This is a genomic window from Ectobacillus panaciterrae DSM 19096 (assembly GCF_000430785.1).
Taxonomy (GTDB): domain Bacteria; phylum Bacillota; class Bacilli; order Bacillales; family Bacillaceae_G; genus Ectobacillus; species Ectobacillus panaciterrae.
This window is the reverse complement of the sequence record NZ_AUMR01000015.1, coordinates 1-107,514: the sequence shown is the minus strand read 5'-3', so window position 1 is coordinate 107,514 and position 107,514 is coordinate 1. Positions and strand designations below refer to the sequence as shown.

Sequence of the window (107,514 nt, the reverse complement as noted above, 5' to 3'; positions counted from 1 at the left end):
CAGGACTTTATCATGCCATTGCCTCATATGAGTATGGTACAAGGGGAACAAAATGTAACGTTTTTAAAGAAACGTTTTGAAGCGCTGTCAAACAATCCCCTATTCCAAGGGATGGAATTTTCCGATGATCCGGAAAAACTGATGGAATGGATTCCGCTTATTATGCAAGGCCGCGCATCGAATGAACCTATAGCGGCAACAAAAATCGACTCTGGAACTGATGTCAACTTTGGCGCTTTAACGCGCATGTTGTTTGACCACTTAGAGAGTAAAAATGTCGATATAAACTACAAACATAGTGTTAATGATATTAAACGTACTAGTGACGGCTTGTGGGAATTGAAAGTGCGGAATCTCGATAGCGGTACTGTCGAACGCCATACTGCAAAATTCGTCTTTATCGGAGGCGGGGGAGGAAGCCTGCATTTACTGCAAAAATCCGGTATTCCTGAAGGAAAACATATTGGAGGATTCCCGGTAAGCGGAATATTTATGGTGTGTAATAATCCGGATGTTGTAGCGCAGCATCATGCAAAAGTATACGGCAAAGCTAAGGTTGGTGCTCCTCCAATGTCTGTTCCGCATCTTGACACACGATTTATCGACAATAAAAAATCGTTGCTATTTGGACCGTTTGCCGGCTTCTCACCAAAGTTTTTAAAAACCGGTTCAATGTTTGATTTGGTAACTTCCGTAAAACCGGATAATCTCTTAACTATGTTGTCTGCAGGTGCAAAAAGCATGTCATTGACAAAATACCTGATCGAGCAAGTTATGTTATCGAAAGAACAGCGTATGGAAGAGTTACGTGAGTTTATCCCGAACGCCAAAAGCGAGGATTGGGATTTAGTAGTAGCGGGCCAACGTGTGCAAGTTATCAAAGATACTGAGGCTGGCAAAGGAACGCTTCAATTTGGTACGGAAGTTGTTAGTGCCGCTGATGGTTCGATAGCAGCATTGCTCGGCGCTTCTCCGGGTGCTTCTACCGCCGTTCACGTCATGCTTGAAGTAATAACAAAATGCTTCCCTGAACATATGAAAGAGTGGGAACCGAAAATTAAAGAAATGATTCCTTCTTATGGCGTGTCACTAATGGAAAATCCAGAGCTTCTGCACGAAATTCATACTTCAACAGCAGAGACGCTTGGTCTAAGCGAAAAAGAGCTAGTCTATAGTTAATTCTTTCGATGTAGAAACAAAGGTATTGAATGAAAAAGTTTAAGCAACATTTTTCATCAATGGACAATCGTTTCTATGATGAAGAGCTTGAAAAGGCAATGATTAAAAAAACAGAGATAAAAATTTACCTAAGGAATTGAGTAAATAATAGAATATCATTGGAAATAAAACACCGAATCTTTGATCTATCTTTGGATTGAAGGTTCTTTTTTTATTCGCAGTTAGAGAGGCTACGGTGAAGCGTATCATAAGTAAAATGTAATTTTTATGCGTATAAAGAAAGAACCAGCAATCGGATCCTCTAATTAAAATTTAAAACATAAGCAATTAATGAGTTCCTTACATATATGGGGGAATTTTGTGAAAGTCGAAATAGCAGTCAAAAGTAGGATTATGAGGCAACGGTAATTGAATATTTACGTCGCTATGGGTATGAAAGGATAAAACTATAAAGTTTATTCGAGAGTAAAATAACTCTTCTTTTTTATAAAATATAATAATAAAATTGTAGAAATACAACAATGCAAGGTGTGAAATTTGATACTGAAATCAGTAAGACAATCAAACATTGACATCATTTGAAATGCAGGAGGAAATAAAAACTTAATAGGAGGTACAGTTGTTACTATCTTTCCTCTAGATGACAGAACCAATAAAACTTAATGAATGAGTGCTTTCAGCAACAGATCCGTCTGATTATTTTGGAAATTAAAAATAATAGAAAAGGTTGATGAAAGTTGATAATGGATGCTAAAGAATTAACTATTAAAGAACAGACTATTTTTAATCACATTGGAAATAAAATTAAAACAGAAGATAGAGAAATTAACATAATTGCTAGATTAGAAGAACCACTAATAGTAATTTTAGGAAATGTTTTAAGTGGTGAAGAATGTGATGAGCTAATTAGGTTGTCAAAAGATAGACTTCAGCGTTCAAAAATTGGAGATGCACGTGAAGCAAATGAACTCAGAACAAGTAGTAGTATGTTTTTTCAAGAAGGCGAAAATGACATTGTTACTAGAATTGAAAAAAGAACATCATATATCATGAATATACCTGTTGAACATGGAGAAGGTCTTCAAGTTCTTAATTATAAAATTGGTCAAGAGTATAAAGCTCATTTTGATTTTTTTTCATCAGCAAATAAATTAGTTAGTAATCCTAGAATTAGCACACTCGTCATGTACTTAAATGATGTAGAGCATGGTGGAGAAACTTTTTTTCCTAAACTTAATTTTTCAGTCTCTCCACAAAAGGGTATGGCGGTGTACTTCGAATATTTCTATAATGATAATACTTTAAACGAGTTAACTTTACATGGTGGAGCACCAGTTATAAATGGAAATAAGTGGGCCGCAACACAATGGATGAGAAGACAAAAATTAAAATAAAAAGGTTTGGTAAGTAAGCCACGTGTTAATTATTTATATAAATTCTGTTAAAGATATCGACATGTATGAAGTCTCATCGTTTCTGCCTACACTGCTAGTAGAATCTAGCGAAGAAGCGATGGAACATGAAACGATTGATGGTGAAGGACACACGGCTGGACAGCAGAGACATTAGAAACAGAAGTAAAATCTGCTTCAATAGTCTTGAAATACATATAGTTTGATTGCAATGGCAGAAAGAAGGCATAGCGAAATCTATGCCTTCTTTCTTATCTTTGAGGACTGCTTAAACGGAATGGTTATGAGCAGGCTGTTCAGGCAATACGCGGTTAGAACCTGTTTTTGTGACTGCGTAGAGACCTAACCAAACATAGCTGCCGCCCCAACAAATAACGGCTATATCACTTAAATACGGAATTGGAAGAATGTTTAAAATCGGGAATAACATAATCATAATAGCCGCCCCCCTTGGAAGAACATTTGCTCTGAAGGTTGCAATGCCATACAATAGTGTACTAAGCATAAAGCCCATGACTCCGACCATAGCCATTGTACCCAGTGGAGCAGGCGGTGCGTCCGCTTCTAAAAGTTTCGGGTCAAGAACTTGAAAGGCATACGTCATAAAGACGAGAAATCCAATATATGTCGTTCCAATGAGCGTGAGCAAGAAGGTGATAAACCCGAACTTCCCGGCTTCTTTTGCTTGTAGAAGGTAAGCTCCTACTGCTCCCGGCACGAGTAACAATGACCCGATGATGCCGCCTAAAATAAGAGATAGATAGAAATCTCTCCCAAAAATCAATTCAATAGGAGACATAGACGCACGAAGGAGCCCTCCAATAATCGCAAACACACCAAATACTCGAATAATACCATTTAGTGTCATATTTCTTCACTCCTTATTTCAATAATATTGTTTAGTTGACATCTTCATCATCCTAAACGGCATTCACCTCGATTTCCCTTCACTTCAACAGCTCCAGTGAGCAAGTATCTGAAAGCTAACTGGAAATCTCTATGTCTATATTTCTGGCGAATTATTTTTGCACCAAAACCGAAACAAGGGTCTCTTTTTCATATTCCAGTCCAAGATAACTATTATTCCATCGAAAACTGAAGCCATTTGGCAGCGGTATATCAGGAAGAATATTTGGTTTAACCGGAGTAAATCCACTTAAAGATAAACGTTCTATCCATTTTTCACCGATTTCGTGCCGTTCTGTACGGACATTTTCGGTTTTCCCTAGAATATCTTCTATTTCTCTTCCAAAAAAAAGCTTTAGTGTGTTTTTTCCTTTATCGCTTAATTCCGATTGATTTATAATTTTAAAAACGGTTCTGAAATGTCGCCAGCAATTCTGAAAGCGTTCTCCTAACGATGAGGTGTTGTGATCGACGTGAGGTTCGCATAAGATTACAGCTAATGGGTTTAGATCATGGATATGTTGTATAACTCTATTTCTTGTATCAAAACCATCCTCTAACTCACGAATATGATGTAAAGCAAAAGCTGCATTAACTAGCAAAGGGTATTCGGATTCGGAAATGAAATTCCAATCTTCTGGAGTAAGCTCCTCAGCAGTCGTACAAAAAGAATGAAAAACAAGTTCAATCCCTTTTTCAGCAGCGGCAGCTTGTATATTCGATTTTGCTTGGAATAAACTTTCGGCGGACGGTTCGACGGCAAATAAAGTCAGTTTTTTAGGCAATGTTCCGTTCAGCTCGAGTTGGTTTAGCAAATCCACTTCTTGTCGCCCTGTCCCAATACCAATATTCAGTATGGAAATCTCATCATGCAATTCTATGAATTGCTCCAGAATTTTATTTGCTAGCTGACCTGCTATGGAGACAAGGGGGAAATGCTCCGCAAGCATATTAAAAAGAACTATTTGCGGAACTTCAAAACGCTGCAGGTATAGATTGATGTTATTGTTATGCTCGAAATTAAATTGCTTTGATAAAGCGGAAGCAAATATATAACAATCAAGATCCTCAGATTCTTTTTGAAGATCAAGCTGATCAATAAAGTTTTGCATAACAGTTTGTGTATTTGTAATTTGTTCTGAATATGATTGACGTATGATCTGTATCAATTCATCAAAATATGCTTGTTTCAATGTTAGACCTCCTACCTTAATATTGAAAAGTATTAAATTATTATATAAGATAAGTTCTTCCTTATACTATGTTTCTAGTTTTCTTCCTATTTGTTATTTAAATAACTTATTCCGGATGCTTCGCAACTGAGTTTTAATGGTATTTACCGACTTGTAAAGCATCTCTGCCATTTGCGTTTTATTGTATCCTTTTTCCCGCAATTCGTAGATTTCCCTTTCGCTCGGTGTAAGGAGCATCAATTGGATTTCATGCCGCATCACAGGGGCAGCATCCGAATGAATAGAAGGCTTATCAGCATAAGCCTCCCGGATGGCCTTTACGATATCCCGGAAATTGGACTTTGTAATATAATTGATGGCACCGCTTTGAAAGGATTTTAAAATAATTTCTTTATCTGTAAGGGAAGTGAGCATAATGACTTTGGTTTTCAGCTCTTTATTCATTGAGATATCCCTGGTGGCTTCCAAGCCATCCAGCTGATTTTCCGTTAAATTAATATCCATTAAAATTACATCGATCTCCATCGTCTGGAAAGCTTCCAGGGCCTCCTGTTTAGTAGCAGCCGCTTTGACAACTTGAATATCTTCTTCTTTGTTCAAATCCAAAGAAAGTTGCTGCCGCCAAAATTCATCGTCTTCAACCAGCATTACTTTAATGATACTTCCCATCGGTTTTCCTCCTTTCATGTAACATGTATTTCTTGTTGGAATCAACTTAACTCAGTATATGTTAATAGCTCAAGTTGCGGGAGGGTGAAATTCTGTCATCCCCCGGGAAGAGGAGTTTACTTCGTTTTCTATCACCCAATGCAAAACTCGCTTTCTAGGAAAGCGGAGCTCCATAAGAGTACCTTCTCCCGGTTCGCTCTTCAAGATTTGTAGGCCTCCTCCGTGCTTTTGCATCACACCGTAACAATAGCTAAGGCCCAATCCATAATGGAGCCGTCCTTTTTTAGTGGTGAAAAAGGGTTCGAACACTTTAGCCACGTTTTCCTTGGGGATGCCTGTGCCATTGTCTTTAATCCAGATCACAACGTCCCTCTTCAATTCAACCAGGATAATTTCCAAACGCCCCTTGCCGGCTTCCATCGATTCAATAGCATTCATGCAGATATTGCTGAAAGTTTCTTGAATATGGGCTGGATCACAGATAATCTCTGGATCGATCCGATAATCCTTGTGAAGTAAGATATTCTTTTCTTGCAAAATTGTGGATAGAGAAGCCAGCTGTATTTCTAGCAGTTTAGTAAGTTGTTGAGGCTGTTCATTTAAAATGATTTCATCGGCCTTTTCTTTTATCCTAGTGACCATATTCAGCATATGATCCGTAACATTCAATATGCTGGCAATGTCTTGTAATGCTTCGTCCTTGCAATCCCTGGAGATGGAATCTGCGATTTTCTCACTTAGGTAATTGATCTTTTGTACTTCATTTTTCAGTGTATGGTTAAGAATGGCGGTCCCTTGCGTGAGCGACCGCATGGAATAATCCAATTTTTGCTGTTCAATACGTAGTTTGATACCCATAAAACCATACCTTAGGCCGAAGTAAATAAAAAACAAGACGAGCCATATAACAATGAGAAAATTAAGCTGCCATAAATTATTGCTGGAAATTTCCAGGCCGCTTTTACTGATTAAGAAATAATTTAAGCCGTAATAATCCGAGGCATAGACGAAGGAAATGGCGATCACTACCAGATTCGTCCTGAATCGATTTCCCTTATAGACAGAGTTGTTTTCTCTGAGATAACTGATGATATAAAAGAGGATACCACTCAAAAAATAAATGCCCGATAAAGCTTTAAATAAGATTCCTCCAAATTTTGCCTCCGGATAGATGGGCACAAAATAGATGATATACAGAATGATTGGTATTAAAAGGATAAACGATAACCAATTTTGCATTTTGCGTGACAAGTAATCCGTGAAAACTATTCCGCTCATTAAGAAGAGGTAGGGGAGAAAATGGTATTCGATTCCCCAAAGCACAATGGTTAAAATACGGATCGATTCGCTGAATAAAAGATTTTCGTATCCATGAGTCTTCAGAAAAGGGAGGAAGGTTTGGTTAATCACAAGAGAGAAGCTGGCAAAGCCCGCTATAATCAGCAAGGTGCTCATCCAGCAGGTATATTTGTTTTTATAGTTGTTTACCAGTAATACAATACCGATTGTCCATAAACTGATAAACATACCAATATAGAATAAAGTCACGAAGATCCCTCCTAAAATATTTCTTCTAATCTCCCTTAAAAACCATTTATCGGAGTTTAAATACCGTTTTTAAAATCTGATTTTTCAGAATATTTAAGCTGCGTTATGAGTTCTTTTATGTTTTATTTGATCAGGTGTACAAACATTTACTGTAATCGATATTCGCATAAAGGCGAGGGGGGGGGATAATAAATCATCCTCCCTTTAATTAATGGTTCCTTTTATAATCAATTTGCTGAGTCAGGAAAAATTTCTGACTGATTGAGTAGCTGGTCGGCTTTCAAATAAAGATATAGCAGGAACTAAAAATGGCACAATTAAAAAAGGAAAAACTTCAAGAGTTAATCCTTCTAATGAGTAACACAGAACAAAGCGGAAAGCAGGACTTGCGGTTAGATTTGCTCTTATGCATTGGGCTGTGGGCACATTTCGGCTGCATATGTTAACAAGAATGAAGACAGGGGAGCTCCCTGCCTTAGATAAGTGCAAACTGAGTAAAGAAAGTTAGGAATTGGAATTGGCAATAAAACAGGAGTGTGAAGATGCCTCCTGAAAATAGTCCCATTCGCTTACGAAGCATTGGAGTAAACAGGACATCGCAATGCTATCAAAATACGATTCAATTAATCCCTGTAATGAAATAATTATAAGTCATAAATTCGTAAATTTCTATATTGTACTTGGTAAGATTTTCATAAAGTTCTTAGTGGCCAACGCTTGTTCAGATTAAGGGGAGGAGAGGGGGATGATAATAAATCATCCTCCCTTCATTTGGCTACATTCTTTATAATCGGTTTACAGATGCAGGAAAAATAATCCCTGCATAATGAAAGCAAATTGGCTTTCAAGCAGACGATCTGGTCCTACGCACGCAGCGATATTCGCTTGAGACATGAAAAGGACATAGATTGTGTTGTCAAGGGAGGAATAGAATTTGAGCGGGTATCAAAAAGACATAGCGATTGTGGGATTGGGTTGTATTCTGCCCGATGCTTTTTCGCCGCAGCAATTTTGGGAGAATAATATAAATGGACATATAGCTTTACGGCCTCTGCATGTCCATAACCGTTGGAATTGGGAGATTTTTTATGATGCTGATTCCAGCAAGCCGGATAAAACCTATACGAAAACGGCAGGAGCGATCTGTAACTATGAGTTCGACTGGAGGAAGTTCCGCATTCCGCCTTCTGAGGTGAAAGCAAGCAGCCCTATGCAATTTATGATTTTGGATGCAGGTGCCCAAGCGTTGGATAACATTAAGATCCTGCCGAAAAAACGTACAGGAATTTACATCGGATCGATCGGTTCAGGCTGGCAAAAAGATACTGGTTTACAGATACACAGGGACGCGATGATGCAAGCCTTAAAAGCCAGCCCAGGCTTTTCGTCCTTATCTGATGATATACAGGGACAGATCATCGAATCCGCGGCGGCTGAAATGGATCAAAGTTTGAACTCGGCAGCGGTTGAAAACATGATTGTTCATTCGCTCGCGAGTATTGCGTGCGGCCGGATTGCTCAATATTTTGATATAAAAGGACCTCATGTTTCCGTCGATTCCGGGTATGCTTCCTCTCTTGCCGCTCTGGAAATGGGAATCCGCTCTTTGCAAGGAGGGAGTGTAGATCTTTCGCTTGTCGGGGGAGCGAGCGAGATTCTCACTCCGCTGAATATGATTGCTTTTTCTAAGTTGGGCGGCTTGGCGAAGTCTGCAATTCGGCCGTTTGATGCGGATGCGGCCGGAACGCTTCTTGGAGAAGGGACGGCTATGTTTGCCTTAAAGCGTTTGGAAGATGCGGTGCGGGACGAGGAGCATATTTACGCTGTTATCAAAGGAATCGGATGTTCTTCCGATGGCAGCGGAAAATCGTTGCTTGCGCCTGATTACCGCGGTCAATCCCTTGCGATGAAACGCGCTTACGAGGACGCAGGAGTTGATCCTAAAACAATCAGTTATATTGAATGCCATGCTACAGGCACACAGGTAGGAGATGTGAGTGAAATCAAGGCGCTCTCTAGTCTTCATGACAGCGCCGCGTCCTATAAAATTGCTCTTGGATCAGTGAAAGCCAATATCGGGCATTTGGGTCCCGCTGCTGGGGCAGCAGGGTTATTGCGAACCGTATTGACGCTGTATCATCGGAGGATTCCGCCGCAGATCCATTTTCATACGCCAAATCCTTACATGGAATTACCATTAACTCCATTTGTACTGCCAAGTCGACCTGCACCATTAAAACCTCAAGAAGAATCAATATTGCCTCGAGCAGCTGTTAGCTCATTTGGATTTGGGGGAACAAACTATCATGCCGTATTGGAAGCCTATTCGCCGGAATATACGGCGCTTAAGGCCAGCGCATGTTCAGAGTTTGAAGATGAGCCGATCGCCATTATCGGGATGTCCGGGATATTTCCTGATGCAGATAATAAGGAGACATTTTGGTCAAATCTGTTGGAGGGAAAAAATGCAATCATAGAAATTCCAAATGAAAGATTTGACTGCGGCCTATTTTATGATGGTTCCAAAGCAGTTCCTGAGAAATCTTATACAAAGCTTGGTGGATTTCTTTCATTTAAACAGCATGACTCTTCAAAGTGGAAAATCCCGCCGGCATCGATTCCTTACGTTGATGAATCGCACCAACTTGCTTTAATTTGCGCTGAGCAAGCCCTTCAAGATGCTGGATATAATCCAGAAACATGGGATCGGGAACAAATATCCGTCATATTAGGATTTTTACCTTATCAAAATAAAAAGTTTCTCGCTGATGTCCGCGTGAATTATCAAGAAATTCATCAAATCTTTGCAAAGGTTTTAGAAGAGCGTGAATACTCGATTCCTCCCGCCCTGCAACGTCATATCTTGGATGAAGCAGAGCAGCTTTTTACAGCGAATCTTCCGAAAGTCACAGAAGATACGCTAGCGGGTTATTTGGGAAGCCTTGCAACCGGACGCATCGCCAAGCATTTCAATTTTAAGGGAGCGCAGTTAACCGTTGATGCCGCCTGTTGTTCTGCTCATCTTGCCTTTTGGGCTGGGGTTCAATCTCTCCGTCACAAGAAAAGCGATGCTGTATTGGTCGGCGGCATTAACGCCGACATGTCTCCAGAATTTTATGTAGGCGGGTGCGGAATCCAAGCGTTGTCAGCCGATGGGATTCGACCGTTCGATGCGCGGGCGGACGGCTTTGTTCCTGGAGAAGGTGCTGGTTTCTTTGTGCTTCGCCGTTTATCGGATGCGAAAAGGGACGGTCAAAAGATATTCGCGCTCATTCGATCCGTTGTCTGCACGTCTGACGGGAAAAGCGGTTCAATTCTTGCTCCTTCTCTTGAAGGGGAATCGAGTTCCATGATTCAAGCTCTCCAACAAGCGGGCGTATCTCCGGAGCAAGTGGATTATGTCGAGTGTCATGGTACGGGAACTGCAATGGGAGATGCGATTGAGGTAGAGGCGCTAATGAAAGCATACGGTACGGATAGAACGAAACCATTGCACATCGGCTCTGTGAAATCGAATATAGGTCACTTGCTGGCCGCTGCTGCTGTTCCGGCAGTGATGAAGACCATTTATGCAATGCGGGAAGGTGTGATACCGCCCTCCATCAATGTGGGAATCCTTAATCCGAAGCTCGAAAGCGCCGGCGGGGCCATACAGGTTGTGACTTCATGTGAACAGTGGGAGACGGAACAGGATCAGCCGCGCCGGGCCGGTGTAAGCGGATTTGGCTTAGGAGGAGCTAACAGTCATATGATACTTGAAGAATATAAGCCGACCAAGCAGCAAATCCGTTCCGTTCCGTTTTCACATCAATCTTCAAAGATGGATCATATCTTGCCAATCGCAGCGACACAGGGGGCGAATCTAGCAGATTGTGTCAGAAAAATGCTTCAAGCGGCTCAAGAAATTTCGAAGCAGCCTGAAGAACAATACCTGCTGTCGATCAGTCAGATGCAGCAAGCCATTAATCCAGAGCATCCTGGTTTATATCGCGTCGGAATCGTCGCCAAAGATTCCCGGGAATTATTGCGTAAGGCAAAGCTCCTCACAACAGCCGTTTCTAAAGGAATTAACACAGATTTTCTGCGGCAGCAAGGGGTATTTATAGGGAAAGCGGAGCCGCACTTGCGTGTCGGTGTCGTATTCCCCGGTCAAGGCGTCCAGTATCCGAACATGTTAAGAGCTGTGATGGAACATTTCCCAGCAGCGGCGGAAATTATGAAGCGTATTGATAGAGAATACCAATCTCTGTGCGGCAAATCGCTGAGCGGTACCTTCTTCACGGATTCTCCTGAGAACTTCCAGCAAAATGATGAAGATATTCATTGTGCGGTTTTCGCTGTGAATTACGCCGTGTTTATGTTGTTGCGCACATATGGATTGGAATTTGACGCCGCGATCGGGCAAAGTGCGGGGGAGTTGGCTGCTTTGGTCGCAGTGGAAGCTCTATCGTTACAAGATGCTCTTAAGGCGGTAAGAGAAAGAACCTTATCCGTTCTCTCGCTTCAAGGAAAGGATCCCGGGAAAATGATGACCGTCCATTGCTCTGCTGGAGAAGCGAAAAAGCATTTCAGAGAAGTGAAGGGTTACTGCGAAATTTCAGCCGATAATAGCCCGCGCATGTGTATCGTTTCGGGAGAAACACCAACGATTCAGGAATTGCAGGGCATTTATGAAAGAAACCGCATCCAGGCAGAATTGCTGCCTGTATCCCATGGCTATCATTCCTTAATGATTTCCGAAGCACGTGAACCTTATCGGCGCGTTTTGGATACTTGTATATTTTATCAGCCAAAGTGCGATCTGATTTCGACCATCACCGGAGATAACCTCCGGCAGATACCTGTTCAAGATTATCCGGAGTTACTGGAAAGCCAATTTATTGAACCGGTGCGCTTAAGGCAAGCGATTGAAACCGCACATGAAAATGGTGTTCGTTTGTTTATAGAGTGCGGCCCCAAATGGGCGATCAGCTCTTTTATTTCAGAGATATTGGGGGAGAAGGATTTTTGTGCGCAGGCTTCTTTACATCCAAAAATCGGTGAAGTCGAACAAATTCACCGTGCGTTGGCTTGTATGTTTGTACACGGGAAAGGGCAGTTGATCCCAAAAAATACCCACGAGGAGAGAGTAGGTACAGAAATGAAATTCGGAGATGAAACGACAAAAGAGACAGTATCAGCAGGCGATCTGTTGCAAGGGATATCCATGATGGTTCCGGAAAAGGGAGGAGACACTGCAACGCTCCTGTTTCTGAAATCATTGAGAGACATGATTGATGCATTCTTGCAGTCCAAAATGGAGGCAAAGGCAGAAGGGTCCGCCGCACATGTATCAGAAAGTCCAAAACAAAAAGAAAAGCTAGCGGAGTCCAGTCAGGACGTCATGAACGAAAAGCAGCCTCTGCATAGAGATGAAAGCAGTATCCGTGAAGAGGTAACAGAATATTTGCTCTCCCTTATGGTACAGCGTACTGGCTACCCTAAAGATATGCTTGAGTTTGATTTGGATATGGAGGCTGACCTTGGGATTGACACGGTAAAGCAGGTTGCCGTTTGGGGTGAAGCACGCCTGCATTTCGGGGTGGAACAAGAAGCGGGATTCAAAATCCGCGATCATGCTACATTACAAAAAATGGTGGATTATTTCGTTTTCAAGTTGGGTGACATGAAGCAACTGCAAACATCTAAAAATACCGTCGCCACAACGATGGAAGCAAAATCTCCCGCATTTACCATGGAAGACGTACAGCAAGTCATTATGGATCTAACTGTAAACCGTACAGGGTACCCGGCAGACATGCTTGAACTGGACTTGGATCTAGAAGCTGACCTTGGAATCGATACTGTAAAACAGGTCGCTATTTTGGCTGAGGCTCGCAAACACTTTAGACTAGAACAAGAACAGGGCTTTCGAGTTCGGGACTATCATACCCTCCGAAAAATTATTACCTATTTCCATGCTAGATTGAAAGGAACTGCTATAGAAGCAAAACAATCTTCTTTTTTCGAATAATGCCCCCTGATTCCTTGTCCGAGACGGATGAATGGATTGTAACTTATCGGCCGCAAGATGACAGAGTGCGATCAGACATTAAGGAAACAATCCGTTACATGGACGAACATGCAAGGCGAAGCCAGCTTGCCGCGGAGGAAGAGGACAGCGGGGTATTTCAAGGTCAAACTGTTTCCATTGAATGGATAAAGCACGACGGTGCTTGGAATATGATAGCCAAATTGAAGTACTCGGACATAAATTACGAAACTCTTATGAAACGATTCCAATCGATTCATGAGGCTGCGTGCTTTGCTGCTGTTCAGACTTGGCATTATCAGTACGGACGGAAAGTCAGGGTGGGCGGCGCAAAGAATCTGGAATGTTATTGCGATTTGAAAAACCAAGAGGAGAGTTTTCTGTTCGTCGAACTGCTATCCGCTTCACATCTGGAATACCGTGCCGATCTCACTCTTGTGGATCGGCATGGCCGTGTGCTGGCCCGTTGGGAAGAAATCTCTGGAAAACGATTAGAGTGAAACGCTCATGTTCGGACGAATGAAACGACGGGTATTTTGTTAAACAGATAGAGAGGATGAAAAACATGAGCTTTCAAAAACGGATTGCAATCGTTGGCATGTCATGCAGGGTGCCCGGTGCAAATACATTGCAGGAATTTTGGGAAATGATATCAAACGAGAATCGAGCGATCGGGAAAATCCCTTTGGAGCGGTTTGACGCAGAGATATACCGAGCATGTTGGGGAATGGAAGGAAAAGGTGAAATGCTGGGAGGGTTGGTTGATGCATCTGAGATTGACTATCGGAAATTCCCCATCCCCCCGGAGCAGATTCGTCATATGCATCCTATGGAAAAGATAGGGCTTTCCGTTATGCATGAAGCTTTACAGGATGCGGGAATCGAAAGAGGAACGAAGCTGTCTTCGAAGGGGAAGATCTACATTGCCTCGAACACCTTTGGCCCTTCGCCGGAGACAGATCATGGCCCGTGTATTAGACAAGGGGAATTTACCCGCATCCTGGAGGAAGTATTGAACCGCACCCATCCTGATATAGCAAAATGTGTATGTGATGATGTATTGGCTTTGCATAAGCAGACGGCTCCTCCCATCCGGCCTGATACGATGACAACATCCGCCAGTTTGGTCGCCGGGAGAATCGCCAACTTGTACGACATGCAAGGCGGTCATGCTGCTGTGGATGCAGGAATTTGCAGTTCCTTGGCAGCGACAGCAGAAGCCGTTCTTGCCCTTCAACAGGATGCCTGCGATTTTGCTTTGGTCGCAGGAATTTCCCCTCTGGTTACTGCATCCAGCATTGTAGAGTACCTGGTGGATCCCACGTTTTCTGAACACATTCCGATTTTGGGTGAAGGAGGAGCAGCATTTATCCTCATGCGTGAAGAAGATGTCGGACAGAGACGAGTATATGCATATATAGAAGGCATTGCTTCTTCTCTGATACAAGATCGCATCAATCAACATGATATTGCGACAGCCGCAGCAAAGGCCGCTGTGGAAGCGTTAAAACAATTAGGAGCCACTCCTGACAGTGTGACAAGGATAGAAAGCAGAAATATCGGTCTCAGTTTTTGGGAAAAAGCGGAATTAGAGGGGCTCTCATCGGTGTACGGTGTCCAACAAATAGGAGGGGATATACCGATAACATCCTGTGTTCCTCATATAGGATTTTTGCAAGCCGCCTCTGGCATGACAGCCTTGGTCAGGGCAGCCTTGGCGTTATTTTACGAGAAAGAATGCAAGAAAAATAAAGCCGGTCTTGCCGCGGTGAGTGATGTAGGAATCGCTCCCGTAGCTTATCATGCGCTCCTAAGCGCTCCAGCAGATTCAGCAAGACATCAATCAGTGTCTGTTTCTTATGGGCCAGATACAGAACCGATCGCAATCGTTGGCATGGGTGCTATTGTCCCGGGCGCGAAGGATATTGAGACATTCTGGAAACATACAAAACTCAGCTATCGAAGTATCGGTGATTTGCCGGAGCGGAAGTGGAGCTTTGACAAGATAATCGGAAATAATGAAGAGCTGCGTTTGGACGTTCCGTCAAAATTGGCGGGAGTTGTACAGATTCCAGGCTTGGATTTAGGGAAATTAGGCATTTACGAAAAAGAATTAAGCCGTTTGGACGAAGGTGTCATCTTCTCGCTTCTTTGCGGTATAGAGGCCGCAGAACAAGCAGGACTTATAGACACCGAAGTAGATAAGGATCGGGTAAGTGTTCTGTTCGGACAGTTGCCGATCCGGGAAGCGGAGAACGCGAAAAACAAGCTGATATTTTTCACTGATTATATGAAACTTGTTCGTACTGTTCTCCAGAAACAGGATATGTCCCATTCTATGATTTCCAGCGTATTGAACAATGTGATTTCCTGTTATAGGCAGGAGAACAGTCAAGAGTATGATTTTCTTTTGGCAAGCACAGGCTTGACGAACGCTCATTATGTGGCGAAGGCCCTTAAAATCGGGGGAGGAATCTTGTCTGTCGATGCTACTTGCGCTTCGTCTTTTGCTGCTGTTGAAGCTGCTGTCAATCGTTTGCGTGCTAATCTTGCCGATGCCGTAATTGTGGGGGGAGTCTCCCATCATATTGTTCCCGAGTACAATCTGACCTTGCATGCTCTAGGAGCGTTGTCGTCAAAAGGAATACCACCTTTTCATGAGGATTCCGATGGGTTCGTGCCTGCAGAAGGAGCAGGTGCAGTTGTGCTGAAGAGACTTTCAGATGCTGTTCGAGATAATAATCAGATTTATGCCGTTATCGGCGGAATCGGCTGCTCGAGCGATGGCAAGGGCACTTCAGTGCTCGCGCCCAGCAGCCAAGGGCAAAAACGAGCCATTGAGAGAGCATTGCAGGAGGCGGGTGTCAGACCGGAAGATCTTGAGCATATAGAAGCCCACGGCACAGGAACTCGTTTGGGCGATGAAACGGAAATGAATACGTATCGGATGGTATTCGGAGAGTACCATAAGTATAAACCGTATTCTATCGGCGCCGTTAAGTCACAAATCGGGCATCTTAGTTCCGCGGCTGGTATTATCGGTTTAATTAAAACAACACTTGCCCTGCATGAAAAAATCATCCCGCCCAGCTATACAGATGGTCGCTCTCCTTTGTTGCTTGCCAATTTAGCAACGGAACCGAGGGTGTGGGGAAGTAGGGAAGACAATAAAAGGCGGGCAGGTGTAAGCGCATTTGGGCTCGGGGGAATCAACTATTTTCTTGTTGTGGAAGAATGGCAAAAAAATAGAGAAGATATGCCCGATTTATTCTCGCAGCCGCTTCCCCGACCGCTTCATCCGCAACGGGCCGACCGCTTTACCGTAGAGCTAGTGCCGGTATCGTTACCTGCAAGGCCAGCGTTATTTCCCTTGCGCGGAAAACGACTCGTTCTCGTTCAGGATGTAGCGAGTAAATGGCGGGCATACAAAACAGCATTGGAACAACGAGGTGCCGCTGTTTTTTCCGTCTCGCCGTTCGAGATGACAACAGAAGATATTCTACATGAAAATTTGGCTTTATGGGAACGGGAACATGGTGAATTAACGGGTATTCTAGACCTGCGCACATTGGAAGAACGGCCGGATATAATCGGGCTGGCAGCTGATAGTTTGACTAAAGAAATAAGCAGCGTGAGTGATTTTACGTTCATGCTTTTGCGGTATTTTTATGATCGTTTTGAACAGGCACCCCCGTTGACAGTATGCTATGTCGCCGTTACTTGTCTAGGGGGGAATCTTGGTTTAACGGATTGCGATTACGGAAACGTTTTGGGTGCTTTTTTACAAGGCTTGCTGAAATCCCTGAAACCAGAGCTGCCAAACGTGCTTGCGAAAACAATTGATTTTCCTGCACATGAATCGATAGAGAGCATGATTCCTATTATCATCCAAGAAATAGAAGACGGAAATGAACGAACAGAAGTGGCGTATACAGACAGACGCTATGTGGTTCATCATAAACAATCCAATTTTTTCGACCAAACACCGTTGGCCAGGAAAATCCGCAAGGGGGACATATATTTGTTCTCAGGTGGGGGACGTGGTGTTGTATTTGAGTGTGCCGCGGCTCTATCTCTTTTAGGAGCGAAAGTTATCGTATGTGGCCGGACAAAAATACGAGATGAGTCTGCCCCGTGGTTAGAGATGGATGACCTGGAGTTCGCCGCTTATAAACGGGAACAATTGATAAAACAGCGTCAGATGGATCCATCACTTACTCCTGCCCATTTTAAAAAGGAGTTCAGCTACCTGGTGAAAGAACGGGAGCTTTATCAAAATATGAAGAAAGCAAAACGCTTGGGTATCATATATGAAGTCTGTGACATCAATGATGCTAATCAAGTCCATAACATGGTTTCGCGCATTCTCCAAAGGTACGGGCGCATCGATGGGGTCGTCCACGGGGCGATGGTAGAGTGGTCAACAATCATTCCGAAAAAAACGAAGGAAATGATAGATCGTACCATCGAAACAAAAGTTATGGGAATGTGTCATCTGCTGGATGCGACAAAAGATATTCCGCTGCAATCCTTTATTTGTTTCGGTTCGGGTGCAGGTCGATTCGGCAATAAAGGTCAATCCGATTACAGCGCGGCCAATTCTTTGATGTCAGCCCTATTCGTTGCGAAATGCCGGGAGAGAAAACACCTTTTGCATCATACAACGCTTAATTGGACCGCATGGGAATCTGTCGGAGCGGCCGTGGCCGATCCAGCTATGACTGAAGCATTGAAAAATAATGGAGTCCCGTTCATCTCTACGGAAGAAGGAGTTTACTGGTTCTTAAGCGAGTTGGCGTTAGGGCGAGATCGAGAGACTGTGATTGTTAGAGAAAGGTTTTTAAGAGAGTGGGTGTTCGTAGGTCCAGAAGCGGATGGCAGAAAGGAGCGTTCACTGTCATTCCAAGACAGAAGCATCCCTGTTAACCCTGGAGATTGGCCTTTTATCGATACTCTTATGGAAAAAAACTCTCAAAAGGCAATCATTGAAAGAGAGATTGACAGAGAAAAGGATTGTTATTTAGAGCAGCATTGCCTGGATGGAATCCCGATTTTTCCCATGGTGTGTTATTTGGAGCTCCTTGCTGAAGCGGCCGCTGTCACCTCACCCGGATGGATTATTCGTTCCGTTCAACAATTTGAGGTGCTCCATGCGATAAAATTGTTTTCCGATAAGCCTGTGCGTGTACGGGCGGAAGCCTCTGTAACGAAAGAGAAAAGTAATGAACGAGAGATATTCGTAAAGGCCTTTACAGATCTATCTGTGAAAGGACGCATACTTTACAAGGATCGAGTGAATGCTTCAGCGGCATTCACCTTTATCAAGCAAAGAGGAAACCTAGAGCAGAGAACGTTCCCTGCCGTCAAAGGTGCCGCTTACTCGAGCGTACACTACAACGTTCATCGCGATACATTGCAAATCGGCCCTCTGTTTTGCAGAGCCGGCGAATATACGATGAATGAGACGGAAGGTATTGCTACAGCAGAACCTCCTGAAGAACGGAAATTATTCTCTTTTACAAATGCGCCAACTTTACAAGCCGATCCATTCTTAATCGATATCGCCATGCAAATCGCTGTAAGCGTAGATTCTTTTCATTCCTCAGAGGTCAGCTTGCCTATCTCGATCGGAACGGTTTTATTTGGCAGAAGAAGGGGAGTGAATGAGCGAGTGAAGGTATACAGCCGAATTGTTCGACAAGATGGTACGGATATTATCTTTGATATATGGGTTATCGGTGAAAACGGGGATGCAATCATGGAAATCCAGAAATTCCTTGCAAGGAGAATCAAACGATGACAAGGGATTTCTCACTTGCTTTTTGTCCTGTAACATCGATGTTTGATGACGCTCATTTTATAACAAAAAACGAAAGAAAGCTGTTAGGCGAAAAAACGACACCAAAGCGCATCGGAGACTTTATCGCTGGAAGAATCGCGGCCAAACACGCGGTTCGTTCTTATCTGTCGCTCCCGGAACACATTCGGCTGTCAATTCTTCGGACCGAGCAGGGAGAAGAGGCGGGAAGGCCTTATGTTGTTTCTGATGAGGCATATATACTGCCTTTGGTACATCTATCTATAACCCATGCTGATAAAAAGGCGTACGCTGTTGCTTCCCGCTCCCGCATAGGGATTGATAATGTAACGATAGAACCTTACAGCAGCGCTTTTGTTGAGGAGGTATTTCAGATTGGAGAATTAAAAGCATGGGCAGATTGGCTGGGAGTCGAGCTGTCCCATCCTCTAGCTGTTTGCTCTGGATTCGCTGCGAAAGAGGCTTTTCTGAAATGGATGGGCGTCGGTTTACGATACTCATTACCAATGGTTCAGCTTACACCTTTCTATAAAGAGCAATCGATGCAACAACCATCCTTCTTTCAAAAACAATTTTTTGCCGCATGCTGCATTCATAACAGAACTGGGGATGATCCAGAGTGGATTATGCTTGATGGATTTTTTTCGCTAAGAAACTCGCAGATTATCATTCTTCTGACTGGTGATAGCCCATTTAGTCGATCCAGATCAGATCATGTAATTGATAAGTAAACAATTAATTTTGCATGGCTGGACATTCAAGAATGATTATTTATTAAAAATTCATTTGGCATATTAAACTAGGTACAAAAGGTTGTCAGATTATCTAACGATAAATCAGTCAGAAAATTAAGATTCGCTTATAATAATGAGGAAGACTTAATTCTTCGAAATCCCTATCGCAACGGTATTTTGCCGCTTAGCATTCCTGCTGAGTGGTCTTTTTTGTCCTATGTTTTATTAAACTTTAGTGTTGATTTTATACAAAAAGAAATAGCCCGATTTTTTGTCGATCTTTTCGTATGTCTTCAATGATCGGCATTTAGCCAACCATGCCGTGCTTCACTGCACCACAGATTATGGAAGATTTACCAGAAGGTTCTACAAAGAATGGATGTAGTTCAGACGTTGAAAGACTAATAGGATTTATATAATTAAATCAAAAGATGATATAGTCTTTGAGGTATCTCTAGAAGTCTATAGAGGATTTGATAATAAATCTTCCAACCCTTCATATTTCCTCTAAAAAACTAGCCTTTTTCATACAGGTACACATCCTTTTTAAGTATCTAAGCTTTCAAGATTTTTGTGCTGAAAATAGGAGGATTTGTAGTAAAGAGTTGGATATATGGGAGAAATATGGTATTATTTCAGTGTTCATCACGTCATCGTGATAATTTGATAGAGAAGGAGTGTGAAGAGATGGCTATTTCATTACAAAAAGGACAGAAAATCGATTTAACCAAAGGTCGAGCTGGTCTTTCTTCTATTTTAATTGGATTAGGTTGGGACCCTGTTAAAAAGAGTGGGGGATTCTTTGGTTTTGGCAGTAGTGGAAGTAACATAGATTGTGATGCCTCAGTTTTAATGCTAAATGAGCAAGGAAAAATTGTGGATCAAAAGAACGTTATTTACTTCGGAAATAAAACAAGTAAATGTGGAAGTGTTAGACATTCTGGGGATAACTTAACTGGTGACGGAGACGGGGATGACGAACAAATCCTTGTTGATTTAAACAAGGTACCTGCCTATATACATAAACTTGTCTTTGTTGTAAATATCTATCAATGCGTACAAAGAAAACAAGATTTTGGCATGATTCAAAATGCATTTATCCGTGTAGCAGATGCTTCTAGTAACAATGAACTAGTGCATTACAATATTACTGATAACTTCTCTGGATTAACGGCTTTATTCGCAGGTGAGATTTACCGTCACGCTGGCGAATGGAAATTTTCTGCAGTAGGTCAAGGTACTAAAGACGTTTCCATTGGAGATATTGCAAATCGCTACGTTTGATTAATTTTTAAATCTTAATATAAAGCTTACAGAAGAGGGGAATTCAAAGATGGCTATTACTCTATCTAAAGGTCAAAAAGTAGATTTAACAAAAACGAATCCGGGTTTAACTAACATTGTTGTTGGGCTAGGATGGGATGTTAATAAGTATGACGGCGGTCAAGATTTTGATCTTGATTCTTCTGTATTTCTACTAGGTGCGAATGGGAAGTGTGCATCTGAAAATGATTTCATTTTCTACAACAATACAAAAGGTGCGAATGGAGCAGTAGAGCACACTGGTGACAACCGTACTGGTGCGGGTGATGGTGATGATGAGCAAGTTAAAATCAACTTATTTGGTGTGCCTGACAGCATCCAGAAGATTGCCTTCACAATCACTATCCATGACGCAGAAACACGCAACCAAAACTTTGGACAAGTAAGCAACTCCTATGTTCGTATTTTAAGTGAATCTAATGGACAAGAACTTATCCGTTACGACTTAGGAGAAGATTTCTCTATTGAAACTGCTATGGTTGTTTGTGAACTATATAAACACGGAAACGATTGGAAGTTTAATGCTATTGGAAGTGGATTCTCTGGTGGATTAGCATCTTTATGTCGTAATTATGGTCTGCAGGTGTAATTTCTACTTACTAAAAAAGGGAGATATGTTTAAACATGATAGATTCATTTCTGACACTTGGTGTTGCCGTTTCATCGGGGGCGTTACTTGCCTTATTAAAAATTGTACTAATTGATATCATACTGTCTGGGGATAATGCGGTTGTTATTGCCATGGCAACAAGAAATCTGCCGAAGGAACAACAGAACAAAGCGATTTTCTGGGGAACAGCAGGGGCTGTAATGCTCCGAATTGGATTTGCGGCAGTTATTGTTTATTTACTTCAGGTACCTTACGTTAACATCATCGGGGGGATTGTACTTCTTTGGATTGCTTATAAGGTATTGGTTGAAAGTGAAGAGGACGCGAATATTAAGTCTCACAATGGCTTGGCTAAAGCCGTTCAAACAATCATTATTGCAGATGCAGTTATGAGCTTAGATAACGTGGTAGCAGTAGCAGGAGCCGCTCATGGTCATTTAGGTATGATCGCTCTTGGCGTAGCTATTAGTATTCCTATTATGATCTTCGGTTCAAAAGCAATCGTAAAGGCCATGGATAAATTCTCTTGGATTGCTTATGCTGGTGCAGGCATTCTAGCATGGACTGCTGGAGAAATGATTTTAAAAGATAAGAGTTTGAATGAACTAATTGATATTCCGCATGGCGTTGTATCATATGTAATCCTAGCTGTCGTAACAGTCCTTGTACTTGCAACTGGATATTTCAAGAACCAGAAAAGTGATAAAGCTGATAAATTAAAACAACCAGCTTAATCGTAGGAATTGGGAATTCTAATTTTGGAGTCCTTGAAAACCTTGATATATGGAAGGTAGAGTTGTTGATAATGCTAATTTCTTTAGTGTAGAGGATCCATCTTCGATTTCGGATGATCATTTATATGATTTATTAATAGAAGAGTATCCTAAGTGGGTTGAAGCAGCATTTAAGAAGGGCCTTATCTTAGGTCAAAATTTAATTGCTCGTTAAAAGGGAAGGCAACTAACCCATTTGGGAGTTGCCTTTTATGTTTCTTAAAAAGGATTTATAAAGTTGTAATGAATCGTTTATGTTGATTTAGGTTTGTTAGGCCATTTTTTGTTTAATGCATGTATAAATGTCTTAACGTTCTTTTTATCTTGCATTATAGGGGAATAAACATAGGAAAGCGTTCTGTTAAAGGGCTGATTTTTCAACTGAATAATAGAAAGATTCCTATGCTGTACGTCTCTTTCAATGACACTGCGGGATAGGAGAGATAGCCCCATGCCATTCATAAGTGTTTCTTTAATTCCTTGATTACTGCTTATGGTAAGAAGCGATTTAACTTTCAAACCATTTGAACGAATGACGTGGTTAAGATATTCACGTGTACCTGATCCAATTTCTCTGGTTACCCATGCTTGATTCTGAAGGTCAGCAATGGTAACTTCATCTTTACAAGCGAGGTTGTGATTGTTCGAAGAAACAATAAATAACTCATCTTGCATAAAAGGGTGTACGGAAAGCTCCTTTTCATTTGTTTGGCCTTCAATTAAACCTATATCGACTTGATACAACCGGACAGATTGAACGATTTCTTCTGTATTTCCAATTACAACTTGAAGTTCAAGTTCTGGATAGTCATTTTGAAGGTCAAGAAGTAAAGAAGGCAATATATACTCGCCGATTGTAAAACTTGCGCCTATCTTTAATTCTCCTTTTATGGAGTTATGGTGTTCCAGAATGTCTTGTCTAGTCTGTTCGTACATAGTGATCATTTGCTTTGCGCGATCGTATAAAATCTCGCCAGTTGGGGTGATTTTTAAGAATTTCGGCGAACGCAGAAATAATTTAGTTTGGAGTTCTTTTTCTAAATTTTTTATATGTAAACTTACACTTGGCTGTGACATGAGAAGTATTTCGGCTGTTTTTGTAAAATTTTTAACCTCTACAAGGGTTACAAATGTTTTTAACGCGTCATAGTACAAAAGAATCCCACCTTATTATTAGTAATCTTAATAGCTATAATAAATTATATATATTTTACTAATATTGTGTCTTCCGGTAAAATTTAATCTATAAGAATTTTCTAATGGTTTATGCAATTAGAACCGACTTGATTTATAGGAATAGTAGAGATAAGATAAAATTAATCATTTTTTCACTAAAAAGTGGAGGGTAAGAATTGTTGAAACCAGTCATTATAAATTAAAATGATATATGGTAAGTTTATATTTCTTTGTGAGGTGGATATCGTTGCAACTTCAGGTAGTGAACAGTCCGTTTAATCAGGAGCAGGCAGAGCTCCTTAATCGTCTTCTGCCGACCTTGACAGAATCACAAAAATTCTGGCTGAGCGGTTATCTGGCCGCGTCCCAGCCGGTTTCCGTTCCGGGAACACCATCCGCGCCGGCGTCAGAATTTTCTGCCGGAAGCACAGGGCAGAAAATCTCAAAAGAAGTGACCATTCTTTACGGGTCACAGTCGGGCAACGCGCAGGGGCTTGCAGCGAAAGCGGGCAAGACGCTTGAGGGGCGAGGCTTTCAAGTAACTGTCTCGTCCATGAGCGATTTTAAGCCGAACAATTTGAAAAAAGTCCAAAACCTGCTTATTGTCGTGAGCACACATGGAGAAGGTGAACCGCCGGATAACGCGCTGTCGTTCCATGAGTTTCTTCATGGTAAACGGGCGCCAAAGCTTGACGATCTTCGTTTTTCTGTTTTATCGCTTGGAGACAGCTCGTATGAGTTTTTCTGCCAGACAGGAAAAGAATTCGATCAGCGGCTGGCAGAGCTCGGCGGCACACGGTTATATCCGCGCGTTGACTGCGACCTTGACTATGATGAGCCGGCGGCCCAATGGCTTGAAGGAGTCTTTGGCGGCTTAAGTGAAGCACAGGGCGGAAGTGCTGCTCCTGCTTTGGCAGCGGCACCTCAAGCAGGCGAATCGGCGTATTCAAGAACAAATCCGTTTAAAGCAGAAGTGCTTGAAAATTTAAATTTGAACGGCCGCGGTTCGAATAAAGAAACGCGCCACCTCGAGTTATCGCTTGAAGGGTCTGGCCTCACATTTGAACCGGGTGACAGCCTCGGTATCTATCCGGAAAACGATCCGGTTCTTGTAGATATGCTTCTTAAAGAAATAAAATGGAATCCAGAAGAAATGGTGACCGTCAATAAACAAGGAGACGTTTATCCGCTTAAAGAAGCGCTTACCTCTCAATTCGAAATTACAGGCTTAACAAAAGCGCTTCTTAAACAGGTGGCGCAGCTTTCAGCGAATGAGGATTTACAGGGGCTTGTATCGCCAGGCAATGAAGAACAATTAAAAGCGTATATTGAAGGACGCGATTTGCTTGATTTGGTCCGTGATTTTGGTTCTTGGGGCGAATCGGCGCAAGAATTTGTTTCCGTACTTCGGAAAATGCCGCCACGTCTTTATTCGATTGCGAGCAGCTTATCCGCGAATCCGGATGAAGTGCATTTGACAATCGGTGCCGTCCGGTACGATGCACACGGCCGCGAAAGAAAAGGCGTCTGCTCGATTTTATGCGCGGAGCGTCTGCAGTCAGGGGACACATTGCCGATTTTCATTCAGCCTAACAAGAACTTTAAGCTGCCAGAAAAACCGGAAACGCCAATCATCATGGTTGGACCGGGGACAGGTGTTGCGCCGTTCCGTTCCTTTATGCAGGAGCGTGAAGAAACTGGAGCGGAAGGAAAGTCATGGATGTTCTTCGGCGACCAGCATTTCGTAACTGATTTCCTTTACCAGACCGAATGGCAAAAATGGGTAAAAGACGGTGTGCTGACGAAAATGGATGTCGCGTTTTCGCGTGACACAGATGAAAAAGTATATGTGCAGCACCGCATGCTTGAACACGGCAAAGAACTGTTCGAGTGGCTTCAAGAAGGAGCAGCCGTTTATATTTGCGGAGATAAGAAAAACATGGCAAGTGACGTCCATAACGCTCTGCTTGAGATTATCGAAAAAGAAGGCGGCATGAGCCGTGAACAAGCGGAAGCCTACATTGCCGACATGAAACAGCAAAAACGTTACCAGCGTGATGTATACTGATTTTGGATTGAAAGGAGTTTTTCAACATGGTGAACCCAAATTTAAAAGCGCCGGACGGCCCGCCAAGTGATGTTGAGCGCATTAAAGAAGAGAGCAACTATTTGCGCGGTACGCTGGCGGAATCAATGTTAGAACCGATCAGCTCCGGAATTTCCGACGATGACAATCGCCTGATGAAATTCCACGGCAGCTACTTGCAGGATGACCGAGATCTCCGCAATGAGCGCCAAAAGCAAAAGCTTGAGCCTGCGTATCAGTTCATGTTGCGTGTCCGTACGCCGGGCGGTGTAGCTACACCGGAGCAATGGCTTGTCATGGATGAGCTTGCCCAAAAATACGGCAACGAAACGTTAAAACTGACAACGCGCCAGGCGTTTCAAATGCATGGCATATTAAAATGGAATATGAAAAAAACAATTCAAGAAATCCATGCGTCCCTTTTGGATACGATTGCGGCGTGCGGCGATGTAAACCGTAATGTTATGTGTAATCCGAATCCGTACCAGTCTGAGATCCATGCCGAGGTATATGAATATGCGAAACTATTGAGTGATTATTTATTGCCACGCACTAGAGCGTATCATGAACTTTGGCTGGATGAAGAAAAAGTGGCCGGTACGCCGGAAGTGGATGAAGTTGAGCCAATGTACGGAGCGCTTTATTTGCCGCGGAAGTTTAAGATCGGGATCGCCGTTCCGCCATCGAATGATATTGATGTCTTTTCACAGGATCTTGGACTCATTGCGATTGTGGAAGATGACAAACTTGTCGGTTTTAACGTGGCGATCGGCGGCGGCATGGGCATGACGCACGGCGACAAAGCGACGTATCCGCAGCTCGCTAAAGTAATCGGCTTCTGTACACCGGACCAAATCCATGATGTGGCGGAAAAAGTTATTACGATTCAGCGCGACTACGGAAACCGTTCCGTCCGCAAAAATGCCCGGTTCAAGTACACAGTTGATCGGCTCGGGCTGGAAACGGTCAAGGCTGAACTAGAAAACCGCCTCGGCTGGAGCCTGGATGCAGCGAAACCGTATCATTTTGACCATAATGGCGACCGCTACGGCTGGGTGGAAGGCGTTAAAGAAAAATGGCATTTTACGCTATTTGTCGAAGGCGGCCGCATCGCGGATTTTGATGATTACAAGCTGATGACCGGCTTGCGCGAAATCGCCAAAATCCATACAGGTGATTTCCGTCTGACGGCCAATCAAAACCTGGTCATTGCCAATGTAACAAGCGAGAAAAAGAAAATGATTAGCGAACTGATCGAACAATACGGTTTGACGGATGGCAAGCATTATACAGCAATCCGCCGTAGCTCGCTAGCGTGCGTCGCTCTTCCGACGTGCGGATTGGCGATGGCGGAAGCGGAACGCTATTTACCGGTTCTACTTGATAAGCTTGAGGCCATTATTGATGAAAACGGCCTGCGGAACGAAGAAATTACCATCCGTATGACCGGCTGCCCGAACGGCTGTGCACGCCATGCGCTCGGCGAAATTGGCTTTATCGGTAAAGCGCCAGGCAAATACAATATGTATCTCGGTGCAGCCTTTGACGGCAGCCGCCTAAGCAAGATGTACCGCGAAAACATTGGGGAAGAAGAAATTTTGAGTGAATTGCGAATGCTTCTTTCCCGCTACGCGAAAGAACGGCAGGAAGGCGAGCACTTCGGTGACTTTGTCATCCGCGCCGGCGTCGTCAAAGCAGTGACAGACGGCATGAATTTTCATGATTGATAAAGATCCATCAGAGACAGGAATGTATTCCTGTCTCTTTTTTGAAGTGCATACTGTTATGAATTAACATTATTCTGGTTCTGGATAATACATAAGTAGAAAAAAACTTGCCAATTCTTCTGAAGAGTTTATGTAGCTATGTGGTGTAGTTCCTGTAAATTGTATGGCGTCTCCTGATGCCAATACATGTTTCTCTCCTTGAAGGTCAAGCGTTAATTCCCCCTCTTTTATTAATATATACTCTTCCCCTAAATGCGTTTGTGCTTGATGAGTAAATCCTGGTTTAAGGTTCACTATGTAAATTTCAAACTTTTTTTCTGGATGATAAGAAAAAAAAGAATAGCCAAGATAATTTCCATCATCATCAATAATGGGAGTTAATTGTTCTATATTTATTTTCGTTACCTGCGGCTTGTCTTCTTTCATAAATACAGAAAAAGATACTTGAAGACCATTTGCAATTTTCCAAAGGGTGGAGACAGTTGGACTGGATTTTCCTTTTTCAATTTGGGCCAGCATAGCTTTACTAACTCCAGTTAATTCAGAAACTTTATCTAAACTTAGCCCCCTGCTTTTTCTAAGGTTGATGAGGTTGTTCGCAATAATATCTTGTATAGGATCCATCATTTTTCTCCTTAAAGTATTGTTATTATAATATACTCTTGTTTATTATAATGAACGAGATTATAATATAACAAACAAACGTATAATATAACGAACGAGGAGGGAGAATAGTGATTGAGGAAAGAAAAATAGACGATACAATGGAAATTACTCCAACATTCGTACAAGGGGTAAAAGATTGTGTGCCGACATTGCTAGGATACTTTAGTGTGGGGTTTGCAGTTGGAATAGTAGGTGTGTCTTCTAAACTGAGTGTAATAGAAATTGCTTTATTATCAGCATTTGTTTATGCTGGAGCATCTCAATTTATCATATGTGCTTTGTTAGCAGCTAACAGCCCGATCTCAGCCATTATATTAACAACCTTTATTGTGAACTTACGAAACTTTCTGCTAAGTGCAACTCTTGCTCCTCATTTTACGAAGTATTCTTTAGTGAAAAATGTAGGGATTGGGGTATTTGTTACAGATGAGTCATTTGGTGTTGCAATGAACAAAATCATAAAAGGTGAAAAGGTTAATGCTCGTTGGATGAATGGTTTAAATGTGACTGCATATATTTTTTGGATTTTATCTTGTGTGATCGGAGCCGTCTTTGGTAATTGGATTTCTAATCCGCAAGTATTCGGTCTAGATTTTGCTGTAACAGCAATGTTCGTGGCTTTGCTTGTTTTGCAGTTACAAAGCGTTAAATCAGCAAAGCTAAAGCATTACTTATCCTTAATCGCATATATGACAATTGCTATGATTATTTTATCTTTTTTTATTCCAGCTCATCTAGCTGTTATTATAGCGACTATTATTGTAGCAACTATTGGGGTGGTGACAGATAAATGAGTATCAATCTAACAATCTTGCTTGTAATACTTGGATGTACATTAGTAACAGTTATTCCACGAGTTATCCCGTTTTTAGTAGTTCGAAATGTTAATCTACCTGAACCTGTATTAAAATGGCTTTCTTTTGTACCAATTTGTATTCTTACAGCACTTGTTGTAGAGAGTTTTATTATTGAAACGAATCATTCGCTAAAAATTGACTGGACAGTCATTATAGTTATGATACCTACTCTTTTAGTTGCTGTACGGACGAAAAGTTTATCAGCTACAGTCATTACTGGTGTCGTCTTAATGGCTTTATTGCGATTATTTATTTAATAACGAATCGTAATTATAAAGATAATTATAGAAGTAATCATCAAAAAAAGGAGGGCTGTTACAAGCTAACGGGTTCTCTTTTGAGGTGCAAAATTTAATTCCACAATACATTTTTAGCGTGAATTCACACATGAATTCACGTTTTTTATTTCCTTGGTATTACTGCACTCTTTGATATTTTTCTTTAAATTCAATCAGGAATTCGCATACTATTTCTCGAATATGGAAATAATTATTGTACAGTGTGAATTTAACTGTGAATTATCATGTGATTTTCTTTGTGAATTTGGAAGGAGGAACAGATATGGAGTTTATTAAACCTAAGAAAACCCAAGGACGAAAAGTTAACTGGATAGTGTCTGAACACACCAGAGCAATCGTTAAATACTATGCTCAATACACTGAATATAGCGAGGATGAAGTTGTGGATACATTTTTAAAAAATTTACTCAAAGATGAAGATTTTATGGAGTGGATTCAGAAGAAGCGTTTTAACAAACGAATTACAGACCAGCTCTTAATCAATGTTGAGGAGGAAGAAGAACAACTTGTCTAAATTGAAAAGACTTGCTACCAAAGAAGATAATATTGTTGTTATTGAAAGTCCCATCACTAGCACCGAGTTGTCGGAGCGTGAAAAAGATTATCCTCTCCTTTTCCCCTCAGACTTTGCAAAAAAATATCGTGACCTACTGTTTCAACCCGTGAAATTTCACTTCAAAGGTCAACCCTTCCTCATTCAATTTAATCGTTGTACGAATCCCTTCTGCAAATGGTTTGGTGAAACCCAAAAGAGATTCGAGGATTTAAAATACAAGCCTAGCCGAAGAGAATCCACAACTTATCATCAAAAACGAAATGATATCTTGCCTGATTTAGCTGCTCAACTTTTAAACAGAACTCCTGTTAAACGCTCGTGTGAAATGTTAGGGATTGGTTCCAAGACCTATTACTCTAAATTAGAATGGCTCTACCGAAGATGTCTGAAATTTCTTGAACGGCACGAAGCAAAAGCATTCGCTGCGATGAATTTCGATAAAATGTGGGTTAATACGGATAAGATGATTTACAACCTGAACAATGTGCGAAAACGTGGTCAAGGTGGGCAAAGTTAACATTTTAAAGTAAGAGCATTTCTTTGTAATGAGAAATGCTTTTTATTTTTGTCAAAATTAAAAGGATATTTCAATAACAATAATAATATAATAAAAAACAATACGAATTTATTGTAAAACGATAAATCATAAGATAAAATCATGTTGTCATTAAATAAGTGAGGTGTTTTAAATGAATGTTAAACGAGGTTCAACCACTTTCTTAAAGGTAATTATTTTTCTGGCTGGAATTGCAGTGCTTGCTTTGTGTATCTGGTTGCCTGAGATAGCCGTTAGAGATGCAAGAGTACATCCAGATACGGCTTACTTCCTAATCCCCTTTTTAGTATGTGCATATGGATTCTGTATTACGTTTTCTGTTGCGTTGTATCAAGCATTTAAACTATTAACCTATATCGAAAAAAACAATGCTTTCTCTGAATTATCCCTTAAATCTTTGAAGATTATAAAGAAATGTGCTTTTACAGTCATTTTCCTCATTCTGTTAGGAATAGTAAGTTTAATGGTGCTTGCTAAAATCACAGGAGATGACGCAGCAGGTCCTATATCACTAAGTCTAATGGGTATTTTAGTGACAAGTACCGTTGCAACTTTTGTAAGTGTTCTTCAAAAACCAATTAAAAATTTCCTGGAAAAAAATGAAATAAAAATGTGAGGTGTTTATTTTGAGAGAAGTCACAACATTGTTTTTAAAAATAGCTGTTTTTATTATAGGACTACCGGTTCTTGCTTTATGTATATTTTTAGTGCCCCATATGGCGAATTTCGCAGCAAAATTGTATCCAAATATTGCCCCAATGAAATATCTCGTTTTCATCGTGATGTATGGAGCGGCTGTGCCTTTTTACTTTGCTCTCTATCAGGCTTTCAATCTTTTACGGTACATTGACGAGAACACAGCGTTCTCGGAATTATCTGTAAAGGCGTTAAAGAACATAAAGTGCTGTGCGATTACAATCAGTGGTTTGTATGTATTAGGTTTGCCACTCTTTCATTTTATAGCGAAGAAAGTTGACCCTCCTATTGCATTAATGGGACTCATCATCATTTTTGCTTCGTTGGTTATCGCCGTTTTTGCTGCTATCCTCCAACGGCTTCTACAAGAAGCGATTAACATAAAATCAGAAAATGATTTGACGGTCTGAGGTGGAGGATATGACAATTATTATTAATATTGATGTGATGTTAGCAAAACGAAAAATGAGCGTAACGGAGCTTTCGGAGAGGGTTGGAATTACTATGGCGAATCTTTCCATTCTGAAAAATGGGAAAGCAAAAGCGGTTCGTTTTTCAACATTAGAAGCGATATGTAAGACTTTGGATTGTCAGCCGGGTGATATTTTGGAGTACAAAAGTAACGAAGACACTTAATAAAAACAGACAACAACTTTCTTCAACCAACGGGATTAGATAGTGAAATTAAGATGAAGGGATAGCGATTAAGCTATCCCTTCTCTGCGTTTATTATTGTTATTTAATTAGAGAATTCCATTGAGAATTGCATTGATATTAGTGACAAAAAATGTGATGTGATTTGCAATGTTTGCACCTCAAAAGGGAACCCGTTAGTTACAAGCTGCCTCCTTTTTAAGGTTATAAAGAAAATACCTCTTCTTTTTTGCTTTTTCAGTTATAGACGTTCCTCCTTTTAAATACAATGTCGATTAAAAGAACGGGCAAATTTGTTATCTGCAGCATAAAATAAAGTACTGATAAAAAGGGAGGTGATGTAAAATAGAAAGTTGGATGCTTTATACGATGTGGGCTATATTGGGTCTCATGTTGCTTGATTTTCTTATTGGTCTTGTTCGATCGTTGGTGACTAAGTCTTTCTCTCTAAAAATGGTATTAGATTATTTGAAAGATGTTCTATACTATGTGTTTCCATTATTGGTTGTTGTGACCCTGATGCCGCTTGATCCTACAGGCTGGATACTCTTAATTTTTTACTACATTGGCGGTCTGGCTGTAATTTGGAATTATTTGATAGAGATCAAAAATAAATGGAGAGTGTAGGCTCTCTTTTTTATTGGCGTTTATCCCTCCGCTTGTAACAAATGTGATCCATCTTGACGTTGCCCTTACCTCTAACCCATCCCATCATGAAGCAAGTTTAATATCTATTCGCCATCCCATCCCTTTTACTTGTTCTTTCCTTCTAGCTCATTCCAGTTAATCAACTGGACCCTTTCAGCTCAATCCTTTACACTTCAAAAGTTTTCGATAAAACGTAGATTTGGTTAGTTTTCAGTTCTAAAATGAGAAACACTGAATAAAATTTGTGAAAAGATTATTTTGCAAGGTGTTTCCATGAAAAAAAGCCCGCAGTTATTATCTAATCTGGTTAGGCTAAAAATGGGATAAAAGCATTTATGATTTCAATGAATACCACGACTTTATACTTAGTGAAGATTACTCTTTAAATGAAGAGGAAAAGCCTTTTGATACTATAAAGAAGGTTTTTTCTGACTTAGGGGAGATCAATGAGATAGAGGAAATGATGCCGACTATACCTTACAGAACTGCCATCATCTAGAATTCGGCTTTGGATACGAGATACCCCTGGGGCTGTCTTTTCATAGAATAGTCAAAACCTGTAAAGGAAGTGAGGCCATGAGTATATATCAGTGGATCAAGTGGCGTAAATTCCTTCTTTGGTTGGCAGCCCTCGTCTTCATCGGCGTGATGTTGTGGGCAGGAGGACCGACAGCTTGGGAGATCGCGTTGGGTATTGTCAATGTTGTGCTGCAGCTGCTCTTCGCCGTAATGTTCATGATTATCCAGTTCGTTGCTCTCTTCTGGTTCCTGGCCCGGGGACGTACGTATTGGATTTTGCCCGGCGAAACCGGAGCCACCTGGGACGATTACCGAGGTAACCCCGAGATCGTTGAAAATGCCAAGCGAATCGTCATCCTGCTTAAGGGCGTCAAGGAGTTCAAGGAGATGGGGGGCGAGGCAATCCGGGGATTGTTGCTCTGTGGGCCCCCCGGCACCGGCAAGTCCTACCTAGCTCAGGTGATCGCCAATGAAGCACAGGTGCCCTTTGCTTATGCCTCTGCCCCAAGTTTTCAAAATATGTTCTTCGGCGTCGGCAACCTGAAGGTGATGTCCCTCTATAAGAAGGCCCGGAAGCTGGCAAAAATTTACGGCGCCTGTATCATCTTCATCGACGAAGTCGACGCCATCGGTATGAATCGGCAGGCTGGGGGCGGAGGAGCAGGGCTGTTCGGCATGGGCGGCGGCTCTGGCCTGCTCAACGAGCTGCTCTTGCAGATGGATCCGCCGAACATTGACAGCTCCTGGTTTGCCAAGCAGCTTCGCTCGCTCGGCCTGCGGCGCAAGAAGGCAGAGCGGCCGGCGGTGCTGACGGTCGCAGCAACCAACCTGCCCGACGTACTCGACCCCGCGCTGCTCCGGCCCGGCCGTTTCGACCGGAAGCTCTGGGTCGATGCCCCCGACTATGACGGCCGAGTGGATGTCTTCCATTACTACCTCCAGAAGGTGAAGCGGGACTCTACTCTGACTCCAGAGCGTGCGGCACTCGACACGGTTGGCTACAGCCCTGCACAGATCAAGCATATCGTTAACGAGTCGGTTGTGATCGCTCACCAGCGGGGCGCTCCGGTTTCCGGTTACGAGGACTTCCGGGCTGCCATGGAGACCTATGAGTGGGGCCTCAAACAGCCGCTTCGCTCCATGAGCGAGGACGAGAAGCGGAACGTCGCCTACCATGAGGCCGGCCATGCAGTGGCCCAGTACCTGTTGAAGCCACACGAACGGGTTTGGAAGGTGACAATCATCCGCAGGGGCGACGCGCTCGGTCTTGCTGCCACTAAGCCGACGCATGAGCGGTATAACCGAAGCGACAGTGAGATCTTGGCGGAGATCCAAGTCTGTCTCGCAGCCCGGGCGGTGGAAGAGGAGTTCCTGGAGAAGAAATTAAACGGGGTCACTTCTGACCTGAAGCAGGCTACAGAGATGGCCGGTGCTTACCTTGGTATGGTCGGTATGGGAGATGAGCTGTTTAGTTGGCTTGCGTTAGGCTCTCGGCCCGATGCACTCAAGGCGCTCCGGCCAAAGATCAACGAGCTGTTAAAGGATCAGATGATCAAAGTAAAGGAGCTAGTACGGGAACACGCCGAATTCGTCCACGCCATTGCGGAGGAATTGCTGAAGCGGGGCGATCTAACCGGCGAGGAGATTGAACAGATCTATAAGCAGCTGTATGGCCATAACCGACCAGAGTTGCCTGCGTAATCGTTTATCGATTCGTTTGCCCTGGCGGCTCCTGTGATGCAGCCGCCTATGATAGGAAGGTGCTGAATAAACTGCGGGATCCGCCTGGTGCAGGTGTCCACATCAATAATGCATTGGATTATCATGATAGTGTGACAAACTGTTGATAACTGTATAATATGAAAGACCTTCAAATTTCATGAAGGTCTTTTCGTATGCTTAATTGCACTAACGCCAGCCATTAGTGCAATAAGGCAAAATATTTTCATTTCTAACCATTAATTTAAATAGGCTCTAATATTCATCAGCAAATTTTTCTTGAGTTTCTATATAAAAATTGAAAACATATCTTAACCGAGCAAAAAGAAAAAGATCTAGTACATGTGACTAGATCCTCTTTTTAACATCTTCTCTAATTGATTCAATAATATTATCTGACAAATTTGCTGGAATAGATGTATCATCCTCAAAAACCCAGATATTAATTAATTCAAGGTCTGCTTTTTTAAAAGTAATATTATAATCTTTATTATTGTAAGTAAAATCAGCTGTCACCGATTCTTCGCCATAAAACTCATTATCAATAATCATATTATTTATTTCATATGGCTTCACGATGTAATCTCCTTTTATCATTCATTTACTCTGTATATAGAATTAACTTTATATTGTTGTTTATACACTTTTTTCAACCAACTTGCCCAGATTCTCAAATAGCAAAGGCAGCATCACCTTTAAAGTAACGCACCTGTCCGTATTATAAGGTTAGCCAGATTTTTCTGGTTGATCTTTTTTATTTAGTCTAGTTAAAGAATAACGATTATAAAGGTTAATCAAACAGAAATATCAGATTGAAAAAGTATATGGGAATGCTAAATGAATATCAGAAGCTAGTACGGTTAAACTATTGGATACGGCCACAAACTTTAACGTTGGAGGGGATAGCGAAATCTTCATATAAGTAGGCGACAGGCGTCTTATGGGTGGGAAGCTATATCTAAAGTGTTAGATTGGAGAAAAAAAGGTGGTGTTTTTATGTCAGATTTTTTAGAACCAATCAAGTATGAAACAGGTACATCTATTCAGACTTTCAACATTATTGAAACGAGTGTTAATGATGATGGGTATGAAGTTCTTTTGAATATTGATTTAGATAGCGGTTACGAATTAGAAGACGTAAAGCTGAAAATTACTTTTGAGGAATTAGCAGCATACGAAACAAATGATATTCAAGAAGGGGTAAAATATGCTTTAGGATTCTTTGATAAATAATTGCACTATGTTTGTACTTTTAACACCATTTTTACTGGTAGTTCTATAAGAAAAAGCTGCCTTGATGGCAGCTCAATCTTCCATAGTTTGGTTAGATTACAAGTGAATAGGTTTAAAACAAACAGTAGGAGGAAGTTGACGTGAAAAAAGAAGAAAAGATCACGCCGAGAGACCAAATGGAAAATCATAGAACCGAGAAATTTACGCAAAGCCAACTGGAAGAAACATCAAAAGAAAAAGACAATATAAAAGATTATAACAGGGCATGGGAAGATGACCGTCTTTAAATGAGATTCGACGAAACTAAAGAACGAATTAATTTAGTAAATATGCTTCGAAAAGGATCGGCCTTGTCCAATGCGGATATGAAGATAGCGACACGCGCTTCTAGCCATCTGGAAGATCGGGTACTGTATACGCAAATTAAGCGTGACGTAGAAAGCCGCCGAAACGTTCAGTAATAACGAAGAATAGACGAAAGAGCCTGCGCTGTAACTAGCGATAGGCTTCCTTTTTTAGTCACCATGTTATGAGCGGAGCTATCAACACATCATATATGAAGAAAATGAAGAATATTAAAATTACAAACGCAATGCCATACGTTTATAAAGCAAAGAAGCGCCCAAAGACGGACGCTCATTTTTAGTTCACATAACCAGTGTTATCGGTAGTTAGTTTACTCTTTACGACGTGTAACAATAACAGCATTTACAAGCCTATTTGTAATACTACAAGCCAGCTCCATAGTTACTTAATCATGGTGGTTATTATGGGAGATACGGATACTGCTGCAAACTATGAATCAACTTCCGATGAATTATGTAAATAAAAAGACCACCCGAAATGGTGGCTTGTTATCTTACGATTCTTAGCATACAGAATGAGCATCTTGTTAGCGGAGAACCTATATAGAAAAGAACATCTACAATGGCCTAGAATGACCAGAAACTACGACCAGAAACCGGAACGTCTAAAAAAGCTAGTTCTTCTAGAGCGTCTACTTCTCCTATTTCTTCTTTCGTTCCTGTCTCTAATAATTCCATTATTTATTATAATGGTCTTATTAGTTTCCTTGTTTTTCCAACTTCTTTGACTTTTCGAGATTTTCCAGTTTCTACAACTTCTATGACTTTTGAAGCTTCTGCAACTTCTGTGGCTTCTATGACTTTTGAAGCTTCTGCAACTTCTGTGGCTTCTATGACTTTTGAAGCTTCTGCAACTTCTGTGACTTCTATGGCTTCTCCAACTTCCTGACATATTATACACACCCCCTTAAATCACTTTATATTTTATGTTTTTCTTTTGTAGCTGCTTGCACAAATGCACATTCTATATAAATTAGATTAAAATTTTATATTTTTACTGGGTAATTATTGTATACCGCATTCATGTGAAGTCAACATAACCTGTCATGATCGGAAGTTGTTGCTTCGTAGATTTGCTGATGTATCCAACCTTTCGTACAGCATGTAATGCTATCGAATATTCACGTTTTCATACATCCGTATCATATCGACGATTTCACGTACCATACTTCTTGAGTATTAAACATCAACGATAAGGATTTATAGTTTAAAATGACATTATTTTATGATAAATTAAAAAAATAACACGAAAGGGTGAGAATATTGTCGCAATTTGAAAATGTTGGTATTATAAAAAAAGCTAATGTTTATTTTGATGGAAAAGTAACTAGTAGAACGGTGTTATTTCAAGATGGTACAAAAAAGACCTTGGGAATTATGCTTCCAGGTGAATATGAATTTTCTACCTCTGAGAAGGAAGAAATGGAAATACTGGGTGGTAAATTGGAATATAAACTAAATGGTCAAGATTGGGAGCTTATAGAGGAAAGAGGAGTTTTTTACGTACCAGCCAATGAGACCTTTTTCTTAAAGGTTCATACTGTTGCTGACTATTGTTGTTCCTATCTGAACAAATAAGTAAGGAATGATTCTTAACTTAGATTTAATAGTGTAAAAGCTATGCTAAGAGCTGAGAAACTTCTTCTTGGTGGTATAAGTTATCAAATGAGGTTAATAAAGTTATAGTTTTAGAGAGCAGTCTTGTAACTGCTCTCTTTCTATTTGCAACTTTCTGGCTGCGAGAAGAGTGGGTAGCATGTTAACTCATGCAGCAGGGGCCTTGTCTTTTAAGTATTTACTTACATCGCCTTGATAGGCATATATCGATATCTTTGAAGCTTCGGCAATCATACGTTTATGAATCATAGTGAAAGGAGCTGCTGAGCGACAATATAGCCTGATCCCCCATTGATCCCGTGTCCGGGCCAGGTTGCCGCACCTAACATATAGAGGTTCGGTATTGCTGTTTGATGACTCGGCTGCCCTGGTAGCGGGCGAAACAGGTAGCTTTGTGACAAGTCATGAGCACCGCCATACGGATCGCCGGGACCTGCATTGGGATTATATTGCGCAATAGTATTGGGAGTGACGACAGCATGCCCGATAATTGCGCTCGGAATGTTAGGAATATGCTTGCTCACAATCGCCAGTACACGTTCAGTGAAGCGCTCAGTGAGGTCCGGAGTCCAAGTGCCGTCACCGATATCAATCTGACCTGCGGCATCGCCGCGAGGACGGCACGGCACTTCAAGTACTTGAATTCGCATGATTGCTTTACCTGCAGGCGCACGAGTGGGATCAAGATTGGTCGAGCAGTCCACTGTAAAGGTTGGCTTAGCTGGCAGCAAATCTGCTATTCCCTGTGCAATCGCCAGTGTACAGCCATTGAGTCCGTCTGTCAGATGCGGCTGGCCAACTTGGGCGAAACGTGCATCGGACCAACGCGGCGGTTCGCTAAGCGCAAGGTGAATTTGAACACAACCGCGACCGTAGCGATACTGCTTTGCTTGCATGCGCAAAGGAGGACTAACATCCGTTTCTGCCAACAACGAGAGATAGAGTTGGTCTGGAGTGGTGGAAGCAACCACGGCATGCTCAGCGCGGAATTCTTCACCGTCTGCTGTTCGCACCCCAACAGCACGCTTATTTTTAACGATAATGCGTTGGACATGTGTCTGCGTGCGGATGACTCCCCCCTGATCTTGCACTAATTGTTTTAGTGCTTTTGCCAGCATTTCGCTGCCGCCTTTGGGTATCGGCATGCCGCCGCCCATTAGTGCCATCATGGTGAGCGGGACCCAAATCCCGCTTCCCGCTTCGTCAGGCGTGCGTCCAAGATGGGTGACCCATGGGGCTAGCATTGCTTGTAACACCGGAGACTGAAAGGAGCTTACAACATTTCGAGCTGTTGAAAACAGTGAAGCAGCAAATGCTGAATATCCCGGGTCTTCCTTCTCGTGAAGCAATCTTGTAAGGATAGAGGCTGCTTGGGGACGGGAAAGGTCTAGATTGAATAGTGTGAAGACATCGTTAACGTAAGGATTGAGGCTTTCAAACATATGGGTTAATACTGCACCGTCACCGGGAGATAATTTCTCAGCCTCTGCAACGAGATCTTCGAAAGAGCGAGCCAGCACTGCTGTTTGCCCATCCTCCATGGAAACACCGGTTGGCAAATCAGTATTGACATAGCATAATCCACGTGCTTCCAAGGCATCCCCAAGGTCTGCATAAGCCGGTCCCGTCAAGAAGAGCGGATGAGCTGCAGCATATACATCGTGCTTGAATCCCGGTAAGGTCAATTCCTCGGTCTGTAAGAATCCACCGGGACGATCGTTTTTCTCCAACACTAACACACTGCGGCCAGCGCGGGTCAAGTAAGCAGCAGTAATTAAGGCGTTGTGCCCACTTCCAACAATAATGACATCGTAAGTTTTCATTATAATATCACTCCTTGTAGATGCTATATGAATTGTCTCAGTAAGCGACAGAAATATATAAAATCGGTCGATACCCACTCGAGCACCCTTCCAAATCTTTAGATTCTCGAGAATGATTTTCCTGTCGGCATATGTAATGCGAGGGTTTAAAAAATCATTACATTAAAATTAAAGGAAACACGAGGTAAAGCACGATACAGTATAGAGTAATACTACAAAGATTTAAGGAACGGAAACTGTCAGCTTAGAAAGGTAAACGTTACATCATTTGTCTGTCACTTCGCTATACACAAGATATGTGCCTATTCAATACTTTAGTACAAGGCAAATGTTTTTTGTTTGGCTCCGCTGAAAATTCGTAAATTCATATAGCTTATGTAAGTACTGAATGTAGCGAGGAGCTTGTTGTGAAAACAAAGGAATTACTTTAGAACAAAAAGTGAAAGAGAATGATAGAGTAACAGATAATACAGGATATTGGAATTGGCAGGGAGCTAATCCAGAAGATTGGATTCATGCAGCAGTGTCTGCAGCGAAGCAAGATTCTCCTGGGATTGTAAATGATATGATGAAAGATTGGTTCTTAAAAGCAGCTGTATCGCAAGTGTATAAGGATAAATGGCGTGAAGCGGTTATGCCAACGAATAGAAGAAAATGTACGAAGATTCAAATATAGGATAAATTTATGAAATAAGATGAAGATACACTTATGAGAAGAGCGCATAAGAAACGTATGGTATAATATGGATATAGGTTCGAACTATAATAAGAATGTGTACGTAAGAAAGGGGCTATGATCATGATGTACTTGTTAGCGATTTTACTGCCGCCTGTTGCTGTGCTATTTTGCGGCAAACCGGTGCAAGCATTATTGAATCTGATTTTAACGCTGATTTTCTGGTTCCCCGGTGCCGTTCATGCTGTTTTGGTAGTACGCGATCACAAGGCAGATAAGCGGATGGAGAAGCAGACGAGAGAAATTATAAAAGCAAAGAAAAGATAAGCTCACTTTTGAAGCAGAAAAATATATAAAGTATGGATTTAAGCTATGGAAAAGTTATCAATCCCAACCGGATATGGAATTGATGAGAATGCTTGTGCTGTTTTCGAAAATGAAATTTATTTTTCAAGTATAGGAAAATCAGTTCATATACTATAAATGAAAGGCATTGGGCGTCCAATGCCTTTTGCCCTGTTCATTACTTTGTAAAGATCAAATCATAAATTAAAAGCGAACACCAATTTTTATAGTTTTCTTTTTATGTAATGGCGGCTTGAAAACCCTAGTCCATTTAACAGAATAGGGGTTTCAAGCAGGTTATTGTATTGTTTGTTTCCCATCCTCACCATTTATCGAATAGCTTACGGTGATAGCAGCACTCAATGAATGAGAAACAGAGCAATATTTATCTTTGGACAGCATGATTGCCCGGATGACCTTGTCTTCAGGCAATTCTCCTTCCAATGCGTAATGAATATGAACCTTTGTGAAGCGCTTCGGATGGTCTTCTGCACGTGTTCCTTCTACTTCCATATGAAAGGAGACGGGATTCAGCCGCATTTTCTGCAGGATCGAAATAATATCGATCCCGGTGCAGCCCGCAACCGCATGCAAAAGAAGTTCTGTCGGTCTCGCCCCGCTGTTTTGTCCTCCCGCTTCTTCAGCCGCATCCATTTTGAGTTCATGTCCTGATGGAGTGAAACTTGAAAACGCCATTTGTCCTGTCCACGTTACGTTTGTTTTCATGTGTTTTCATCCTTTCAACGTGTTATATTCCGACTATACTAGTATGTGCCAATTTAACATAATTCCGAAAGAATTCTCCTTCCACAAGGAGCCATAGCGAGTAGTGAGGGGATGAATTCCAGTTTGGAACAGCCAATTGCAAATTTGCCAAACTAAGCATCACAACGACTGTTTGAAATTCGCCGGCGCTGCAGCTGCCAATACGATGAAAAGAACGATTACATATAGGGTTAATCTTTTTTTGAGAATATTTTAGTTCTTCTAAAAATAGATATACATGCTGGTATTATATCTTATATAATTTGATAGGAAGTACACGTATAACATTAAACATTTATCAGGTTCAATAAATATATTGCAAAAGGTGGCAGTCACAATGCATTTCGATACTCCTTATATTGAATTCGGCCGCGAACAATGGGCGGGGCTGCGAGATCATACCCCTCTCACTTTAACAGAACAAGAGCTGGAGAAGCTGAAGGGCTTGAACGAACAGGTGTCCCTGCAGGAAGTGGAGGACATTTATCTTCCTTTGACGAGTTTAATCAACCTGTATGTGAAAGCATCTCAACAGCTGCACGAGATGGCCTCGTCGTTCTTGGGAAATGATACGAAGAAGGTGCCTTATATCATCGGAATTGCAGGGAGCGTGGCGGTAGGGAAAAGCACGACAGCCCGGCTTCTGCAGACACTGCTGTCTCGTTTTGAAAACCATCAGAAAGTGGATCTCATTACAACCGATGGATTTTTATATCCAAATCGTATCTTAGAGCAAAAAGGAATTATGAATAAAAAGGGCTTTCCGGAAAGCTATGATATGAAGAAATTGATTCAATTCATCTCAGATGTGAAGGCTGGAAGAAACAAAGTGACAGCACCAGTGTACTCCCATCTTGCGTATGATATACTTCCCGATGAAGCTGTGGAAATAAGCAATCCCGATATCCTTATCGTAGAAGGCATCAACGTTCTGCAGGTGAGCAAAGCGCATCAGGTGTTCGTCAGCGACTTTTTCGATTTTTCTTTATATGTGGATGCGCGCGAAGAAGATATTGAGAGATGGTACATAGAACGATTTTTAATGCTCCAGCAGACGGCGTTTCAAAATCCGAAATCCTATTTCCACCGTTTTACCGATTTGTCTAGAGAAAACGCAGTCACGATGGCAATGCAAATTTGGAAGGATATCAACGCCAAAAATCTGCACGAGAACATTTTGCCCACAAAAGGGCGCGCGCAGTCGATTTTGTATAAAGGCACAGATCATAAGACGGAGAGGATTTGTCTGCGGAAGCTTTGAGGCTGATTGATTCATTTTATTTTGCGTACGCTTACAATGGAAACTTATATACTTCATTGAGCAAAAACATCATGACTGTTAGGAAGAATATCTGTGTTTACGATTAAGGAAATACAGGCACCGCATCTGGCGTTAGGCATACACTAACCAAGGAATTGCTGGAAACGAGGAGAGAGCGGCCGTTTCTGATTCGATTTGACAGAGTTCGGCAAAGACAAGAACTGTTTGACAGTGTATATGTATATTAAAGCATAATTAGAAAGCCTTCCTGCGATACAGAAAGGCTTCTTCCATAGTTTGTAGGTTTTAGCAGTAGCCGTAACCACCGTAACCGCCGTAACCGCCGCAGCCCCAGCTGCAACCGATAATAATTAAAAGAATGAACAATACTACTACAAGAGCGAAACCGCTGTGGAATCCGCTTACGTGATCATGATGACTCATTCTGTATGCCTCCTTCATAATATTGGGGTAAAAGCTGATGGGAATAAAATTAACTGTACAATTTACCATATGCTTTTTGATGTAAAATGCAGGTAGTCCCATAAAAAAGGGGCTTGGCCGAGAAAATGCTCAAATTAAACACGAAGTGGAGAGGATGACATATCAAACAAACGTTATTATGGACAGCGGAAAAGAATATTTGCTGGAAATTAACGCAGAAGAATTTTTGAATATAGACGATTTCAGATGAGGAAATGGAAAGTTATCGTTATTACTGTGCTTGTAACAGTCTTTTTCATGATTGCGCTGTCCATTGTTTCACCGCATAACATTCTTCATAGAATGAGTGCTGAAAGTATTTTAAATGATTCTAGTTTAAAAGGGGGATTTACGAATAAAAAAGTTGAAAGTGTTACATATAAAGGCGATAATACTTATATTGTAAAAACAAACAAGAAAGAGTTTGTTGTTCAAGAATACTATACTGTTATGAACTGCAAGTGGAAGGTATATGAGCTAAAAAGGAAACGAATTAGGTGCTTTAGGGGGGATTGTATGAATTACAAGGTTCGCAGAATGCAAGCAGCGGATATTCCGGATGTGCAGCACATTGCAAAAATGTCTTGGTACGATACTTATGAGGGCATGATCCCGCGTGAGGTTCAAGATCATTTTCTTGATTATGCCTACTCAGATGAGATGATGCATCGCCGCGTTGCGCATACATTGATGTTTGTGGCAGAAGCAGACGGGAAAATTGTCGGGTTCGCTAATTTCCCGCATGTAAACGAAGAGAAGGAAATGGAGTTGAGTGCAATCTATTTGCTTCCTGCTTATCAAGAGCAAGGAATTGGAACGGCTTTACTAGAAGCGGGACTGCAGGCTGTGCAAAATGCTCAAAAAGTATATGTGAATGTAGAATCAGAGAATCAAAAAGGCAAAAGGTTTTATGAAGCTAGAGGATTTGTGCAAATGCATGAGTTTGACGATGATTTTCATGGTTACATATTAAAGACGACACGAATGGTGCTTGTAGTTACATAAGGAAAAAGACTCGCTGCGGCGAGTCTTTTTCTATGTAAAGCGTGTTATCGGATGATCTCTTCAATTTTTAACTCTTTAAACAAAATGGGGGATGTTTTCAATGAAACTTGTTGAATAAAAAATAGCCCATCTTTTCTTTTTTTGCTTAACAACGTAACAATGTTATGTTACACTGATTTCAAGAAAGGAGTGTCACGCATGGAAAAGGATCTCATTTCAAAAAAAGACCTTCTAGAGCTAACTGGCATTTCATACGGACAGTTGTACCGCTGGAAGCGGAAAAATCTTATTCCGGAAGAGTGGTTTATCCGAAAGTCCGCGTTTACCGGACAGGAGACGTTTTTCCCGAAGTATGAGGTGTTGGCACGAATCAATAAGATTCAAAACATGAAGGATGATTTATCATTGGATGAAATAGCAGGCATGTTTTCTTCTTCACCAATTGATGTTGCTTTGTCCAAAGACGAAATTGTAAAACGTAACATTGTTTCGAATGTGGTGTTGGAAATAGGAGATCAAGTATACGGAGCGAAAGAGAGCTTGCCATTTGAACTGCTTTTTCCTCTGTACGTCGCAGATAAGCTGCTCCATTCAGGTGAAATCAGCATAGAAGAAGGAAGAACGATTCTACAGGTCGTTTCGGAGCATTACCCCAAGCTCCAAGAAAAGCCGTTTGAATTCGTTGTGCTGCGAAAGTTGGGCATATCAGTTTGCTTGCTTGTCGTGAATGGAAGTGACATGGCTGCAGAAAAGGGATGCAAAGTTGTGGCGCGCCTGCACATGGGAAGCTGCATGGAAGAATTGAAAGTAAAAGTGACGGAGGGATAAGGATGGAGAAAGGCAGAAACTTAATCATCGCGGGATCTGGAAGTGCCGGGGGCGGCGAATTTGATGCAGTGAAGATTAGCGGAAAAGGGCAGGTTCACGGAGATGTCGCATGTGATGTGTTCAAAACGAACGGTGCGAGCGACATCTTTGGAAATGTGCAGGCTAAAACGATGACAGTAAACGGAGCTTCTAAATTGGAAGGGAATTTAGAAGTGGGAGAATGGAAGATACAAGGCTCGGCTGATGTAAAAGGAAAAGTAAGCGGAGAAGTCATCAAGGTGGAAGGGTTCGTTAAAATTGAAGGGGATTGTGAAGCGGAAAATTTCACAGGAAAATGCCACTTCACAATCGGCGGTATGCTGAATGCGGGCTTTATTGACATTGATTTGTACGGCGCATGCTCTGTTAAAGAAATTGGCGGAGAGACGATCCGCATTCAAAAGGAAATGTCCTTTATCCGCTTGAAGGAAATGATTAAATCGATGTTTAATTACAGTGATAAGTTAACTGTGGATACAGTCGAAGGCGACGATATTTACTTGGAGTATACAAAGGCAAAGGTCGTGCGCGGCAATCGTGTGAAGCTTGGAACAGGATGCGAAGTAGAGCTTGTTGAGTATAAGGAGTCGTTTGAACAGGATAAGGATGCAAAGGTGAAGCAGTCCGAAAAGGTCGGTTCTTAAGTAAAAGCACCTGTACTTGCAATACAGGTGCTTTCGTATTTATAGTTCTTTTGCAGCAGATATGGTATAGCTAACGCTCTTCTTCCCAATTTGCAGTACAATTCCTGTCGCCAGCAGGCAAAATGCTCCGGCAAGCAAAAATGTATAATGGTAGCTGTTCAGGACAGTGCGCATCCAGCCGGAGAATATCGTTCCGATTAAATCGAAAATACCGATAGTCGCAAGCATGTTTGCCGCCGTTATTTCTGCGATGCCGTGCTCGACACAAAGCGGAATGAAGTGGGTGCCGATGAGCCCGTATTCTCCTTTATAAGTTGGTTTCAAAGAATTCTATGTTTCTTGGCGTCACTCTGTTAAGTGACAATAATTATTTTTTCCAACTAACATATTAATGTAGGTTTATAATGAAGAAAGAAAGTTCAAAGCTATTTATTGAATAGCTTGCTAAGAAGTTTTGTAATACAAAGATGATGTTGATCATAATGACTCAATTAAAGGAGTTAAATGGAGAGGAAAATGAAAAAAATATTAATGAAGTATATGACTAGATTTACAACACTAAACGAAGAAGAACAACAGGCAATCGTTGAAGATGTACAAATTGAAGAATATAAAAAAGGAACAATACTCCTTAGACAAGGAGATGTTCCTACTAAATGTTATTTTGTATTGAAGGGATGTGTTAGACAGTATTCTATAGATGAAACGGGAAAAGAGGTCACATCCAATTTCTACACAGAAGAACAAGCCATTTCGAATTTCAATCATCATAGACAGGATAAGTCATCCGCGTACTCTTTAACTTGTCTAGAAGACTGTATATTGGTCGTTGGTGACCTTGACTCCGAAAAGGACATGTATAACAAATATTCACAATTGGAAACAATGACACGCAAGATGATCGAGCACAACTTTGGTGAGGTACAAGATGAATTGGCTTCATTTATTGCATCTACACCAGAAGAACGCTACAAAGCGCTAATACGAAAACGACCTCATTTAGTCGATCGTGTACCCCAACATCAATTGGCGAGTTATCTTGGTATTACCCCAGAATCATTAAGTAGAATCAAGAAGAGAATCAATAAAGATAAATTTTAGGAAGTTGTTATACATCTTTAGGGACTTTTCCTCCTCTGAATAGCAGCCATATACCAAAGCCCAATTCTCCTACAATCATTGGTACATTAAATACAATTTTAAGAATTGAAATTACCGCATTATATTGTGAAAGAATCGTGTTAAATAAGTTAATGACAATATAGCCTATTGAAGCAAGCAACAATAAGACGCTAATGACTTTAGGTATTCTGTCTGATTTGAAAACCAAATAGCCTACAATCATGAGATGCCCGCCAAAAATGATCAATCCTATAGACCAAATAGATTCAAATGCTTCAAGAAACAACATCATATGTGCCTGAAGTTGATCGGTTTTAAATAATGATAAATAGTCTGTACTTTTCGAGAGAAGCAATACAAAGATCAAATTCAGTATGGCAATTCCCAATATAGTCGCATAAGTAAGACGGAACCATGCCCCGAGCAATGAAAGGCTTTTATTAATTGGCTTCAGAAAGATGTAGAAAGCCCAGGCGACCACAATGTCAGTGATTAGGATGATGACCCAGCCAAAGATTTCAGCTTTGAAAAGCATATTTGATGACTTAATGTTATTAAAAGTGGCGCTGGCATCCCCTTGCACCACAAGACTTCCATGGGCAAAGCCATAGGAAAAAAATGCAGCAAGTGCCATGATGATAAGTGATGTGCCAGCAACCAGAGCAGATTTTCGTTGATACGATTGTTCTTTTACTGAGGTAGCCATAATATACCCTCCTATATTACAATGTTGGTTTCATTTTAATAGGAAGATTATGACTGGTCATTGACTTAAATCAAGAGTCCAAATTATTTTGATATTTTACAATTATATACAATAGTTGGTGCGGTGAACCGTATTATAAATGAATAAGGTTTGTTCTATTTTCAGATGATGTTATATGTGTTTAGAGCATTAAGATTAAACAACTTTATTATATGTGAACACAATCTGCGTCAAAAGAAACAAAATGGGAGAAGATTTCTCCCATCCTTTAAAATATTTTGGATTGCTCTATATGTATCTACTTTTTGTGAAATATGAATGCATAAGAAAAAAGCGGTCCCGTGACCGTTTGGTGTCTAGCTCCACCGGCAAGGAGCAGAATCTTAGGTTCTGCTCCTGAGCGAGACGGTTCCGTTTAGGCATGCTGTAGCACTTGGACGTTTGGAGAAGCATTTGAGCCGAAGCGGCGCACAAGCTCCTCCATTACTTTTTGTATGGCGTACGATTCTGAAGAAGCTGACACGATAACAGTTTCCTTAACATATCGATTTCCTTGCCAAAACGCATATTCGACCGAGTACTGAAACAGCATACACCCCACCCTTTCCTCGTATGAAATGCTATTTTTTGGAATATATTCTACGTATCTTAGTCCATCTCCTGTTGGAATATTTACATAATCATTGCCAGAAACGCTGAATTCACTTTCTTGCGTCCTGTGTCAGGGGGGACGATTCACTGTGAGGTGACCATCACTCATTACGAACCGCTAGCAGACAGAATACTTGCAGCTTCAAAGATAGAATGCTTTAATCGGCATGAAAAGAAAGTTTTGGAAGGCTTGTTTCAAGGGATTATCAGATAATGAATATGCATTATGGCAAGGAGTAAGATGGCGCAATTGGCCATCTTCTTTTATTCGGATAAGCTGGGTGATACTTGGAAATGATGCATATCATTTCTGCAGAACTATATAGTCAACTGCCCTTACTACGCTATATGCCGGCACAAGTTTTGCTTTTAGTTGGCATGTTTCTCCCCCAAAGTTGTACAATACTAGTAGACACAAAACCTTTACATATGTTTTCGTTCAGCTTTAAGGGAAAAGTTTGCTACAATGGGGGTTGGAGAGGAGAGAGAGTATGCAGGATATCAATATATTTCTGGCATTCGGGGCAGGATTTTTATCGTTCATTTCCCCGTGCTGCTTACCGTTATATCCGGCGTTTTTATCGTACATTACCGGAATGTCCGTTTCTGAATTGAAGGAGGAGCAGGGAATGCTGCAAAAGCGCAGTATGCTGCACACGGCCTTTTTCTTAATCGGTTTTTCTATCGTGTTTATCGCGATTGGGTTCGGTACGACGTTTATCGGAGAATTTTTTAACGATTATCAAGATTTGATTCGTCAATTGGGTGCCATTTTTATTGTTGTATTCGGACTTATCATCGTTGGGTTATTGAAGCCGGCCTTTTTAATGAGAGATCGCAAGTTTACGTTTAAAAGCAGACCGTCCGGTTATTTCGGCTCTGTTATTATCGGCATTGCATTTGCAGCCGGCTGGACGCCTTGTACAGGGCCTATTTTAGCTGGTGTAATCGCGCTTGGAGCGACGAATCCGGAATCTGCGATGATGTATATGGTTGCGTATATATTAGGCTTTGCGATTCCGTTCTTTGTGATGTCGCTTTTCATTTCCAAGCTTTCCTGGATCAAGAAAAACAGTGTCAAGTTTGTGCAGGCAGGCGGCTATATCATGATTCTGATGGGAATTTTGCTGTATTTTGACGGTATGACGAAAATTACGATTTACGTGACGGAACTATTTGGAGGATTCACCGGCTTTTAATTTTTAAGTTTCTATTTTAGAAATGTTGGAAATACTGATGACAAAGGCATATAATAAAGGTACATTGTTTACTTTTAAGACAAAAGGAATGATAGAAATGAATTTCGTACTTTTATCTAGTATCGTTGCTGTTTTTATGATGATTGGTGTTACTTTCGTCCGATTGAAAGCATCAGCAAAGCCTGCATCTTTGAAGAAAATCATTCTTCCGCCGGTTTTTATGAGCACAGGAGCGCTCATGTATATCGTGCCGGAGTTTCGCTTAACGCCGCAGGAAATGGCTGAAGCGATAACGGTCGGTTTAGTTTTCTCTGTTTTACTGATTAAAACGTCTAAATTTGAGATTCGCGGTCAAGAAATATACTTGAAGCGCTCTAAGGCGTTTATTTTCATCTTAGTGGGATTGCTTGCAGTGCGGATCGGTTTAAAAGCGTATTTAAGCCAATCGATTTCGTATGGTGAACTGAGCGGTATGTTTTTCTTGCTCGCCTTTTCCATGATCGTTTCTTGGCGCATCGCCATGTATCGCTCCTACAAGAAGCTGGAGCTTGAGCTCAAAAAACAAGATGACTACTATGATAAAAACGTGAAGCTAACATAAAAAACCTCGGATATCCGAGGTTTTTTTACTTTAATAATGCATGATGAGCAGCATAATCGATTTTCTTTTTATCGAGCGTTTTCATTAAAAATTTATGATCGCGCTTTGGGGTCGCTACTATATAGCCTTTAATGATTAAATCCTGCGTAATAAAAGGCGCTTTCTCCTGCAGGGCAAGCTCACCGATTTTGCCTGCGATTTTGGAGCGGGCTACATCGCGGAACAACTCCGGAACCGGACTGACCAATTCTTCAAGCAATGCTTTTTGTTCTTCGCCCCATAAGTGCCGTGTTTCATCAATATAATGCGCTTCCCAATCGAGAATGGACATGCCGTCCTCTTTTGGCAGACGCTTTAAAAACTTTCGGAACATAAAATAGCCGCCAATGGACATCAACCCAAGCAAAATGACTGTCCATACGACAATAAACCAGCTGAACCATCCGCTAAGCATTGCATATCCCCCTTTAGATTACTAAATTTATTATAAGACGCAGGGAGAAGGCAGCGCAATACATTATACGAAATAGAGCTCATCAACCACTAATGACTGCTCCTGATCCTGGCGGTATTCAAGAATGAGCGTGCCCACTTTCCGGTCTTTCTCCTCTGTCGTGTATACAGAATATGAAGCGAAGCGTTCTTCTGATAAACCTTGAATAATCGTCGGAAGGCAAATGTAATCGTGATTATGTAAAAACAGAAGCAGCTCGCTTTGCTCGAAACGGCCGCGGTCGATTACAGTCCGTCCCACATATTTGTGCTGCAGCTGTTTCATTGTTTCGTTCCACGATAATGCTTTTTCATTCAGCAGCATTGTTATCCCCCCTCTAGTACTACTCATACGTATGAAAAATATAAAAAAAGAACATACGTTCCTGATTATAACTGTTTTTCAGGAAAAAGGAAGCATAAAAAATCCCCGTACAAATAATAGTCCAGCATGTCCGGCTTCCTAAATCAACAAAATTCATTATAAGGCCTCGCAAAGTAAGGAAACAAGTGCTTTGCTCATAGATATATAATTGTTTATATTCAAAATTTGGAATTGAAGAGTGCATTCGTATTGTCTTTTAAAAAATGCGAGAATTTGTTAAGGTAGAAGAAGGAAGATCATGGAATTTGAAAAAGGAGAAATGATGAAGCTGATTACGGTACAAAAAGTATCTGAAAATCATATATATATATACAAATGAATAAAAAAACCGTCTTTTTATAGTGGGGAGAGATCGTCCGGCGACGTGCAAAAGCAATCAAACCTTTGTAGTGGTTCATGCAAGAATAAATCAGAGAGAAGAAGCATACCATACTCCTTCTGGTTGCACATAGCACATGGGCATGTCGAACTTATCATTCACTCATATATAGAAGGAATCATTCATGTTTGTGTAAGCGGCAGGCGTGATACATATGAAGAATTGCATACAAAGGGATATATTAAGAGAGTCATAGAAGAAACGTATAGGAGGAAAAAGATCCATTCGCAGATGGAGCAAGAAAGCTGTATAAGTTGTTTGTACAATATGATGTTTCTTGCGAGCTTGTGGAAGTGAAGGGAATGGGACATTATTTTCCGGAGGACTTTGCTTAATATCTTCAGAAGTGCGTACGTTATTTAAGCGAATGAAGCGCAAAAAGGAGGAAGCATATGTCTAAACAAATGATTGTCAACATTTTGATATTCCTATGGTTTTTTGCAGTGTTTTTATTGATGCACTTGTATTTTCCAGATGCGGAAGCAGGCCGCTATATCATCACTGCGGTACCGTTGCTGGCAGTAGGGTTTTTTCTTATTTCCTTGGCTACAGATTTAATTACGGCTTTTGTCAAAAAGAAATAAAATTGAAATTGGAAGTGTACGCCATATCGATACTCCTGCTTTGTTATGCACAGATACAGCGACACACTATAAATTGTTGTAATGAAAGATTTGCAACACGAAGCCATCAATATTATATATGAGTGAATTATAATTTCGACATGTCCATGTGTTATGTGCAACCAAAAGGGAGTATTGCATGCTTCTTCTCTCTGATTTATTCTTGCATGAACCACTACAAAGGTTTGACCGCTTCTGCATGCGGATGATCTCTCCCCACTATAAAAAGACGGTTTTTTTATTCACTTGTATATAGCAAGAAAATTTACTGAGAGCATAAAAAAACTTGGTGTTATTAACCAAGTTTTTGTCGGTATTTATAAACATACACTTTTTCTGCTAAATAACTGACGATTAAACCGATAATTATAGGAACCAAAGAGCCTACGTTCCTTTTCTCATTAGTCTTGATTGTTTCTAACTAGTCTATTGAGTAATGGAATTAAAGATGAAAGCAGCTGTGAGTTTAATAAATCACTGTTCGAATAATTTTGTCTCGTTCTTACATCCGAATCGACCTCTGTATCTTGATTTGCTCTTACATCCGAATCGACATTTAAGCGGACTCCGGAATTACCGCTGTTTTGAATGTGTGCGTGGTTATGTGTATTATCTGTCATTTATCGATCATCCTCTACTATTTTATTAAGAAGCGGAATCAATGAATCAAGCAGTTCCGCATTCAATGGATCAGTGTCTGAATAATTTTGTCTCGTTCTGATCATTCTCTTCTTGATCATTCTCGTTCAGATTACTTAAAGTTGCAGATTCACTGCCTAAACCGCTTGGTGTGCCATTCCGAAAACTCAAATAAGCATTCCTGCGGCGGCGTAACTTATTGAGATAACTACTAGCCAAGATAACCTCTCCTTTTTTATCCCAATTAATATGGCCACACCATAATGTATGTTGACAAGACAGAACTAGTATGGATAAATACACTAGGACAAATGTTGTTTTTTTGAACTGGTATGATAAGTATCAGGGGATGACAGTTACACAGTAAAAAATTTTTAAAGCTGGAGAAGTAGACAGTTCATCATATATGCAGGATAAGATAGAGACAAGAAAAAGAAATATATTGACTTATGATAACGTTTTCATATATACTGAAATTTATAGATTAATTGAAAGAAAATTGAGAAAAGAGAGATTCTTATGCTTCTAGAGAGAAACAATCGGATCGGCCGTTTGGCAATGCTGCTGGCGCTTACCGACGAGAGAGAGCAGAGTGTGACAAACATTCCTGCCAATTGGCAGTATTGTATCGGGAAGGTCGGCTCGATGAATTCGCAAAAAGTTGTGGCAGCGATGGAAACTGCTGCAAAGAGTCAGCATATTATTAAAGTAAACGTATACCGAGAAACACATGCGTTATATCATGCGATCATGGAGGCGCTGTACGGAGTTACAAGAGGTCACGTTCAGTTAGGAGATGTGCTTCGTACGGTAGGACTGCGCTTTGCCATAGTTCGCGGCAATCCTTATGAGTGCGAGAGCGAAGGAGATTGGATTGCGGTTGCGCTGTACGGTACGATCGGAGCGCCTGTAAAGGGCTCAGAGCATGAAGCAATTGGACTTGGAATCAACCACATATAATGTGCCCAAAGTGAAGAGATAATCAGGGGGCCTTGCTTTTTAAGACGAGTACGTCTTAAAGGGTAAGGCCTCCTTTTGTCTTTTTGGGGAAGGAGGAAAACATGATTACATTAACAGGACAGTCATTAACAATACGCGACATGGAGCGCCTTTTATACGAGGGCGACACGGCTGCCGCTTGTCCAAACAGCATGGAAAAGGTGGCACAGTGCCGGAAAGCCGTGGAAGAAATTGTAGCGGAAGGAAAAGTTATATACGGTATCACAACAGGGTTTGGAAAATTTAGCGACGTTCTCATCGAAAAAGACCATGTGGAAGCGCTGCAGTACAATTTGATTGTGTCTCATGCATGCGGAGTCGGTGAGCCGTTTCCGGAAGCAGTGTCGCGAGCGATGCTTATTTTACGTGCCAATACACTGTTAAAAGGATTTTCGGGCGTGCGCCCGCTTGTAGTAGAAATGCTGCTTGAGCTTGTAAACCGTCGCATTCACCCGGTCATTCCGCAGCAAGGCTCGCTCGGCGCAAGCGGCGATTTGGCGCCTCTGTCTCATCTTGTTCTTGTTTTGATGGGAGAGGGTGAGGTGTTTTATCAAGGGGAACGCGTCCACTCTATGATTGCTTTGACGAAGGAAGGATTAATCCCACTTAGTTTGCAGGCAAAGGAAGGCTTGGCGCTCATTAACGGGACGCAGGCGATGACAGCGATGGGGGTTGTCGGATATCTGGAAGCGGAAAAGCTTGCCTATCAGTCTGAGTTGATTGCAGCCATGACAATGGAAGGACTGCGGGGTATCATAGATGCGTTTGACGCAAGTATACATGAAGCAAGAGGATATCGAGAGCAGATAGAAGTTGCAGAACGCATACGTACCATTCTTCGCGACAGCAAACTCACAACAAAACAAGGTGAACTTCGCGTCCAAGATGCGTATTCTCTGCGCTGCATTCCGCAAGTGCACGGCGCAACGCGGCAAGCGCTGAACTATGTGAAAGAAAAGCTGGAAATTGAGATGAATGCTGCAACTGACAACCCTCTCATTTTCGACGGCGGAGAGAAAGTTATCTCAGGCGGAAACTTCCATGGCCAGCCGATTGCATTTGCGCTGGATTTTATGAAAATCGCAGTTGCAGAACTTGCGAATATTGCCGAGCGCCGTATCGAGCGTCTTGTAAATCCGCAGCTGAATGATCTGCCGCCGTTTTTAAGCCCGGAGCCGGGACTTCAGTCCGGCGCGATGATTATGCAGTATGCGGCAGCATCCCTTGTTTCTGAAAATAAAACACTTGCTCATCCGGCAAGTGTAGATTCTATTCCGTCTTCGGCCAACCAAGAAGACCATGTCAGCATGGGAACAATCGGCTCCCGTCATGCATACGCAATTATCGCAAACGTGCGTCGCGTTTTGGCAATCGAGATGATCTGCGCTATGCAGGCCGCAGAATATCGCGGTGTCGAAGAGATGAGCAGCGCTACAAAGTCCTTTTATTATCAAGGGCGGCAAATCGTTCCGTCCATTACGAAGGATCGTGTGTTTTCAACGGATATTGAAGCTTTAACAGCTTGGCTGAAAGAAACAGATTGGATGAAGCATCGCGTTTTGAATACAGAAATCGCAGAAGGGGAGAGATGAACATGGAACAAATGTCTTTTTAATTTGATATATACCATTTTGGGTATGTAGAGTACTGATGTACAATATGAATAAGTGGACTTTCACATCGTGCATCCGTCTTATGATTTTCGCATAAATACTATACAGAAATGAAAGACTATGTTCGGACAAACGATACTAACGGAAGGAGATTTTCATATGTATAAAGAAATTACGCCTGATGAGGTTGAACAGCTCGTTCACGGCAAAAAGGATGTAAACATCATCGATGTGCGCGAGCATGAGGAGGTGGCGCAAGGGAAAATTCCGGGCGCGTATCATATCCCGCTTGGAGAACTCGAGAGCCGCCTGAAAGAAGTGCCGGAGGATAAAGAGCATATTATGGTATGCCGTTCCGGCGCCAGAAGCGGCAGAGCATCCGAGTTTCTGGCAGAACGAGGCTATAATGTCAAAAACATGAGCGGCGGCATGCTGGCATGGAAGGGCGAAACGGAAAAATAAAAAACAGCCGAGAATGTACTGTCTTTTTCAAAAGACGATTTTTTTATTCAGTTTTATATAAAAAAGAATTCAGGACGGGCAACGTCCTGAATTCTTTTTATCCTCTTCTAAAGAGTCCCAATACTTCTACTGTTTCTGTAATATTCACAAATGCCTGAGGGTCTGTTTCGGAAATCAAGGATTTGATGCCAAACAGCTCCTCACGGGAAATCACTGTCATGAGCACCCGCTTTTTTTCGCTAGAATAAGCTCCTTCGCCTTCTAAAAGGGTAATGCCGCGCACAACGCTCGATAGTAAGCGTTGCTTCATTTCCTCCGCTTTATTCGTCACGATCATGAGTGTCAGCTTGCGGTGCTTCGTATGAACCGCATCAATAACTTTACCTGTTACGAAAATGGAAAGCAAGCTGTTTAGAGCCGCATCCCAGTTAAAGAAAAAGCCTGAAACGATAATAACTCCTGCATTCAAGAAAATCAAAAATCCGCCGAGCTGAATGTCTCGTTTGCGGGACAAGAGCATGCCTATTATATCAAAACCGCCTGTCGAACCGTAACAGTTCAGCACGATACCGATACCCGCCCCAGCAATTACCCCGCCGAACAGCGAGGAAAGCAATGCTTCACTAGCAATCGGCTGCACGGGTATATAGTACATGCCGACGGAAATGACAACCACTGACAATACCGTGTTAAAAACAAAACGCTTTCCCAGCCCGATATACCCTAACACGAGAATAGGCGCATTGAGCAAAAAGTTCACCATACCTGCGTTAAAAGGAGTTAAAATACCAACGATAATGGCAATGCCGCTCAGGCCGCCGCTGAGGACTTTATGGGGAATAAGAAACATGTTAAAAGAAATTGCTACTAATAATGACCCGATTATTATACCGAACAACTTGCGCATTCGACCCCGCCCTTTACTGTAATTTTCACCGATAATCAAAGAGTGTTAAAAAAATTATAATGGGATTTTCTCCATTTGTGGGAAAACAGCTTATTTTGCCAAATTATACTAATCGGAATAATCTGAAAATATGTATATATGTTTGTTTAATACGCGCTATTATATATAAGTGAATGATAATTTCGACATGTCCATGTGCAACCAAAAGGAAATATTGTATGCTTCTTCTCTCTGGTTTACCCTTGCATGAACCGCTACAAAGGTTTGACCGCTTCTGCACGTCTTTTAATCTCTCCCCACTATCAAAAGACGGTTTTTTTATTCACTTGTATATAGGCTGTTTTCTAACTAAGATGTAACATATTGAAAACATAATCGTCACATAGATGTTTTACAATAAAAGCATATAAAGGTTTTCCAGCGTATCACTAAAAGGGGTGAGGGATATGAAAGTAACGAGCTTTCAAAAGAAAAGTCCGCTTAAGGAAGAATGCGAGGATGCGTATTTTCAAAATGAAACGGCGCAAATATACGGTGTATGTGACGGCGCTACGCCGCTTGTTTCATTTCAAGACGAGGATGGTCATAACGGAGCTTATCTCGCCTCTCATCTATTTCAAGCATACTTTGAAGAGGCTGATGCACATGAGCCTCTGGCAGCGGGCATCGTAAAAGCCAACGAGCTTCTTGGCAAGAAAATGGATAGGTACGGAATAGACAGGACACAGCGGCATCAGCTTTGGTGCACCTGCATTGCCGCTGTAAGCATAACGGACAAAATTATTCATTGCGCGCAGCTCGGCGACTGCATGATTGTCGCCAAGTATAAAGACGGAAGAGCGGAAGTGATTACGACAGACACGGTAAGAGGCATCAGCGAACGTGCGAAAATAAAGAGAGAACGCGATCGCATGAGCGGTCTGCCGGTGCCGCAAGAGAGTCATTTTTTAAATCCTGCCGAGCGTCTTCTGTATAACCGTTCCATGGCGAATACGCCGGATGGGTATGCAGTTGCGAACGGGATGAAAGAAGCGGCATTTTATATTCAAACAAGAGTATTGAATCGTTCTGAGATAGAAGCATTATTTCTTTGCTCGGACGGTTTGTTTCATCCGGATTTTTCTTTAGTCGAAACAGCGCAATGCGTCTGGACAAATGGAATAGAGGCATATGCAAAACAGTTGGAACGGGTTGAGAAAGAACGAGGAATTCGGCCGGATGATAAAACGGCGCTCATCATTTGGCTGCACCTTTGAAGTTGATTTCAAGGGTGTTTTTGTTAGGATGAGTTTTTGGAAATTTGTCTGTTTTTGTTGTGTAAATGAGTATTATGTCGGATTGTTTTCCCTCTTAATTATCAGAATATTGCTATAATTATAAGAGGTGTATCTTTTATATGTATTTCTTCAAACAAAACAAATGAAAGCGGTTTAATTAGAGGGGGCGGAAACGATGTATGTAACATTAGGAAAACTGTTGGAGATTACAACGAGTAATTACCCTCACCGAGAAGCGATTGTAGAGCCGGACCGGAATATTCGCTGGACGTACAAGCAGTGGTCGGAGCAGGTGGATAAGCTTGCGAATGCATTGCAGCAAAGCGGGGTGCGAAAGGGTGACCGTGTATCCTCGTTTTTGTTCAATTGCAATGAGCTAGTGACCGCTTGCTTTGCGTGTGCCAAAATCGGCGCCGTATTTAATCCGATTAACTTCCGCTTGAAGCCGGGCGAGCTGGCATATATTTTGCAGGATGCATCGCCGAAAATCGTCCTGTTCGAGCAGCAGCTGCTTCCAATCGTGGAAAACACTCATGATCAATTTCCTCATATCGAGTTTTGGTATATTGACGAACAGCCTCCAAACTTTGCTGCATCATATGCTGAAAAAGTACAAGCCGCATCATCTGAATTCCAGCCAGCAGACGTAACAGAAAACGATATATGCTCCATTATGTATACGAGCGGAACAACAGGTCATCCAAAGGGTGTACTGCACCGTCATCGTGAAATTACGGATCAAAGCATCATGTGCAACGCTTATTTGAGCGTAAGCGGTGAAACGAGAGGACTTGTGACAGCGCCGTTGTTCCACTGTGCCGAGCTGCACTGCTGCTTCATTCCGCGCGTGCACAGCGGGGGAGCGAATGTGATTTTGCATCATTTCGATCCGAAGGCCGTTCTGCACACGATTGGGAGCGAGCGCATTACGACATTATTTCTTGCTCCAACGATGTGGAACATGATTTTACAAGAAGATGTATCGCAATTTGACTTATCCTCCCTGCAGCGCGGTTTGTACGGGGCAGCTCCGATGGCGCCTGCACTGATCAAGGAATGTGATGAGCGTTTGCAGGTTGCTTTGGTGCAGGCGTACGGCATGACGGAAATGGGGCCGGCTGTTACGTTCCTCCGCGAGCATGAGCAGCTTTCTAAGGTCGGGTCGGCCGGAAAGCCCGGCTTTAACCATGAGATTCGTGTTGTGCGTCCGAATAAAGACGGTCCGTCTGAACCGGATGATCTGCTGCCGCCGTATGAAGTGGGTGAAATTATCATGCGCGGTCCGTGCGTGATGGCCGGCTATTTTAACCGCGAGGAAGCGACAGAAAAAGCGCTGTATAAAGGCTGGTATCATTCCAGAGATCTCGGCTACTTTGACGATGACGGCTATTTATATATCGCAGACCGCGTGGACGACATGGTGATCAGCGGTGGTGAAAACATTTATCCGCGCGAGGTTGAGGACTTTTTATATACGCATCCCGGCGTGCTGGACGTAGCCGTTTTAGGAGAACGGGACGATTTATGGGGGCAGCGGGTTATTGCATACATTGTGCCTAAAGATGCCAAGCTTACAGCAGAAATACTTGATGACTATTGCAAAAACAGCGATAAGCTTGCGCAGTACAAGCGTCCGCGCCGTTACGTATTTGTTAAGCAATTGCCGCGCAATGCGAGCGGAAAAATACAAAAATTCATTTTGCGAAATGAAGCGGCAGAGGAGAAAGCGAAGTGAGCGCCCGGTATTTACAGGAGGAGCATCATATATTTCGTGATGCTCTCCGCAAATTTCTTGAAAAAGAAGCATACCCGTTCTACAGCCAATGGGAAAAAGAAGGCATCATTCCTCGCGCGCTGTGGGAGAAGATGGGCAGAAACGGGTTTCTTGCTCCGATGACAGACGAGGTGTACGGCGGCTGCAATGCGGACTTCGGCTATTCTGCTGTAATGAATGAAGAGCTTGAAAAGGTTGGTTCCAGCCTAGTGGGAATCGGGCTTCATAATGATATTGTAGTGCCGTATCTTGTTCATTACGGGACGGAGGAACAAAAAAAGCGTTGGCTTCCGAAATGCGTAACAGGTGAGTATATTACGGCCATTGCAATGACAGAACCGGGCGCAGGCTCTGATCTTGCAGGCATACGTACGACTGCCCGCAAAGAAGGAGACCATTATATTGTCAACGGTGAAAAAACGTTTATTACAAATGGTATTCATGCCGATCTCGTTGTTGTTGTATGCAAAACGGACCCGAAGGCTTCCCATAAAGGAATCAGTCTCCTTGTCATAGAGCGGGGAACAGAAGGATTCAAAAGAGGAAAAAAGCTTGAGAAGATCGGCTTGCACAGTCAGGATACGGCTGAGCTTCTGTTTGAAGATGCGCAGGTGCCGACTGCGAATTTGTTAGGCGAGGAAGGAAAAGGGTTTTATTATTTGATGCAGCAGCTGCAGCAGGAACGTCTCGTCGTAGCGATTGCGGCAAAAACAGCGGCGCGCGTCATGTTTGAACAAACAAGAGGCTATGTGAAGCAGCGAAAAGCGTTCGGTAAAAGCATCAGCGATTTTCAAACCGTTCAATTCCGCTTGGCTGAAATGCTCACAGAAATCGAAATCGGCAGCACATTCGTGGACGAATGCATCTTTGCGCACATGAACGGGGAAAACGTTGTAACTAAGGTTTCGATGGCAAAATGGTGGCTGACAGACTTGGCAAAAAAGGTTGCGGCGGAATGCATGCAGCTGCACGGCGGATACGGATATATGGAGGAGTATGAAATCGCGCGGCGTTATCGGGACATTCCGGTTAGTTCCATTTACGCCGGCACGAACGAGGTCATGAAAATGATTATTGCAAAGGATATGGGGCTGTAGCAATGCTTAGCGGAATTACAGTGCTCGATTTTTCGCATTATTTGCCCGGTCCGTACGCCACACTCCGTCTCGCTGATTTAGGGGCGGAGGTTATCAAGATAGAGCCATTATTCGGAGATTTGGCAAGGGGCTTTGACCAGGAAAGCCGCGCTCTGTTTGCTGCAAATAACCGAAATAAAAAAAGCGTCAGCATAAACGTGAAAGAAGCAGAGGGCGTACAAGTTGCGCTTCGGCTTATGAAGCAAGCAGACGTTGTTGTGGAAAGCTTTCGCCCGGGTGTCATGTCCCGCTTTGGTCTCGGGTATGAGGAAGCGAAGGAGCACAATCCGAAGCTGATTTATGCGTCTGTAACCGGTTACGGACAACAACATCCGCATTCTCATCTGGCGGGGCACGATTTGAATTTTATGTCGGTCAGCGGTGTACTCGCACAGCTGAAAAGCAGCGACGGTGTCCCTGTCCATCCGAAGCTTACGCTTGGAGATGAAATCGGCGGCATGCTGACGAGCGAGAAAATACTCGGTGCACTATTCAGGCGGGAACGTACCGGATACGGCTGCTATCTCGACATTTCGCTGACGGACAGCTTGACGATGCTGATGAACAGTCATGTTATGCTGCACGATTTATTCGGCAAGCAGCATGGACTTGATGTGTTAGGCGGCACAATTGTCTCCTATTGCTTGTACGAAACAAGCGATGAACGATTTGTCGCTCTTGGGGCGGTAGAGAAAAAGTTTTGGGAGCGCTTTTGCTGCTATGCCGGACGAGAGAATTGGATTGAACAGCAATATGCAAAGGCTCGTGAAGGGGAAAGTGTATACGAAGAAATAAAAGCATACTTCAAAAGCAAGCCGTTCGCTTATTGGGCGAAAGCGGCGCTAGAAGCGGATTGCTGTCTCACTCCGGTTTTCGAAACAGGCGAACTGGCACATGCTCCGTATACGGCGCACTTGATGAAAGATTCCTATGTATATACGCATGCAAAACCTGAATTCGTTCAGCCACCCGGTCTAGGAGAACAAACGAAGGAAGTACTGGAGCAGCTCGGTTTAGCAGAATCAGAAATTGTGAGATTACAAGAAAAAGAAATTATTGGAGGAATCTTCGTATGATGATCCTGTGTTTCCGTTTTTATCGGAAAGTTTTTAAAGCAAGCATTGCGCGAGCAAGTAAAGCATGCGCTGGCTGAACAATAAGGAGGAGCAGAGATGATACAAAACATTTCAGTAATCGGTTCAGGCATTATGGGAAGCGGCATCGCACAGGCGTTGGCGATGGGCGGCAAGGGTGTCAAGCTGTATGATGTGTCAGAAGAAAGCCTGCAAAAAGCATATAGCGGCATTACGAAGAGTTTAAGCCGATTCGTAAAAGCAGGGCGCATGACGGAGGAAGAAGCGCAAGAGATTGTTGCAAACATTGTTGCCGTAACGACGCTTGAAGAAGCATGTAAGGATGTAGAGCTTGTGATTGAAGCTGTGCCTGAAAATCTTGCGCTGAAAGAAGAAGGCGTAGCGGGCAAAGAGGAAATCGATAAAGCGATTCGTCTCGGCTTAAACTATCCGATGGGACCGTTTGAGCTTGCGGATTATGTGGGTCTTGATACAATGCTATTTGCCAGTCAAGGTTTGACAGAGGCATTCGGCGAGCGCTTCCGTGCGCCGCAAGCGCTCGTGAAACTTGTAGAAGCGGGCCATCTCGGCAAAAAAACAGGCAAAGGCTTTTATGACTATACAAAAGAAAAGGAAGGCGTAAAACGATGACTCGGGATGTTGTAATCGTAGAAGCTGTCCGCACGCCTGTCGGTAAACGAAACGGCGCGTTTCGCGAGCTGCATCCTGTTCAGCTTGCAGCTGCCGCGCTTGGCGAAGTGACGAAGCGGGCAGGCTTGGATAAGAGTCTGATTGAAGATGTAGTAATGGGGTGTGTGACGCCAATCGAGGAACAGGGCTACAATATCGGACGTTTAGCTGCGCTTGAAGCAGGCTATCCGATTACGGTTCCGGCTGTTACGATCAACCGTATGTGCGGCTCCGGTCAGCAGGCTATTCATTTCGCGGCGCAGGAAATAAAATCCGGCGATATGGATATTACCATCGCTGCGGGCGTGGAGCATATGACGAAGGTGCCGATTTTAAGCGACGGCAATGAAAAGACGATACCAAAGAGCTTGCATGAAAAGTATAACTTCATTCATCAGGGTATTTCCGCGGAGCTCGTTGCTGAAAAATACGGCATTACGAAGGAACAGCTGGACGCATATGCACATGAAAGCCATCAGCGTGCGCTGCGTGCCATTGCGGAAGGGAAGTTTGAACAAGAAACGGTTCCTGTACAAGGATTGGATAAAAAAGGAAATGAAGTGCTGGTTACAAAGGATGAAGGGCCGCGGGCGGATACATCGCTTGGAATTCTTGCAGGTTTAAGACCTGTTTTTAAAGAAAATGGAGCTATTACAGCTGGAAATGCCAGTCAAATGAGTGACGGGGCGGCTGCAGTATTGCTGATGAACCGGAATCGGGCTAAGGCGCTGGGTTTAAAGCCGCGCGCGCGAATCGTCAATCAAGTAGTCATCGGTTCTGATCCGACGCTTATGCTGGACGGCGTCATTCCCGCTACGAAAAAGGTATTAGAAAAGTCCGGCTTATCCATCCGTGATATCGATCTTGTCGAAATCAACGAGGCTTTTGCTTCTGTTGTGCTGGCATGGCAAAAGGAGATTGGTGCGGATTTAAGCAAGGTGAACGTGAACGGCGGAGCCATCGCTCTCGGACATCCGCTCGGGGCGACAGGCGCAAAGCTTATGACATCCTTGCTGCATGAATTGGAGCGACGAAACGGCCGCTACGGGCTATTGACGATTTGTATCGGTCACGGCATGTCCACGGCAACGATTATCGAAAGATTATAGAAGCATAGAGCAATTACACGTATTATGCTAATATGAAATTAACCTAATCACAACCAAATTATTACTGAAAAAGGACAGCCCTTACTCTCAGGTGAGGGCTGCCCTTTTTTATCATTTTGGCAAGAAGACCCCCGCTTCAAGTTCTGCTAAGCGGGGGTCTTCAACCAAATTAATACGCTAAAGCAAATAGTCCTTTAATATGGGACAGATAACGAACATTACTTGCTTCCTTCATTAATGATGCCGGTAAACCTTTTAATTGCGTTTTATTTCCACCGATTGTACCGATTGCATCTTTACGGCCAAGGCTTCCTAATGTTCCGGAGAAAACAGGAGTTAATTCTTCCATTGCACCGCCTTTAAGGTAAGCGAACAAGTTATAGCCAATCGTTTCACCCATTTGCCATGCTAACTGCGCTGTAGGAGGATACGGGCGTCCTTCAGGACCCATAACAACTGCGCTGTCGCCGGCAAGGAATACGTCTTGATGGGATGTAGATTGAAGGAATTCGTTTACGAGCGCACGTCCGCGATTCACTTCAATTCCTGAATTCGCAACGACAGAATTACCTTGAACGCCGCCTGTCCACACCATCGTTTTCGTTTCAATCGTTCTGCCATCTTTCAACTCAACAGCGAACTGTTCCATCTTCGTAACCGGTGTACCTGTTATAAACTCTACACCGCGCGCCGCAAGGCTAGTCTGTGCACGTTCTACCAATTCAGCAGGGAATCCCGGCAGAACAGTCGGTGCTGCCTCAACGCAATATAACGAAATTTCTTTATGGTCTACACCGTACTGGCGGCATAGCTGCGGCATTAAGTCCGCAAACTCACCAATCAATTCAATACCAGTAAGGCCGCCGCCGCCGACAATAATTGTCGCGTCTGCTTTGTTTTTCGTTTTGCTGTATTCGCGAATACAAGATTCAACATGCTCACGCAAACGATTCGCATCGTTTACGGACTTCAGAATAAAGCTATGCTCTTGAAGGCCTGGAATGCCAAAGTAAGCTGTTTCGCTGCCAAGCGCTACCACAAGCAAGTCATAGTTCAGTTTCGTGCCATCGGCAAGAGAAACTTGGTGTTTATCAGGTGAAATTTCTTGGACACTACCAATCTTCAAATCAATGTTTTTGCCGCGAAGCAATTTTTCCAGCGGCAATGCTACAGCTTTCTCTGATAAGTTACCTGCAGCTAGACGATGCAATTCTGTAATGATTTGATGGGTTGGAAAGCGGTTTACGACCGTAATGGAAGCCTCCTCAGCACTTAAATGCTGACGTGTTGTCAACGCGCTGAGCAATCCGCCGTAGCCGCCGCCCAAAATTAAAATATGTTTTGACATGATCCTTCCTCCGTTTGCACTTTTATCGAAATCAGGAAAGCCTTACCGTTGTTTTTGCTGTGCAGACATGATATCTAAATATGCCTGTGCAAAACGGAACAGCTTTTGTACCTGTGGGTCTTTCAGCATTCGCAATAAGCCGAATAGGCCAATCGTCGTTGTTTGATTAGCTGCCCGGTCATTCGCTTCAATAGCTGCCGCCGCACACTCCTTAACCTTTTCTTCAACTGGTTTTACGAATTCCTGCATGCCGCCTACCAAATCATCGAATAGCACGCGATCAGTTAGAAGAGATTGCGCAACATCATATGATTTGGTCAGAAAAGTCACCATTTCCGCCAGCTTTGGCAGATTTTCTACAAGAACAGTCAAAGATTCTTGTATTTCCGGTTTTAACAATTGATCAAGCACATCGTTTTGTCCGCTATTTACTGCCTGACTTTCGACAATAGAAGCTTCTTGTGATTGTTGAATAGTTGCTTGAGACATAGAAAAAGTCCTCCTTTGCTATATATTGTTGTCGTGTGTAGTTTGACCTCTGGTTATACAGAGGAATAGAGTTTACCTAGCTCTACTAAAAATATGTAGACCTCTTGGAAATTGTGAAACCGCTCACATGTATTTATTCTAATCCTACTGTAATTGAAAAACAACTATTTTGTTATAAAACGTAAAAAAATGTTGATTGATGAAGGAGATTTTTCTTGTTTTCATGAGTTGACAAAAAATTCAGATATACATACGTATCTATAAAGGTGTGTGATTATATAAATGCAACTAAAAAAATCGATATAAAAACTTTTCTTTTAGGGGGAGAGAGCATCCGACTAAGCGTAGAAGCGGTCAAACCCTTTTCGTGGCCTATGCAGGGAGAGAGAGAGAGGGAGCGAGCGCAGTTTCCCTTTTGTTCTACGTGGCAAACGATAGATACGTCGGAATAACAAAGTGGACTTATAATAGAAGATAGATAGAGTCTTGTTCTATTGGCCGGCGCAATAAATCAACAGGAAAAATCACAAAAAGAATGAGCGCTTAAACTCATTCTTTTTATTTGTTGTCTATTTTATTTTTTGGGGCCCAGCCTTCACTGCTGCTTCCCGTACCTTTTTACAATTATTCAGAAACACCCGCAATCAGCTTTTCTAAAAACGCCTCAGCACTTACAACCGCTTTTCCGCCGCCGCGTGCGCTCAACGGATTCCCGCCGCCTTTTCCTTCGATGAGGGGAAGGGCGCTTTTCAGCGCTTCATTCATATTTTTCTCGACAGCTTTGCCGCTTGCGCATACGCATTGAATGTTGTCTCCAGTTTGTGCGACAAGCAACGCGATTGCTTCGCTATCCTGCGTCAATGCAACGGACAGCTTTGCCAAGTCCTGCATAGAGCGGTCTGTGAATACGGCCGCAACGAGTTTGCCGGACGGAAGGGATGCTGCTTTTTCCAGAAGTTCGTTCGCCTCGTATGCAAGGAGTTTATCGTTTGCGTCGCGTAATGCTTTATCCATTTCCTTTTGAGAGGTTAAGATTTGTTCCAGCTTGTTAGGCAGGTCGCTTTCTTTGCTGTTGAGGAGGCGCACCGCGTCTTTTAAAACGGTTTGTTTTTCATGCATAATGCGGAGCGTGCGCCAACCGCATGCGAATTCGAGGCGGATATTGCCTTTATGGCGCTCCCAGCCCAGAATCTTGATAGGGCCGACTTCGCCCGTATAGTTCGGGTGTGTGCCGCCGCAGCCATTGTAATCAAAATCCTCCACGATGACGACGCGAATGTTTTCTTTTACCGTCGGTTCTTTTCGAAGCGGCAGTGTTTTTGCTTCTGCTTCATCTATCCAGCGAATAGTAATGGGGCGGTTTGCGAATACGATTTCGTTTGCGAGCTCTTCCGCTCCCAGCGCTGTTTCCATTGGCAGCTCAGGCGTTTCCAGGTCGATGGTCGCAGTGTCGCGGCCGAGATGGAACGCATTTGTCAGAATCCCGAACTTTTCTGCGAATGCCGCGGATAAAATGTGCTGTCCGGTGTGCTGCTGCATATGGTCGAAGCGGCGTTTCCAGTTTAATTGTCCGTTAACGTCGCTGCCGTTAATTTGCTGCGTAATATAATGACGAATCTCTCTGTCTACTTCTTCTACATTCGTAACCTCAATATCATTCAATGTTCCGGTATCATGCGGCTGTCCGCCGCCTGTCGGGTAAAACGCTGTTTCCTCTAAGACAACGTATGTGCCGTTTGCGTCTTCATTTTGTTTTAAAATTTTGGAAGTAAAGCTTTGTATGTAGGCGTCTTTATAGTATAGTTTCTCTTTCACAATCGGTTCCCCTTTCTGTAGCTCTTTTCTCATTGTAAACGATTCTTTTCAAAAGACGAAACGTAATACAAAAAATAAACAAGAGTTCGGAAATTCTTGGTATAATGTAAGAAAGAAGCATGTCCTATTTCTTATAAAGGGGGTTGTAACGTTGGAGGAGCGTACATTATATAAGGACGGCGTGCGAGAGTTGATCAGCCTGAGCAAGGAAGTGTCCGAAGTATATCGGCAAATGCATGAAATGACGGAGCTGCTGAAAACATGCAACGGGGAAAGCGTGCTGTTTGATACATTTTATTTGCAGGAGCTCATCATGAAAAAGGACGGACTGGCGTGTATGTATGAACAGCTGCTCGTTCAGATTTGCATCAACAATTGCTTTGACATGAAAAGCTGGAAGACTGGGCAATACAGCTATGACCGAGATGAAGTAGCGAGCTGGGTCGATGAGTTTAATACGCGTTATCAAGCCAATGTTTTACTGGAAGATATTGTGAAATCACTTCGTTTTGATTATGGAATGGATATAGGGCTGACCCGAGTAGAACGATAAAAGACGCTCCGTGAGCGTCTTTTTTCTTTAGAACAAAGTTTTGCCCCATTGAAACAATACGTACCCGAGATAGACCCCGGCGATGCCAAGCAAGCCGCTTAAAGTAGGCGGGGCCGGGATAGGCAAACGGATGGCGGAAAATACAATACCGACAATGAAGCCGGCGAGAATGGATAAAAGCTGTTCCATGCTATACACCTCGTGACAAGTAAGATAAAGCTAGTTTTTCTTTTCATGCGGGATTTTATGAAAAAGAAAAAGGAATTTTCCTATTGATAGAGAATATACGTTCCTTATGGTTTTTAGTGCAACTGATGAGAGCAGGTTATATGAGCACGAAACTAAAATCCATACACCCGATTGCGATTAATATTATTATCGGACCGATTTTGCAGCCTCAGCCGGCTTTTGTAGACAAGCTTGTCAGGCGGATTTTTTCTTGCTCACTCAGTTCCCTCACCTCTGCCCATAGTATAGTACATTTAATCCGTAAAGCGGATTGCAGGCTCTGTTGCCTGTATCGTTTCTGTTTTGGAAATGTGGATTTCTAAAAAGCCGTTCTCAAACGATGCTGCCATTTTCTTGTACATCACGTTAATGGGCAATCCTATATCGCGCTCAAGCACGCATCCTGGTTCCTTCGCCACAAGAATACGCAAGCCGTTATTCGTTTTTTCGATTTGCACCTTTTGCCGGCAGGAAGTAGGCAAATCGGCCTCTAAAATATACTCCAGCTCCGTCTCGAACAAATCAACGCATATGCCGTCCGGATATTGCACAGCGAAAGGATCGGAGCAAAATTGATCCATCCACTGTTCAAACCCTTCAACGTGCAAAAAGCAATCCTTTTTTTTCTTTGCACACATGGCGCGATACCCTCCATAATTTCTAATTAGTACTAAAGTATTCATGGATAGGAAAGAGGTGAAAAGGAAAAGACAAGCTTTCAAAAAATAGGAAAGACAACCAGCGAAGAAGACAAACGGGAGATGTACTGCAGAATATCAATATACATTATGTGAAAAAGAGAATGTTTATGAAGCGGGGACATTTGGTAAAGAAGAATTTTTTTCTGCTGTCCCGTATAAGCTTGCTTTGCAGGATGTTTTGGGCAGATAAAGAAGGATTTCTTGAATTTTACCGCAACAGAAGGAAAGGGGAATAGACACTAAAGTTCAATCAAAGATTCATTCGTCCAGCTATTGGGTTAAAGTGTTCCAGTCATAGAACCGGCGAATTTGAAAAAGACCATCCCAAAGTAGAGGATGGCCGGCTTGCACATGCTTATTGGTCGTGATGAGCATTGTGCTTTTGGCGCGTGTGCTTCCTATTTTTTACTTTATGAGAGCCGCTCAACGGCTCCGGCTGACCGCCGTTCTCATCTTTTGGAGAATTGCGGCGAATGGATTTCCCGGTGTTTTTTTCCATGATCTTCACCCCTTCCCTTATTAGGATGCAGTGATTTTTTCAATTTATACCCGCATGTTTTTCCCGGAAACAACGAAAGATAACAGAGAATACTTCAGAGAAAGGGGAAAATATTATGCCGTATCATAAAGATAAGCAACAGGCGTTTCAAGCCGCGCAGCAAGGAACGAAGCAGGCGGTGGAGGCAAACGATCATATCGTGAAAAACGATCCGGATTACGGACAACATTTAAAGGAATTGCGCGAGGAAGTACAAGAAGCTTACGAGCAGATTCAAAATGCATTGGCGACCGCTTCCGAAACGCAGCGCAAGCAGCTTGAAAAGTATGAGCAGGATGTACAGCAAATCATGCAGGGAATCGACGATTTCCAGTAAAGTACAAAACCCGTGAGATTCACGGGTTTTCGTTAGTTATTGATTCTTTTTACGTTTTTTATTATTTTGGCGTTGTGCCGGAGTAAGCGGTTCGTTAGAAAGTTCTTCATTATATCCTGTGCCTTTTCCTTGCGCCGATGCAGCGTTCATGCCAGGAATGATATGGTTTGCTTTACGCTTGACCATGTTCGTTCACCTCCTGCGCATAGTATTTGTTCTTCAGAGCTGCACCATTCATTTTTCCACCTTTTCAGCTCCTTTATAAATTAAGCAGTGCATTATACAGTTTCGCAGAAATGCGGAAAATTTATTTTGAGATAATGAAGGATTACAATAACGAAAGAAAATATATGCGTTTATATGAATAAATTCTCTATACTGAAAAAGGGTTGGGAACTGCAAAAACGCTTACTGTACAAGGAAGTCATAAAGAAATCTTATTGAGGACTATAAGTTTCTTATTATTTACTTATGTTCCAAGTTGTAATAAGATATTATCGTAAGGTATAGAAAAGTTTGTATACATTTTATTTTCAGACTTTTGCTCACGTTTAACAGGGGGGATTTACAATGGTAAAACATGATCCATTTCACGCGCGTGCTACGTTTACAGTAGATGAAAAAACGTATCAATATTATCGTTTGAAAGCGCTTGAAGATGCGGGTATGGGAAACATCTCGCGTTTACCGTATTCTATTAAAGTATTGCTTGAGTCCGTGCTTCGCCAAGTAGACGGACGCGTAATTAAAGAAGAGCATGTAGAAAACCTTGCGAAATGGGGAACAAGCGATGTTCAGGACATCGACGTTCCGTTCAAGCCTTCCCGCGTTATTTTGCAGGACTTCACAGGCGTACCGGCTGTTGTAGACTTAGCTTCTTTACGTAAAGCTATGGCTGATATGGGCGGAAATCCTGATAAAATAAATCCGGAAATTACAGTTGATCTCGTAATTGACCACTCGGTTCAGGTTGATAAAGCAGGTACACCGGACGCGCTTCAATTCAACATGGACTTAGAATTCAAACGTAACGAAGAGCGCTACAAGTTTTTGAGCTGGGCGCAAAAATCATTTGATAACTACCGTGCGGTTCCGCCTGCAACAGGTATCGTGCACCAAGTAAACCTTGAGTACTTGGCGCCTGTTGTACACGTGCAAGACGTGAACGGCGAGCTTGTTGCATATCCGGATACATTAGTGGGAACTGACTCCCATACAACAATGATCAACGGTATCGGCGTTCTTGGCTGGGGCGTTGGCGGTATTGAAGCAGAAGCAGGTATGTTAGGACAACCTTCTTACTTCCCGGTTCCAGAAGTGATCGGCGTAAAACTGACAGGTACGCTTCCTAGCGGCATGACTGCGACAGACGTAGCTCTTAAAGTAACGCAAGTATTGCGTCAAAAAGGCGTAGTAGGCAAGTTCGTAGAATTCTTCGGACCTGGTCTTGAAAGCATGCCTCTTGCAGACCGTGCGACAATCTCTAACATGGCGCCTGAATACGGTGCAACGTGCGGATTCTTCCCGATTGACGATATTTCTCTTAACTACCTGCGCTTAACTGGCAGAAGCGAAGAGCAAATTCGCATCGTTGAAGAATATTGCAAAGCGAACGGCTTATTCTATACTTATGACAGTGAAGATCCAATCTACACTGAATTAGTACAAATCGATCTTACGACAATTGAGCCTAGTCTTTCTGGTCCGAAGCGTCCGCAAGACTTGATCAAGCTTTCTGACATGCAGGACTCCTTCCGCAAAGCGGTAGTGGCTCCGGTAGGAAACCAAGGCTTCGGCTTCCTCGACGAAGAGCTTGAAAAAGAAATGAAGGTTGCGCTTGACGGTCAAGAGGTAACGATGAAAACTGGTGCAATTGCAATCGCAGCGATTACAAGCTGTACAAATACATCTAACCCATACGTGCTTGTCGGTGCAGGTTTAGTAGCGAAGAAGGCCGTGGAAAAAGGTTTGAAAGTGCCGGCATACGTAAAAACATCCTTGGCGCCTGGCTCTAAGGTTGTTACAGAATACTTGGATAAATCCGGTTTGACACCGTATTTGAACGAATTAGGTTTCAATACAGTAGGATACGGATGTACAACATGTATCGGAAACTCCGGTCCGTTAGCGCCTGAGCTTGAAAAAGCAATCGCGGAAAACGACCTTCTTGTAACATCCGTTCTTTCCGGAAACCGTAACTTCGAAGGACGTATCCATCCGCTTGTAAAAGCGAACTACTTAGCGTCTCCGCCATTAGTAGTAGCTTATGCAATTGCAGGAACTGTCGATATCGACCTTCGCAAAGCCGCGCTAGGAAAAGATCAAAACGGCAATCCGATTTACTTCAATGACATCTGGCCGACAGCAGACGAAATACAAGAAGTTGTATCTTCTGTTGTAACAGCTGAATTGTTCAAGAAGGAATATGAGCGCGTATTCGATAGCAATGAGCGCTGGAACAAAATTCAAACATCCAACGAAGCGCTTTACACTTGGGACGATAAGTCCACATATATTCAAAACCCTCCATTCTTCGAAGGGTTATCTAAAGATCCGAAAGAGGTTGAGCCTCTTACAGGACTTCGCGTAGTCGGTAAATTCGGTGATTCCGTAACGACTGACCATATCTCTCCGGCAGGCTCTATCGGCAAAAATACGCCTGCAGGTCAATACTTGCTGTCCCAAGGCGTACAGCCGGTTGACTTCAACTCTTACGGTTCCCGCCGCGGCAACCATGAAGTGATGATGAGAGGTACATTCGCAAATATCCGTATCAAAAACCAAATCGCACCTGGCACAGAAGGCGGCTACACAACTTACTGGCCGACTGGCGAAGTAACATCCATCTATGATGCGGCAATGAAATATAAGCAGGACGGAACAGGCCTTCTTATTATCGCCGGCAAAGATTATGGTATGGGAAGCTCCCGTGATTGGGCTGCGAAAGGAACAAACCTTCTAGGCATCAAAACAGTTATCGCTGAAAGCTTCGAGCGTATTCACCGCAGCAACCTTGTGTTGATGGGCGTGCTTCCTCTTCAATTCAAAGAAGGCGAAAATGCAGAAACGCTTGGCTTAATGGGCAACGAATCCTTTGAAGTCCATGTAGACGAGCACGTGAAGCCTCGCGATATCGTAAAGGTAACTGCAATCGATCCAGAAGGCAACTCCAAGCAATTTGAAGCAGTAGCTCGTTTCGACTCCGAAGTGGAAATCGACTACTACCGTCACGGCGGTATCCTGCAAATGGTGCTTCGTGAAAAAGTAAAAGAATCCAAGGTAACAAACTAAGGATAACTACAGGTTGCGTGCTGCGCAGCCTGTTTTTTATCTTTTGTAGACGAGAAGACCCCATCCTCAAGGAATGGGAAGGGCGCAGCCGCTTTGTATTCAATCGCTTCCTTACCCTATGGAATGATGCCTACAAGGCAACAGGTGAAGGTTTGACGTACAGCGCTTGCTCAAAACAGCTCACAGCGCTTAAAAAAGAAGTGCCATGGCAGTAGACAGCGTTGCCTTGCAATCTTCCCTCAAGAACCTTGTCGATACGTTCAAACGCTTTTTCCAAAAACAGAATGACACGTCGCGATTCAAAAGCAAACGAGACAAAGTCCAATCTTATACCACAAAGCATACAAATGGAAATATTGCAGTAGAGGGCAATTGCTATAGCGTCTGTACATCACGACAAGCCGAAAATGGGAGCCTTACAGTAAGTGAATAACGGATTTACACAATATTTCTACATATACGACGAAGCATATCGCTGGTTAAAGAGTGTCGGGACAGTTTAACTTTTCTTTATTTTGTGTTTCAATAGAAATAAGAATAGTTACAGGCTCGTCCGTATACACTGATAACAAATGGAAAAACAAGGGATGATACATATGCTGCGAAAAGGAATGATTGTATTGGTACTGTTGGCGATGGCTGGCTATGCCGCTTATCACCAATTCTTTAAAGAAGAAAAGCAGGTAGCCACGCAGGCAAAAACGGCTGAAGAAGCAATGGCAAATGCCGGACTGGAAATCGGCAAAGTCGCGCCTGATTTTGAACTGCAGGCCACGGATGGAACGAAAGTCAAACTGGCGGATTTAAAAGGAAAAAAGGTAATCCTGAATTTCTGGGCGACATGGTGTCCGCCGTGCAAGCAGGAAATGCCGGAAATGCAGAAGTTTTATGAGAAAAACAAACAGGATGTTGTCATTGCAGCGGTCAATTATACACCGTCTGAGCGTGCTAATGGGGAAGCAAAGGTGAAAAATTTTGCGAGTGAAAATGGTTTAACATTCCCGATTTTACTCGACACGACGTCTGCCGTTAGCAACACGTACAAAGTCATCAGCTTGCCGACTTCCTATTTCGTTGATACGAAAGGCGTTATTCGCCAAAAGTATATCGGACCAATGACGGAAGCATTCATGGAGAAGACTGTAAAGGGATTGAAGTAAAACCAATTTCGTGGTGAAATTGGTTTTTTGTTTATACATAAGAAGGATAATGAGCTGGAAAGCAGAAAACATAATCAAAAACAATAAAGTGCACTGAATAGCGTGATTCTAGTATCTTTTCTGTTTTCATATTTCTTTTCTAATAAAACAAATTTTCTCACAAATTCGATTAAATCACCCTGTCTTTGCCTATACTATCGGGTAAAGATAGATGAAAGGGTGATAGCATGAGACGCAATCGCAGAAAAACGTTTGAAGAGCTTGTAATGGAGAATAAACTGCAGCTGCTCAGCGATCGCGAGGCAATTGAGCGCATCGAGGACCGCTTGGAGGAAAGATTGGAGAAACGTTTAAGACAAGCGGAATAGTCCCTCACATAATGTAGTGCGCACCGATGCATACTACTTGTGAAGGAGGGGTTATGATGGGAAATCCAAAGAAACATTCCATGCATTTCAGACCGGATCATATCGGCACGCAGAATCATGAAGCCGGTGGAAACAAAGGTAAGAAAATGCAGGATAAAACAGGTAAAAAACCAATTGTAGATAACGGTTAACAGCACAAAAGGACGATTTTTCGTCCTTTTTTATTGTCCAGCTTCATCGGCTGAACGAGCCGGCTCCGCTTTTCGATGATGTCCAGCTCCGCCGGCTAGGCACTGCCACCTAAGAACCTCCGCCACAAAAAAGCAAAAAGCGCTTTTTAGGGCGGAGAACCTTAGGTTCTGTGCCTAAACGAGCCGGCTCCGCTTTTCTTGGTATATTGCTTCGCTTTTGAACCAAACTAACTATGTAACTCATCTTTTGAGGAGGAATAAAACCATGACAGAACAGTATAAATCTAATCCTGACGACAGAAGCGATAACGTGGAAAAGCTGCAAGAAATGGTACAAAATACAATTGAAAACATGAACGAGGCAGAAGAAGCGGCGCGTTTCTCCAATGAAAAGGATCGAGCAGATATTGAAGCGAAAAATCAGCGCCGCTTAGAAAGCATCGCTGGGATGCGCAACGAAATTAAAGAAGAAGCTGCATACCGTGAAGAACAGTAAGATAAAGAACAGTAAGATAAAAGGCTGACGTACGTCAGCCTTTTTTTACGATATTGAAGTTTTCCGCCAGCAAACGTGAATTTTGCGGAAACGGCAAACCGATTTTCCAATAGCTGATACCGCCTATGCCTTGTTCTTTCATTAAATTGAATTTCGCTTGCAGGGAGCGTGAATCTTCAAACCATACTTCATGCTGGCTCCCATTTTCGTCATAATACGTAAAGTTCGGAGCCTGCGCGCTGTAATCGTAGCGAATCGGCACGTTATACTTCCTTGCTAAAGATACGGCTGCCACAGAGCTTACGGCTTTTGCAGGCGGATTCCCCGGTTTATAAGGCAGCGTCCAGTCAAAGCCGTACAAATTTTGCCCCATCATAATTTTGCTTGCAGGCATTTGCGTTTTTGCATATTGAATGACCTGCTTGACAGGGTCAATCGGAGAAACTGCCTGTGGAGGCCCGCCTTGCCAGCCCCAGTCATATGTCATAATTACAACGAAGTTCACAATCGCTCCCTGCGCTTTATAGTCGTGCGCCTCAAAGAAGGCGCCTTTTTGAGCGGAGCTTGTTTTCGGAACGAGTGTAGTGCTCAGTGTATAGCCTTGCGGAAGCCGCGCCTTTACATTGCGGAGGAATTGATTGTAAGGTTCACGGTCTTCAGGCCTTACATTCTCGAAGTCAAAATGAATGTCTTGCATATTGTATTTCTGTGCCGTTTCCAATACGTTTGTAATAAATTTATTTTGGAGAGTCGGGTTGTTGAACAAGATCTTCGTTACCTCAGGGCTGAAGTTTCCGCTTTCTAAATTTGTTATAACGAGCATCGGAACGACGCGATTTTGTCTTGCGATATCGAGCACTGGTGCCAAGCTTGTCGGCTCGTTTAATGTGCCATCGCGCTTTGCCTCGAAGCTGAAATACGCTAAATACGTCAAGTTCGGACTTAATGCGCGCGTTGCATTCAGCAAGCTCTCTTTAATAGGAATGGAAGTAGGCTGCAAATAAGCGATGGATTCGGCTGAGCGTTTTGTTCCTTTCGGGATATACAAACGCTGACCATCCTGCAGCATTGTTTTTAGTGATAGATTATTTGCTTTAGCGAGCGTTTGGAGCGGGATATTATATGTTAACGCGATTTTATATAAGCTGTCTCCCGGCTGTACATAATACACATTTCCCGTGGTGTTCACAAGCAACGACTGACCGATGACAAGCGGCAAACTTGCGTCCAGCCCGTTATCCCGAACAATTTCATCTACAGTCGCTCCGTACCGCTGCGCCATTTTATATAAAGTGTCACCCCGCTGGACAACTACAATTTGAAGCATCGAATCACCCCTTTAGAGAAAAGATATGCCGTTTCTATTTTATTTTCGTGTAGGTTGTATTATGATAAAGTACATGGAAAGAACCACCAAAAAGGAGACTTCATCATGCACATATCTGAACATACGGTCAGCATCCGATATGCAGAAACAGATCAAATGGGTGTCGTATATCATGCAAACTACGTCATTTGGCTTGAACTCGGGCGTACGCAGCTTATAGAGGATCTGGGGTTTTCCTATGCGAAAATGGAAGAGGACGGCATTGTATCGCCGGTCCTTGATCTGCAGGTTACGTACCGCAAAGCGATGCGTTATGGGGAAAAAGCGCTTGTAAAAACATGGATTGAAGCAGTAAATCCGCTTCGTGTTGTATATGGATACGAAATTTTGAACGAGCAAGGCGAATTATGCATCACGGCCAGTACCACAAATGTCTTAGTGAAAAAAGACACATTCCGTCCTGTATCCTTTAAAAAGTTATATCCGGAGTGGTATGAGATATATGAAAAGGAACAAAAGCCAAAGGAATAAGAAACTGTCATGAGGCAGTTTCTTTTTTTTGCTATTATGCGTATTGAAATGGATTAACGTACATATGTACTATAAGGAATTACAATGAATTTCATTTAAAGGAACATTCGGGTCTGACGTAAGCTACACGAATTTGACTGAACATTGGATAGCATAGCCTAGGACAAACCCCGAGAAAAAGAAAGCTTTTTAAGAGAGGATGCAGAGATATTTTGAAGAGAAATATCACGAACAGGAATTTTCATATGTGTACATAACATGTAAAAAGCATCCTGCTGTAACGCAGGACGCTTCTTTTTTATTTTTCGTAATGGAATTGCGGCTCTTCTTCACCGCTCGTATATGTAACAGAAAGGTCATGACCGTCGAAATACCATTCGTCGTCTGCTTCTACGAAAAACGTAATGCCTTCTTCTTTTGTTTCTGCTGCTGCTTGTATTGCCGTATCTTTACGGATACCAAGAGATAAACCTTTTTGTACTGTGCTGCAACCTCCGTATTGCACGAAGAAGCGAAGCACATCGCCGTCTTGCAAAATCATCTCTTTTTTGTACCATTGTGCTGCGTCTTTGGACACTGAGATTTTCATATGTTTCCCTCCAATTTTTTCCTGCACATCTTTAGTAAAAATAACGCAAACAAGGCGCCATTTACATGCTTAGCATTTCCTTTTTGCGTTATAATTTTAGAATTTTACCTTTGGTTCCGTTTTGTTTATAATCCGGGAAATATTAGCGCGATGACGATATATGACAAAAATAGCCAACAATGACATCGCGATTAAAAATGGTGTATCGTTTCCAATAATAATCGCTGCAATGACGCCGATAATCGCTGTCAGCATAGAAGAAAGCGATACGTATTTTGTCGTGAACAGCAATATTAAAAATACGACAATCAGGATAAGAAAAATCAGTGGCTTACAAAACAGCAGAACGCCTGCCGAAGTCGCAACAGCCTTTCCGCCCCGAAATTTCGCAAAAATTGGATACACATGGCCGATAACCGCCGCAAGACCGAACCAAAGCGGATTGATATTCAAACCAAATAAACTAGGTAATGAAGCAGCGAGTGTGCCTTTTAAAATATCGGCAATCGTTACAATAAATCCTGCTTTTTTGCCAAGCGTACGAAACGTGTTCGTTCCTCCGAGATTTCCGCTGCCGTGCTGGCGAATGTCGATGCCATAGCCGACCTTTCCGACGATTAAAGCAAACGGAATGGAACCGAGTAAGTACGCAGCTAAAAATAATACGTATGTAAGCATAAGTCCATTCTCCTTTAATATGTAATGATAGAGGGCACAAAAGCAGTTTTGCTCGTTCATTGTACCATAATAAGATAGGGCTGTGTAAACAACTGAGCCTTTATAAAGTATCTTTTACAATTTCTTTAAGGGGAGTGAAATTCTTCTTCGCATGAAGTCTATTTTTTGACATGTGACGATGAACCTCCCTCACTTACTCGCTTCTGCTCCTAGAAGTGGGGGTATTCTCGTCCAATTTATGATAAAATGCCAATCTCTCATTTTCACAAGAACGTTACAATTATCACATCATTGGAGGCTCTATATATAGTATGGTTTTTATTATGGTATACAATATATAGTTTAGAGGAGTGATTGGTAATGAAAGGAACAAACGTAGAAAGGGAATGGATGAACATGCTTGACAAGATTGTGGCAGGAGCTGAACAAGATATCATGCAGGAAAATGCGAATGTGGATGGCCGATCTCCCATGGGGATGATGGGGAAAGTTGCTTCTGAGACTGCGAGATTTTATGCGATGGAAAAGCTGTTATCTAGTAAAGTGCTTAAGGCGATGGAAGAGAATATTTTATATCCGCATGATCTTGATTTTTATATAGCTGGAACGACTACATGCTCGCAAATTCCGCTCGGACAGCTATTGAAGGGGGGGTTCTCTACAGGTCATGGTTATATGAGAGAGCCGGGCGGCATCGGCAGCGCTATGGCGCTTACGGCAATTGTTTTACAAGCAAATCAAAACATGCAGCACGGCGGCCAAGCGTTTCCGATGTTCGATTACGATCTTGCGCCTTATGTGAAAAAAACATACGAACGTCATCTTGAACGCTTCCACCAATATGGAATGACAGAACAGGCGGAAAAATTGGCATGGAAGGAAACGGAGAGAGACACGTATCAAGCGTGCGAGGCATTTATTCATAATGCCAACAGCATGCACAGCCGCGGGGGTGGACAGGTTCCGTTCATCTCCATTAATTACGGCACGGATACGTCCAAGGAAGGACGGATGCTCATCCGGCAGCTGCTTCTTGCTACCCAGGCGGGACTTGGAAAGGGAGAAACACCGATTTTTCCGATTCAAGTGTTTAAGCTGAAAAAAGGAATTAATTTTGATGCAAACGACCTGAACTATGACTTATACCGTCTGGCACTGGAAACGACGGCAAAACGATTGTTTCCGAATTTCGCGTTTTTGAACGCGCCTTTTAACGCTGCATTTTATGATGGACGCCCGGAAAGTGAAGCGTGCTATATGGGATGCAGGACGCGTGTGATGAGCAATATTCACGGCGAAGAAAATGCGGTCGGCAGAGGGAATATTTCATTTACATCTTTAAACCTTGTGAAGCTCGCCCTAATCAGCGAGTCAACGGAGCACTTTTTCGACCTGCTGAATCAATACATAGATCTGGCGATTCAACAGCTGCTGGAACGCTTTCATTATCAAGCATCAAAGTGCGCTAGAGATTTTCAGTTTCTTTATTCACAAGGAATTTGGCGGGGCGGTGAAAAGCTGCAACCTAGTGAACGTGTAAAAGAGATAATCAAGCATGGAACATTAAGCGTAGGCTTCATCGGATTGGCTGAATGTCTTACTGCATTAATTGGCAAGCATCACGGGGAAAGCGAGGAAGCAAAGGAACTCGGGCTTAATATCGTTCGATTTATGAGGGAGAAAATGGATAAGGCGACAGAAATGCATCAGCTTAATTTCTCACTTTTGGCTACTCCTGCAGAAGGTTTATCTGGGAAATTCACAAAGCGCGATCGTAAAAAGTTTGGCGTCATCTCCGGCGTAACCAATCGGAGTTTTTATACGAATTCCTTCCATGTTCCTGTTTATTATCCTTTGCAAGCAATCGAAAAAATACGGAGGGAAGCGCCGTTTCATGAGCTGTGCAATGCGGGGCACATCACGTATATCGAGTTGGACGGCGCAGCTGTTCACAATATAGAAGCACTGCATCAGCTCATCAATGCCATGGCGTATTACGGAATCGGGTACGGTTCTATCAATCATCCCGTAGACCGGTGCACATGCTGCGGATACAACAGCATAATAGAACGAGAGTGCCCTGTATGCGGAAATGATGACGAAGAGAAAATAGAACGCATCCGCCGTATTACAGGATATTTGGTAGGGGATATGACAAAATGGAACAGCGCGAAACGAAGCGAGGAAGCGGAACGGGTGAAGCATTCATGAGAATCCTGAACATTTTGCATGATAGTGTTGTAGATGGCGAGGGGTTGCGGACAGTCGTGTTTTTTGCAGGCTGTCCGCATCGCTGTTTCGGCTGCCATAACCCGCAGTCGTGGGATTGGAGTAACGGAATCCAGATGAGCGCAGAAGAAGCTCTTCAAGAAATTATAAGCAATTCTCTTACGAATGTGACGTTTTCAGGCGGTGAGCCGTTCATGCAGGCGCGTGAGGCGAAGAAGCTTGCCCGGATGGTGAAAGAAAGCGGTAAAACGCTATGGATGTATACGGGATATACATTTGAGGAGATACAGAGAATAGGAAATCGTGATATGATAGAGTTGTTGGACTATGCAGATGTACTAGTAGATGGAAGATTTGAATGGAATAAAAAAGACCGTGCGCTCCCGTTTCGGGGCAGTGGAAATCAGCGCATTATTCGTTTAGATAAAAGAAAGGGGGAAATCATATGAACAAAACGGTGCTGCTTGTAGAAGACGAACAGCGCCTTCGTGAAATTGTTTCCGACTATTTTGCGAGCGAAGGATTTGAAGTGCTTGAGGCAGAGGACGGGAAGCAAGCGCTGGCGCTTTTTGAAGCGCATGAGATTGATTTAATCGTTCTTGATATTATGCTTCCGGAAATCGACGGCTGGTCTGTATGCCGCCGTGTTCGCAAGGAATCCGTTGTGCCGATTATTATGTTGACCGCCCGCTCTGATGAAGAGGATACGCTTCTTGGCTTTGAGCTTGGAGCGGACGAGTACGTGACGAAACCGTTCAGTCCGAAGGTACTTGTAGCGAGAGCAAAAACGCTGCTCAAGCGTGCAGAAGGCTCCGTCGGTCAGGAAGAGAATATGCTGTCTATGAGTGGAATTGAAGTGAACAAATTGTCGCGTACTGTTATAGCTGATGGGAATGAAGTGATTTTAACGCATAAGGAATTTGAGCTGCTTGTGTATCTTATGGAGAATAAAGGGATTGTTTTATCCCGTCAGCATCTTTTGAATCAGCTGTGGGGCTATGATTATTACGGTGATGACCGCACGGTGGATACACATATTAAAAAGCTGAGAAGCAAGCTCGGCGAAAAGGCAAACCATATCACCACTGTGATTCGCGTCGGATATAAGTTCGAAGAGTAGGCCTAAGGCAGGCATGTTATTTTATAATAATAACACGTCCTGCTTACGAAAATCTTGTTGAATTTCACGACAAGTTCACAACAAATACACAGCGGCATATTACACTGGGTCTATCAAGAAACAGAGAGGGGCCAGACGAATGGGATATTATGATGAAACAGATGTGACAAGACATGAGGAGCGAAAAGTACGCGGCAAAAAAGGATACTTTTTCACAGGTCTTATCGGTGCGGTGATCGGTGCGGTTACAGTTACAGCAGCCGGTTCGTATATCCCTGCGCTGCAAGGTCAGACTGCCGTTCAAAAAGTGCAGCAAAGCGAAGGTACTGTTGTTCCGGTCGTGCAAAGTATGAAATCAACAGATATTGCCGGTATGGTGCAAGGCGCGAAGGAAGCTGTTGTGAGTGTTAATAACTATCAAAGTTCAGATCCGCTTTCTAATAAAGTGCAACAGGCTGGAACTGGTTCAGGTGTTATTTATAAAAAAGTGGGAAATAAAGCGCTGATTGTGACGAACAATCACGTTGTTGAAGGTGAAAAGCAACTGGAAGTCGTCTTAAGCAGCGGGAAAAAGCTGCAAGCGAAACTTGTCGGAACCGACCCTTTGCTTGATTTAGCTGTATTAGAAGTAGATGGAAGTACAATTACGAAAATTGCAACACTCGGGGACTCCGATAAAATCCGTGCCGGAGAAACAGCGATCGCAATCGGAAGCCCGCTTGGCTTTGCCGGAACAGTAACAGAGGGTATTATCAGCAGCAAGGATCGTGAAATTCCAGTAGATATCAACCAAGACGGCAGTCCGGACTGGCAGGCGCAGGTGATTCAGACAGATGCATCTATTAATCCCGGCAACAGCGGCGGTGCATTGTTGAATACGAACGGAGAAGTGATCGGCATCAACTCCAGTAAAATCGCGCAACAGGCTGTTGAAGGAATTGGGTTTGCGATTCCGATTAATGTCGCGAAGCCTGTTTTAGATTCTATAGAACAGTATGGTAAAGTACAACGTCCGTTTATGGGCATACAGCTGAAATCATTAGATGAAGTGCAGAGCTATGCATTGAATCAATTACAACTTCCGAAAGATGTAACGAGCGGAGTTATCGTCATGGCGGTTACGTCGAATTCACCGGCAGAGAAGGCAGGCCTTAAGGAACTGGATCTCATCGTAGCGTTAGACGGCCAAAAAATCGACAATGCGTTGCAATTCCGCCAGTACTTGTATGAAAAGAAAAAAATCGGCGATAACATTACAATTACGTTCTATCGCGGCGGTCAAAAGCAAGAAAAAACAGTATCGCTTGATGCGAGTGCAAATTAAAAGAGCTCTTTCTGTTGAAAGAGCTCTTCTCCTTTCGTTATACTTTGAATAAGGAGGGATTATGATGCAAAATCCGACACGCGAGGAAATCGGTCAAATTTTGAAAAAGAGCAAAACGATTGCAGTGGTGGGACTGTCTGACAATCCGGAAAGAACATCTTATATGGTATCAAAAGCTATGCAGGATGCTGGGTATGAAATTATTCCGGTAAATCCGAAGGCGGATTATATTCTTGGCAAAAAAGCGGTGAAAACATTAAAAGAAATTGAAGGGCATGTGGACATTGTCAATGTATTCCGGCGCTCTGAATTTTTAATGGACGTGGCGCAGGAGTTTGTACAAATCGATGCTGATGTGTTTTGGGCGCAGCTTGGCTTGCAGGATGAGGCTACATACGAATTTTTAAAGGAAAAAGGATATACTGTCATTATGGACCGCTGCATCAAAGTAGAGCACGCTTTAACGAGATAGATGAGGTGTTCGGCGTGAATTTTTTTCGCGGCTGTTTATGGGGACTGCTTCTTGTCACGCCTTTTTGGATATTTATTATTTGGGTGATTTGGAAGCTGATGTGAAGAGAAAAGCTTGCTGCTTCAAGGATTAGAGGGCAGATGCCATTGACAAACCTTTCTTTTTTTGAAATAGTAGCTTAGAGGAATCCTTGTTGCCAACAAGGATTTTTCTGTTCAATCTTGTATAATACATACTACGCGTGCTTGCCAAAATTAGGACGGTGCGGTATGCTATAACGGAAACATACGTTCTGTTTGTTCGGAGGAAGGGAGTAAGCGCTTTGGCACAAATACAATATAACGAAGATGCGATTCAGGTGCTTGAAGGATTGGAAGCCGTCAGGAAGCGTCCGGGTATGTACATCGGAAGCACGGACAGCCGAGGATTGCATCACTTAGTATACGAAATCGTCGATAACTCGGTCGATGAAGCTTTAGCAGGCTTTGGCGACGAAATCAAAGTCATTATACATAAAGATAACAGCATAAGTGTGCACGACAAAGGGCGCGGAATGCCTACGGGTATGCACAAAATGGGAAAACCTACACCGGAGGTCATTCTTACAGTTCTCCATGCGGGCGGAAAGTTCGGGCAAGGCGGATATAAAACGAGCGGGGGATTGCACGGCGTAGGGGCATCTGTTGTAAATGCTCTTTCCGAGTGGCTCGTCGTTACCATCAAGCGCGACGGCTATGTGTATGAACAGCGCTTTGAAAACGGAGGAAAACCGGCTACAACGCTTGAGAAAACGGGAACGACAAGACAAACGGGAACGACGATTCACTTCAAGCCGGATCAGACGATTTTCAGTACAACGAATTATAACTATGAGACATTAAGCGAACGCTTGCGCGAATCTGCCTTTTTATTAAAGGGAATGAAAATTGTATTAAAGGATGAACGCAGCGATTTAGAAGATGTATTTCACTATGAAACGGGAATTGAAGCATTTGTTTCGTACTTGAACGAAGAAAAGGATTCGCTTCATTCCGTCGTATATTTTGAAGGAGAGCAAAACGGCATTGAAGCGGAGCTTGCATTCCAATTCAACGACGGCTATTCCGAAAATATTTTATCGTTCGTAAACAACGTGCGGACAAAGGACGGCGGAACGCATGAAGCCGGCTTTAAAACAGCGATGACGCGCGTATTTAACGAATATGCGCGCAAAATCAGCTTGTTAAAGGATAAAGATAAAAATCTGGACGGCAGCGACATTCGCGAGGGAATATCAACTATTGTGTCTGTGCGCATTCCAGAAGACTTGCTGCAGTTTGAGGGACAAACGAAAGGAAAACTTGGAACGAGCGAGGCACGTTCGGCAGTTGATGCCATTGTGTCCGAAAATTTGGCATATTTCCTTGAAGAAAATCCGGATGCCGCAACTCTTTTAGTGAAAAAAGCAATCAAAGCGTTTCAGGCAAGAGAAGCGGCGCGAAAAGCGCGTGAAGAAGCGCGAAGCGGCAAAAAGAAAAAGCGCTCCGAAGCTTCTTTAAGCGGCAAGCTGACACCGGCACAGTCGCGCAATCCGCAGAAAAACGAATTGTACCTTGTAGAGGGGGATTCCGCAGGCGGATCTGCCAAGCAAGGGCGCGATCGACGCTTTCAAGCGGTGCTGCCGCTTCGCGGTAAGGTCATCAACACAGAAAAAGCTAAGCTTGCCGATATCTTTAAAAATGAGGAAATCAATACGATTATTCATGCGATCGGCGGCGGGGTCGGACCGGAATTTTTGGTTGAAGATATCAACTATGACAAAGTGATAATCATGACAGATGCCGATACGGACGGAGCGCATATCCAAGTGCTTTTGCTTACATTCTTCTATCGCTACATGAAGCCGCTTATTGAAGCTGGCAAAGTGTTCATCGCGCTTCCGCCTCTTTATAAAGTAAGCAAAGGAACAGGCAAGAAGGAAGTAATCGAATATGCATGGTCTGATGAAGAGCTGCAAACAGTAACGAAAAAGGTAGGAAAAGGCTATACAATTCAGCGCTATAAAGGTCTTGGCGAAATGAACGCTGACCAATTATGGGAAACGACGATGGATCCGGAGACAAGAACGTTGATCCGCGTCAAAATCGATGATGCAGCCCGTGCCGAGCGCCGTGTGACAACATTGATGGGCGATAAAGTAGAGCCGCGCCGCAAATGGATTGAGCGCAATGTACAGTTCGGTCTGCAGGAAGAAGGAAATATTTTAGAAAATGAAATGATTTCAACGGAGGTGGAGTAGCATGCAAGCAGAGAAGTTTCACGATCTGCCTCTTGAAGATGTGATTGGCGACCGCTTTGGCCGGTACAGTAAATATATTATTCAAGATCGTGCATTGCCGGATGCGCGCGATGGCTTAAAGCCGGTGCAGCGCCGTATTTTGTATTCCATGTACGTGGAAGGGAACGTGCATGACAAGCCGTTTCGAAAAGCTGCAAAAACGGTCGGGAACGTAATCGGCAACTATCATCCGCACGGCGATTCGTCCGTGTATGAAGCGATGGTACGCCTCAGCCAAACATGGAAGGTGCGCAATGTTCTCGTAGAAATGCACGGGAACAATGGAAGCATCGATGGCGATCCGGCTGCAGCGATGCGTTATACAGAAGCGCGTCTTTCGCCGATTGCTTCTGAATTGCTTCGCGATATTGAGAAGAATACGGTCGAGTTCGTACCGAACTTTGACGATACGAGCGAAGAGCCGATCGTTTTACCGGCAAGCTTCCCGAACCTTCTTGTCAACGGATCGACGGGAATTTCCGCAGGATACGCGACAGAAATTCCGCCCCATCACCTTGGCGAAGTAATCGATGCGGCAATTATGCGTATTGATAATGCGGAGTGCACGGTAGATGATCTGCTGCAAGTAATCAGCGGACCTGATTTTCCGACAGGCGGCATCATTCAAGGCATTGACGGCATCAAGCGCGCCTATGAAACAGGCCGCGGCAAAATTATTATCCGCGGCAAAGCGGCGATTGAAGACATGCGCGTCGGCAGACAACAAATTGTCATCACAGAAATTCCGTACGAGGTCAACAAAGCAAATCTTGTAAAGAAAATCGACGATTTGCGCATCGAGAAGAAGCTCGACGGCATCGCAGAAGTGCGCGACGAAACAGATCGTACAGGACTGCGCATTGTGATCGAGCTGAAAAAGGATGCAAACGCAGAAGGCATCTTAAATTACTTATACAAAGCGACAGACTTGCAAATTCCATACAATTTCAACATGGTGGCGATTCACAATCGCCGTCCGAAGTTGATGAGCCTGCCGCAAATATTGGATGCGTATATCAGTCACCAAAAAGAAGTTGTGACGAACCGTTCCGAATATGAACTGAAAAAAGCGCAGGACCGCCAGCATATTGTTGAAGGTTTAATGAAGGCCTTATCTATTTTGGACGAAGTTATCACAACAATTCGCGCTTCTAAAGATAAACGCGACGCGAAGGATAATTTAATTGCCAAGTTCGCATTCACGGAGCCGCAAGCGGAAGCGATTGTTTCCTTGCAGCTGTACCGATTGACGAATACGGACATTACGGCTCTTCAAAAAGAAGCGGAAGAGCTGAATAAGAAAATTCAAGAGCTGCAAGCGATCTTAGGCAGCGAGAAGAAGCTGCTGCAAGTCATCAAAACAGACTTGAAGCGCGTGAAAAAAACATACAGCGATGTGCGCCGTACGGTTGTTGAGCACGAAATTCAAGATATTAAGATCGATATGGAAGTCATGATTCCGCAAGAAGATGTAATTGTAACGGTAACAAAAGAAGGATATGTAAAGCGTACTAGCTGGCGTTCTTACAACGCATCGAACGGAAAAGACTTCGGCATGAAAGAAGGCGACCGTTTGCTTGCCCGTTTTGATATTAATACAACCGATACTCTTCTCTTGTTTACGAACAAAGGAAACTATATTTATTTACCGGTTTACGAAATGCCGGACATTCGCTGGAAAGATCTCGGCCAATACATTGCGAACATTGTGACGCTCGATCGAGATGAAGAGCTCCTAACGGCAATCGATGTGAAAAACTTTGAAGAAGACAACCGTTTCTTGTTTTTTGTCACAAAAAACGGCATGATCAAGAAAACAGAGCTGAAGCAATACAAAGTACAACGTTATTCCCGCTCATTAGTCGCAATTAACGTTAAGGGTGATGATGAAGTCATTGATATTATGACTACGGACGGCACGCAGGATATCATACTTATGACGCACATGGCATATGCTCTTCGCTTTAAAGAAGAAGAAGTGAGCCCGATTGGTGTCCGTGCCGCAGGCGTAAAAGGCATTAATTTAAAAGACGGCGATTACGTCGTAAAAGGGCTGACAGTAACTGATGCAGACGCATTGCTTGTCGTGACCCAGCGTGGCGCAGTGAAAAAAATGCATGCAAAAGAAATAGACCTATCGAATCGTGCGAAGCGCGGACATCTCATTTTTAAGGAAGTTAAAACAAACCCATACCGTATCGTCGGTGCAGAGGCGATAAGCGAACAGCATATTCTGTACGCAAAATCAGAAAAGAACGCATTGGAAGTCATTGATCCAAGTTCATTAAAGCCAAGAGATCGATACAGCAACGGAAGTCCGCTCATTGATACGAGCAGCTCAGGAAATGTCGTTGAGGTATGGAAGGAACAAAAGACAGAAGGATAGTGAATTGAAGCACCCATTGGATACCCAATGGGTGCTTTTCTGTGAGAAAAAGGCCCCTCCTTACATTCCATTCATCTTCTTTTCACTAGAGTTGTTTTGTGAGGCAACGTATTCTAGTGAAAAACATGTTAGATTTTCTTACATTCTAGGTGCATTTTATCGTTATAAATAGTATAACTATGTCATACATAACAATCTTCTTTAATAAAGGGGTGGAAACATTAGGCTATAATGCTAACGAATCAATCGTTTGTGAAAGTGAGTGAATGAAAGGGCGGAAGCGGCCCATTATAAAGCTATGTCTGTAAACAACAAAGAACTTGAAAATAATCTTATATGAATATTATTTATACAAAAGATGCACCTGCTGCAAAACCGGCAAGCAAAGCAATCCATAAAACTACGACCAAAATCAGCGAAGGGTGTTTAAAGCGTGATGCTAGAGATCGATTATGATTGTAGAACGAATTAAAAATCCGTGTATCACTATAAAATAGAAAATGAATACGGAAGCTCAAAAAGCTTTTGAAATTATAATAATTGAAAGAGCTTTCTATTGCTTTTTCTGCAGGGCTATTAATGAATTTTTTTGTTATTTCATTTACCGAGTGTCTAAATTTGTATAAAAATATAGGATTGTACAATATAACTTCTTCGATTATGATTTAACTAAATATTTAAAAAATTTAAAAAACGAGGAGGGAATTTAATTGGTATTAAAAAAAGGAATGGCACTAGTCTTGTCTACGTCGCTTGTATTCGGCATCTTAGCAGGCTGCAGCGGCAACAAATCGCAGCAAACATCTGGAACAACGTCTGATGGCGGTGGCGGCAAGGTTATTAAAATCGTGACACAATCCCCGCTTTCCGGAGCCTCCGCAACGCAGGGGGAAGCTATTAAGCTAGGTGCTCAGCTGAAGCTAGAGGAGCAAAAGGAAGAATTCAAAAAGCTTGGTTTTGACCTGCAGCTCGTTCCTTATGACGATCAGGCAGATCCGAAAAAAGGGGTTGCGAATGCGCAGCTTATCGGAGCAGATAAAGACGTTCTCGGCGTTGTCGGGCACTTGAACTCAGGTGTAGCAATTCCATCTTCAGAAGTATATGAAAAGAACAACCTTACAATGGTATCTCCGGTAAATACAGCAACAGATGTAACAGACCGCAATTTAAAGGTTGTAAACCGTATTTGTGCACGCGATGACTTCCAAGGACCTGCAGGAGCGGAATACGCGCTGAAAACGTTAAACGCGAAAAATATTTTCGTTATTGATGATAAAACAGCTTACGGCACAGGCTTAGCAAAAGCATTTGAGCAAGCTGTAGAAAAAGAAGGCGGCAAGGTATTAGGTCATGAATCCATTACTGTCGGCGAGAAGGATTTCAACGGCGTACTGAATAAAGTGCTGGCGAAAAAGCCTGACTTAATCTACTTCGGTGGCCTTTATGCTGAAGCTGGCTTAATTGTGAAACAAGCGCGTGATAAAGGCTTGAACATTCCAATTATGGGAGGAGACGGTATTGACTCTTCTACACTTGTAGAAATTGCGGGAACTACAATCAAGAATACATATTACACATCTATCGCAGCGGACCCAATGAAAACGGAAAACGGAAAGAAATTTGCTGAAACATACAAGAAGAAGTTCAATAAAGATGTAGAAGGCTACTCCGCTTACGGTTACGATGCAGCTGGCGTATTGTTAGAAGGCGTGAAGTCCGCGATTAAATCTAACGGCAACAAGCTTCCTTCACGTGAGCAAGTGCGTGATTCTGTCCGCAAAACTGCAAACTACCAAGGTGCTGTAACGAAGGTTGCATTCGACGCGAAAGGCGACAACAAATACTCCAAAGTATATATCTATAAGTTTGACGAGCAAAAGTACCCTGGCAGGGAAGAAGGGGAAATTGAGAACAAATAGTGCAGAAGGTACGGGGTGCTGCCTCGTACCTGTTTTTTTGCATAAAATATTATATTTGCAGAACAACGGGTAAATATTTTATTCACCATTCTGTTTATTGTTTATATCTTCGACAAACACTTGATGTCAATTCCTGTTTTTGTCGAAATCCCTTTTGAGAAAACAGTTGTCAATTGTCGAAGTTTTCCTTATTATTTTCTTAGAATATTATAAATATTCTAAATTTTTAGAAAAGGATGGTGGTTACATAGAGCAAAGTCTTCACCATAGTAATCATTACGGGATGAATCCATGCTTGAGAATAGCGAGAAAGAAAAAGGAATCATTTGGAGGGTGTCTACAGGTTCATAAAAGAAAATGAAAGTGAGGGAAAGGCATGCTATCAGAAATTTTGCACACTTTACCGCAAGTATTGGTGGATGGATTGACGCTGGGTGCGGTATATGCCATTGTAGCTCTCGGCTACACGATGGTATACGGTATCTTGGAGCTCATTAACTTCGCACACGGTGAAATTTTCATGACGGGAGCTTTTATCGGAACCGCCATCTTTCTTATGTTGACTGGACTTGGCTGGATGGGAGCGATGCCGGCATTGTTAGCTCTTATTCTTGTATTGGTAGTTACTTCGGCGCTGACTGGGTTTCTGGGAATGGGAATTGAGAGGGTGGCTTATCGTCCGCTGCGAAAGGCTCCGAAGCTAATCACTTTAATCACTGCAATCGGGGTATCGTTTTTGCTTCAGGATCTCGTTCGCTTTATTACAGAATTGAAAAAAGGCAACTATATTATCACTGGTCCAAGCTTATTCACAGATCAAGTTACTATTCAAACATCGTCACTCTTATCGAAGTTCAACAACGCGCAACTGAAGTCATCTTCTATTATTCTCATTGTTATTGCTATTATCATGATGTTCGCTCTGGATTTCTTCGTGAACCGGACAAAATGGGGCATGGCGATGCGCGCAGTAGCACAGGATCGTGAAACGGCAGCATTAATGTCAGTAAATGTAAACAAAGTTATCTCCTTAACATTCTTTATCGGCTCCGCCCTCGGCGGCGCAACAGGCGTTCTGTTCGCAGTACAATACGGAACAATTGACCCGTACATCGGATTTATCCTTGGATTAAAAGCATTCACGGCGGCAGTTCTCGGCGGAATCGGAAATATTCGCGGCGCCATGGTCGGAGGCATCTTGCTTGGACTATTGGAAATGTTCGCTGCAGCAAATCTTTCCACCCTGTCAAGCGGCGTACTCGGCGCGGAATATAAAGACGTATTCGCATTTGTAATTTTAATCATGGTGTTGATCTTTAAGCCGGAAGGTATTTTCGGAAAAGCAGTTACAGAGAAAGTGTAGGTGAGAGAACATGTTGGCAAAAGTAAAAGAAAATAAATTGTTGCAAGGTATTCTTCTTGCTTTGTATGTACTCGTAACATCCTTAAGCTTATACTTGGCGCAAAAATCCGTTGTCGCGTTTTTGCTTCTCTTGTTTTCACTGTTCCTTCTGTATTACACAGGCTTTTCTGCAAAAATGAAATGGCTCGCAGGCTCTGTCGTACTGTTCGCATTATTGCCGTTTGCCGCAAGCGGCGGTCCTGCATATGAGTCCTACATGGAAGTTGCGACTCTCGTTGGCATCTATATCGCAATGGCACTTGGGCTTAACATCGTAGTGGGGTTTGCCGGACTTCTTGATTTAGGATTCGTAGCCTTCTTCGCAGTCGGTGCATACACGTACGGTATTTTCGCGACGGCGCAGGCGAACAACTTCATGCCGTTCGGACAATATCCGTTATCAGGCGGAAGCTTCTGGGTCTTTCTTTTACTAGGCTGCTTAATGGCAGCAATTTTCGGAGTGCTGCTCGGCGTTCCGGTGCTTCGTGTCAAAGGGGATTACCTCGCAATTGTAACGCTTGGATTCGGGGAAATCATCCGCATTGTCTTCAACAACTTAGACAAGCCGGTCAACATTACAAATGGCGCGATGGGCTTGGCGTCAATCAAATCTCCAGAACTGTTTGGCATAACGCTGAATAATTCCAGCCAATTTTACTACATCGTCTTAGTCATTTTGCTTTTCGTCATTTTTGGCGTGAAGCGTTTAGAGTACTCCAAAATCGGACGTTCTTGGAAAGCCGTTCGCGAAAATGAAATCGCAGCGCAAGCGATGGGAATCCACCTTGTTCGCACAAAGTTGCTTGCCTTTGCAATCGGTGCATCTTTCTCAGGGATGATGGGCGTTGTATTCGCAGCGAAGCAAACGTTCGTCGATCCGACAAGCTTTACACTGTTAGAATCCATCACTATTCTTGTAATGGTAATCCTTGGAGGGATGGGAAGCGTGCCGGGTGTTATCCTTGGGGCGGCAGTTATGACGATTTTGAATCTTCAAGTGCTGACAGAAATAACAAACTGGCTGAATCAATTGAGCTTAAACGGTGTTGTCTCCATTCCGGACGCACTGTCTCCAGCGAAAATGCAGCGTTTCATTTTCGGAGGCATCTTGATTTTGTTTGCCATCTATCGTCCGCAAGGGTTAATCCCAGCGAAGAATCCGAAGTTCAACGAAGCTGAATTAAAGGCAAAAGAACAAGTAAAAACGGCACAAACAGAAGAAAAAGACGAAAAAGCGTGCGGAGCGTAAGGAGGGAGACGCATGGGAATTTTAACGGTAAAAGGTTTAACAAAACGATTTGGCGGTCTCGTGGCGGTAAAGGGAGTCGAAATGACGGTTGAAAAGGGCTCCATCACAGCGGTGATCGGTCCGAACGGCGCCGGAAAAACGACATTTTTCAATATGATTACAGGCGTATATAAGCCAGATGAGGGAGAAATCAAGCTTGATACCCATTCGCTCGTCGGCTTGAAGCCGCACGGTATTTCCAAATTCGGCATCGCCCGTACTTTCCAAAATATTCGTCTGTTTAATAATATGACAGTGCTCGAAAACGTGATGGTCGGTTCGCATAATCATCTGAAAAGCACATTCGTCGGCATTCTCCTGAATTTTCCGCACGTACGCAATGAGGAAAAAGAAGCGCAAAGAGAAGCATATCGCCTGTTGGAATATGTAGGATTGGCAGAATTTCTCAACGAAGAAGCGCAAAACTTATCCTACGGTGCACAGCGCCGTCTGGAAATCGCCCGTGCGCTTGCGACAAAGCCGAAAATTCTTCTTCTTGACGAGCCGGCGGCAGGAATGAACCCGAAGGAAACGAGGGAATTGACAGACCTCATTTACCGCATGAGAGAAGAGCTTGACTTGACTATCATCTTGATTGAGCACGACATGAAGCTCGTTATGGAAATTTCCGAGCACATCGTCGTACTCGACCACGGTGAAAAAATTGCAGAAGGACAGCCTGCCGACATCCGCAATAATCCGAAGGTTATTGAAGCGTATCTTGGAAAAAGCGCAGTCGCAGCGAATTAACGAGGGAGGGTACCCGGATGTCAATCATAGAGCTTAAAAATATCAATGCATATTACGGCGGTATTCACGCCTTAAAGGGAATCAATATCCACGTGGATAAAGGGGAAATCGTAACCTTAATCGGCAGCAACGGCGCCGGCAAATCCACGACTCTGAAAACAATCAGCGGACAAGTTATTCCAAAAACAGGTCAAGTGCTGTTTGAGGGTCAAGATATTACAAAGCAGCCGCCGCATATCACCGCTGTTTCCGGCATCGCCCACGTACCGGAAGGGCGCCGCATTTTCCCGCGCTTAACGGTGCGAGAGAATTTGGAGATGGGCGCATTCTCCGTCAAAGATAAGAAGGTTATCAACGCCCGTATGGAGCGCGTGTTTCATTATTTCCCGCGCGTCAAAGAGCGTATGAATCAGTTAGGAGGCACGATGAGCGGCGGCGAGCAGCAAATGCTTGCGATCGGGCGCGCGCTTATGAGCCAGCCGCACCTTTTGATGTTAGATGAGCCGTCTATGGGTCTAGCACCCATCGTTGTGGAGCAAATCTTTGAAATCATTCACGAACTGAACAAAGAAGGCATGACAATCCTGCTTGTCGAGCAGAACGCTTACCAAGCGCTGCAAATCGCACATCGCGGCTATGTTATCCAAACGGGGGAGATTAAAATGGTCGGAGAAGGCCATGTACTCATACATGATGATATTGTGAAAGAAGCATACCTTGCTTAAAAAGAAGTCCCTTCGGCCGAAGGGACTTCTTTTTATAAAATCAATCCGTCATGATCTGTATCGCCGCTGTTGATTTGCTCTAGGTGCTGCTGGACGTATTGCTGTAAGTCTGTTGGCAGCTTGTTGTTGCTAAGTGTGTCAGGTGTAAAGTCAAACATTTCACCTGTCGTGCTGTTTTTCACGCGCACGACACGCTGAGTGCCGACAAAGTTGGAGTAGAGAATTTCATAGACCATTTTATCACCGCTTTTTTCTTTAGATTCAGTTAAATAAGAAAAAATATGTACGGTCCCAACTGGAAAGAAATGTGTGATAATATAGAGAACAGGCACAAAAAGGGAGAAACGGCTTCGTTTCTCCCTTTTTGATTATTTTGTGTGCTTTTCCTGCCAGTTCTCTTCAATAAATGCCTCGCGCCCGGATTCTGTGCGCTCCTGCTTATATTTCTCCGGATTCTTCTTATAAAAATGCTGATGATGCTCTTCCGCCACATAAAAAGGAGCTGCCGGAAGGATTTCTGTTACAATCGACTTCGTAAAACGGCCGCTTTGTGCCACATCAAGTTTGGAACGCTCCGCCAATTCGCGCTGCTTTTCGTTATGATAAAACACTGCAGTGCGGTATTGCGGGCCGCGGTCAAAGAATTGTCCCCCGTCATCCGTCGGATCAATTTGCGGCCAGTACAGCTCCAACAGCTTTTCATACGGAAATACGTCTGGATCGAATTTGATTTGCACAACTTCATAATGTCCTGTTGTTCCAGTTTTCACTTGTTCATACGTTGGGTTTTCGACGTGACCGCCCGCATAACCGGAAAGCACGCCGTGAATGCCCGGCAGCTCATCAAACGGCTTTACCATGCACCAAAAGCAGCCGCCTGCGAATGTTGCCAGTTCATATTGTTTTTCCATTAGTAACAGTCCCTTCTTCCTATCATAAAAAATCCCTTCTTCATAAGAAGAAGGGAAGTACGTTCAGATGCCTTCTTCTTATCTTGCAGGACACGTCCTGCCGGAATTGGCACCTTCCGTAATGGGGTTGCCGAGGCTTCATAGGGCCAGTCCCTCTGCCTCTCTGGATAAGAATGTGATATGGTTGATAAAAATTATTATAAGGTAGAAACAGCGAAAAGTACAAGGAAAAGTGCAGTCATAGGCAAACATTCTATCATGGTGACAGATTGTGAAGGGCAGGAACGTACACCGACTGGGCAAAGCTCTGTAAATATAGAAGGAATTGAAAAAATCGAAGAAAGCGAGAGCGATATAAAATACTTCTTGTAGCTGAATGCATTTCATATTTAAATCCGTTTGGCAATATACTTTTCAGGAGATATGTTTAATTGCTAATACTGCCTGGAAAGCGTAAATCCCGATTCATTATCTATTTAGAAAGGATAGATGGATGTGAATAGTAGCGATAAACATGATTCATCCAGTAAAAAGTCTGCTCTCAATGTTATATATATCGTTCTGGATGATGTTGGCTTTTCAGACTTAGGGTGTTACGGATCAGAAATCGAGACGCCTCATATCGACACGTTAGCTGCAAATGGGCTCAGATATAACAACTTTAGTGTGACTCCTTTATGTTCTCCAACCCGTGCTTGTCTTCTAACGGGCCGCAATTGTCACGCTGTCGGTGTAGGATTGGTTTCTGAAGCGGATTTGGGACCAGAGCATTCTAATAAACGCGGAAGAATTACACCTGCCGCTGCAACTCTGGCTGAAATCCTGAACATGCATGGCTTCGCTACGTTTGCAGTAGGGAAGTGGCATCTCGTTCCCGGACATGAAGCGGCATCAAGCGGTCCTTTTGATAATTGGCCTCTTTCTAAAGGATTCCAGCGTTATTATGGTTTTCTGCTTGGTTTTACTGATCAATATACTCCAGACATAATTTATGATAATCATCGTATACAGAAACCGGATAAAGAAAATTATCATTTGTCAGAGGATTTGGTTGATAAAGCTATGGAATTTATGACAGACCATTTATCCGTTACCCCGGAACGTCCATTTTTCCTATACTTAGCGTTTGGAGCGCAGCACCAGCCTCATCAAGTGCCGAGGAAATTTATAGACAAATATAAAGGTGTATACGATATAGGTTGGGATGAGATTCGGAAAGAGCGGTTTAAACGTCAAAGAGAGCTAAGAGTTATTCCGCTGCACACAGAGCTTGTGGACCGAAATCCTGGTATTAAAGCTTGGGATGAGTTGACGGATAAGGAAAAGATTGTGTTTACCAGATTTCAGCAAACATTTGCCGGATTCCTAACCCATACTGATGAGCAAATTGGTAGGATTTTGGATTTTTTAAAGTCTAAAAATCAGTTAGATCAAACAATAGTCGTGCTGCTTGCTGATAATGGGGGGAGCCAGGAAGGGGATTGGAACGGCTCTATCAATCATTCGACGTACTACAACGGTATCGAGGAGAGCATTGATAATTTATTCGAAAAAGTGGAGGACATAGGAGCTCCTGACACTACCCCTAATTATCCAAAGGGATGGGCGCAGGTTAGCAATACCCCTTTTAAGTATTATAAACAAAACACATTTTTCGGAGGAATCCATGTTCCTCTGATTATACACTGGCCTCAGACTATTCGAGATGCGGGAGCCGTCCGTTCACAGTTCTATCACGCTATTGATATTACTCCTACTATATTAGATGTTCTTAATATTCAAGCTCCAAAAGAATATAAAGGTGTCCAACAAATGCCGCTGCATGGTATAAGTATGGCTGATACACTTACAAATCCTGATGTTCTTTCCAAAAGAAGAACGCAGTATTTTGAAATGATCGGACATAGAGCCATTTGGCATGATGGATGGACTGCTGTGACATATCATGAAAAGGGAACCGCATTTAACCAAGATAATTGGGAGCTATATTATGTAGAAAAGGATTTTTCTCAAAAGCATAATTTGACAGTTTATTATCCCCAGAAATTAATAGAACTACAAAAGGTCTGGTGGGAGGAAGCTCAAAAATATAACGTTCTTCCCTTGGATGACAGAACATTTGAATTGTTGACTCCAAGCTATCAGGGCTTACTTACTGGTAGAAGTGTGTGTACTTTTTATCCCGGTATGGCTCATTTGCCTGCAGGTGCAGCTCCTATAATGATTCGTACCTCTTACTCTATAACTATTCCTATTTTTCGTTGGAATTCATCATGTGAGGGAGTCTTAATCGCATATGGAGACCGCTCAAGTGGATATACATTATATATAAAAAACAATTACTTGATATATGAATACAACTATGTTGGCACTGTCTACAAAATTCAATCAGCCACTGAAGTACCTAATGGTTATGTGAATTTGAAGTTTAAGTTTAAAAAAATAGGTTTTAATCAAGGAGCCGGTATGCTTTATATCAATGACCAACAGGTTGGTATTGGATATATTCCTAAAACATTGCCATTTCTTCTTTCTCATGAAGGATTAGATATAGGAAGAGATCGGTTAGCACCTGTAAGCACTAATTATCCAGCACCAGAGTTTCCATTCAGCGGTCAAATTGAAAAAGTAATAGTTGAACTTCGGGAGAATAAAACAGGCAGTATAATGTTTTCAGAATGTAAGAAAGCAGAAAAAGAGTCTATATATATTAATGTTAATGGAACCATCATTTTTCTCTAATGGGTAAAAACACCTGTGAACATTCCAAGTATAAAAGTGCTGGAGCAGGTAATACCTTACTGTTCATTTCAGGTTTCTTCTCCCAGGGAAAGGAGTGATAGATTGTATAAAGACAATAGCTTTCATATTCTTGCCAAACCAGCAGGCCCGTTGTGTAACTTAGATTGTAAATATTGCTTTTATACCGAGAAGGAAGCGCTTTTCCCTAAGAATACAACTTTTCAAATGACTGATGCAGTTTTAGAGATGTATATTAAAAAGTATATTGCTTCACAAAAAACGTTGGAAATTGTGTTCGCGTGGCAGGGGGGAGAACCGACATTAATGGGTCTGGATTTTTTTAAAAAGGTTGTGTCCCTGCAAGACAAGTATGCAAATGGCAAAAAAATTGCGAACACTTTTCAGACTAATGGAACGCTATTAAACGATGAATGGTGCGAGTTCTTCGCCTCAAATAAATTTCTTGTAGGGTTGAGCTTGGACGGACCTGAACATATTCATGATGCTTATCGAGTAGACTGTGGCGGGAAGCCGACGTTTAACCAGGTAATGAAAGGTCTTTCCTTACTAAAAAAACATGGAGTAGAATTTAATATACTTGCTTGTGTCACCAAGCAGGCTTCTTATAAGCCTTTAGAAATTTATAATTTTTTTAAGGAACAAGATATTCAGTTTATACAGTTTATCCCTATTGTAGAAAGAGAAGCAAACAAAAGCACATTAGAACTGGCGTTACGGCATGCAACTCCCCCTTCATTATATAAAGAGGAATCTCAAAAGGTTGTAACTTCCTGGACAGTAGAACCAGCAGCATATGGAAGTTTTCTTATTGAAGTTTTTGATGAATGGATTCAAAAGGATATTGGACTCGTCTATATTATGAACTTCGAATGGGCGCTAGCTGCCTGGATGGGAATTCCTTCCCCTGTATGTATTTTCTCAGAAGAATGTGGCCGTGCTGTAGCAATGGAGCATAATGGAGATGTTTATGCCTGTGATCACTACGTTTATCCCGAGTATCAATTAGGAAATATAGCAACGGACAATCTTGAAAATATGATCAATTCACAATTCCAACTTGATTTTGGTAAAAAGAAAGAGCATACACTTCCTAACGTATGCAAGAATTGTGAGGTTAGATTTGCCTGTCATGGTGAATGTCCCAAACATAGATTTTTACTTTCTGACGAGGGGGAACCCGGCTTAAATTATCTGTGCACATCCTATAAAAACTATTTTAAACATATTAGTCCGTATATGAAAATTATGAAACGGCTTTTACAGGAGGGGCTCCCTGTTTCTTTGGTTACAAGTATAATAAAGCGTCAAAGAGTATCTGAGGTTTGAAATTGTGAAGAGCACTTTCTTGATAAAGAATGTTGGCATGGTTAGGAAGTGCAATATAATTATAGAAATTATAAAAATGTATATAAGATAAGCAGTTTGGAAGGGATGCATGTCTTGGTTTATCATTAGGGGACAGTCACATTAATCTCTTGGAGAGTATATATTTGATTTATATATGAGTGAATTATAATTTCGACATTTCCATGTACTATGTACAACGAAAAGGGAGTATGGTATGCTTCTTCTCTCTGGTTTACCTTTGCATGAACCACTACAAGGGTTTGACCGTTTCTGCACGTCGCCGGATGATCTCTCCCCACTATCAAAAGACGTTTTTTTATTCACTTGTATATAGTTTACCTCCCTTACGATCTCTTATCCAATAAACTAGAAAGTTGATATTTCTTAGAGTAAGAAATCGATTGTGAATTGTGTCGGAATTTGCTCAGCGTACAAAATTTGCGTTTTTGATAATTTCAGATAGTCTAAGAAATGTTGATATCATGGGGATTGTGTGAATAATCAATTTCCGATAATGAACTATTATGTTAACTAGAATTGTATATGGTATACATCTCTAGTTAACATAAACAAGCTGAATAAGATGATTCTAATCTTTAGTATCTGGAGATAAGAAAATATTTTGTAATGTTTTCCCGTACAAGGTAAGAGGCATGCGATCTTCATTAATATAATGAAATATAGCCAGGCCATTCTCTAAAGCAAGGATAGTCCATGCTAATTCATTGGTAGATAGATTATGTGTAAGCTTTTCTTTTAACATTACTTTCTCAAGAGCCTTAGAAATCTGTTCTACAGATTCTGTTATCATATGGGACCATTTATCGCGTACTGATTCTTCACGCATTGCATAAAGAAAAAATTCCATATTAAGCATACTCAATGTCTTACTTTTCTTCTTAATTGAAAGAAAATATTCATCCATTATTTTAATAAAATGTGAAAGTGAATGTTGCTGTTCTATAACTTGATTGATATTTTCTATATGTAAATGCATTTGCTGTTCTAAGATAGCTAAAAAGAGCTCTTCTTTGGATTTAAAATGAGCATAAAATGCGCCTTTACTGAATCCAGCATATTCTGCAATTTTATCTACAGAAGCCCCGTGAAATCCGAGTTGAGCAAAGGTTTCAATAGCTGATTCTAAAAGTAGTTGTCTTGTCTCTTTTTTTCGTTCCTCTTGCGTTAATCTTCGTCTAATCATACTTGTTCCTCCCTCCATTGACAATCATACCATATGGAATTAACATACTAATTAGTATATAAGTTCTATTTAGTATATAAAAGCTATTATATATCTTTGGTAGAGAAACTATTAACCATGTTATTTCAAATTAAAAAATTTATTAAAGGGGAAGACTTTTATCATGCAAAGAGGCAGGTATTCTACAACTGCAGAAAAGAAATTTTCACAGGTTATGGCGCAAACAATTAAAACAGGTATTATTAAATCAAATTTGATTCCAATGTTTGCAGGGCTAACGTTGGCATTATATACGTATCAAATTAATCCATTTAACAAGATTGGTGAAATTGTATTTGCTTTAATTGGTTCCATATTAGTAATGGGTGCAGCTGGAGCTTTTAATAACTTATATGATCGGGACATAGATGCTATTATGGAACGAACTAAAAACCGACCAACGGTGACAGGAGAAATAGAGCCTAAAACAGTATTATGGCTTGGTATCCTTATGTCTATCTTTGGAATAGCCTTACTAGGACTTGCAACCCCTTTAGCAGCATTCTTAGGGTTTCTAGGTTTATTCTTTTATATTGTTCCATATACGATGTGGACTAAAAGAAGAACAATTTTTAATACGGAAGTTGGAAGTATTTCGGGGGCCATGCCTCCCCTTATAGGGTGGGCTGCTATCCATCCAGACGTAACCCATCCTGCTATTCTTGGACTTTTTATCATTACAATCATTTGGCAAATGCCTCATTTCTATGCAATAGCTATACGCAAACAAGATGAGTACAAGGCTGCCAAGGTTCCCATGCTTCCCGTAATTAAAGGCGTTAAAAGGACATACGTACAAACTAATATTTATTTAATAATCCTAATTGTAACAAGCTTTCTTTTTGTGTCTTTAAGCCTTGGTCTTACTCTAGTAGCCCTTCTTTTAAATGTCATTTGGCTTGTTTTAAGTATCTTTGGCTATAAGAAGATGGATTCGGAAAAATGGGCAAAAGCAATGTTTATTTATTCTCTTCTTCATATGACGGTATTATTTTCAACTGTTATTATTTATTCCTTGATAGGTATCTTTTTAGATTTGTAAAACATAAACTACCGATAATAGGAATTATGTTGACCTTTAGCCTCACAGGCTAAAGGTTTTTTATTTTGTAATCACATTTTTTAGACATTCATAAACCAGCAAATTATTTATAAAAAATTCTTTGACCCCCTTAAAAATAATCCCTCTTGCGAATATATATAGACGGGCAGCGTATTAGAAGATTATATTCCTCATTATAAAGTCTTTAACAAGGTTTATCCTTCGATTTTTTTTGAGTAAGTGAAAGGCAGGAGAGAAGAAGAATGTCAGAAACGTATCGTTCTCGTGAGGAACGAAAACATACAGAGAGAAAAAAACAAGAACAGAAAGCAAGTGAAAAGCGTTCCAAAAAAGGCTCTTTCTTGAAGAGGTTTTTATTTGCTTGCTTATTTGTTGGCATCATATCGGTGGGAGCGGGAGTGGCTATTTTCTTTTCTATGATTAAAGACGCCCCTCAAATAGATGAGTCAAAATTGGCGGATCCACTATCAACGAAGTTTTATGATAAAGACGGAAACTTTATCTATGAATATGGGAAGGAAAAGCGAACAAAAATCACGTACAATCAAGTTCCAAAAGTGTTAGAACATGCGCTTATTGCTACGGAAGATGCACATTTTTATGAACACCATGGTATAGACATAAAACGGACTGGTAAGGCTATTTTCGAAAGCTTGATTGGGAACTTCGGATCTCAGGGTGGAAGTACAATTACGCAGCAAGTCATTAAAAACTCATTTTTGTCTCCTCAAAAAACGTTGAAACGAAAAGTACAGGAATGGTATTTGGCATATAAGTTGGAAGAAAAATATTCCAAGCATGATATTTTGATGATGTATTTGAACAAAATCAACCTTGGAAACCGTTCTTATGGAGTTGCTGCTGCAGCGAAAAACTACTACGGCATTGAAGCGAATGATTTGAAGAAATTGACGCTTCCGCAGGCTGCCATGTTAGCTGGGCTACCACAAAGCCCCAATAACTACGATCCGTCTAAACCACAAAACAAAGAAGCGGCCACAAAGCGTCGTGATCTCGTTTTAGCCTCCATGCATAGACAAGGCTATATCACAGAGAAACAAATGCAGGACGCGATGAAAGTTCCGGTAACGGCGGGCATTATTCCGAAAACCAATCAAGAAGGTATGCCGTACGAAGCATTTTTGGATGCTGCAGTGAAAGAGGTTGAAGACAAGTTGCAAGACATCAATATTGGTACGGATGGTCTGCAAATTTACATGACACTTGACCCGAGAGCACAGCAGTATGCCGATAAAATCATGAATACGCAAGATATTGTAAGTTATCCGAACGACCGTTTTCAGGCAGCTTTCACGTTTATGGATTCGAAAACGGGTGAAGTGCGTGCTCTTGGGAGCGGACGAAACGAATACAAAGCGACATTCCGAGGAAATAACTTCGCTATTGATATAAATCGTCAACCAGGTTCAACGTTTAAACCAATCTTTGATTATGGTCCAGCGATTGAAAACTTAAAATGGTCAACATATCACCAAATGGTTGATGAACCGTATAACTACTCGAACGGTCAACCGATTCGAAATGCCTACACGGAATACAAAGGCCCTATGTCTATACGAGAGGCTTTAGTAGAGTCACGTAACATTCCAGCTTTGAAGACATTACAGAAAGTCGGTTTGGGTAAAGCAAAAGGGTTTGCGAAATCACTCGGAATTACGTTCTCAAATAATCAGGTTTACGAATCTTACGCAATCGGAAGTAACTCTGTATCTCCTCTTGAATTGACAGGAGCATACGGTGCATTTGCAAACGCCGGTGTCTATACAAAGCCGCATTTCGTTACAAAAGTTGTTTTCCCGGACGGCAAAGAAATAAGCTTTAAGTCGAAAGGCAAACGCGTCATGAAAGACTATACAGCTTATATGATTACCGATATGCTTCGTGGTGTAGTGAATGCCTCCAACGGAACAGGTACAGCAGCTAATGTATCAGGCCTTGACGTTGCTGGAAAAACGGGAACAACAAATTTTGACGACAAGACAATCAGTCAATTCGGATATCCATCCAAAGCGACAAATGATAGCTGGTTTGCCGGTTATACACCGCAGTACACGATGGCTGTTTGGACCGGCTATGCGAAGAACGGTCCAGATAACTATATGCTTGGGGATACTACAAAAATCTCGCAACTTATTTTTAAAGCGATGATGCAAGCATTTGGAACAGACACATCCAGGTATCAGCAACCAAACAGCGTATACACTGTGAATAACGAGCTATACATTAAGGGAGTTAGTTCTGGCGATGTTCCACCGGAAGCTCAAAATCCAGCACAAGACAGTAATAAGGGAAATGATAATGGAAGTAATAACGGTCAGAATGAGACCAACAATGTAAATGTTAATACAAACCCTCCTGATAATGGTGAACATAAAGGGGAAGACAAACATAAAGAAGATAAACATAAAGAAGATAAACACAAACATGAAGATAAACATAAACATGATTAGGGCGAGAATGGGGATATTTTCCTTTTCCTCGTTCCTGTTTCATGACAATCTTAGTTAACTATAACTAAGATTATAGAAAGTTAATCTAAAACCCTCGTGTGGTTGTAAAAGTAGACATTTTCGGATTATGTACTAATATCTGAGTTATGTGAAAAAAAGCCCTTCAGTACAAAAGTCTGAAGGGCTTTTTTATTTTATTCCTTTAGATTGTTCTATTGCCCATAGGTGAAAAATTAAAGAAAGTAATCTCTGTATGCTTAGATTCAACTTTCAATTCTTCTTCGAATAAGCTTTCGACCAGGCACTTTGCCCAAAACTCAAACAGCGCTCGCCCGAATTCACCTTCATGTCTAGTGGATGACGCCTCTACTCCTGATTCGCCATTTTCGTATTTGTATTCTAAAACTAAGTTGTCAAATGCAAAAACAACGTAAATTTTCCCATTATCTGTGCGGAACTCTATATCTAAAACTTTAATAGGGGTTGATTCTATGTATGTCTTTACTGTGGAGCGAAAAGCACTTTCAAACCTTTCAGCTAAGTGTTCAGTATCTTTTAAAATACTTAATCCAACATGACCTTCAATTCTATTTAACAAAGTAACCCCTCCTTGTAATTTATATCTAAATTATACAATAGGAGGATGTCTCAAAACAAATGTGGTTCTGGTGCAAAAATAACTCACTAGAAACATAGAACAGCAGTATCCTGTTAACTTTGGGATTAAGCAGCTAATCCTTAAAATCTATCGTTTTTGATAAGATGATCAATCACCACGCTTTTAGAGAGCATGTAGAAAATTTATCTTCCCAGCATACCAATATCAAATTTTTGGTATGTTATGAAAAACCTAGAGAAGAGGATAAGAAGAACAAGAACTACGATAAAGAAGGATACATTGATCTAAAGTGGCTTCAATCTGTTCTCCCTACAAACACAGCTAATTTTTATTTTTGCGGACCAATTCCATTTATGAAAGCAATTTATGGAGCTCTGAGACAATGGAATATACCTGAAGAAAACATTCATTACGAATTCTTTGGGCCTTCAGGAAAATTGGAGGTGGAAGTTGATTTTGAGCCTACACTTCAAGATAATAAAAACGATTAAAAGAACGGTTTAAAGCCGTTCTTTTTATTTTCTTCTAAGTTCTGCGCCTTTTTTGACAATCTAATACGAATTCATTTATTCAATAAAAAAACTCCGGTACGAATACAGGAGTTTTTTTAGGTGCTCAGCCCGAATGATGGCAGAAACTTGCGCCAATGATAATCAGTAAAATGAACAATACCACAATTAGAGCGAAACCACAGCCGCCGCTAGGATACCCGCCATATCCATAAGCTGGGGCTATATAGGTTGGAGCCATGCACATTGTTGGAGAGACATAGGCTGGAGACACATAGGCCGGAGACACATAGCTTGGTGTAGGAGCGATATTCACGCCGGCAGTAAGAGGTGCATTTACGTTACTATACATTTTAACTTCTTCCCTTCTTTATATAAGGGAGGTGATTATTCGGATACGCTATATCATACGCCTGTGAATAAAATTGGAGCACGTCTGTGTAAAAAATAATCTTTATATGGGAATGCTCGACTTAACATCTATATGTCAGTTTATTAAATTGTTAAGCTGGCAACACTCATTTGATTAAAAATATAAATTATTAGATAATGAAATTAAAGGCTTTGGTGCAAACCTCGGATTTCGTCAAAATATGAATAAAAATATAAGGGTAATTCCGAACTTTTCAGTTTTATATACTGTTAATATTCGGTGTAAAGTTTTTCATTCCGAATAAAAATTGCTCGTAGAGTAGGTAATATTCATGTTGAGTTAGCTGTCTAATTCTTTTTGCACCAGAACCATTCGAAGTACCGTAGATCAATATAAGCCTAGAATTGATTGATGGTTTTCAACTCCTGGAGAACCAGCTGAGATAATAGGTGGCGACATGGAAGATCAACTGCAAAAGACATTTCCTACATGATAAATCATGGTATAGGTCAGTATTTTTATATTCATAGAATAGATATTTACTAGAAATAACAGTGATTATGAAGTACGATTATATTATCAGGTTTTTCCGGAGTATTTATTGTGAAAGGATCATTTTAATAGAAAGATATTGAGGTGAGATTCCTCCTTTTTCAAGTATAATCGAGAATCAGAAAGTTATTAAGGGCGGAGAGTGTCATAGACGTGAAATTATTAACGGTTGAAAATTTAGTTCGAAAGTTTTCATTGAAAGTATTGACTGGAGAAAATCAACTACAACAAACGATTACGCAATCACGGTCTCATCGTCCGGGTTTGGAATTCGTTGGTCACTTTGATTTTTTTCCAACTGAACGTGTTCAAATACTTGGAAGAAAAGAAATTACTTATTTGCATAAGTTAAGCATAGAGGAGCGCCAGATGCGAATAGGTAATATCGTTAAATACCACCCGCCTTGCTTTATCGTTACTGCTGAGCAGAAAGGGCTAACGTATTTGACTCAATATTGTGTAGAAGAGGGAATCCCGTTGTTATGTACAAACGAACCTCAAATGACTTCTGAATTTATTGCGAAACTTGACGCTTATATGGTAAAAACACTAGCTCCAGAAACCGCAATACACGGAGTTTGTGTCAATGTGTATGGAATGGGCATTTTACTTCGAGGAAAATCAGGCGTCGGCAAAAGCGAAACGGCACACACATTGATTGGCAGAGGTCACAGGCTAGTAGCTGATGATCTCGTCGTGTTGAAAAAGCTCAGTCCACGAACCATTCTCGGCACTCATGATGGGAAAACGAAGGAATTTCTCGCCCTACGTAGTGTCGGGCTGTTGAATGTGGTCCGCTTATATGGGAGAAAAGCTTTTCAGGATGAAACGAGGATCGCGCTCGATATTGAACTGACAAAATGGCAGAAAAATGCCCTTAATAATGAATTGGAGAACGAACCTACATTTACAGAATATATGGGCGTTCAAATTCCTCATATTGAGATTCAGCTCCAACCTGGTCGTGATGTGGCGGGGTTAATTGAAGCTGCGGCAAATAACTGGCTTCTGAAGCAGCAAGGATACAGTGCTGCAGAAGAGTTCATGAGACGGCTAGAATCTGATTCTAGCTGGTAATGATCCATTGTGTTATCGCCTTAAGGACTAGTGAAAAAAACCTCTCCACAAGTTTATGTATAGAGAGGCAAAAAGTTTCCTAGTGCAATCTATTTTATGCTGGAAGGCCGAATAGTTGATAAATGAGGTTCACTTGATTTCGGACAGACTCTCCAAGGGGTGAAGTCTGACCAAAATGAAGTTGAGTTCATACATAAGTTGTTTGGATTAGCATCATAATTCATGGATGAAAAGGATATTGAGGTTCTATGTTTCTAATAAATCATATTTGCACCAGAACCGTTTATAGGGTTACGTATACTTCAGTTAGGTTGGTAAAGTTGGTAATAAATACATCAAAAATTTATATTTTAAAACCTAAATGTTTATTGTATACTAACTAAGCACTGAACGAAATGCCTTGTATACGTGCCGGCTTAGCTCAATCAGTAGAGAAACTGACTTGTAATCAGTAGAGAAACTGACTTGTAATCAGTAGGTTGAGGGCCTAGTGAGAGCAATCTCGTGGAGGTTCAAGTCCTCTCGATCGCATTCATGTCCTGCATTGTTCGTGATACCATTTTGTTTTGAACCGTACAATTTGAACGGGATTTCTAATTTGTTGACTGATGCCATGCCTGCTTTGTTCAGGATCGCAGGAAGGTCAATACGCGGAAACCCACCTGCGAGAGCGGGTTCCAAAACAGAGTGGGAAACGGCATACGTGGGGATGCACTTTTAAAACGACATATTGATTCA

The 107,514-nt window shown here is 42.2% G+C and carries 103 protein-coding genes, 1 other RNA gene, 2 pseudogenes and 1 riboswitch; of the genes and pseudogenes, 74 read left to right on the top strand and 32 right to left on the bottom strand.

Translation table 11 applies throughout. The features are described from left to right. Together mqo and H540_RS0106585 are read left to right on the top strand one after the other, a co-directional pair. Positions 1-1,179 (top strand): malate dehydrogenase (quinone) (mqo, locus tag H540_RS0106590; protein WP_028399960.1); only part of this gene is annotated, 1,179 nt, incomplete at its 5' end. Between the two features lie 743 nt (positions 1,180-1,922). Further along, complete coding sequence (locus H540_RS0106585) at positions 1,923-2,573, top strand: 2OG-Fe(II) oxygenase (protein ID WP_155890962.1); 651 nt, start codon at positions 1,923-1,925, stop codon at positions 2,571-2,573. A gap of 286 nt (positions 2,574-2,859) precedes the next feature. On the opposite strand, the gene H540_RS0106580 is transcribed toward H540_RS0106585, so the two are convergent. The 4 genes from H540_RS0106580 to H540_RS0106565 all read right to left on the bottom strand — a co-directional run bounded on the left by H540_RS0106580 (position 2,860) and on the right by H540_RS0106565 (position 6,907). Continuing rightward, on the bottom strand, positions 2,860-3,459 hold the full coding sequence (locus H540_RS0106580) for a hypothetical protein (protein WP_028399958.1): 600 nt from the start codon (positions 3,457-3,459) through the stop codon (positions 2,860-2,862). 151 nt (positions 3,460-3,610) lie between these two features. After that, positions 3,611-4,690, bottom strand: coding sequence for a GRAS family protein (locus H540_RS29095; RefSeq protein WP_051317010.1), 1,080 nt, complete (start codon positions 4,688-4,690; stop codon positions 3,611-3,613). A 93-nt stretch (positions 4,691-4,783) separates the two neighbouring features. Continuing rightward, a complete protein-coding gene (locus tag H540_RS0106570; RefSeq protein ID WP_034670472.1) occupies positions 4,784-5,359 on the bottom strand; it encodes a response regulator transcription factor in 576 nt (191 codons plus the stop codon). Positions 5,360-5,428: 69 nt separating this feature from the next. Further along, entirely contained in the window at positions 5,429-6,907 is a 1,479-nt protein-coding gene (locus H540_RS0106565; protein WP_028399956.1) for a sensor histidine kinase, read from the bottom strand. Between the two features lie 934 nt (positions 6,908-7,841). On the opposite strand from H540_RS0106565, the gene H540_RS29090 reads away from it, so the two are divergent. The 8 genes from H540_RS29090 (at position 7,842) to H540_RS31860 (ending at position 22,371) form a co-directional block, all read left to right on the top strand. After that, a complete protein-coding gene (locus H540_RS29090; RefSeq protein ID WP_051317009.1) occupies positions 7,842-12,920 on the top strand; it encodes a type I polyketide synthase in 5,079 nt (1,692 codons plus the stop codon). Between the two features lie 65 nt (positions 12,921-12,985). Continuing rightward, on the top strand, positions 12,986-13,438 hold the full coding sequence (locus H540_RS0106550) for a hypothetical protein (protein WP_155890961.1): 453 nt from the start codon (positions 12,986-12,988) through the stop codon (positions 13,436-13,438). A gap of 65 nt (positions 13,439-13,503) precedes the next feature. Beyond that, entirely contained in the window at positions 13,504-18,738 is a 5,235-nt protein-coding gene (locus H540_RS0106545; RefSeq protein WP_028399954.1) for an SDR family NAD(P)-dependent oxidoreductase, read from the top strand. Then, on the top strand, positions 18,735-19,487 hold the full coding sequence (locus H540_RS0106540) for a 4'-phosphopantetheinyl transferase superfamily protein (protein WP_028399953.1): 753 nt from the start codon (positions 18,735-18,737) through the stop codon (positions 19,485-19,487). Before H540_RS0106545 ends, H540_RS0106540 begins: the two co-directional genes overlap by 4 nt. A 690-nt stretch (positions 19,488-20,177) precedes the next feature. Continuing rightward, positions 20,178-20,774 carry a TerD family protein gene (locus tag H540_RS0106535; RefSeq protein WP_028399952.1) on the top strand — a complete coding sequence of 199 codons (597 nt, stop codon included), beginning with the start codon at positions 20,178-20,180 and terminating at the stop codon, positions 20,772-20,774. A 49-nt stretch (positions 20,775-20,823) separates the two neighbouring features. Beyond that, on the top strand, positions 20,824-21,402 hold the full coding sequence (locus tag H540_RS0106530; RefSeq protein WP_028399951.1) for a TerD family protein: 579 nt from the start codon (positions 20,824-20,826) through the stop codon (positions 21,400-21,402). A gap of 35 nt (positions 21,403-21,437) precedes the next feature. Then, the gene (locus tag H540_RS0106525; protein ID WP_028399950.1) at positions 21,438-22,157 is read left to right on the top strand and encodes a TerC family protein; all 720 of its coding nucleotides are present in this window, start codon (positions 21,438-21,440) and stop codon (positions 22,155-22,157) included. A gap of 49 nt (positions 22,158-22,206) precedes the next feature. Next, on the top strand, positions 22,207-22,371 hold the full coding sequence (locus tag H540_RS31860; RefSeq protein WP_081415037.1) for a VWA domain-containing protein: 165 nt from the start codon (positions 22,207-22,209) through the stop codon (positions 22,369-22,371). A 77-nt stretch (positions 22,372-22,448) separates the two neighbouring features. Here H540_RS31860 and H540_RS0106515 read toward each other — a convergent pair whose 3' ends face one another. Then, positions 22,449-23,351 (bottom strand): LysR family transcriptional regulator, encoded by a 903-nt coding sequence (locus H540_RS0106515; protein ID WP_028399949.1) that lies wholly within the window; start codon positions 23,349-23,351, stop codon positions 22,449-22,451. A 268-nt stretch (positions 23,352-23,619) separates the two neighbouring features. Here H540_RS0106515 and H540_RS0106510 point away from each other — a divergent pair, with 268 nt between their 5' ends. Together H540_RS0106510 and cysI are read left to right on the top strand one after the other, a co-directional pair. Continuing rightward, positions 23,620-25,440: an assimilatory sulfite reductase (NADPH) flavoprotein subunit gene (locus H540_RS0106510; RefSeq protein WP_028399948.1), complete on the top strand. Its 1,821-nt coding sequence runs from the start codon at positions 23,620-23,622 to the stop codon at positions 25,438-25,440. Between the two features lie 26 nt (positions 25,441-25,466). After that, positions 25,467-27,185: an assimilatory sulfite reductase (NADPH) hemoprotein subunit gene (gene cysI / locus H540_RS0106505; RefSeq protein ID WP_028399947.1), complete on the top strand. Its 1,719-nt coding sequence runs from the start codon at positions 25,467-25,469 to the stop codon at positions 27,183-27,185. Between the two features lie 69 nt (positions 27,186-27,254). Here the strand turns inward: cysI and H540_RS0106500 are convergent, their stop codons facing one another. Beyond that, the gene (locus H540_RS0106500; protein ID WP_028399946.1) at positions 27,255-27,809 is read right to left on the bottom strand and encodes a helix-turn-helix domain-containing protein; all 555 of its coding nucleotides are present in this window, start codon (positions 27,807-27,809) and stop codon (positions 27,255-27,257) included. A 140-nt stretch (positions 27,810-27,949) separates the two neighbouring features. Between H540_RS0106500 and H540_RS0106495 the strand changes: the two genes are divergently transcribed. From H540_RS0106495 to H540_RS29085, 9 genes are all read left to right on the top strand, one after another. Continuing rightward, complete coding sequence (locus tag H540_RS0106495; protein ID WP_034670479.1) at positions 27,950-28,645, top strand: AzlC family ABC transporter permease; 696 nt, start codon at positions 27,950-27,952, stop codon at positions 28,643-28,645. Beyond that, positions 28,642-28,965: an AzlD domain-containing protein gene (locus tag H540_RS0106490; protein WP_028399944.1), complete on the top strand. Its 324-nt coding sequence runs from the start codon at positions 28,642-28,644 to the stop codon at positions 28,963-28,965. Before H540_RS0106495 ends, H540_RS0106490 begins: the two co-directional genes overlap by 4 nt. Before the next feature lie 304 nt (positions 28,966-29,269). Beyond that, positions 29,270-29,521 (top strand): hypothetical protein, encoded by a 252-nt coding sequence (locus tag H540_RS0106485; protein ID WP_034670468.1) that lies wholly within the window; start codon positions 29,270-29,272, stop codon positions 29,519-29,521. After that, positions 29,514-30,080, top strand: a complete 567-nt coding sequence (locus H540_RS0106480; RefSeq protein ID WP_028399942.1) for a hypothetical protein — start codon at positions 29,514-29,516, stop codon at positions 30,078-30,080. Before H540_RS0106485 ends, H540_RS0106480 begins: the two co-directional genes overlap by 8 nt. A gap of 172 nt (positions 30,081-30,252) precedes the next feature. Next, entirely contained in the window at positions 30,253-30,735 is a 483-nt protein-coding gene (locus H540_RS0106475) for a DUF2975 domain-containing protein (RefSeq protein WP_028399941.1), read from the top strand. Positions 30,736-30,745: 10 nt separating this feature from the next. Continuing rightward, positions 30,746-31,225, top strand: a complete 480-nt coding sequence (locus H540_RS0106470; RefSeq protein ID WP_028399940.1) for a DUF2975 domain-containing protein — start codon at positions 30,746-30,748, stop codon at positions 31,223-31,225. A 10-nt stretch (positions 31,226-31,235) separates the two neighbouring features. Beyond that, positions 31,236-31,451: a helix-turn-helix domain-containing protein gene (locus H540_RS0106465; RefSeq protein WP_028399939.1), complete on the top strand. Its 216-nt coding sequence runs from the start codon at positions 31,236-31,238 to the stop codon at positions 31,449-31,451. 387 nt (positions 31,452-31,838) lie between these two features. Beyond that, entirely contained in the window at positions 31,839-32,096 is a 258-nt protein-coding gene (locus H540_RS0106460; RefSeq protein WP_245592181.1) for a hypothetical protein, read from the top strand. Between the two features lie 597 nt (positions 32,097-32,693). After that, the gene (locus H540_RS29085; protein WP_081415036.1) at positions 32,694-34,337 is read left to right on the top strand and encodes an AAA family ATPase; all 1,644 of its coding nucleotides are present in this window, start codon (positions 32,694-32,696) and stop codon (positions 34,335-34,337) included. Positions 34,338-34,703: 366 nt separating this feature from the next. On the opposite strand, the gene H540_RS0106450 is transcribed toward H540_RS29085, so the two are convergent. Then, on the bottom strand, positions 34,704-34,931 hold the full coding sequence (locus H540_RS0106450; protein ID WP_028399937.1) for a hypothetical protein: 228 nt from the start codon (positions 34,929-34,931) through the stop codon (positions 34,704-34,706). A gap of 420 nt (positions 34,932-35,351) precedes the next feature. Here H540_RS0106450 and H540_RS0106445 point away from each other — a divergent pair, with 420 nt between their 5' ends. The 3 genes from H540_RS0106445 to H540_RS32985 all read left to right on the top strand — a co-directional run bounded on the left by H540_RS0106445 (position 35,352) and on the right by H540_RS32985 (position 36,049). After that, entirely contained in the window at positions 35,352-35,588 is a 237-nt protein-coding gene (locus H540_RS0106445; RefSeq protein WP_028399936.1) for a hypothetical protein, read from the top strand. 140 nt (positions 35,589-35,728) lie between these two features. Beyond that, positions 35,729-35,875 carry a hypothetical protein gene (locus tag H540_RS32990; protein WP_155890960.1) on the top strand — a complete coding sequence of 49 codons (147 nt, stop codon included), beginning with the start codon at positions 35,729-35,731 and terminating at the stop codon, positions 35,873-35,875. Beyond that, positions 35,876-36,049, top strand: a complete 174-nt coding sequence (locus H540_RS32985) for a hypothetical protein (protein WP_155890959.1) — start codon at positions 35,876-35,878, stop codon at positions 36,047-36,049. A 588-nt stretch (positions 36,050-36,637) separates the two neighbouring features. On the opposite strand, the gene H540_RS0106430 is transcribed toward H540_RS32985, so the two are convergent. Further along, positions 36,638-36,856 carry a hypothetical protein gene (locus H540_RS0106430; RefSeq protein ID WP_028399935.1) on the bottom strand — a complete coding sequence of 73 codons (219 nt, stop codon included), beginning with the start codon at positions 36,854-36,856 and terminating at the stop codon, positions 36,638-36,640. Between the two features lie 360 nt (positions 36,857-37,216). Here H540_RS0106430 and ppnP point away from each other — a divergent pair, with 360 nt between their 5' ends. Continuing rightward, positions 37,217-37,531 (top strand): pyrimidine/purine nucleoside phosphorylase, encoded by a 315-nt coding sequence (gene ppnP, locus H540_RS0106425; RefSeq protein ID WP_028399934.1) that lies wholly within the window; start codon positions 37,217-37,219, stop codon positions 37,529-37,531. A gap of 284 nt (positions 37,532-37,815) precedes the next feature. On the opposite strand, the gene H540_RS0106420 is transcribed toward ppnP, so the two are convergent. Then, on the bottom strand, positions 37,816-39,393 hold the full coding sequence (locus H540_RS0106420; RefSeq protein WP_028399933.1) for a phytoene desaturase family protein: 1,578 nt from the start codon (positions 39,391-39,393) through the stop codon (positions 37,816-37,818). Positions 39,394-39,832: 439 nt separating this feature from the next. Between H540_RS0106420 and H540_RS0106415 the strand changes: the two genes are divergently transcribed. Beyond that, positions 39,833-40,069 (top strand): hypothetical protein, encoded by a 237-nt coding sequence (locus H540_RS0106415; RefSeq protein ID WP_028399932.1) that lies wholly within the window; start codon positions 39,833-39,835, stop codon positions 40,067-40,069. Between the two features lie 123 nt (positions 40,070-40,192). After that, positions 40,193-40,396: a YqaE/Pmp3 family membrane protein gene (locus H540_RS0106410; protein ID WP_028399931.1), complete on the top strand. Its 204-nt coding sequence runs from the start codon at positions 40,193-40,195 to the stop codon at positions 40,394-40,396. Positions 40,397-40,711: 315 nt separating this feature from the next. Here the strand turns inward: H540_RS0106410 and H540_RS0106405 are convergent, their stop codons facing one another. After that, a complete protein-coding gene (locus tag H540_RS0106405) occupies positions 40,712-41,140 on the bottom strand; it encodes an OsmC family protein (protein ID WP_028399930.1) in 429 nt (142 codons plus the stop codon). Positions 41,141-41,516: 376 nt separating this feature from the next. On the opposite strand from H540_RS0106405, the gene coaA reads away from it, so the two are divergent. Then, positions 41,517-42,440 carry a type I pantothenate kinase gene (coaA, locus tag H540_RS0106400; RefSeq protein ID WP_028399929.1) on the top strand — a complete coding sequence of 308 codons (924 nt, stop codon included), beginning with the start codon at positions 41,517-41,519 and terminating at the stop codon, positions 42,438-42,440. Positions 42,441-42,746: 306 nt separating this feature from the next. On the opposite strand, the gene H540_RS31855 is transcribed toward coaA, so the two are convergent. Beyond that, positions 42,747-42,884 carry a YjcZ family sporulation protein gene (locus H540_RS31855; RefSeq protein ID WP_081415035.1) on the bottom strand — a complete coding sequence of 46 codons (138 nt, stop codon included), beginning with the start codon at positions 42,882-42,884 and terminating at the stop codon, positions 42,747-42,749. Positions 42,885-43,439: 555 nt separating this feature from the next. Between H540_RS31855 and H540_RS0106385 the strand changes: the two genes are divergently transcribed. From H540_RS0106385 to H540_RS0106375, 3 genes are all read left to right on the top strand, one after another. Beyond that, a complete protein-coding gene (locus tag H540_RS0106385) occupies positions 43,440-43,928 on the top strand; it encodes a GNAT family N-acetyltransferase (protein WP_028399928.1) in 489 nt (162 codons plus the stop codon). A 198-nt stretch (positions 43,929-44,126) separates the two neighbouring features. Continuing rightward, complete coding sequence (locus H540_RS0106380; protein WP_028399927.1) at positions 44,127-44,756, top strand: YhbD family protein; 630 nt, start codon at positions 44,127-44,129, stop codon at positions 44,754-44,756. A gap of 2 nt (positions 44,757-44,758) precedes the next feature. Then, complete coding sequence (locus H540_RS0106375) at positions 44,759-45,439, top strand: polymer-forming cytoskeletal protein (protein ID WP_028399926.1); 681 nt, start codon at positions 44,759-44,761, stop codon at positions 45,437-45,439. Positions 45,440-45,478: 39 nt separating this feature from the next. On the opposite strand, the gene H540_RS34000 is transcribed toward H540_RS0106375, so the two are convergent. After that, a complete protein-coding gene (locus tag H540_RS34000) occupies positions 45,479-45,763 on the bottom strand; it encodes a hypothetical protein (protein WP_028399925.1) in 285 nt (94 codons plus the stop codon). Positions 45,764-45,955: 192 nt separating this feature from the next. Here H540_RS34000 and H540_RS0106365 point away from each other — a divergent pair, with 192 nt between their 5' ends. Then, on the top strand, positions 45,956-46,540 hold the full coding sequence (locus H540_RS0106365; RefSeq protein WP_028399924.1) for a Crp/Fnr family transcriptional regulator: 585 nt from the start codon (positions 45,956-45,958) through the stop codon (positions 46,538-46,540). 7 nt (positions 46,541-46,547) lie between these two features. On the opposite strand, the gene H540_RS0106360 is transcribed toward H540_RS0106365, so the two are convergent. Together H540_RS0106360 and H540_RS32980 are read right to left on the bottom strand one after the other, a co-directional pair. After that, positions 46,548-47,267 carry a DUF4386 domain-containing protein gene (locus H540_RS0106360; RefSeq protein ID WP_028399923.1) on the bottom strand — a complete coding sequence of 240 codons (720 nt, stop codon included), beginning with the start codon at positions 47,265-47,267 and terminating at the stop codon, positions 46,548-46,550. Positions 47,268-47,682: 415 nt separating this feature from the next. Further along, positions 47,683-47,859, bottom strand: a complete 177-nt coding sequence (locus H540_RS32980; RefSeq protein ID WP_155890957.1) for a DUF3903 domain-containing protein — start codon at positions 47,857-47,859, stop codon at positions 47,683-47,685. 550 nt (positions 47,860-48,409) lie between these two features. On the opposite strand from H540_RS32980, the gene H540_RS0106350 reads away from it, so the two are divergent. Both H540_RS0106350 and H540_RS0106345 read left to right on the top strand, forming a co-directional pair. Further along, a complete protein-coding gene (locus H540_RS0106350; protein WP_028399922.1) occupies positions 48,410-49,117 on the top strand; it encodes a cytochrome c biogenesis CcdA family protein in 708 nt (235 codons plus the stop codon). Between the two features lie 97 nt (positions 49,118-49,214). Beyond that, positions 49,215-49,718: a CcdC family protein gene (locus H540_RS0106345; protein WP_028399921.1), complete on the top strand. Its 504-nt coding sequence runs from the start codon at positions 49,215-49,217 to the stop codon at positions 49,716-49,718. Positions 49,719-49,743: 25 nt separating this feature from the next. Here H540_RS0106345 and H540_RS0106340 read toward each other — a convergent pair whose 3' ends face one another. Both H540_RS0106340 and H540_RS0106335 read right to left on the bottom strand, forming a co-directional pair. Continuing rightward, positions 49,744-50,172, bottom strand: coding sequence for a DUF2621 domain-containing protein (locus H540_RS0106340; RefSeq protein ID WP_028399920.1), 429 nt, complete (start codon positions 50,170-50,172; stop codon positions 49,744-49,746). A gap of 63 nt (positions 50,173-50,235) precedes the next feature. Continuing rightward, positions 50,236-50,535 carry a hypothetical protein gene (locus H540_RS0106335; RefSeq protein ID WP_028399919.1) on the bottom strand — a complete coding sequence of 100 codons (300 nt, stop codon included), beginning with the start codon at positions 50,533-50,535 and terminating at the stop codon, positions 50,236-50,238. An 831-nt stretch (positions 50,536-51,366) separates the two neighbouring features. Between H540_RS0106335 and H540_RS0106325 the strand changes: the two genes are divergently transcribed. From H540_RS0106325 to H540_RS0106300, 4 genes are all read left to right on the top strand, one after another. Continuing rightward, positions 51,367-51,558: a hypothetical protein gene (locus H540_RS0106325; RefSeq protein WP_028399918.1), complete on the top strand. Its 192-nt coding sequence runs from the start codon at positions 51,367-51,369 to the stop codon at positions 51,556-51,558. Between the two features lie 1,197 nt (positions 51,559-52,755). Then, positions 52,756-53,196: a histidine utilization transcription antiterminator HutP gene (gene hutP / locus H540_RS0106310; RefSeq protein ID WP_028399916.1), complete on the top strand. Its 441-nt coding sequence runs from the start codon at positions 52,756-52,758 to the stop codon at positions 53,194-53,196. 101 nt (positions 53,197-53,297) lie between these two features. After that, positions 53,298-54,827 (top strand): histidine ammonia-lyase, encoded by a 1,530-nt coding sequence (gene hutH, locus H540_RS0106305; protein ID WP_028399915.1) that lies wholly within the window; start codon positions 53,298-53,300, stop codon positions 54,825-54,827. A gap of 180 nt (positions 54,828-55,007) precedes the next feature. Beyond that, positions 55,008-55,310 carry a rhodanese-like domain-containing protein gene (locus tag H540_RS0106300; protein WP_028399914.1) on the top strand — a complete coding sequence of 101 codons (303 nt, stop codon included), beginning with the start codon at positions 55,008-55,010 and terminating at the stop codon, positions 55,308-55,310. A gap of 97 nt (positions 55,311-55,407) precedes the next feature. Here the strand turns inward: H540_RS0106300 and H540_RS0106295 are convergent, their stop codons facing one another. Further along, positions 55,408-56,217, bottom strand: coding sequence for a YitT family protein (locus tag H540_RS0106295; protein ID WP_028399913.1), 810 nt, complete (start codon positions 56,215-56,217; stop codon positions 55,408-55,410). A gap of 446 nt (positions 56,218-56,663) precedes the next feature. On the opposite strand from H540_RS0106295, the gene H540_RS0106290 reads away from it, so the two are divergent. The 6 genes from H540_RS0106290 (at position 56,664) to H540_RS0106260 (ending at position 63,276) form a co-directional block, all read left to right on the top strand. Next, positions 56,664-57,473: a protein phosphatase 2C domain-containing protein gene (locus H540_RS0106290; protein WP_028399912.1), complete on the top strand. Its 810-nt coding sequence runs from the start codon at positions 56,664-56,666 to the stop codon at positions 57,471-57,473. 196 nt (positions 57,474-57,669) lie between these two features. Then, positions 57,670-59,229, top strand: a complete 1,560-nt coding sequence (locus H540_RS0106285; protein WP_028399911.1) for a fatty acid--CoA ligase — start codon at positions 57,670-57,672, stop codon at positions 59,227-59,229. Then, positions 59,226-60,365 (top strand): acyl-CoA dehydrogenase family protein, encoded by a 1,140-nt coding sequence (locus H540_RS0106280; RefSeq protein WP_028399910.1) that lies wholly within the window; start codon positions 59,226-59,228, stop codon positions 60,363-60,365. The genes H540_RS0106285 and H540_RS0106280 overlap by 4 nt, the downstream gene beginning before the upstream one ends. Positions 60,366-60,367: 2 nt before the next feature. After that, complete coding sequence (locus H540_RS0106275) at positions 60,368-61,480, top strand: CaiB/BaiF CoA transferase family protein (RefSeq protein ID WP_028399909.1); 1,113 nt, start codon at positions 60,368-60,370, stop codon at positions 61,478-61,480. 96 nt (positions 61,481-61,576) lie between these two features. After that, on the top strand, positions 61,577-62,128 hold the full coding sequence (locus H540_RS0106265) for a 3-hydroxyacyl-CoA dehydrogenase family protein (protein ID WP_028399908.1): 552 nt from the start codon (positions 61,577-61,579) through the stop codon (positions 62,126-62,128). Next, on the top strand, positions 62,125-63,276 hold the full coding sequence (locus H540_RS0106260; protein ID WP_028399907.1) for a thiolase family protein: 1,152 nt from the start codon (positions 62,125-62,127) through the stop codon (positions 63,274-63,276). The genes H540_RS0106265 and H540_RS0106260 overlap by 4 nt, the downstream gene beginning before the upstream one ends. A gap of 169 nt (positions 63,277-63,445) precedes the next feature. On the opposite strand, the gene H540_RS0106255 is transcribed toward H540_RS0106260, so the two are convergent. The 3 genes from H540_RS0106255 to H540_RS0106245 all read right to left on the bottom strand — a co-directional run bounded on the left by H540_RS0106255 (position 63,446) and on the right by H540_RS0106245 (position 66,928). Beyond that, a complete protein-coding gene (locus tag H540_RS0106255; RefSeq protein WP_028399906.1) occupies positions 63,446-64,624 on the bottom strand; it encodes an NAD(P)/FAD-dependent oxidoreductase in 1,179 nt (392 codons plus the stop codon). A gap of 42 nt (positions 64,625-64,666) precedes the next feature. Next, positions 64,667-65,113: a DUF1641 domain-containing protein gene (locus tag H540_RS0106250; RefSeq protein ID WP_028399905.1), complete on the bottom strand. Its 447-nt coding sequence runs from the start codon at positions 65,111-65,113 to the stop codon at positions 64,667-64,669. A 624-nt stretch (positions 65,114-65,737) separates the two neighbouring features. Next, on the bottom strand, positions 65,738-66,928 hold the full coding sequence (locus tag H540_RS0106245; RefSeq protein WP_155890956.1) for an alanyl-tRNA editing protein: 1,191 nt from the start codon (positions 66,926-66,928) through the stop codon (positions 65,738-65,740). A 151-nt stretch (positions 66,929-67,079) separates the two neighbouring features. Between H540_RS0106245 and H540_RS0106240 the strand changes: the two genes are divergently transcribed. Beyond that, positions 67,080-67,481, top strand: a complete 402-nt coding sequence (locus H540_RS0106240; protein WP_028399903.1) for a hypothetical protein — start codon at positions 67,080-67,082, stop codon at positions 67,479-67,481. 27 nt (positions 67,482-67,508) lie between these two features. Here H540_RS0106240 and H540_RS31850 read toward each other — a convergent pair whose 3' ends face one another. From H540_RS31850 to H540_RS31845, 3 genes are all read right to left on the bottom strand, one after another. Further along, positions 67,509-67,670 carry a XapX domain-containing protein gene (locus H540_RS31850; RefSeq protein WP_081415034.1) on the bottom strand — a complete coding sequence of 54 codons (162 nt, stop codon included), beginning with the start codon at positions 67,668-67,670 and terminating at the stop codon, positions 67,509-67,511. 293 nt (positions 67,671-67,963) lie between these two features. Further along, complete coding sequence (locus H540_RS0106230; RefSeq protein ID WP_028399902.1) at positions 67,964-68,347, bottom strand: alpha-crystallin domain-containing protein; 384 nt, start codon at positions 68,345-68,347, stop codon at positions 67,964-67,966. A 418-nt stretch (positions 68,348-68,765) separates the two neighbouring features. Beyond that, positions 68,766-68,909 (bottom strand): small acid-soluble spore protein P, encoded by a 144-nt coding sequence (locus tag H540_RS31845; RefSeq protein WP_081415033.1) that lies wholly within the window; start codon positions 68,907-68,909, stop codon positions 68,766-68,768. Positions 68,910-69,024: 115 nt separating this feature from the next. On the opposite strand from H540_RS31845, the gene H540_RS0106215 reads away from it, so the two are divergent. Further along, complete coding sequence (locus H540_RS0106215; RefSeq protein ID WP_028399901.1) at positions 69,025-69,285, top strand: hypothetical protein; 261 nt, start codon at positions 69,025-69,027, stop codon at positions 69,283-69,285. Between the two features lie 36 nt (positions 69,286-69,321). Here H540_RS0106215 and sspO read toward each other — a convergent pair whose 3' ends face one another. Continuing rightward, the gene (gene sspO / locus H540_RS0106210; RefSeq protein WP_028399900.1) at positions 69,322-69,471 is read right to left on the bottom strand and encodes a small acid-soluble spore protein O; all 150 of its coding nucleotides are present in this window, start codon (positions 69,469-69,471) and stop codon (positions 69,322-69,324) included. Between the two features lie 384 nt (positions 69,472-69,855). Here sspO and acnA point away from each other — a divergent pair, with 384 nt between their 5' ends. From acnA to tlp, 6 genes and pseudogenes are all read left to right on the top strand, one after another. Beyond that, complete coding sequence (acnA, locus tag H540_RS0106205; RefSeq protein ID WP_028399899.1) at positions 69,856-72,576, top strand: aconitate hydratase AcnA; 2,721 nt, start codon at positions 69,856-69,858, stop codon at positions 72,574-72,576. A 20-nt stretch (positions 72,577-72,596) separates the two neighbouring features. Then, positions 72,597-72,949: pseudogene (locus H540_RS31840) on the top strand (IS200/IS605 family element RNA-guided endonuclease TnpB); the annotation flags it as partial. A gap of 223 nt (positions 72,950-73,172) precedes the next feature. Then, positions 73,173-73,736: a peroxiredoxin family protein gene (locus H540_RS0106200; protein WP_028399898.1), complete on the top strand. Its 564-nt coding sequence runs from the start codon at positions 73,173-73,175 to the stop codon at positions 73,734-73,736. Positions 73,737-73,963: 227 nt separating this feature from the next. Continuing rightward, entirely contained in the window at positions 73,964-74,104 is a 141-nt protein-coding gene (locus tag H540_RS31835; protein WP_081415032.1) for an FbpB family small basic protein, read from the top strand. A 56-nt stretch (positions 74,105-74,160) separates the two neighbouring features. Continuing rightward, positions 74,161-74,295, top strand: a complete 135-nt coding sequence (locus H540_RS0106190) for an acid-soluble spore protein N (protein ID WP_028399897.1) — start codon at positions 74,161-74,163, stop codon at positions 74,293-74,295. Positions 74,296-74,560: 265 nt separating this feature from the next. Continuing rightward, positions 74,561-74,791: a small acid-soluble spore protein Tlp gene (tlp, locus tag H540_RS0106185; protein ID WP_028399896.1), complete on the top strand. Its 231-nt coding sequence runs from the start codon at positions 74,561-74,563 to the stop codon at positions 74,789-74,791. Between the two features lie 34 nt (positions 74,792-74,825). Here the strand turns inward: tlp and H540_RS0106180 are convergent, their stop codons facing one another. Continuing rightward, positions 74,826-76,118 (bottom strand): glycoside hydrolase family 18 protein, encoded by a 1,293-nt coding sequence (locus H540_RS0106180; RefSeq protein ID WP_028399895.1) that lies wholly within the window; start codon positions 76,116-76,118, stop codon positions 74,826-74,828. A gap of 105 nt (positions 76,119-76,223) precedes the next feature. Here H540_RS0106180 and H540_RS0106175 point away from each other — a divergent pair, with 105 nt between their 5' ends. Further along, the gene (locus H540_RS0106175) at positions 76,224-76,649 is read left to right on the top strand and encodes an acyl-CoA thioesterase (protein WP_028399894.1); all 426 of its coding nucleotides are present in this window, start codon (positions 76,224-76,226) and stop codon (positions 76,647-76,649) included. 298 nt (positions 76,650-76,947) lie between these two features. Here the strand turns inward: H540_RS0106175 and H540_RS0106165 are convergent, their stop codons facing one another. Together H540_RS0106165 and plsY are read right to left on the bottom strand one after the other, a co-directional pair. After that, positions 76,948-77,238: a HesB/YadR/YfhF family protein gene (locus H540_RS0106165; protein WP_028399893.1), complete on the bottom strand. Its 291-nt coding sequence runs from the start codon at positions 77,236-77,238 to the stop codon at positions 76,948-76,950. A gap of 96 nt (positions 77,239-77,334) precedes the next feature. Then, complete coding sequence (gene plsY / locus H540_RS0106160) at positions 77,335-77,916, bottom strand: glycerol-3-phosphate 1-O-acyltransferase PlsY (RefSeq protein ID WP_028399892.1); 582 nt, start codon at positions 77,914-77,916, stop codon at positions 77,335-77,337. A 360-nt stretch (positions 77,917-78,276) separates the two neighbouring features. Between plsY and H540_RS0106155 the strand changes: the two genes are divergently transcribed. The 12 genes from H540_RS0106155 to H540_RS0106100 all read left to right on the top strand — a co-directional run bounded on the left by H540_RS0106155 (position 78,277) and on the right by H540_RS0106100 (position 93,848). After that, a complete protein-coding gene (locus tag H540_RS0106155) occupies positions 78,277-80,127 on the top strand; it encodes an anaerobic ribonucleoside triphosphate reductase (protein WP_028399891.1) in 1,851 nt (616 codons plus the stop codon). Continuing rightward, complete coding sequence (gene nrdG, locus H540_RS0106150; protein ID WP_028399890.1) at positions 80,124-80,594, top strand: anaerobic ribonucleoside-triphosphate reductase activating protein; 471 nt, start codon at positions 80,124-80,126, stop codon at positions 80,592-80,594. Before H540_RS0106155 ends, nrdG begins: the two co-directional genes overlap by 4 nt. Further along, positions 80,591-81,265: a response regulator transcription factor gene (locus H540_RS0106145; RefSeq protein ID WP_028399889.1), complete on the top strand. Its 675-nt coding sequence runs from the start codon at positions 80,591-80,593 to the stop codon at positions 81,263-81,265. Before nrdG ends, H540_RS0106145 begins: the two co-directional genes overlap by 4 nt. Positions 81,266-81,404: 139 nt before the next feature. Beyond that, a complete protein-coding gene (locus H540_RS0106140) occupies positions 81,405-82,589 on the top strand; it encodes a S1C family serine protease (RefSeq protein ID WP_028399888.1) in 1,185 nt (394 codons plus the stop codon). A 58-nt stretch (positions 82,590-82,647) separates the two neighbouring features. Further along, positions 82,648-83,061: a CoA-binding protein gene (locus tag H540_RS0106135; RefSeq protein ID WP_028399887.1), complete on the top strand. Its 414-nt coding sequence runs from the start codon at positions 82,648-82,650 to the stop codon at positions 83,059-83,061. Between the two features lie 322 nt (positions 83,062-83,383). Next, positions 83,384-85,339: a DNA topoisomerase IV subunit B gene (gene parE, locus H540_RS0106130; protein WP_028399886.1), complete on the top strand. Its 1,956-nt coding sequence runs from the start codon at positions 83,384-83,386 to the stop codon at positions 85,337-85,339. 1 nt (position 85,340) lies between these two features. Further along, positions 85,341-87,764 (top strand): DNA topoisomerase IV subunit A, encoded by a 2,424-nt coding sequence (gene parC, locus H540_RS0106125; protein WP_028399885.1) that lies wholly within the window; start codon positions 85,341-85,343, stop codon positions 87,762-87,764. 710 nt (positions 87,765-88,474) lie between these two features. Then, positions 88,475-89,683, top strand: a complete 1,209-nt coding sequence (locus H540_RS0106120) for a branched-chain amino acid ABC transporter substrate-binding protein (RefSeq protein ID WP_028399884.1) — start codon at positions 88,475-88,477, stop codon at positions 89,681-89,683. A 376-nt stretch (positions 89,684-90,059) separates the two neighbouring features. Next, the gene (locus H540_RS0106115; protein ID WP_028399883.1) at positions 90,060-91,046 is read left to right on the top strand and encodes a branched-chain amino acid ABC transporter permease; all 987 of its coding nucleotides are present in this window, start codon (positions 90,060-90,062) and stop codon (positions 91,044-91,046) included. Positions 91,047-91,056: 10 nt separating this feature from the next. Continuing rightward, entirely contained in the window at positions 91,057-92,334 is a 1,278-nt protein-coding gene (locus H540_RS0106110; protein WP_028399882.1) for a branched-chain amino acid ABC transporter permease, read from the top strand. 12 nt (positions 92,335-92,346) lie between these two features. Then, a complete protein-coding gene (locus H540_RS0106105; protein ID WP_028399881.1) occupies positions 92,347-93,123 on the top strand; it encodes an ABC transporter ATP-binding protein in 777 nt (258 codons plus the stop codon). Positions 93,124-93,140: 17 nt separating this feature from the next. Next, positions 93,141-93,848, top strand: a complete 708-nt coding sequence (locus H540_RS0106100; protein ID WP_028399880.1) for an ABC transporter ATP-binding protein — start codon at positions 93,141-93,143, stop codon at positions 93,846-93,848. Positions 93,849-93,880: 32 nt separating this feature from the next. Here the strand turns inward: H540_RS0106100 and H540_RS0106095 are convergent, their stop codons facing one another. Both H540_RS0106095 and msrA read right to left on the bottom strand, forming a co-directional pair. Continuing rightward, the gene (locus H540_RS0106095) at positions 93,881-94,084 is read right to left on the bottom strand and encodes a hypothetical protein (protein WP_155890955.1); all 204 of its coding nucleotides are present in this window, start codon (positions 94,082-94,084) and stop codon (positions 93,881-93,883) included. Positions 94,085-94,216: 132 nt separating this feature from the next. Further along, the gene (gene msrA / locus H540_RS0106090) at positions 94,217-94,759 is read right to left on the bottom strand and encodes a peptide-methionine (S)-S-oxide reductase MsrA (RefSeq protein WP_034670461.1); all 543 of its coding nucleotides are present in this window, start codon (positions 94,757-94,759) and stop codon (positions 94,217-94,219) included. Positions 94,760-94,834: 75 nt separating this feature from the next. Further along, positions 94,835-94,933, bottom strand: a riboswitch (SAM riboswitch). A 6-nt stretch (positions 94,934-94,939) separates the two neighbouring features. On the opposite strand from msrA, the gene H540_RS0106085 reads away from it, so the two are divergent. The 3 genes from H540_RS0106085 to H540_RS0106075 all read left to right on the top strand — a co-directional run bounded on the left by H540_RS0106085 (position 94,940) and on the right by H540_RS0106075 (position 98,848). Then, positions 94,940-95,131, top strand: coding sequence for a hypothetical protein (locus H540_RS0106085; protein ID WP_028399877.1), 192 nt, complete (start codon positions 94,940-94,942; stop codon positions 95,129-95,131). 123 nt (positions 95,132-95,254) lie between these two features. Next, positions 95,255-97,501, top strand: coding sequence for an arylsulfatase (locus tag H540_RS0106080; RefSeq protein ID WP_245592180.1), 2,247 nt, complete (start codon positions 95,255-95,257; stop codon positions 97,499-97,501). A 102-nt stretch (positions 97,502-97,603) separates the two neighbouring features. After that, positions 97,604-98,848 (top strand): anaerobic sulfatase maturase, encoded by a 1,245-nt coding sequence (locus tag H540_RS0106075; protein ID WP_028399875.1) that lies wholly within the window; start codon positions 97,604-97,606, stop codon positions 98,846-98,848. Between the two features lie 610 nt (positions 98,849-99,458). On the opposite strand, the gene H540_RS0106070 is transcribed toward H540_RS0106075, so the two are convergent. Continuing rightward, complete coding sequence (locus H540_RS0106070) at positions 99,459-100,073, bottom strand: TetR/AcrR family transcriptional regulator (protein ID WP_028399874.1); 615 nt, start codon at positions 100,071-100,073, stop codon at positions 99,459-99,461. Between the two features lie 163 nt (positions 100,074-100,236). Between H540_RS0106070 and cyoE the strand changes: the two genes are divergently transcribed. Both cyoE and H540_RS29080 read left to right on the top strand, forming a co-directional pair. Next, positions 100,237-101,154, top strand: coding sequence for a heme o synthase (cyoE, locus tag H540_RS0106065; protein WP_028399873.1), 918 nt, complete (start codon positions 100,237-100,239; stop codon positions 101,152-101,154). A 263-nt stretch (positions 101,155-101,417) separates the two neighbouring features. After that, entirely contained in the window at positions 101,418-103,646 is a 2,229-nt protein-coding gene (locus H540_RS29080) for a transglycosylase domain-containing protein (protein ID WP_051317007.1), read from the top strand. A 202-nt stretch (positions 103,647-103,848) separates the two neighbouring features. On the opposite strand, the gene H540_RS0106055 is transcribed toward H540_RS29080, so the two are convergent. After that, complete coding sequence (locus H540_RS0106055; RefSeq protein ID WP_028399872.1) at positions 103,849-104,244, bottom strand: hypothetical protein; 396 nt, start codon at positions 104,242-104,244, stop codon at positions 103,849-103,851. Positions 104,245-104,408: 164 nt separating this feature from the next. On the opposite strand from H540_RS0106055, the gene H540_RS0106050 reads away from it, so the two are divergent. Continuing rightward, positions 104,409-104,756 carry an NO-inducible flavohemoprotein gene (locus H540_RS0106050; RefSeq protein ID WP_028399871.1) on the top strand — a complete coding sequence of 116 codons (348 nt, stop codon included), beginning with the start codon at positions 104,409-104,411 and terminating at the stop codon, positions 104,754-104,756. Between the two features lie 124 nt (positions 104,757-104,880). On the opposite strand, the gene H540_RS32975 is transcribed toward H540_RS0106050, so the two are convergent. After that, entirely contained in the window at positions 104,881-105,021 is a 141-nt protein-coding gene (locus H540_RS32975) for a YjcZ family sporulation protein (protein ID WP_342666030.1), read from the bottom strand. A gap of 831 nt (positions 105,022-105,852) precedes the next feature. On the opposite strand from H540_RS32975, the gene hprK reads away from it, so the two are divergent. The 3 genes and pseudogenes from hprK to ssrS all read left to right on the top strand — a co-directional run bounded on the left by hprK (position 105,853) and on the right by ssrS (position 107,490). Continuing rightward, on the top strand, positions 105,853-106,776 hold the full coding sequence (hprK, locus tag H540_RS0106040; RefSeq protein ID WP_028399870.1) for an HPr(Ser) kinase/phosphatase: 924 nt from the start codon (positions 105,853-105,855) through the stop codon (positions 106,774-106,776). A 141-nt stretch (positions 106,777-106,917) separates the two neighbouring features. After that, positions 106,918-106,995, top strand: a pseudogene (locus H540_RS35475) (IS6 family transposase); the annotation flags it as partial. Between the two features lie 314 nt (positions 106,996-107,309). Then, positions 107,310-107,490: non-coding RNA, 6S RNA (ssrS, locus tag H540_RS31830), on the top strand. Positions 107,491-107,514 lie beyond the last annotated feature (24 nt).

Bases quoted from the DNA above. Each gene is read 5' to 3' on its own strand.
- H540_RS0106365 (WP_028399924.1), top strand. From the start codon at position 45,956: ATGAAAAAAATATTAATGAAGTATATGACTAGATTTACAACACTAAAC.
- nrdG (WP_028399890.1), top strand. From the start codon at position 80,124: ATGAGAATCCTGAACATTTTGCATGATAGTGTTGTAGATGGCGAGGGG.
- H540_RS0106325 (WP_028399918.1), top strand. From the start codon at position 51,367: ATGTCTAAACAAATGATTGTCAACATTTTGATATTCCTATGGTTTTTT.
- sspO (WP_028399900.1), bottom strand. From the start codon at position 69,471: ATGGTCAAGCGTAAAGCAAACCATATCATTCCTGGCATGAACGCTGCA.
- H540_RS0106260 (WP_028399907.1), top strand. From the start codon at position 62,125: ATGACTCGGGATGTTGTAATCGTAGAAGCTGTCCGCACGCCTGTCGGT.
- H540_RS0106085 (WP_028399877.1), top strand. From the start codon at position 94,940: ATGGTTGATAAAAATTATTATAAGGTAGAAACAGCGAAAAGTACAAGG.
- H540_RS0106410 (WP_028399931.1), top strand. From the start codon at position 40,193: ATGATGTACTTGTTAGCGATTTTACTGCCGCCTGTTGCTGTGCTATTT.
- H540_RS0106285 (WP_028399911.1), top strand. From the start codon at position 57,670: ATGTATGTAACATTAGGAAAACTGTTGGAGATTACAACGAGTAATTAC.
- H540_RS0106530 (WP_028399951.1), top strand. From the start codon at position 20,824: ATGGCTATTACTCTATCTAAAGGTCAAAAAGTAGATTTAACAAAAACG.
- H540_RS0106145 (WP_028399889.1), top strand. From the start codon at position 80,591: ATGAACAAAACGGTGCTGCTTGTAGAAGACGAACAGCGCCTTCGTGAA.
- msrA (WP_034670461.1), bottom strand. From the start codon at position 94,759: ATGGAAAAACAATATGAACTGGCAACATTCGCAGGCGGCTGCTTTTGG.
- H540_RS0106340 (WP_028399920.1), bottom strand. From the start codon at position 50,172: ATGCTTAGCGGATGGTTCAGCTGGTTTATTGTCGTATGGACAGTCATT.
- H540_RS0106180 (WP_028399895.1), bottom strand. From the start codon at position 76,118: ATGCTTCAAATTGTAGTTGTCCAGCGGGGTGACACTTTATATAAAATG.
- H540_RS0106495 (WP_034670479.1), top strand. From the start codon at position 27,950: ATGGAAATTACTCCAACATTCGTACAAGGGGTAAAAGATTGTGTGCCG.
- H540_RS0106335 (WP_028399919.1), bottom strand. From the start codon at position 50,535: ATGCTGCTGAATGAAAAAGCATTATCGTGGAACGAAACAATGAAACAG.
- H540_RS0106105 (WP_028399881.1), top strand. From the start codon at position 92,347: ATGGGAATTTTAACGGTAAAAGGTTTAACAAAACGATTTGGCGGTCTC.
- plsY (WP_028399892.1), bottom strand. From the start codon at position 77,916: ATGCTTACATACGTATTATTTTTAGCTGCGTACTTACTCGGTTCCATT.
- H540_RS0106100 (WP_028399880.1), top strand. From the start codon at position 93,141: ATGTCAATCATAGAGCTTAAAAATATCAATGCATATTACGGCGGTATT.
- H540_RS0106275 (WP_028399909.1), top strand. From the start codon at position 60,368: ATGCTTAGCGGAATTACAGTGCTCGATTTTTCGCATTATTTGCCCGGT.
- H540_RS0106445 (WP_028399936.1), top strand. From the start codon at position 35,352: ATGTCAGATTTTTTAGAACCAATCAAGTATGAAACAGGTACATCTATT.
- H540_RS0106585 (WP_155890962.1), top strand. From the start codon at position 1,923: ATGGATGCTAAAGAATTAACTATTAAAGAACAGACTATTTTTAATCAC.
- H540_RS0106460 (WP_245592181.1), top strand. From the start codon at position 31,839: ATGTGGGCTATATTGGGTCTCATGTTGCTTGATTTTCTTATTGGTCTT.
- H540_RS0106350 (WP_028399922.1), top strand. From the start codon at position 48,410: ATGCAGGATATCAATATATTTCTGGCATTCGGGGCAGGATTTTTATCG.
- cyoE (WP_028399873.1), top strand. From the start codon at position 100,237: ATGCAAAGAGGCAGGTATTCTACAACTGCAGAAAAGAAATTTTCACAG.
- H540_RS29085 (WP_081415036.1), top strand. From the start codon at position 32,694: ATGAGTATATATCAGTGGATCAAGTGGCGTAAATTCCTTCTTTGGTTG.
- H540_RS32975 (WP_342666030.1), bottom strand. From the start codon at position 105,021: ATGTGCATGGCTCCAACCTATATAGCCCCAGCTTATGGATATGGCGGG.
- H540_RS0106230 (WP_028399902.1), bottom strand. From the start codon at position 68,347: ATGTGTGCAAAGAAAAAAAAGGATTGCTTTTTGCACGTTGAAGGGTTT.
- H540_RS0106465 (WP_028399939.1), top strand. From the start codon at position 31,236: ATGACAATTATTATTAATATTGATGTGATGTTAGCAAAACGAAAAATG.
- H540_RS0106490 (WP_028399944.1), top strand. From the start codon at position 28,642: ATGAGTATCAATCTAACAATCTTGCTTGTAATACTTGGATGTACATTA.
- H540_RS0106540 (WP_028399953.1), top strand. From the start codon at position 18,735: ATGACAAGGGATTTCTCACTTGCTTTTTGTCCTGTAACATCGATGTTT.
- H540_RS0106475 (WP_028399941.1), top strand. From the start codon at position 30,253: ATGAATGTTAAACGAGGTTCAACCACTTTCTTAAAGGTAATTATTTTT.
- H540_RS0106570 (WP_034670472.1), bottom strand. From the start codon at position 5,359: ATGGGAAGTATCATTAAAGTAATGCTGGTTGAAGACGATGAATTTTGG.
- H540_RS0106155 (WP_028399891.1), top strand. From the start codon at position 78,277: ATGAAAGGAACAAACGTAGAAAGGGAATGGATGAACATGCTTGACAAG.
- H540_RS31860 (WP_081415037.1), top strand. From the start codon at position 22,207: ATGGAAGGTAGAGTTGTTGATAATGCTAATTTCTTTAGTGTAGAGGAT.
- H540_RS0106295 (WP_028399913.1), bottom strand. From the start codon at position 56,217: ATGCGCAAGTTGTTCGGTATAATAATCGGGTCATTATTAGTAGCAATT.
- H540_RS0106385 (WP_028399928.1), top strand. From the start codon at position 43,440: ATGAATTACAAGGTTCGCAGAATGCAAGCAGCGGATATTCCGGATGTG.
- H540_RS31835 (WP_081415032.1), top strand. From the start codon at position 73,964: ATGAGACGCAATCGCAGAAAAACGTTTGAAGAGCTTGTAATGGAGAAT.
- H540_RS0106380 (WP_028399927.1), top strand. From the start codon at position 44,127: ATGGAAAAGGATCTCATTTCAAAAAAAGACCTTCTAGAGCTAACTGGC.
- H540_RS0106535 (WP_028399952.1), top strand. From the start codon at position 20,178: ATGGCTATTTCATTACAAAAAGGACAGAAAATCGATTTAACCAAAGGT.
- parC (WP_028399885.1), top strand. From the start codon at position 85,341: ATGCAAGCAGAGAAGTTTCACGATCTGCCTCTTGAAGATGTGATTGGC.
- cysI (WP_028399947.1), top strand. From the start codon at position 25,467: ATGGTGAACCCAAATTTAAAAGCGCCGGACGGCCCGCCAAGTGATGTT.
- H540_RS31845 (WP_081415033.1), bottom strand. From the start codon at position 68,909: ATGGAAAAAAACACCGGGAAATCCATTCGCCGCAATTCTCCAAAAGAT.
- H540_RS31850 (WP_081415034.1), bottom strand. From the start codon at position 67,670: ATGGAACAGCTTTTATCCATTCTCGCCGGCTTCATTGTCGGTATTGTA.
- H540_RS31855 (WP_081415035.1), bottom strand. From the start codon at position 42,884: ATGAGTCATCATGATCACGTAAGCGGATTCCACAGCGGTTTCGCTCTT.
- H540_RS0106190 (WP_028399897.1), top strand. From the start codon at position 74,161: ATGGGAAATCCAAAGAAACATTCCATGCATTTCAGACCGGATCATATC.
- H540_RS0106215 (WP_028399901.1), top strand. From the start codon at position 69,025: ATGCCGTATCATAAAGATAAGCAACAGGCGTTTCAAGCCGCGCAGCAA.
- H540_RS0106200 (WP_028399898.1), top strand. From the start codon at position 73,173: ATGCTGCGAAAAGGAATGATTGTATTGGTACTGTTGGCGATGGCTGGC.
- H540_RS32985 (WP_155890959.1), top strand. From the start codon at position 35,876: ATGAGATTCGACGAAACTAAAGAACGAATTAATTTAGTAAATATGCTT.
- H540_RS0106110 (WP_028399882.1), top strand. From the start codon at position 91,057: ATGTTGGCAAAAGTAAAAGAAAATAAATTGTTGCAAGGTATTCTTCTT.
- H540_RS0106580 (WP_028399958.1), bottom strand. From the start codon at position 3,459: ATGACACTAAATGGTATTATTCGAGTATTTGGTGTGTTTGCGATTATT.
- H540_RS32980 (WP_155890957.1), bottom strand. From the start codon at position 47,859: ATGCTGTTTCAGTACTCGGTCGAATATGCGTTTTGGCAAGGAAATCGA.
- H540_RS0106290 (WP_028399912.1), top strand. From the start codon at position 56,664: ATGAAAGTAACGAGCTTTCAAAAGAAAAGTCCGCTTAAGGAAGAATGC.
- H540_RS0106095 (WP_155890955.1), bottom strand. From the start codon at position 94,084: ATGGTCTATGAAATTCTCTACTCCAACTTTGTCGGCACTCAGCGTGTC.
- acnA (WP_028399899.1), top strand. From the start codon at position 69,856: ATGGTAAAACATGATCCATTTCACGCGCGTGCTACGTTTACAGTAGAT.
- H540_RS0106375 (WP_028399926.1), top strand. From the start codon at position 44,759: ATGGAGAAAGGCAGAAACTTAATCATCGCGGGATCTGGAAGTGCCGGG.
- H540_RS0106300 (WP_028399914.1), top strand. From the start codon at position 55,008: ATGTATAAAGAAATTACGCCTGATGAGGTTGAACAGCTCGTTCACGGC.
- hutH (WP_028399915.1), top strand. From the start codon at position 53,298: ATGATTACATTAACAGGACAGTCATTAACAATACGCGACATGGAGCGC.
- H540_RS0106485 (WP_034670468.1), top strand. From the start codon at position 29,270: ATGGAGTTTATTAAACCTAAGAAAACCCAAGGACGAAAAGTTAACTGG.
- H540_RS0106175 (WP_028399894.1), top strand. From the start codon at position 76,224: ATGCACATATCTGAACATACGGTCAGCATCCGATATGCAGAAACAGAT.
- H540_RS29080 (WP_051317007.1), top strand. From the start codon at position 101,418: ATGTCAGAAACGTATCGTTCTCGTGAGGAACGAAAACATACAGAGAGA.
- H540_RS0106265 (WP_028399908.1), top strand. From the start codon at position 61,577: ATGATACAAAACATTTCAGTAATCGGTTCAGGCATTATGGGAAGCGGC.
- H540_RS0106500 (WP_028399946.1), bottom strand. From the start codon at position 27,809: ATGGATCCTATACAAGATATTATTGCGAACAACCTCATCAACCTTAGA.
- H540_RS0106345 (WP_028399921.1), top strand. From the start codon at position 49,215: ATGAATTTCGTACTTTTATCTAGTATCGTTGCTGTTTTTATGATGATT.
- coaA (WP_028399929.1), top strand. From the start codon at position 41,517: ATGCATTTCGATACTCCTTATATTGAATTCGGCCGCGAACAATGGGCG.
- H540_RS0106255 (WP_028399906.1), bottom strand. From the start codon at position 64,624: ATGTCAAAACATATTTTAATTTTGGGCGGCGGCTACGGCGGATTGCTC.
- H540_RS0106545 (WP_028399954.1), top strand. From the start codon at position 13,504: ATGAGCTTTCAAAAACGGATTGCAATCGTTGGCATGTCATGCAGGGTG.
- tlp (WP_028399896.1), top strand. From the start codon at position 74,561: ATGACAGAACAGTATAAATCTAATCCTGACGACAGAAGCGATAACGTG.
- H540_RS0106165 (WP_028399893.1), bottom strand. From the start codon at position 77,238: ATGAAAATCTCAGTGTCCAAAGACGCAGCACAATGGTACAAAAAAGAG.
- H540_RS0106420 (WP_028399933.1), bottom strand. From the start codon at position 39,393: ATGAAAACTTACGATGTCATTATTGTTGGAAGTGGGCACAACGCCTTA.
- H540_RS0106115 (WP_028399883.1), top strand. From the start codon at position 90,060: ATGCTATCAGAAATTTTGCACACTTTACCGCAAGTATTGGTGGATGGA.
- H540_RS0106360 (WP_028399923.1), bottom strand. From the start codon at position 47,267: ATGGCTACCTCAGTAAAAGAACAATCGTATCAACGAAAATCTGCTCTG.
- H540_RS0106525 (WP_028399950.1), top strand. From the start codon at position 21,438: ATGATAGATTCATTTCTGACACTTGGTGTTGCCGTTTCATCGGGGGCG.
- H540_RS0106050 (WP_028399871.1), top strand. From the start codon at position 104,409: ATGATCAATCACCACGCTTTTAGAGAGCATGTAGAAAATTTATCTTCC.
- H540_RS0106250 (WP_028399905.1), bottom strand. From the start codon at position 65,113: ATGTCTCAAGCAACTATTCAACAATCACAAGAAGCTTCTATTGTCGAA.
- H540_RS0106070 (WP_028399874.1), bottom strand. From the start codon at position 100,073: ATGATTAGACGAAGATTAACGCAAGAGGAACGAAAAAAAGAGACAAGA.
- hutP (WP_028399916.1), top strand. From the start codon at position 52,756: ATGCTTCTAGAGAGAAACAATCGGATCGGCCGTTTGGCAATGCTGCTG.
- H540_RS0106405 (WP_028399930.1), bottom strand. From the start codon at position 41,140: ATGAAAACAAACGTAACGTGGACAGGACAAATGGCGTTTTCAAGTTTC.
- H540_RS0106140 (WP_028399888.1), top strand. From the start codon at position 81,405: ATGGGATATTATGATGAAACAGATGTGACAAGACATGAGGAGCGAAAA.